We start from the raw sequence: 115,343 nt of genomic DNA, 5'->3' as shown, positions 1-115,343 counted from the left end.
GGATGTTTCCGACTTGAAAGGAGTGCCGCTGATGGGCATAGATGTTTGGGAACACGCCTATTATCTGCATTATCAAAACCGCAGACCGGATTATGTAAAAAACTGGTGGAAAGTTCTTGACTGGAAAAAGGTTCAATCAAGATTTGAGCTTGTGTCTAAGTAAGGCTTCATTTGAACAAACACTTACATGCGTTTGCAAAAATGCAAAATGAGCTTTCTAAGTTTGTAAACTTGGAGTAATTTTGCACGACTAAAAAATGTAAGAGATTTATGAAAGTGGCGGTTGTCGGTGCAACAGGACTTGTAGGAACCAAAATGTTGGAAGTATTAGAGGAAAGAAATTTTCCTATAACAGAACTTATCCCCGTTGCTTCTGTTAAATCAATAGGAAAAAAAGTACTTTATAAAGGCAATCAGTATTCCATTGTTTCTCTTGAACAGGCAATTCAATTAAAACCACAGATAGCTCTATTCTCTGCCGGAGGAAATGTTTCACATGAATGGGCCCCTCGTTTTGCAGCAGTCGGAACAACTGTAATAGACAATAGTTCTGCCTGGCGTATGAATAAGGACATTAAATTAGTAGTACCCGAGGTTAATGCCCATTTGTTAACCAAAACCGATAAAATTATTGCCAACCCCAACTGTAGTACCATTCAAATGGTAGTGGCTTTATCTCCTATATATAATAAGTTCGGAATTAAAAGACTCGTCATTTCTACTTATCAATCCGTTACAGGGACAGGTGCCAAAGCTGTAGCACAATTAATGTCAGAAAGGAAAGGCGAACAAGATTCTGAAAAAGCGTATCCCTATCCGATAGATTTGAATGTTATTCCTCAAATTGATGTCTTCGTTGAAGATGGCTACACCAAAGAGGAAATGAAGATGATGAATGAAACAAGAAAAATTCTAGGTGATGAAAAGATTGCTATAACTGCAACTACAGTGAGAATACCGGTAATCGGAGGTCATAGCGAATCCGTGAATGTCGAAACTTTAAGACCCTTCGAAATCGAACAAATCTTCTCCCTCTATAATAATAATACCTATGGTATTAGGCTTAAAGATAACCCCAAAGAACTTTCCTATCCTATGCCTATTGATGCACACAACAATGATACTGTGTGGGTCGGACGAATCAGAAAGGATTTTAGTCAACCCAATGCCTTTAATATATGGATAGTTTCTGACAACTTGCGCAAAGGCGCAGCCACCAATGCAGTTCAGATAGCAGAGTATTTGCTCAAACATAAATTAGTATAACAAAACATCTTGCATGACAACAATTCCAGGCTTTTATAATCTTAAAGTAAAAAAAGTAAATAGAGAAACAGATAAAGCGGTAACTGTTTTTTTTGAAATTCCGGAAATTATAAAAGATAAGTTTCACTATAAGGCTGGACAGTTCTTGACTATTGAAGCAGAAATCAAAAATGAAAGTGTCAGGCGTTCCTATAGTATTTGCACTTCTCCTTATATTGATTCGGATTTAGCGGTTACTATCAAAGAAGTAGAGGGTGGTAAAATGTCAACATATATAAATAACCAATTAAAAGAAGGTGCATTCCTCAATGTGATGCCTCCCAATGGAAAATTTATAGTTGAACCGCAGCCAATCAACACTAAAGTATATATACTATTCGGGGGAGGTAGCGGTATAACGCCTTTGATGGGAATTGCAAAGACTGTTCTTTCGCAAGAACCTGAATCAAAAGTCTATTTGATTTACGCCAACCAGAATATAAATGCTGTCATTTTCAAATCTGCTTTAGATGAAATGGAAAAACAAAACAAAGACAGATTTAAAATCTATTATTCTTATGACAAAGCACCAATGATGTGGTTTGGTCTGAAAGGGTTTCTAACCGAATCTGTTGTAGTAGATATTTTGAAATATAAAATAGCCGGACATTATGCTTCCGCTCATTATTATATATGTGGACCAAGTCCTATGATGGATGTTGTTATGCAAGGATTGGTAAATATTGACATAGATGCAACTCATATTCATAGCGAATATTTTGGAGCTACAACAAAACACGAAAGCAAGGTATCGGATGTGCAAAGCGAAGGCAAAAAAGGATTCTCCGGCAAAGCCAAAGTACAGGTTACACTGTATGGAAAAACCATTGAGATAGAAGTAAAAGAAAACCAGACTATTTTAGATGCAGCCAATGCAGCCGGACTTCAACCTCCTTATTCATGTACAGTGGGCGTTTGCACCACTTGTAGAGCCAAAGTGCTCAAAGGCAAGGTTGAGATGATGGAACGAGAAGGGCTGAGTGATTCTGAAATTGACGAAGGATATATTTTAACCTGCCAGTCTCTTCCACGAAGCGAAGAAATTCAAATCATATATGAGTAAAGATAACATTAAAGTATTTTCAATTGTTTAAAACATAAACAGTGTCTGAAATTTGAATGCCAAAAAAAAATAAAAAAAAATTTGGCAGTATGTTTAATATTGTCTAATATCGCCTATTCAAAGTATCAAAATGTACAATCTAACAAAATACAGATATGAAAAAAATGTTTACTACGCTCAGATTCAACGTGCATCAATTTTATTTATGGGTTGCAGTTGTATCTTTTAGTTTAATTCCGAGAATCGGGATTTCTCAATCCATTGCAATTGATGATTTTACAACAAACCCGGCTCCATATTGTGCAGGAGTACATACCTATACGGGATCTAACAATCCTTGTTCGAATCCTAGCGGTTGGGGTAATTGGATTGAGAAAATGGAGTTAGGCAATTATTATCATGATGAGACTTCCTTATGCAGAACTGTAAGAACATCTTATTCATATTTTAATGAAATGCCGATTCAGTTGGTTACAAATGCTACACCGTATGTTTTAAAAGTTACCATACCGTCCGGTGGCGTACAGCGTGGTATTTTTGTGTGGTTCGACTATAACTTAGACAATAAATTCTCTGACAGTGAATACTTAGATCAAGGAACAAATTTTGGAATGACATATAGTGCAAGAACAGAATGTCAAAGAAAGTTGTCAATTCCTTGCGGAATGGCTCCGGGTATATACAGACTCAGAATCGCTATAGATTATAGTGGTTATCCGCTTAATGCAAGTATGGGTTGTAATTTCACCAATCACTATGGTGAAACTTGGGATTTTGATGTACAGGTAATTGCGGCTCCTAAAGTGGAAAAAGCACCTGACTTTCTGGTCCCATCCAATGTTTATTTGAACTCACCTGTTACTTTCAAAAACACATCCTATAAATTATCATGGCCATTTACCTGGGATTGGGATTTGGATGGAACGGATGCTACTTCAGTAGATTATACTATGATTCCTCCGTCTGTTGGCGTGCATCCTCTAAGATTAAAAATTCAAGGTTGCGGTACTGCGGATAGTGTTACAAAATCTATTAACGTAAAGGCTCCCTCTAAGGTTCCAGGGACCGATTTTTATTCTAATAGGACAATCATAGAAGAGTTTGACGAAATCATTCTCAGAGATATTTCATCCGAAGGTCCAACCGGTTGGAATTGGACAATTTCTAACCCTAATTATTTGGATTTAACAAATGTAGATGGTGTTCCAATAGGATTAGGTGGAGGATATAATGCTACTAAATTTATTCTGCAAGATATGGGACATTTTGATGTATGTCTTGATGCTAGTAATAATCTCGGAAGTTTTAAAAGATGCAAGGATGAATATATTGAGGTAGTGCCTTATTCAGAATTCAGATTAGGAGCAGGACTTTCTGCGACTGAATTGGGTAAAGGTACTATATATGATAAAGGTGGTCCAACAGCTAATTATCAAACCGGAGCAAATGGAGATCCTTCAATATGTAGGCTAAGAATACAGCCTTGCGGAGCAAAAGCTATCACATTAAATGTTGTACAATTTAAATTTGCTCAGGTTTCTCATAATTTGAAAATTTGGGATGGTCCAAATCCTTCCTTTGGCGTTCCTTTGCACCCTCCAGGTGGATTTAACCCTTCGAACTCAACACAGCCATTTAAAGTTGTGGCATATTCCGGTGCTATGTATATGGAATTAGATACCAAAACATCAGGCTCAGTTGATAGTGGTTTGATCGCATATTTTGAAACTGATTACGGTGTTTTAGGTACACCAGTTCCTTCTATTACTGTTGGCAATAATCAACCTGTTGCATATACGAATGCAATCACTGAAATCAGAAGCACATCTCAAAATATTGCCGGATTACCTGAATACTATTGGCAAGTGGATGGTGTAGATGTTCCTCCGGGTCAATTGTTAGGAGATGGCGAAGCATTTAATTATAATTTTAATGCTGCCGGTACTTATAAGATTTCATTATGGATTAAATCTAATTGCCATAGTGGTGTAGGTAGTTTTGACGTATATGGAGATCCAATTGGTTCAGGATTTGTAAAATATATTACCGTAGTTGACCCAACAGATCCTACGAATATAGATTTCACTGCAAACAATCGTAGACCGGATGCTTATACTCCTATTATTATTAAGTCAGTTACAGACAAAGCCAATAAATTCTTATGGTCAATCAACCCTCCGGGTAAATTTAATTTTGAATTTCCTTTTAATGAATATAGTCAGGACTTAAGAGGTTCGTTTACAGAGGCAGGTGCTTACGATATTACTTTGTCTGCATGGAATAGCAACGACTCTGCTTTAACAGGAGCTGTTTTGACAAAATTAACCTATATCGCTGTTGTGGATTATTGTGTTCCAAATGTACAAATTGTAAGTAGTGATGTATCCGTTAATAATGTTAAAATTTCAAAAGGTTCGGAGACAATCTTTAGTCAAAACTCTTTATCAGGAGAGGTTGGATACGAAGCTTTTACTTCTCCTAGCGCAACTAAAATTCCAATGATTTTAGGCGGCAATTATTCTGTAACTTTAACAAGAAGTACAAATGCTGCTGCTGTTTCTCATGCAGTGTTTATTGATTTTAACGGAGATGGCTTCTTTGATTCTACCGAAAGAGTTCTGCGTAATATTAATACCAATAGTAAGAGTTCGATGGCAAGTTTTAAAGTTCCGGATAGTGAAACTGCTTATACCAATTCACCCGTTAGAATGCGTGTGGTTACTTCGTTCCAAAACGAAGAACCTTCCCCTTGTGGTCCTCTTTCTGTTGGTGAATTTGAAGAATATTTGGTACAGTTAACTTCTTTAACTAACGTTCCGACTCTTACTCTCAATGGTAATGCAACCACTTATACAGAACAAGGACTTGCTTTCACTGACCCGGGTGCAACTGCAACAGATAGTTTTGAAGGTGATATTTCATATAGAATTCAAACCCAATCTGATTTGGATATTAATACCCTCGGTACTTATACAATCACTTATAATGTTAAGAATTCATCCGGTGTAAGTGCTTCTCCTGTTGTTAGAACTGTTATTGTTACAGATGATAATACAGCACCGGTTATAACATTACTTGGAAATAATCCTGATACAATAGAAGTGCTTTCCGGTACTTATGCTGAACCGGGTTATACTGCAATTGATGCTGTTGACGGTGATATTTCTGCTCAAGTTGTTGTAAATTCTAATGTAAATGAAAATATATTAGGAAGTTATCAGATTAAATATACTTCAACAGATGCAGCAGGAAATTCTTCTAATGAGACTAGAATAGTTGTGGTTGAGGATACCGAAGCCCCTGTTATACATCCTGTGGGTACAAATCTTGTTGAATTAGGTAATTTCTGGTATGATCAAACAAGCGTTACTGATAATTATTGGTCAGTAAAAGACATATCATTAACAAAAGTATATGGAGTAAATGGTCCCGTTCGTTGGGATATAAAAGGTGTTTATACTGTTGATTATACTGCTACTGATGGTTCAGGAAACAGCAGTACATTAACAAGAACTTACATCGTAGATGATTATACACCTCCTGTTATCATGCTTAATACCGCTGATACAGTTATTCATGATGTTAGTACAGCATACACTCCGGTTCAACCTTCATTTAGTGATAATTCCTTTGCTCCTAATACTTTAGACGTTGAATATAATACCAATTTGAATATCAACGAGATTGGTTTATATTCTGAATCATATAAAGTGTCTGATGGTAATGGAAATACTACTATCAAGACACGTTGGATAAATGTTGTTGACAGAGTATCTCCCGTTATTTCTGCTCCTTCTATTTGTTCAAAAGTTGGAATTGATTTTGATACCAAATCTACCATTATAGTAACTGATAACTATTATTCTTCTGATGTTTTGTATGGCTTGGTTAAAACAATATTCTCAGATGTTAACCCTTGGGAAATTGGTTCATATAATGTAACCTATTCAGTTATTGACCCATCCGGCAATAAGTCGAACTTAGCAAAACAACAAGTACTTATTTCAGATGCTTGTGATTTAGTTACAGGTGTGAATGATGTTGTTTCTAACCAGAATATCATTGTATATCCTAACCCTTCATTAGATGGGGTATTTACTGTTGATTTTAAAGATTTTAATCATCAAGTGAATAAAATAGAGGTTGTAAATGCGGTTGGGTTAAACATTAAAAGCATTTCTTCTAATGAAATTGTAAATGGAAAACTACGCATAGATATGTCTGGATTTGCACAAGGTGTCTATATGTTGAATATCCAAAGTGCTGAAGTAAATGTGTCTTTAAAATTAATGATGATAAAGTAATTGAGCGTATAAGTAAAATTAAAAAAGAATTGTGTGTATGAAAATATTAAAAATAAATAAAACAGAAATGATAAGCAGATATTCTAAGAAATTAGTATTACTTGGATTCATGACAATCTCTTATGGGATTGCAACATCTGCAATTTGGGATCCCTATTGTACTATAAGAAGACCTAGTACTGCCGGATATGGTTGTAAGGATAGGTTAAATATTGAAAATATTAGTATTAAACAAGGGGCAAACGTTGTTTATTATAAAGAGGCTGATGGATGCTCAGGTCCTGCTAATGTTAACCCTTTGACTAATTCAGCCGAGTATGGAAAGGTAGTAAATTCTGAAAGTAATCCCGTTATGTTATCTGCCGGTGCTACCTACAGCATAGGAATTACCTCTTCCGGTAATACAGTGGCTGATAATGGTTATGCCGGTTTGTGGATAGACATGGATTATAACAATTCATTTGTAGATGCCGGAGAATTACTTAATTCTTCTCCTACATCTTGGCCTGTTACTTCTCCTAAAACTACTCCCGGTGCTTATTCATACATTTCCTTTACAATCCCATGTTCTGTTAAACAAGGTTTGACAAGAATAAGAATATCATTGGATAAGTATTCCGGAGCTGTTACTCAAGCCAAAGGTTGTGTGCTTGTTCCAAACACTCCTTCTGCCTATCCCTGGTATGGTGAAACTGAAGACTTATATATCTATATTGCCAAAAGTACAAAGCTTGCAGTTGATTTCATTGTTCCTGCTGATATTTATGTGAACTCACCCGTTAAATTTGTAAATAAAAATACTGTTGGTTTTATCTCTCACGATTGGGACAGAGATATTGACGGGTATGATTTGTCATCTACAGACTACTCAACAGAATATGCAACACCGGGCAGTTACAGTGTTAAATTACGTTCTGAAAATTGTTATGGAATTGATAGTGTAACCAAGACTTTTAATGTAATTGTGCCTTCAGCTGTTCCTACAATTGATTTTATTGCCAATACTACAACTGTTGACGTTGGTGATGAATTAACTCTTTATGATATTTCCGGCAACGGACCTACCTCTTGGGATTGGCAGTTAAATAACCCTATTCAGTCTCTTTATGATCTCACAAATGTTGATGGTACAGCCAAAGGATACTTAGGCAAAACAAATATTATCTCATTTATGATGAATAATTTAGGAAAGTTTGATGTATGCTTGACTGCAACAAATGGACAGGGTTTTGCTTCTAAATGTAAGCCTTCATACATCACCGTGCAAACACCTTCTAAAATACTTTTAGGTATTGGAGATAATAAAACTCAATTACCGAATGGTACTGTTTATGATAGAGGTGGACCTGCCAATAACTATTCTACCGGAGCCTTAGGTAAACCAAGTAGCAATAGTTTATTAATCCAACCTTGTGGTGCAACAGAAATTGCATTAAATGTAACACAGTTAAAACTTGCAGATAAAACACATGGGCTTAGAGTGTGGGACGGAACAAGTTCTAATGGTAAGCCATTACATCCGGCCGGTGGTTTTAATATGATAAATAGCAGTACACCCTTTACAATCAAGGCAACTTCAGGGGCTATGTATATTGAATTGAATACATCAGCAGGAGTTGTTGCTGATAGCGGTTTAATTGCTACTTTCACGACTGTTTTAGGAACTCCTTCAGCTCCTTCTCCTTCTTTTGATTTCTTTATTCCCGGACAAAATCAAGCATTTACAAATGCAATTACAATGTTCCATAGTACTTCCGGCAACTTATCCGGAATCCCTTCTTATGGATGGTATATTGATGGTGTGGCTGTCCCTCCTTCAAATTTATCTGATGGTGGTAAAACACTTAATTATGAGTTTACGACTCCGGGCACTTATGACGTGTGTATGATGGTAATGACTTGTGCAGGTGATTCAATGGTTTGTAAAAGTATTACTGTAAAAAATCCTACAGGTACGGCTATATTGAAGATTGGTGCTGATAATGTAAGACCACAAGTAAATGAGGTGGTTTCTCTATCCGGAATGTCTAATATCGCTAGTAAGTTCAGATGGGAGATTGTTCCTTTAACTTATCAAGTGGTTCCTCCTTATACCTTAAACTCTAAAGATTTACAAGTTAAATTTACAGCTTCCGGTGCTTATAATATTCGTCTTGTTGGTTGGAATACACTCGACTCAGCGGGTACTATTCGTTCAGTTGTAAATGATTCATTTATTAAAGCTGTTGATTATTGTTCTGTTACTTCTAATGTAGTTACTGAGGATGTTGGAAATAATCTGCTTAAAATAACGGATGCTTCTAATACTGTTATTTTTAATCAGCCAAGTTCGACCGGTACTACAGCGTATCAAAATTTTACATCTGATGAATTTGAGGTTATAAATTTATTCGCGGGAGGACATTATAATTTATTTATGTCCAGAGAGACTAATTATAACAGAGTTTCAAGAGCTGCTTATGTAGATTGGGACGGAAACGGTTTGTTCTCAGATGAGGAAAGAATAGCATATTCTTATAATTCTGAGTATAAAGAGTTCTCTGCTGATTTTCAAGTTCCGGAAGTAAGTAAGTTAGTTCTTGGCAAAGTGAGGATGAGAGTTATTACTTCGCACTCCACACTTCCTTTTAGTCCTTGTCAAGATTTAAGTGCGGGTGAAATTGAAGATTATAATGTGAAATTAATCTCTTCTGACCATGTTCCTGTTATTAATCTTGCAGGTGATAATATCATTTATGTTGCTTTGGGTGGTACTTTTGTTGACCCCGGCTACTCTGCAAGTGATTTTGTTGAAGGTGATATTACATACAGAGTTGTTAAAACAACTAATATAGATGTGAATACAATCGGAATGTACTATGTAAGATACAATGCAGTAAATGCAAGCAATATTGCAGCATTGCAAAAGGAACGTATTGTGATTGTAATGAAAGACAACGACCCACCTGTGATTACTATCTTAGGTGCAAATCCTGATTATTTGGAAGCAGGTAATGGTGCTTATGTTGATCCGGGCGCTACTGCTATGGATAATCTTGATGGGAATGTTACAAATTTAATTGTGGTAAATGGTGCTGTCGATCATACTCATCTTGGCAACTATACTATTAATTATTCTGTATTTGATGCAAGCGGTAATTTTGCTTCATCTGATAGAGTTGTTACCGTGGAAGATAAAACCAAACCGGAAATTCATTTTATTGGAGGTACAAACATTGCACTTGGTTCTGTTTGGACTGATATGACTTATGCTACAGATAATTATTGGAGTGGAAAGGACTTAGTGCTTGAAAAAACTTATGGATTTAATGGACCTGTTAACCAGAATGTGAAAGGTTCTTATACGGTAACATATAAAGCTACTGATGGTTCCGGTAATTCAACTACCGATACCAGAACGTATATTGTAGGTGATTTTACTGCTCCTGTTATTTTACTTAATACTGAAGATACAATTTATCACGATGTAAATAATCCTTATAATTCCATCAACCCCACAATCTATGATGACCTAACTAATTATAGTAATTTGTCTATCTTCAAGTCAGGTACTGTAAACCCCTACAAAATTGGAACATATACTGAATTATTCCGTGTAATTGATGATGCGGGCAATCAAACCGAAGTTACAAGAACTGTTGTTGTATTAGACAGAATTGCCCCGTCTATTGTTACCCCTTATATCTGCACACCCCAGTTTAATGTTTATAACAACAAAATTGGAGTAATTGTTGAAGATAACTATTATTCTTCAGCAGAGTTGATGCCGCTTGTAGAAGTTATTTACAGCGATGTAAATATCTTCATCGAAGGTATCTACAAAAATCTTTATGTGGTTACAGACCCTTCAGGTAACAGAAGTGAAGAGGTTTGGAGAGTGGTTGAGGTAAACAAAAATTGTGAAGTTCTTTCTTCTGTCAATACAGTAGATGGAAATGAACTTATTAAAGTTTATCCTAATCCTTCTAACGGATTGTTTGATATTAATCTGGACAATATAGCCGGCAAAGTTCAATCTGTTGAAATTGTTAACTCTGTGGGTGAAATTGTTCTGACTATTGACAAAAACCTTATTCAGAAATTAATCTCTGTTGATTTGTCAGGTTTTGCCACAGGTGTTTATTCTGTCAAGATTTCAGGAAAAGATATTAATATAGTTAAACGAATCATTATAGTAAAATAAAAAAACAGGGGCTGTGGATCTCCAAAAATCCGCAGCCCATTTAAATCAATTTAAATAAATCGAAACAAATAAAATTTTAAGTCATGAATAAAATATTACAAACAAATATTAAAGGCGTGTGGATGGCTAAGTCCTTAGTAATGCTTTTGGTTGTTATGCTGGGAATGATCACAGCATCTTTTGCTCAAAGAACCGGATACTTTGCCCCTTGGTGCGATGCCGTTCTGTATCAGTATACATCAAGCAAGTATGGACCTTCAGTAGAAGAAGTTTGGTTGAAACAAGATGGTAAAACGATTTTTCATAAAAAGGCCGATGGATTTAATATGGATCCAGGTATATCAAGTGGTTGGGCGATTCCCGGAAATATTATGAATAAGGCTGTTGATGCCGTTGAAGTAATTGCCGGACAAACCTATCAATACCAAATGACTTCTGACCAAAGAGAATTGTGTTGCAACATTTATTATATTGCTTGGGCAGATTATAATATTGATTATACTTACACTGCAGATGAGTGTATCACTCCTGACCAGAAGCAGATTGAGCGTACAGGAGGTACAAATAATACTATTTATCTTCTCGACCCTTTTACTTTTACTGTACCTTGTAATGCAAAACCCGGACTCACTCGAATTCGTGTAATGACAAGCTATAATAGTAGTTATTTGAATCAAAATGTGGGATGTACACCAATGAATCAGGTGTATTATGGTGAAACAGAAGATCTTTATATTAACATTATAAAACCATCATTGCTCAAAGCAGATTTTATTGTTCCTGATGTTGTATGGGCAAACGCACCTCAGATTATCTATAATAAATATCCTAAACAGGCTAATTACAAATGGGACAAAGGTTTTGGTTACGATTATGTAGGTGATGATTATACAACTGTATTTCCGGGATCAGGAAAATACAAAATTAAACTTAGAGCAGACAACTGTTTAGGAACAGATACTATTGTTAAAACTGTTACTGTTAAAGATATACCCTCTATTCCGGTTGCTAATTTTGCTGCCAACAGAAATCGTTTAACTGAGGGAGATGAATTTACCTTGTATGATTTGTCAACTTATGCTCCCTACAAATGGGATTGGAGAATTACGAATCCGGACAATGCAAGTTTTGTTATGGACAATGCGGATATCTTAAGAGGAAAAAATTGGCTTGGCAGTTATTACAATTCGGTTTTCCAAATCTTTGATATAGGAGAGTTTAATGTGAGTCTTACTGCTACCAATGTGAACGGTCCCAGTATGAGTAATAAAGCACGTTATTTGAAAGTATCAGAATATACAGATATTATTCTAGGTAAAGGAACAACCCAAACTGAATTGGGGAGCGGTAGAATTATAGATGGTGGTGGAGTAAATGACAAGTATCCGACAGGTTCTCAAGGCAAAGCCAGTGTTAATAGATTATTAATCAAACCTTGCGGTGCTGTTGATATTACACTTAAAATTGAAAAGTTCCTTTTAGGCAATAGCAAGCACAAGCTGATGATTTGGGATGGTGACGATAAAAATGGTATTGCTTTACATCCGGCAGACGGCTTCGCTATGTCTAATACAACAGTTCCAACATCAGTAACGGCACATTCTGGATCTATGTATATTGAATTTGACGCACAAGCACCAGGTTCTGATGAAGGATTTATAGCTTCTTATGAAACAGTATTTGGTGCAACCAACCCGGCTATTCCTTATTTTGAACAAAAATACCCTAAACAAGCCTATGCAAGAGCAGAGGTTAATTTTGAAGGTAGCGTTACCAATTTATTTGGTCTTAACCATGTTGCTTGGACAGTAGATGGGTTTGAAGTTGCACCATCATTAATTGATGGCGATAAAATGCGATATGTGTTTGTTGATGCCGGAGATCATAAAGTATGTTTAGAGGTTAAAAGTTGTACAGGTGATTCTTCATTCTGTAGAACAGTTAGTGTGTTAGAACCTACCGGCAAAACATCAATTGATATCGTAACTTCTGATGATAGACCTGCAGTAAATCAGGTGATTGCCCTTGATGGTATTGTTGACAAAGCTGACAGATTTACATGGCAGATTGTTCCTAATACATTTAGCATTTATTCAGGCAATCTTTTAGGTAAACATCCTAATGTGAGTTTTACTAAACCAGGAGCATATTCTGTATCTCTCAGAGCTTGGAATAGCGCAGATTCTGCTGGTTCAGTAAATTTCATTGTTAAAAATAATTTTATTGTTGCTGTTGAGCCTTGTATCCCAACAACTACTGATGCTAATGAAGATGTTGCAAACAATAATTTGAATGTATATGATGTAAATAACAATTTAATATTTAGTCATGAATCTGTTGGTAACGTGGGTTATAAATCTTTCCTAACTCCCGATGATCCAAATATTAATCTCATTTTTGGTAAAACATATTCTGTTGAGATGAACAGAAAATCAACAGCAGATACTGTATCAAGAGCTATCTATATTGATTTCAATTCAGACGGACAATATTCTGCAAGTGAATTGGTTTTACATGAAGTAAAAACAAAAAACAACTCTGTAAGTTCATCCTTTACTGTTCCTTCAATTGATAACTCATATTTTGGAACAACAAGAATGCGTACAATCGTTGCCTATGGAGCAACTGACGAGCTTATTGCGTGTGGTCCCGGTATTTTAGCTGAGTATAAAGATTATAAGGTTTCTTTGGGTAAAAATCCCGTACTACCTGTTATTACACTAAATGGGGATGATACAATAAGCGTTGAGGTTGGTTCAACTTATACTGACTTAGGAGCAACTGCTTATGATGATGTTGACGGAGATATTACTGCTCAAATAGTTTCAACAACAAATTTGGATATAAACCAATCCGGAATTTACTTCTATAAATATAAAGTAAGAAATTCATCCGGTGTTACAGTTGAAAAAACACGTCAAATATTCGTATTGTATGACAAAACAGCTCCTGTTTTAACTTTGAATGGGAACTTAAATGACACTATCGAAGTAAATGTACCTCCCTATAATGATCCTTGGGGTACTGCTTCAGACAATATAGACGGAGATGTAACAAGTCAAATAACAGTTTCCGGAACTGTTGATTATACTCAATTGGGAACATATACTCTTACCTATTCTGTTTCTGACGTTCAAGGTAATACTACTACTGCTACTCGCAACGTAACAGTAGCGGACAGAACTGCACCTGAGTTTGTCTTCTTAACAGGAGAGCAAATCCAATTAGGTAATTTCTGGTATGACCAAACTTCTGTTACTGATAACTATTGGAGTCCTAATCAAATTGATTTCAAGATTGTTTATGGCGTGAATGGACCTGTTCAGTGGGATGTACCCGGAACTTATCCAACAACCTACAAAGCAACAGATGGTTCAGGAAACTATAATGAAGTAACAAGAAATTATGTTGTGGGTGATTTTGTTGCACCAACTGTTATTCTTAACACTCCGGACACTCTTGTTCACCAAGTGAAAGCTAAATATGTGAAGGTTAAGCCTACAATTTTTGATAACTACTATCCTAATTCACAATTATCAATCAGTGAAACTTCAAATGTAAATCCTGATGTATTGGGAATGTATCAAGAGGTTTATACCGTTACAGATCCTTCTGCAAATACAACTATACAAACACGTTTTGTGAAAGTTGTTGATACTGAAGCACCGGTTATTTCAGGTTCTGATTTCTGTTCTAAACCCGGATCTGAGTTTAACATGCTTACAGGGTTAAAAATTGATGATAATTATTACGCTGAAGGAGACCTATTACCTTTGGTAGAGGTTGTTAAAACTAATCTTGATGTATGGTTTGAAGGTAGATATTATATTACCTATAGTGTAACTGACCCTTCAGGTAACAAGTCATTGTTCTATGCCCGTAACGTTGTTATCAATGAAGAATGTGATTTAATTACCAATGTTCCACAATTTGATGAAACCGGAGCTAATTTCAATGTATATCCAAATCCTAATACAGGTAAGTTTAATGTTGATTTTGCCGGACTTGGTCAGAATGTTGACAAGGTTGAGGTTGTTAACTCTGTGGGTGCTGTTGTTGTGACATTAGGAGTTAATCCTAATCAGAAAAACGTAGAGATTGACTTAAGTAATGAATCTGCAGGTATATTCCTTATTAGATTAACTACCCATAACGGAAACAATTCTACCAAGAAAGTTATCGTTAACAAGTAATTAATAATCATAGTAAAATAATGAAAAGCCTCTTGAATTTCAAGGGGCTTTTTTTATGATACCTAATTATTCCTAATATAGATTTCAATAACAAAGGGCATGTTGTAATTTTTTACCGGGAGAATATTCTTGGAGTTCAAACTCAATGTTTTTACCATTATATTTATTGACCAAACTTAATTTATATAAACCGTTAAAACGGTTGGGATTATTCGTTTCCCTTATAGCCCACGAATTAATTCGTGGGCTAAATGGAAACGAAAATAATTTTAATGGATTAATCCATTTCAAATGAAGTAGAAAATGCAATTATTGTCTTAGACTATGACGCTTGCTCGCCTGTCTTACATATAACAGGCGGACTAAAGCACGCTGAAGCAGTAGCAAAAACATTGAATATTTATTTTTTAACAATATAAACCGGACAAGCATGTATCCTACTGTGATTACAAGCTGGAATATGGGTGATAGGGGTTATTTTTTTTCTTCGTATATAACTTGTATCACGGTTTTGGCTACGATTTCAAGCGTAGTGCTGCTGATATTATTAAGATTATCTTCGTGTGAATGCCATGTTTCTCCAAAATGACTGAAGCTGTTCGGGTCATAATTAATAATATCTATCATTGGAAACTGTCTATATTTCATCACATAATAGTGATCATCAATAATAGACCCCCTTTTTTCTGTTATGAAAACATTTTCAAATCCTAATTTGTAAGCAGTTGACCATACTTTGTCCACCACATTCGAAGCCATGCGCCAAGATTGTTCTTCAATACCGAATTTGGCATTTTCCCCGCCAACCATATCGAGCAATATTCCGTAGTCTGGCATATAATTGGGAATATGGGGATTTTGTGCCCAATATTGAGAACCCAAGCAATAACTATCTTCAACTCTGCCGGAGCTGTCGCCCCAATCTTCTGCATCGAAGAAGATAATATCTATTCCGACTTCAGGTTCATTCATGGAAAGGTGTCTTGCAATTTCCATTAACACACCCACGCCACTTGCTCCATCATTGGCTCCATCAATGGGTTTGTGTGGATTTATTTTATCCATTTCCGCAAAGGGGCGTGTGTCCCAGTGTGCTGCCAGCAAAACTCTTTTCTTCTTTTCAGGATAAAAGGAGGCGATAATATTACGGATGGGAATTGTTTTTTTGTCAAATGTTATTGCAGTCGTGTTCTGTTCAATAATTTGAGGTGTGTTTGGTCCAAATGATTTCAACTCCTTTACCAAAAAATCGCCACATAGTTTATGTGCCGTAGAGCCGGGTACTCTGGGTCCAAAATCAACTTGTTTTTTTACATAATAAAATGTTGTATCGGCATTTATTGAAGGAACAAAAACAGATTTTAATTCAGGTTGAGGTATGTCTGCACTATTGCTATTACTGCCTGTATTGACTGATTCGTTTGTATTATTACATGAAACGAAAATAGTGCAAATAATGAGGCTAAAAACTGCTGCCTGTATAAAATGCTTATTCATTTATTTTTTGTTAAATGTTGTACCTTCTTTTGAGTCTTTTAATTCTATTCCGATATTACTTAACTGATTTCGTATGTGGTCAGAAAACGCATAATTTTTTTCCATTTTGGCTTTTTCTCTAATTTCAATCAAAAGTTTGATTAAGTCTTCTTCTTTGTTATCGGTAGTTGATTGCGTTGTATTCTTCAATCCAAGGATGTCTGTAACGAAAACGTTGAAATATGTTTGCAAGAGTTTTAATCCGTCTGTGTCAATGGTTTCCAAACCGGATTTTATAGAGTTGATCGCTTTAACAGCATCAAATAAATGGGCAATCAAAATGGGAGTGTTCAAGTCGTCATTCAAAGCATTATAGCAATTCTGTTTCCAGCTTTCTGCATCCCAACCTTGGGTGAAGGGTTTAATTTCTTTTAAGGTTTCTACTGCATTGAATATTCTTTCTAAACCTTTGTCGGCAGCTTGCAAAGCATCATTAGAAAAATCAAGTGTGCCTCTATAATGAGCCTGCATGATAAAGAATTTGAGGTTCATCGGGCTATATGCTTGTGTTAACAATGGATGATTACCCGTAAAGAAGTCCTTTACCAAAATCCCATTATTGAGTGATTTTGCCATTTTCTGTCCATTGATAGTTATCATATTGTGATGAACCCAATACTTTGCCGGAGTGTGTCCTGTGCAACCCTTACTTTGGGCAATTTCACTCTCATGATGCGGAAAAAGTAAATCCATTCCGCCACCGTGAATATCAAACGTTTCTCCGAGATATTTTTTGCTCATTGCCGAACATTCAATATGCCAACCGGGGAATCCTTCACTCCAAGGAGAAGGCCACTTCATAATATGTGTTTTGTCTGCTTTTTTCCAAAGTGCAAAATCAGTGGGATTGCGTTTTTCATCTTGACCTTCCAATGTTCTTCTGGAAGAGCCTGCAAGCAGTTCTTCGGTTATTCTGCCTGACAGTTCACCGTATTGATAATTTTTGCTGTATGCGCTTACATCAAAATATACAGAGCCACAAGATTCGTAAGCATATCCCTTTTTTATCAATTCTTCGATCATGGCAATCTGTTCAATAATATGTCCACTGGCACGTGGCTCAATGCTTGCAGGAATCACATTGAGCGAGTTTAACATCTGATGATAGCTGTATGTGTATTTCTGCGCAATTTCCATAGGTTCAAGTTTCTCGACTATGGCTTTTTTGAGTATTTTATCATCCCCGTCATCGCTGTCGTCTGTGAGATGACCTACATCTGTAATATTTCTCACAAAACGCACTTTGTAACCCAAATGCAATAGATATCTGTTTAAAATATCGAAAGTTACCGGACCTCGTACATGACCTAAATGAGGTTCACCATATACTGTAGGCCCACAGAGATATATGCCCACAAACGGAGCAGTAATCGGACTAAAAACTTCAATTTTTCGGGTTAAGGTATTATAGAGATGTAAAGTATTTGTTGACATAAGACAAGTGCAAAAGTAACCTAAATTGCGTATTGACTATTGCTTAACGATATTTACGAATACTTCACAAAAACCCTTTTTCCCTCATCCAATCATCATTGAAAGCCTTGCCGACATAGCGACTTCCGTGGTCGTGAAATAAGACTACAACTACATCAGTAGGTTTGAGAGAGTTTTTCATTTGCACAAGTCCTGCCACTGCACTCCCGGCTGAGTTCCCGGCTATAATTCCTTCTTCTAGGGCAAGTCTTCTTTGATATATCAAGCCGTCTTTGTCCGTTACCTTTTCAAAATGATCAATCACAGCAAAGTCAATACACTCCGGAATGATGTCTTCGCCAATACCTTCGGTAATATAAGGGTGTACTTCTTTTTCGTCAAAAATACCGGTTTCGTGATATTTTTTAAGTGCAGAACCGTAAGTGTCTATTCCCCAGATTTTAATATTCGGATTTCTTTCTTTCAAGTATCTGCCAACACCCGAGATGGTTCCACCTGTGCCGACACCCACAACAAAGTGTGTGATTTTGCCTTCTGTCTGTTTCCAGATTTCGGGACCGGTGCTTTCATAATGAGCTTGAACATTACTCTGATTGTTGTATTGATTGGCATAAAAAGCATTTGGGGTTTCTTCGCTCAATCTTTTTGAAACAGAGTAATATGAGCGAGGATCTTCGGGTGCAACATTGGTTGGGCAAATAATCACCTCTGCGCCAACTGCGCGTAGCAAATCAGCTTTTTCTTTAGATTGTTTATCAGTGGTTACAAAAATTGATTTGTATCCTTTGATAACACCCGCAATTGCAAGCCCCATACCTGTATTGCCACTTGTGCCTTCAACAATAGTTCCTCCGGGATGAAGTAAGCCCTTGGCTTCTGCATCTTCAATAATTTTGAGCGCCATACGGTCTTTAACAGAATTGCCGGGGTTAGTGCTTTCAATCTTTGCCAAGACCAAGGCAGGCACTTCGGCTGTTATTTTATTCAGTTTAACCAAAGGGGTGTTGCCAATGGTGCCTAGAATGTTTGAGAAATATTGCATTTGCTGCAAAAGTAGTGTTTTGACATAAGATTGGAAAGGTCATCTGAGGCATTATCTTAAGCATCCTTTTAGACCCTCGGACGGCTTTTACATTTGTGCGAACCCTAATCTTTTGTATATACTTCTAATATCCTATTTTGGATTAATTTCGCACACTTAATAAAATTACAAAGAAAGTCCCGATGAAGTTATCTTACAATCAGTTGTTGCAATATGTTTCACCCGAAGTTCCGATTGCGAAAATTTTAGAACTGCTTACCAATTGCGGTCTGGAAGTGGAAGGAACAGAAAAATTTGAATCTGTAAAAGGGGGGCTCAATGGACTTGTAACAGGTTTGGTTGTGAGCAAATCACAACATCCTAATGCCGATAAACTCTCGCTCACCAAAGTTGATGTAGGTGCAGGCGAATTGCTTTCTATTGTTTGTGGCGCACCTAATGTAGAGGCTGGACAAAAAGTTATTGTAGCACCTGTTGGTATCACTATATTCCCGCTTAAAGGCGAGCCTTTTACCATAAGCAAAGCCAAAATTAGAGGAGAGGGATCTCACGGGATGATTTGTGCGGAAGATGAAATAGGTTTAGGTCAGAGTCATGACGGGATATTGGTTTTACCTAATGAAACAAAGATTGGAATTCCGGTTAAGGAGTTGTTTAATATTACAGAAGATACGATAATAGAAATTGGACTGACGGCAAATAGGGGAGATGCAGCTTCGCATCTTGGTACCGCAAGAGATATTTCTGCATTACTTGACATCCCGTTGCACAAACCCAAAGTTGCCAAACCTGTTTATTCAAATGCGCTCCCTGTTTCGGTATCTGTGGAATCACGTGCGCAATGCCCTCGATACAGCGGAGTTTATATTCAAAATGTTACAGTCAAAGACAGCCCCGATTGGCTTAAAAATTTTCTCAAATCCATTGGATTGAACCCTAAGAATAACATTGTAGATATCAGTAATTTTGTGTTGCATTCTGTAGGTCAACCGTTGCATGCGTTTGATGCAGACAAAATCAAAGGAAATAAAATTGCTATCAAACCAGCACAAAAGGATTTGAAGTTTGATAGTCTGGATGGCGAAACACGCAAACTCACCGGAACTGAATTGATGATTTGGGATGCAGAGCAACCCATCGCTATGGCGGGTGTGATGGGAGGGCAATTTTCTGCGGTGAGCGAACAGACAAAGAATATTTTTATTGAAAGTGCTTATTTTGAACCCGGTATTGTACGCAAAGCGGCTAAGTTACATGCATTGAATACCGATTCTTCTTTCCGTTTTGAACGCGGAACTGACCCACAAGGAACCATTTTAGGTGTTGAACTTGCCACCCAACTTGTGCTTGAATTTGCGGGTGGAGAGGTTGCCTCTGCGTTGATTGATATTGTTAGCAATGACCATCTGCCTAAGGATGTTGAGCTGCCTATCAGGAAGTCTGAAATCAAAAAAGTATGCGGAATTGAAATTTCGGATGAAAAAGTTGTGGCAATCTTATCACGATTGGAAATTCAAATTCTGAAAACAAATGCAGAGGGGTGGCAAGTGTCTGTGCCGGCTTTCAAATCCGATGTAACCAGAGAAGTAGATGTGATTGAAGAAATCATTCGTATCTATGGCTTTGACCACATTCCGCTAAATGAACAGATGACTATTTCACTGCCTCCACAGCTGAGCAACACGGATAAAATTATTAACAAAAAAGAAAAAATCGCTTTCTATTTGCGCAGTCATGGTTTTCATGAAATGCAAACCAATTCACTTACCAAGGATAAATATTTTGACCCCAAAAAAGAAGATGTAATCAGCCTCAAAAATCCATTGTCAAGCGACTTAGGTGTTATGCGTCAATCATTGATACCGGGAGCGTTAGAATCTGTGGCGTATAATCAGAAAAGAAGAGCAGAAAGCATCCTTTTGTTTGAATTTGGAAAATCATATAAAAAGAAAGAAGAAGCTAAGTATATTGAAACTAACTTGCTGTGTATTACTGCATCCGGAAATACAAAAGCGGAGAGTTGGGAGTATAAAACTCGAAAAGCAGATTATTTCTTTTTAAAAAGCATATTAGCCGGTTTGGCGCAACAATTGGGAGTAACCGAGATTAATGAAAAATGTGGTTTGAATTTTATGGGTGAACCTGACAAGTATTGGCTTCAAATTGCTGATTGTAAAGCACCGGTAGTGTGTGCTGAAATTAATCTGGACAAACTTTTGGGAGATTCTTTGCGTTCCAAGTTTACATTGCAGGAATTACCTAAATATCCAAGTGTACGCAGGGATTTAAGTCTTGTGATTGACAAGGAAATAAGTTTTAGTCAAATCATCCAAATCGCCAACAAAACCGAGCGGAAATATTTGACTGAAATATTTGTCTTTGATGTGTTCGAAGGCAAACCGCTTCCCGAAGACAAGAAATCCTACTCTATTGCTTTTATGCTACAAGACAAGGAGAAAACCATGAGCGATAAACAGATTGACGATATAATGATTCGCTTAATTTCTAACTTTACAAAAGAAATTGGTGCAGATATCAGAAAGTGAGTATAGAGAATTACAAGCAAAGGTGCTATCCATGCTTGATACACTTGACAGAACAAGGGGCGGGATTTTAGTGCTCAAAGATGAAAACCAGAAACTGCAAGAGGATAATTCTCATCTTAACAAACTTATCCGTATTCAAAAAAATACTATCAAAGAACTGGAAGAAAACCTTAAGAAAAAGAAACTTGCCGGTTTGATTAGCAAAAAGGATAAGACGTCTGCCAAACACACTCTAAACAGTCTGATTGATGAGATTGACAGGTGCATTAAACTGGTGAATACAATGGAAAATCAATAGATTCTATTAGCATGTTGGTTTATTTGCAAAGTTTGAAAAAAGGATAGCATCCTAACGCGTTATAAAAAAAAACACCTTCCCAATTGTTTGAGAAGGTGTTTATATAGAAGGACAAATAAGTCCGCGACTACATTGTTACCAAAACTACTCTTTCACTAATTTCACCACTGAATTAGATTGCTCACTTACTAAATGGATGAAGAAAATTCCTGATGAATAATTATTGAGTGGAATGCTAAGTGTATTTGTATTCGTGTTGAGCTGTTCTACTATTCTGCCCGACAAGTCGCGTACAATTATTTGCTTATGACCTAAAATACTTTCATCAAATTTGATGTTTGCATAATCACTTACAGGGTTTGGATATACCGTAATTGCAGCATTAGATTTAATAGGAGAAGCGCCCGTATTGTTGTCATCACCTTCTTCAAACATCTGCCATTCCAGATAAACCTTTTTTACAGAATTTTTAAAAACGAGAGTAGAGGTTTCCCATTGTTGCTCTGTCTCATCAAGAAGTCTTCCTTCAGAGTCAAAGTTCAACAGATTTCTGTTCCAATTTTGGATGGTATAGTCATTCACAGAATCAGTCCAAGTTTCGTATTTAAATTCTAAGAAATTGTGTTGATTATCGTATCGGTATTGATAGCGCTCTGTTTTAGCAAATTTGATACTGTCATATTGTTCATTTTCATAAAAGGAGATGGTGTCTTTATTGAAAGATGTATGTCTTTCAGCGGGTGTCCATTGGTTTGTAATATTGTTCCATTGAAATACTGTGTTAATAGCAGTATCCCCTGAAAATGAATTTTCTTCTTTACCGGTGAACTCCCACGTTGATCCATTCCAGTCCAAATATACAGTTCTTGTGATTTGAATGTCCTCTATATCAATACTATTCAAAATAATAAAATCTACTAATGAACCATGATAGTTATTAAATGCTAAGCTATCCATTTTTGTGGAGAGTTCCCAGACTTTTGTTGTGGTATTCCAAGTTGATGTAGTAACACTTACGGGAATATTATTTGCATCATATTCATATACTTCTTTCTCACCATCAGATGTGTCAGTATTATTCTGAATATTGAAAGAAATAGATTCTGTAAGGAGACCATTGTTGTAGTGATATGTTGTGAGGGTGTTCGTTTCCCAATTCATGCCATAAAAAACTTCATCTATGCGGCCCAATATCTGACCGGACTGAACATCATAAGTACTTCTGTCGCCCCAATTCAGATTCAAAGTCTGATTGATATCATCCCAATTGAAAGTACCATTAAAGGTTTCCAAAGTTGGGTAAGTGGGATGGTATTCATTCGAATCAAGATAGCTGAATACATAAGCTGAATCAGGGTCGGGGCTGGAATACGAACGAACACTTATTATATAGCCATTTTTGTTGTATGCGGTAACGTGCTTGTTTTTATAACCCATCCCTGCGGTATCCATGTCCTCACTCACTATCTCTCTTTTTGATGTATCAAACAAAGTACGAAAGTTGTTTGAATAGTACCATGTATCAATCCCGTTATCCCAATACATTTGGAATCCGGATGAGGGTTTGTATGTAGTAATCTTGGTTCTTCGATTTGTTTGTGTTATGTGAGTCTGACTTGGTTTGTTATCAGGTTTAACCTTGCTTGACTTTACAATGTCAGCAAAACTGCTTTTGTGTTTTTTAGGCTGATGTGTTGTTTGCGCAAATGATATTACCGGGAATAAGATGAGAGCAATTGAAAGAATAAGAAAATGTTTCTTTTTCATAATGTTGTTATTTAATACTGCAAAAGTAAATGGTGTATCTCATAAATTATTTAATAGGAGGAATTATTAATTACATTCCCGGCAGCCCTAAACCTTTCAAACTCTTACCATTCATCTTCTTCATCATTTTTTTCATTTGGTCAAACTGTGCGAGTAGTTTGTTGAGTTCTTGAATATTTCTTCCACTCCCTTTACAAATTCTTTGTTTGCGTGAGTTGTTCAATATCATTGGATTTTGTCTTTCTTTGGGAGTCATGGACTGTATCATTGACTCCACACCTTTGAAAGCATCGTCATCTATATCTAAATCTTTGATTTTATTGCCAATTCCCGGCATCATTCCGAGCAGGTCCTTTACAGAGCCCATTTTTTTGATTTGTTGAATTTGTTTCAAAAAGTCCTCAAGGTCAAACTGGTTTTTGTGTAACCTTTTGCTGATTCTGGATGCTTCTTCTTCATCAAAAACTTGTTGTGCCCTTTCTACTAACGAAACAACATCTCCCATGCCCAGTATCCTATTTGCCATACGATCGGGATAGAACATATCAAGGGTGTCAAGTTTCTCGCCACTGCTGACAAATTTGATAGGTTTGTTTACAACAGATTTGATTGAAAGTGCAGCACCACCTCTTGTGTCTCCATCCATTTTAGTCAGCACCACTCCGTCAAAATCAAGTCTGTCATTAAAAGACTTAGCAGTATTTACGGCATCTTGACCGGTCATTGCATCAACTACAAACAGAATTTCTGAGGGTTTTACTGCTTTTTTGATGTTTGCAATCTCGGTCATCATTTGCTCGTCCACACTCAGGCGACCTGCTGTGTCAATGATGACAGTGCTCATCCCTTTTGCTTGTGCGTATCGAATACCGTTTTGTGCAAGCTCAACCGGATTTTTATTAGCATCCTCAGAATAAACCTCAACTTCTATTTGAGAGCCCAATACTTTCAATTGGTCAATAGCCGCAGGTCTATATACGTCTCCCGCTATCAAAAGGACTTTTCTTCCTTTTGATTTGAGCATTTTAGCAAGTTTTCCGGTAAATGTCGTTTTACCCGAGCCTTGCAAACCCGAAATTAGAATTACTGCCGGAGAACCTGCAAGGTTGATATCCTTTTGGTCTCCTCCCAACAGTTCTTTGAGTTCATCATTGACTATTTTGACCATGAGTTGACCCGGAGAAACCGATGTCAGTACGTTGGCACCCAACGCTTTTTCTTTAACACGGTCAACAAAATCCTTGGCTATTTTGTAGTTTACGTCAGCATCAACCAATGCCCTGCGAATTTCTTTCAGGGTTTCTGCTATGTTGATTTCTGTTATCTTTCCCTGACCTTTAAGGGTTTTAAAGGCTTTTTCTATCTTTAAACTTAGATTTTCGAACATGCTTTATTTTTTCGGAGTGCAAAGATAATAAACCTTATCCGAATTAGCGTATAAGGTGCAGTGTCCCTTTGAAATCGTATGCTTTGCCATCTAACCCGACTGCTCTGATTTTGTATAGATACACTCCGTTAGGACAAGCTTTTTCCTGAAAATTTCCGTCCCAACCTTCGTTCAAATCATTGGTCATAAACATTTTGTTGCCCCAACGATCAAATATTTCCATTTCGTAAGTATATAGACGATTGTCGGTGCTTTTAGTGATGTAAATAGCGGTTGGCTTAAATACATCATTTTTTCCGTCATTATTGGGAGAGAAGGCATTAGGAATATAAACTTGACTTTCTGGTATGTCGCATGAAGTGTTGGAATATGAGGTGTCCATTAGCCCGTTTCTAACAGCATAAACTCTCAAACAAATATCTCTGTTGTCAACCACATTAATACCTTCAAAAATATATTGGGTTGAATCAGAGGGGAGTTCTTTTACAAAAACATAATCACCAAACTCATTTTTTTCTTCCACTACATACTTTGCAACGCCATTATCCCATTCTTTATAAGGGTTCCATGACAAATTAGCTCTGTAATTTCTGATGTTATTTTTCAGCAAAATGCTTCGAGCTTCGATAGATTTCGGTGCCGCATAGCCACACATGTCAACGGCACTGATATAGTATGAATAAGAGGAGGAGTTCACATCTGCATTAAAATCAGTGTAATTAAGTGCTGTGGTGGTGTCGTAATTTTCGTTGCTCGAATTGTCGCTGTGTCTTTGCCTACTTATTTTGTAGTGAGAAAAATTAGGCATGGCAATGTAAGGAGTCCAATGTACAAGAATGTCTTTATCATTGATTACAGTGGCTTTGCGGGGTGCCACTTGGTCTGAGGGGTAAATGTAATCAGGTTTTTCACAAGCTATATTGCTCACAGAACGCCATTTTTGGTTCTTGTGAACAGCTTCTATATAATAACAGTATGTGTGTTCACATAAGTTAAGGTCAAGATAGTTATCTGTTGAGTTGTCAACGGTATCGATGGGGATGAATTTTCCACCTTCTTCGGAACGATAAATAATATAGCCCCAAAAATCATTCAAATCCCAACCTATATATTTAATCCAGTTTATCAATAGCCTTGATGGGCCTGACTTGTCAACTTTTGTAGAGATGGTACAATGTGGCATTCCGTATTTGGAAACAATACCACAAGTGTCACCAATAGTTGTTGTGTAACAATAACGCTTTGCATTTACGTTGATTCCCGTGTTTACTAAAAATGAAGTGTCCGTGCGATTGTTGGTTTCATACAGTTTGGTGTATCCGGTTTCATCTAAATAAAAAGAATACTTTGCAAACTGACCTACTGCGGCAGGCGGCCAAACTCCCAAAATGTCTTTATTGTTTTGAACGGTTACATAGTGCAGTCCACTGTTAGCAGGAGGGATGGTGTCCAAAACAAAGACAAATCTGCCAAAAGTGTCTTGGCACGAATTACTGTCTTTGACTACCAGAGTAACATACTGATTCAGAGGAGACTTATAACTGTATGTTGGGTTGCGCTTGCTGCTTGTGTCTTTTAGATTAGCAAGATCGCCAAAATCCCAAAAATAGGAAGTGATTTTATTGTTTGTAATAGGCTGGGCAAAGAATTGAAGTGGAGAGTTAAAGCAAATACTATCGGAAGCAGGAATAAAGAACGATTTTGGCTTGGGCTGGACAAGGATGCGCAACTTGTTGGGAGCTGTTGTATCTGAACAGCCGTTTACATTAAAGCCCGCCAAGCGCGGATAATAAACCCCGGCAGAATATGATGCTGCAGGATTATAATCGCTTGCGGAAACAAAATTGCCATCTCCTTTGAAGTCCCATTTGAATGAAACTCCATACAATGAATTGTTTATGTATGTAGATGTATAAACTTCGCAACCGAGAGTGTCTGTTGTAGTGAAGTTAGACTCTGATGATTTTTTTACGCAAACATTGTCTTTGTGCTCATACGAAGCAAAACAACCATTCTTGTCAACCAATACGAGTTTGGTTTTGTAACATTGTACATTCAAACTCTTGTCCATAACCGTATATTTATGGTTGTCAAAGGCGGTTGAATCTAATGCCGTGCCATCACCATAATCAAAGTAAAAACGACTATAGTTATGACTTGTGTTCTTAAAGTCAATCAAAAGTGGTTCGCATCCGGCAGTTATTTTATAGTCATATTCAGGAATAGGCCCAATCACTTTGACATAACCGAGTTTGTCCATTGTATCTCTGCAACCCGGGGTTGTTACTACAAGGCGAATATTAATCCCGCTGGAATCAGTATTTTTGGAATAAACATGCGATACCGGATTGGATTTGTTTGTGACAAAAGTATCACCATCACCGAAATACCACCGATATTCACTTCCATACCAAACGGGAATGGGTTTGAAGGTGTTCATAACCGGAGCACAAAATTGAACCGTGTCCGAACTATTGAAATCCGGAGTAGGGTCTATGACTCTGATTAGCCTTTGCTGCGTGTCTTTGCACCCCCCAGGACCAACTGAATAAAGAGTGATATAATAATCTCCTTGCTTTTTGACTGTTATACTCGGGTTGCTTGTGGTATCATTGGGTGAAATAATAACGGCAGATGGACTGTCAACCACCCATTTGAATGTTGTGGCATTCAAAGAGCTATTGTTGATAGGTGTCGTTGTATTGACACATCTTACACTACTTGCAAAGCTGAAAGAGGCGGTTGTGCCTACTATAAAATAATTGGAATAAAATGAATCATTGCATCCCGAACCATGGGTTACTACCAAGCGTGTGAGTTGTGACCCTTTTCTGTTATATGTAGCGGTAGTATTCAAGCCTGTATTAGGAATGAAAAGAGTGTAAGGCGCCATGTTAGGTTGGGCTTTCCATTCAAAAGTATTTGAACTGTTGTTTTTATAATTGTAATCTCCGTGAACAATGCCTTTCCATTTTACAGTTAACGGCTCGCAGCCTGTCATTGGGTCAAGAGTTGTTAGTGTCAACCTGATTCCGCTCACTTTGATTCTGAATGCTGCTGTAATAGTGTCTCTGCACTGATTGTTGGCTGAGCTATATACAAATCTAACTTTGTACATACCCGGATGGTTTAATGCAAATTGTTGTGAGTCGCGGTTGTAGGAGGATACAACTGTAAGATTTGTGTCTGTATGTTGCAACACCCATTGCGTGTTATAAGTTTTAAAATCATTACGAGGGAAATCTGAATACAAGGTTACAGGGTATAACCTGCACGGCAGCGAGTCACTTACACTGATGGTGATTTTAGGTGCATCCACTTTGATAGTATCCTTGAAGAATTTACTTCCCGAACAACCTTGTGTATTTGTGGCTTTCAGATAAACACCATAGTAACCGGTGTCTGGCAGAGTCACTAATTGAGGATTGATACTGCCTGAAAAAAGTATCATTTTTGAATTCTTGTAATATACCTCCCAATAATGATTATTTTTTGTTCCGGTTGTGCCTTCAGGAGTCGTAGCAGTAAGGGTGATTTTCTGTCCCTTGCAAGCAGGTTGGGGAACTATACTGAAACTTGGGAGCAAAGAATCCATCCCAACGGCATTCTGCATAACTAATGAATCTACACAACCGCTTGCTCCGGTTGCTTTGAGTTTGACTGTATAATAAGAAGTGTCTGCAATGGGGAATACAATAGAATCCGCTGAGCTTGAACTGAAAATTAATACTCCGTTTTTTTGATTTATCACTTGCCATGCAAATTGAGTAACTCCCGCACCGATTAAATCTGATTTATTGATTGCCCTAAATGTCTTAGGCAAAACGCAAGTTCTGGTCAATGGAAGTGCAAACAAAGGGTTAGGTCCCTTGATTGAAACCATATTGTTGAAACTCTTTGTGGTAACACAACTATAATTTGTATAAACAACATTTACACCGAATGTCCCGATTTTATTAAAACCAACGGTGATGGAAGTGTCTGTTTGTTTGATAATTGTAACAGGAATAGAATCAAAATTCCATGTTATAGTACCGCCCTTGCTGTTTGTTACTGTGAAAGTGATTTCTTCTCCGGTGCATGCAGTGGATTTGTCTATAGTAATATTGGCATCAATTGAATCATATACCTGTATCCAATTGTCTTTTGATAGGGTATAACTGCAGCCTCCCGAGTTTGTAAATGTATGTTGTACAGAATATAAACCTTCCGGGAGTGAGATGTTGGGGCTGGAAGCGGTTGAAGTAAAAGTATCGTTTGCAGATTCAAAAGACCAATTAAAACCAACAAAAGAATGATTTTGCAAAACGGGTATGAGCCTCGTAAACTTGAGTTCCATAGGTCCACAAATAAGTGTGTCGGGACTGTAGCTCATGTCGGCAAACAAAGAGTCAAAGCCCCAATATTGGTAAACAGCGGAATCATAACTCTTTACATTTCTACACCCAAAACTGTCGGTAGCAAAGACATACAAAGTCTTGATGCCATAGCTTGAATCAAAAAGGTGAGAAAACACCTTGGGCGCATTGGTATATGCGGTTCCGTCCAAAATGTAATCACGTGTTTTAATATTGGGTGAAAGGTCTGTAAAGACAACCGTATCAGGTCCGTTGCACAACTTGAATTTGTCCCATATTACATTAATGGAAGGTTTAGGTTTAATCTTGATATATTGAGGCTTCTCTATTTCACACACAGCAAGATTGATCAATGTAACCTTTAATTTAACTGTATAATCACCGGCTGAATCATACAATCTTTTGGGTGAGGTATTACCGGCTAAGGTTCCATTGCCGAAATTCCATTCCACCGAAGCCCCCGGAGGCAGGTTAATAATATTGAATTGCACAAATGCAGGATTGCAGGAAATTGTATCTGAAGAGTAAAAGTCAATTGACCCGCATTGCGATTTTGCGGTTATACTACTCAGGGTTAAAACCCAGAGCATTAGAATACATTTACTATGCTTCATTAATAGGTTCAAACCGAATTTTTTATTAGCTGCAAACAATTTGCAAAATTACTGAAATTATAGGTTCTTTGCCACTCTTATCAAACAACATGAAAACAACATTTGGTTTTTTGTACAAATCCATTACACTCGTAGTCATTGTATTATCTTTTTTTGTTTTGGGCTGTAAACAGAAAAATACGGGAGTATCACCCGCAAGCCCCGAAAACAATAAAGCAGCTTATGATTTTGAACTTGCTCTTTATCAACAAGCTTATAAGACCGGTGATCATCATACAGCGATTGTAGCTATCAATCGTATGTTATTGATTGATTCTACTCAAACTCATTTTTATGACAGCCTTTCAAGGCACTATATTGCCATCGGAAATGCAACCAGTGCGGGATATTATGCCGAGAAAGCTTTGACGCTTGATCCCGGAGATATCAGGATGTTGGAAATCGCAGGGTATATTTATTTTGATGCCGGTGCATTCAAAAAGGCAGAAGAAAAAATCACCAAACTCTATCAAATTACCAAAGAACCTAAGTACCTATATTCTTTAGCCCAAGTTTACACTTATATGGGCGACCCAAAACGTGCAAACGAAATGGCTGATATTATTTTAAATGATTCTGCTTCTGACCAAATTTATGTAGATGTTTCTACTTCAACCGGTGAAACTCAAAGTGTAAAAATCAAAGCTGCAGCATATTTTGTAAAAGCAAACCTTCAACAGTCTCCAAAATCAATTATCTCTTATTTAGCTAAAGCTATTGCTGTACAGCCGGATTTTGAGATTGCAAAAAAAATCAAAGAAGATATGGAAGTGCAGGCTAAGATGCAGGAAATACAAGGCAATAATGATATTTTGAATAAATATCAAAAGAAATAATCGGGTTATTTTACTCCCTTTGGCGCCCACAGAATTTCTTGGGTGTTTGTTAATTTTGCTTCAAAGCGAGCAAGGTTAAACAGATAATCAGAAAATCTGTTAATATAAGCAATGATTCTGCCGTCAACCTCTTCTTGCTCATTGAGCTGAACTATGATACGCTCTGCTCTACGGCAAATACATCTTGCTACATGAATTTGTGAAATGACAAGACTTCCACTGGGAAGAATAAAATTTTTCAATCGTTCAAGTTGATTGTCAATGTTGTCAATCCGCCCCTCCATTTCTTTGATGTCTGAATCTTCAACCTCGGGCATCTTGAAATCTTTACCTGCTGGTGTGGCAAGCAAGGCTTCAATATTGAACAAATCACTTTGTACTTTGATTAAATATGCTTTTTCGTTTTGGTCATGAATGGAGGCTATGAGTATGCCAATATAACTATTCAGTTCATCTATGGTACCGTATGCTTCTATTCTGGGGTCAAACTTGCTTACTTTGTCGCCACCAATAAGAGTAGTCATGCCTTTGTCGCCTTTTTTTGTATAGATTTTCATTTAGATTAGTTAATTTCTTCTTTTTCGATAATGCCGTCTTTGAGTCTGATAATTCGTTTTGCTCTACGGGCTATATCCTCTTCGTGTGTAACAAGTATGATAGTATTTCCTTGTTCATAGATTTGTTCAAACAACAACATGATTTCGTCCGAAGTTTTAGAGTCTAAATTTCCGGTAGGTTCATCGGCAAGCAATATGGCAGGATTGTTTACCAAAGCCCTTGCTACTGCTACTCTTTGTCTTTGACCTCCGGATAATTCATTGGGCTTGTGAGTTATTCTGTCCGCCAAACCAACTCGTGCCAATGCATCTGTTGCTCTTCGAATACGCTCTTTCTTCCCTATGCCTGCATATATCAAAGGGAGTTCTACATTTTCAAGTGCAGAATACCTCGGCAGTAGATTAAAAGTCTGAAAAATGAAGCCTATCTGTTTGTTACGAATTTCTGCCAGATTATTGTCTGAAAGTCCTGTTACATCAATCCCGTTCAATAGATATTTCCCCGAATTAAAATTGTCCAAACAGCCAATTATATTCATTAAGGTAGATTTGCCCGAACCGCTGGGTCCCATGAGAGCTACATAATCTCCTGTGGAAACTTCGAGATTAAAGTTCTTTAGAACCGGCAGCGTTTGGCTTCCCATTGTGTAGGATTTGTTCAAACCGATAATCTCTATGACTTTTTGTGTGGTCACTGTTTGGGCTTGATTACTTTGGTAACCCTGAAAAAATCAGAGTCTTTGGCAGGGGCGTTCTTTAATGCTTCTTCTTTGCTAATCATCCCTTCAATTCTATCTTCTCTAACAACATTAGTGTTAGGTGTCATATAAATCAATGGCTCTACACCGTCTGTATTTACTTCATTAAGTGTTTCACAAAAAGCCACTGTCTTATTGAGATCTGCCATCAATTCTTGCTTTTCACTTTCTGAGAATTCAAGTTTTGATAACTCTGCCAAACGGTCAAATTCTTTTTCGTTAATTTTAGTCATTCTTTTCTATGATTTTATATTCAATCAATGTGTTCTCAATAATAGTATAAACTTTTGATTTGAGCGCAGGGATGTCTTCCTTTGTCAAACCTTTGGTTTCGATGGGATTATGAATTACTGTTCGCATTTGTCCGGGGCTACCGCTGATTCCGTTTTTGTGAACAAGTCTTTTGTAATTATCTAACATAGTTACCGGCACAATGGGTAGCTCATTTTCTATCGCCAATTTGAATGCTCCATTTTTGAACGAGGCAAGACGTGGTGCTTGATTTCCTATGGTACCTTCGGGATAAATGATAAAGCTATATCCTTCTTTGATTCTTTCTTCTGTCTGTTTGTAAGATTTTGCGGCTTCTACATTATTTTTTCTGTCTACTGCCACATCCACTGTTCTGAAGAAAACTCGAAAAAGAGGTATTTTCTTTAATTCCTTCTTCGCCAGAAACATATAGTTTCCTCTTGCAATGATTGACATGCACAAGATATCCAGATAGGAACTATGATTAGAAACATAAATACATGGCAGGGAAGATTTCATATTTTGGTTTTCTTTTTTAATTGAAATCCAAAGACCTGAAAAAAGCATAATCAGCAAAGCCCACAGTTTGCGAAGTTTATTTGCGAGATAATATCCTGATTTGTGTGATAACAGGATGAGAAATACGGGGTATAATGGTATAAATGTGAAAGCAAATACTATCGCAAACCAGATTGCATAAGTGGATTGGAGCGTTTTTTTAATCATTCTTTATTTCGGTATTTGCAGCATTTCGCTTTCTGTCTTTATTCATATAAATAAGTGCCATAATACCTGAGACCAATAAACCGATGGATGTGAACTGATACATATTGTCTCGAAATTGGTTGCCAATACTGTATCTATCTACGGTCATTTGAATAATTTCTTCTTTTGTTTTTTTGTAAAACTCCATGTATTTATCCATGTTGTCATTGAGTTTTGCTAAATCAGATTGAATGGCTTTTTCAATGATTGCGGGAAATTGTGTAGCAATAAAGGCATAAATACCCGCAATAGTAAGTGCAATAACAATACCTGCAAAGAGTCCTGCAATAATCACTGTGCCGGGTTTGGCATTTTTAGGGTCTTTCTCAAGGCTGTCTTGTCTAATATTTTTTGAAAGAAGATATACACAGGTAGCAGGTAAAATCAAGGAGTATATAAGCATGAAAAAAATCTTTTGGAAATTACTCATGTCAGGTCCATAATTGTTTAGATGTATAAACAAGAATGCTCCGGCAATACTTCCAAAGGATATCCCATAGACGAAAATTTTCTTAAACATGGCTGCAATTTAGGCTTGCAAAAATACAATTAAACTCTGTGTAAATAAACCCACAGTGATGATTATATTGAAACTTACTATTAAGCTACAAAAAGTAAATTATTCTGTAATGTTATCCTCTTCAGAATGATGTGTGAATTCGTCAAAATCGTATTCAGGCAGAAGTTCTTTTTTGACAAATCCAATAGTTTCGTTCATGGCTTCAATGAATTTGTTAAAGTCTTCTTTGTAGAGGAAAATCTTTTGTTTTACATAGGTTTGATCATCAAATCTTTTCTTGCTTTCTGTGATAGTAACATAATAGTCTTTGTTTTTCGTTTCACGTACATCAAAGAAATAAGTTCGCTTGCCGGCTTTTACTCTCTTGGAGAAGAGTTTGTCTTGATCGTTGTATCTGTTTTCCTCCATATCCACACTATTTAATACTGATTTAACCATCACAAATAAAAGACAAAAATGAATACATACAACCCTTTTGAGGTTATTTTATAAAATTTAGTAGATAAACCTGCATACCGATTGCAATTGAGTAATGTATCAAATGCAATGTTCTTTACAGATTTTTCACACTTTGCTTAAATGACCAGCCTCTATCTTTGTAATTGAGAAATAGGTCGAAAGATGCACAAGCAGGTGAAAGCAACACGGTGTCTCCTTTGTCCGCAAAGCGATGAGCAGTTTGAACAGCCTCTTGCATAGAGTTTGTGTTCAACATCAAATTTACATGTTTGCTAAAGGCTTGATGTATCTTAGTGTTGTCAAGACCAAGGCAGATAATTAATTTGACTTTTTCTTCTACGAGCGGAATTAGTGTACTGTAATCATTTCCTTTGTCCACACCGCCTACAATCCAGATGACAGGCTTTTGCATGCTCTCAAGTGCGTACCAAACAGAATTGACGTTGGTTGCCTTAGAATCATTGATGTACTCTGTACCGCCTACGGTTGCAACATATTCTAATCTGTGTTCTATGTTGTCAAAGTTGGCAAGACTTTCGCGGATGGCTTCTTTGCTTAGGTTCATGATGCTGCCTACAAGTCCTGCTGCCATTGAGTTGTAGGTGTTGTGGATGCCTCTTAGGGCTAAGTTGTCTGTATTCATGGTAAGGTATATTTTGTTTGCTGTGTCGGTTAGGTGCAATACTTTGTTTTCAACCCAGGCACCTGTCTCGGGTTTGTTGAAATAGCCAAAAGCGAGTTGGTTAACCCCGGATGGCACTATGTTCAGATTGCTGTATGTGTCAGGGTCGTCAATGCAATAAATGAAGTAGTCTTGTTCTGTTTGATTTTGGGTAATCCTGAATTTTGAATTGATATAATTTTGATATTCATATTCATATCTATCCAAATGGTCGGGAGTAATATTGCATAAAATGGATATGTAAGGATGAAAATCATAGGAGTCGTCCAATTGAAAACTGCTGACTTCCAACACAAAATATTCAGGGTCTTTGATTGCGACTTGTTTGGCATAACTTACTCCTATATTGCCTCCGAGTGCGACATTCAAACCTGCTTTTCTTAAAAGCTCAAAAACCATTGTAGTGGTAGTGGTTTTGCCGTTGGTTCCGGTAATGGCAATGACTTTTGCATGGCTGTATGACTGTGCAAAATCTAATTCTGAAATTATGGGAATATTTTTTTCTCTGATTTTCTTAATTATGTCGGTTTTGTCCGGTATGCCGGGACTTTTGATGATTTTCTTGCCGCTCAGAATAATATCTTCAGAGTGTGCACCTTGTTCAAAAGAAATGCCTGCTTGACGCAACTCTTGGGCGTATATGTCCTTGAGCATGCTTGCATCCGATAAAAACACGCTCAAACCTTTAGATTTTGCAAGTAACGCGCATCCTGTTCCGCTTTCGCCACCTCCCAATATGATAATGTCGTAGTTATTCATCTAAGTTTAAGTGTGATAATGGAAATTACTGCAAGAAGAATCCCTATAATCCAAAACCTGGTTACGATTTTGGCTTCATGAAAACCTTTTTTCTGATAGTGGTGATGAATGGGAGACATCAGAAAAACCCTTCTTCCTTCTCCATATTTCTTCTTAGTATATTTGAAATATGCCACTTGAATAATTACGCTCAGGTTTTCAACCAGAAAAATTCCGCACAACACAGGGATGAGTAATTCTTTGCGAATCACAATGGCAAATACTGCAATGATTCCACCCAATGTCAAACTGCCGGTATCGCCCATAAATACTTGGGCGGGAAATGAGTTATACCAAAGAAAACCTATACACGCACCCACAAATGCACCTGCGAACACAAGCAACTCACCCAAATGGGGGATATACATAATGTTCAGGTAGTTTGCAAACAAAATACTGCCCGATATATAGGCTAATACCCCAAGTGTTAACCCAATGATGGCAGATGTCCCTGCTGCCAGCCCGTCAATTCCGTCTGTGATGTTTGCTCCGTTTGAAACCGCTGTTATCACAAATATTGTCATCAGGATAAACGCAATCCAGCCGTATTGCTGGTAGTCATCTCCCATGAATTTTACAAGTGATGCATAATCAAATTCGTGGTTTTTGAGAAATGGGATATTGGTTTTAACTGACTTTTCATTTACAAAATAGAACAAGTCTCCATTGTACAAGGTCTTTTCCATCTTTGTTGTATCCATGTTCAGGATTACAGCTTGTTCAGGGGTTATGTGTTTGCGGGTGATAACACTTGAATTAAAGAATAATGTTGTACCTACGATGATTCCAATTCCTATCTGTCCGATAATCTTGGATTTGCCTGCCAAACCACCTTTGTCTTTCTTGAAAACTTTAATATAATCATCCAAAAAACCAATCAATCCCAGCCAGATTGTGGTGATAAGCATGAGGATAATATAGACATTATGAAGCTTGGCAAAAAGTAGTGTAGGGATGAGAATCGCACCAATAATGATTAGTCCACCCATGGTTGGTGTGCCTTTCTTTTGGTTCTCGCCCTCAAGTCCTAAGTCGCGTATGGTTTCTGCTACTTGTAATCTTTGTAGCGCTTTGATGAGTGTCTTGCCAAATACAAGTGAAATAAGTAAGGACAAAATGACCGCCATTGAAGTTCTGAAAGTGATGTACTTCCAAACCCCGGCTCCGGGAAAATCTAATTTGTCTAAGTATTCAAAAAGATAGTATAGCATATCGTCAGTTGATTAGTGATTTAAATGCGTTTTCTAATATCTCATGGTCGTCAAAATGTGTTTTAACCCCCTTAATTTCTTGATACGTTTCATGTCCTTTGCCTGCTACTAGGATTACATCACCCGGTGCGGCAATGGCAACAGCTGCCCTGATGGCTTCGCTCCGTTCTGTTATTTTGAGTAGTTTCTTGAAGTCCGTTGGCGCTACTCCCGCAGCCACTTCGTCCATAATAGTTTGAGGGTCTTCATCTCTGGGATTGTCTGATGTGAGTATGACCCGACCGGACATTCGTGCTGCAATTTCGCCCATCACAGGGCGCTTGGCTTTGTCTCTATTACCTCCGCAACCGAAAACGGTAATTAGCTTCTCATTGCCAGTTCTGATTTTGTTAATGGTTCCCAATACATTTTTGAGTGCATCGGGAGTGTGTGCATAATCAATAATCCCTGTGATTTTATTAACGCTCTGCACTCGCTCAAATCTGCCTTTTGCACCCCTGAGTGCACTCAACCCGGTGAGTATGTCATGTTGTGGAATGCCCAACAAAAAGGCGGCTCCATAAACTGCTGTAAGATTGCTTGCATTGAATTCTCCTACAAGACTTACCCATACTTCTTCATCTTCGATTTTGAGCAACATTCCGTCAAAATCAGTTTCCAAAACCTTTATTTTAAAATCTGCAATGCGATCAAGGGCGTAATAAAATCTGCCTGCTTTGCAGTTTTGTAACATGGTTTTGCCGTTTTTATCGTCTAAGTTTACAAGCGCAAATGCATCATCAGGCAGATTGTCAAACCAGAGTTTTTTGCATCTTAGATATTCTGCAAAGGTTCCATGATAGTCCAAATGGTCATGAGTGATATTAGTGAAAATAGCGCCATCAAAGTGCAATCCGTTGATTCTGCCCTGATGTATGGCAATTGAACTCACTTCCATAAAAGCATATTCACATTCTTGTTCAACCATTTCAGCAAAAAGCTGATTGAGCCTTATAGGGTCGGGAGTGGTATGTGTGCTTTCGTAGGTCTGTGTTCCGATAGTGTAGTTGATAGTCGAAATCAATCCGCATTTGCTGCCTCTATCACTGAAAAACTGGTAGAGCATGGTGACGATAGATGATTTTCCGTTTGTGCCGGTTACACCCACAAGGGTTAGTTTTTCGCTCGGGTTGTCATAATACGCAGAAGCTATGTAGCCTATGGCTTGGCGTGAATTTTCACATGCGATAAAACAAATATCTTTATTGATTTTAGGCGGCAGTGTTTCACATACTATGGCTGCTGCACCTTTTTGGATTACGTCAGCAATAAAATTGTGTCCATCTATCTTAGTACCTTTGACAGCAAAGAACAGGCAGCCTTTTTTTACTTCATCCGTGTTTTGGGTAAGGAATGAAATTTCTGCATTTTCGTTTCCGTGCAACGTATAAGCTTTGAGTCCGGTTAATATTTCTTTTACTTTCTTCATGGTTTGAGTTCAATCAATACTTTATTGCCGGGTACTATGGGTGTGTTTGCTGGGAGACTTTGATATTTTATCCATCCATAACCTTGAACAGAGACGGTCAGACCCATTGATTCCAAGAGGTATAATGCATCTTTTAGCCCCATTCCTGTTACATCAGGCATTTTGTTTTTGACGAATTCTTTGGGTTTGAGGGTGATATATTTCTCTTGTCTGAATGCTCTCACCCATTCACTTCCTGTGTTTCCCTCTGCGGTATTGGAACTGATTTGAAGCGTGTTAAGTACAAATTTGATATCATCTCTGTATCCGTCTTTAATAACAGGTAGGATTACATCTTCGTTGGGCTGAATTTCAGGGTGAATATCAAGCAATGTAGCATATACTTTGTCGGCAATTTCTCTGAAAACCGGTCCTGCCATAATATTGCCATAGTAACCTCCTTTGCGCGGTTCATTTATTATCACTATACATGAATATTTGGGCTTGTCGGCAGGGAAGTAACCCACAAATGAGGCTTTATGGGAGTTTTTATCGAATCCGCCAAGTCTATATATTTGTGCAGTTCCGGTTTTGCCCGCAACTTTATATTGAAGATTTCTTAGATTTTTTGCTGTGCCACTTTCTACTACGCTAATAAGAAGTTCTCTGAGTTTTTCTACGGTGCTTTGGGAACACACTTTTTCGTTTAATACTTCTGTTTCATGTTTCCACAGTACTTTATCTGTTTTTCTGATTTCAGAAACAAAATAGGGCTTTACCATCTTGCCATTGTTGGCTATTGTGTTGTAAATATTGAGTATTTGCAGAGCTGTAACACGGGACTCATATCCGATGGCTGTCCATGGAAGTGTGGTCAAATACCAGTCCTTGTCTTTGGGTGATTTGATGCGAATATTACCTTCGCCTTTGAGCTCTATCCCCAAGGGACGATCCAGATTTAGCCTTGACAAATAGTCAATAAATTTTTGTGGATTGCTTTTGAAATATTGCTCCACAAGCCCTGCAATACCGACATTGGATGAGTATTCAAATGCCTCCCTGAGCGTGATTTTCTTGTTGGGAGAACTATGGGCATCTTCCATAGTTCTGTCATAGAATTGTTTTTTTCCGTAATTGATGTCCACACTGTCGTCAAGGTCAATTACACCTTCTTCCAATAATGCAAGAACACTCGCAAGTTTGAATGTTGAACCGGGGTCGGAAGCATCGCCAATAGCCAGATTCATACTCTCAAAGTAGCTTCCGTCTTTCATGCGATTAAAATTGGCAATTGCTCTGACGGCACCGGTTTCCACTTCCATTAAAATAGCACAACCGCTCATAGCATTGGCGCTGTCTAATGCGCGTCTTAGGGCATCTTCTGCCACATCTTGGATATTGATATCAATAGTGGTTACAATATCATAACCATTTTCAGGCTCAAATTCATTGTTTTCCATAGGACGCCACACACGAGCCGAGACTCTTTGTTCGTAGCGCTTTCCGCTTTTGCCTCTCAGCAATGAATCGAATGATAATTCCAGTCCAACCGAGTTGCCCTCACGTGAGGTAAAACCGATGGTTCTGCGCGCAAGTTTACCAAATGGCATCTCACGTACATTGTGTTCTTCTTTGATGAGTCCGCCACCATATTTTCCTAACCTGAAAATCGGCCAATCATTCATGTCTTTGGCTAATTCATACGAAATATTGCGCTGGATTAGCAAATAGCGCTCTTTATTCTTGCGACCATTAACAAGATAGCTTCTCCAAAGTTGATAATTTTTGTCGGGCAAATGAATTGAAAGTAATAGAGCGAGAGAGTCAACGGATTTGCTGAATAATTCGGCAGTAATTTTAGGTGCTCGTGTATCAAAGCGAATGTCATATTTTGGTAAAGAGGTTGCAAGAAGTCTTCCGTCATTACTCAAAATGTTGCCTCTGATGGCTTTAACTTCGCGAAGTCTGATACTTTGTTCTTGACTGAGTTTCACATACTCTTTGCGTTCCAGAACCGTTAGGTCAAATGCCTGAGCGATGATAATTCCGGCAAAAATCAATATGGCAAATACCACAATTCGGGTTCGGAGCAGTATGGATTTACGCAAACTCATTGATTATTTTTTTGCTTTTTTTAGTTGGTAGGGCGGGGTGCGCATTTCTTTTAATCCACTTTCTCTGACTCTGTTTGCTACTTCGCTTTGTTTGCTTTTTGTCATCAAATCAGTTTGGATGGCAATAAGCTCGGAGCGTAACTCTTGATTTTCTATTTTTAGTTTTTCAGCTTCGTTGAGCATGCGGACATTGAGGTTTGCGATGTATATATATAAGATTGCTAATGTGGAAAGCACCAGAATGGCAGGGAGTGATTTATTTACCCACTCTTTATTGAGTTTTAACTCCGGCAACTTTTTCTTTGATTCATAGTTGGGAGTATTCTCGGCAGCCATATTTTCATGCTTGTCTTGTGACATCTGTTTTTTATGTGATTTTGATTGCTACACGCATTTTTGCACTTCTGGATCTGTTGTTTGTTTTTGTTTCTTCAAAATTTGGTGTAACCGCTTTGCTGCTCAATGGCTTTAAAGGAGTTGTTGATGCTCCGTAAAAATCCTTTTCTACAATTCCTTCAAAATTTCCTGACTTAAAGAAGTTTTTTACTAAGCGGTCTTCCAAGGAGTGATAGCTGATTACTACAAAACGCCCGTCTTTGTTGAGTTTGTTGCATCCGTTGATGAGCAAGTTTTTCAACCCTTCGAGTTCTTGATTGACTTCTATTCGTAACGCCTGAAACACTTGGCTGCGGAATTGACCTTGTTTGCCGGGTTTTTCAAACTCTGCGAGCAATTCAGTCAAATCAGTGGTGGTTTCTATGGGCTTGTTCTTGCGTGCCAAACAGATTGCACGTGCTATCCTGACTGCATTTGAAAGTTCACCGTATTCATAAAATATGCGGGTAAGTTCTTGCTCTGAGTATTCATTCAATAGGGTTTTTGCAGACAGGTTATTGTCTATGTTCATGCGCATATCTACAGTGCCGTCAAAGCGATGAGCAAAGCCTCTTTCGGGTGTGTCAATCTGATGTGATGAAATCCCCAAATCCGCTAATATTCCATCCACTTTGTCTATGTTTAGGTAGTCAAGAAATTGTTTGATATAACCGTAGTTGTGATTAACAAAGAGGAGTCGGTCGTCATCGGGAATGTTTTTGGCTGCATCGCTGTCCATGTCAAAGGCAATAAGCTGTCCTTTATTGAGTTTGTTAAGAATGAGTTTAGAATGTCCTCCACCGCCAAATGTCGCGTCCACATAAGTGCCGTCAGGCTTAATGTCCAATGCAGCAATGGATTCATTAGCCAGTACGGGTATGTGGTAGTTAGCGGTTTGCATCTTGGATGTCGCCAGGTTTATTTCCTAATAATTTTTCTGCGGTTGAGCCAAAGTCGTCTGCGTCAAAGGACATTTCTTCTTTATAATTTTTCTCTGACCAGATTTCTATTTTGTTGCCATAAGCTGAGAGCACTACATTCCCTTTTATTTCTGCATAGTCAAGTAATTTCTTGGGGATGAGTATTCGCGCATTGTTGTCAACAGACAAAATGTTAGCTCCGTTGTTATATTGCCTGATAAATCTTCTTGACTCACGGTTGAATTCGTTGAGAATATTCAGCTTTTCGGATTCCTTGTTCCAATCTTCCATGACATAAAGAACAAGGCAACATTCAAATCCTCGGTTGATGACCATCGTTTGTTCCATGCCTGCCGGAATTTGCATACGCAGCTTGGATGGCAGGGCTATTCTGCCTTTGTTGTCAATTTTGCAGTCAAATTCTCCTATGAACTTTGCCATTTCTTGTTAATGCCAATCGGGGTGTAAAAGTATAACAGATTTTCCCACATTTCACCACTTTCTTCCATTTTATACCACAAATTTTCAACATTATTTTTAAATATCACATAATCAAATAGTTGCAACTTTGTGAATTATGCAGGATTTGACTTTACTCCTGAAATTTGACAAGTGCACTGTTGAGAATATTAAATAAAGGGGATGTTTGCTTCGTGCTGCAAACTATGTTTGGAGCCGGAAGGGTAAATTAAATTACTTAATTTTCCTATTTTTGAAGTCATTAATGCGAGTTGTGCTTCTCTTCATTGTTTCACTTTGCTTGTTCTCATGTGCACATGAGAGGGTATATCACACATTGGTAACTAAAATGAATCATCATTTGAAATCCAATATTGAACACAAAACCTTTCATGTTGAGTATGACATGGCGCTCTATACACATAATTTCTCTGACACCAATTTGTGTAAAATGCAAATGTTTGCAAAGTATGTAAACGACACTACGAGCGAATATATAATAGAATGGCGCAATGGCGGGCGAGTAATTTTTGCTCTGTTCAAAGACGGAATACAATATACGGTAAATGAGAACGTGTCGAGCGACTCTGCTTGGCTAAGTATAAAAGAATTTTTGGCAAATAGATTTGATAGATTTCCTTTTTGGGTTGACAATCATGCAATTCAATTTTTTGACAGCACTACAACCATTTATCTGAAATCGGATGATTTGTATTATGACACATCCCGCAAAATAGCAATCAGGTTCAATCAACAAGGAGAGGCGGCTTATGCCTCATTGAGCCTCTTTGGTATCTCCAATATTTCACATAATGATTTTGTGCTGAGAAGTCATCAGGAAATCACAAATCAGGAGTTTGACTCTATTTTTCAGACCTACAAGGGATATTTTGACAAGAATATAACTGAAACAGAAAAAAGAAAACAAAATCCTAATCTTATTAACTTAAAATCATTAGATGAATTGGTTCCTATCAGTTTGTTTTCGTATGATGAGAAACAGCCTTGGGTATTAAACACAGAAGACAGCTTATATCGCCTGATTGATTTTTCGTTTGCACGATGTGTCCCCTGTCATCAGGCAGCACAATTATTGGATTCATTTGCGTTGCAATATTCACATAAAGTTCGATATCTGACCATTGACCCCTATGATAAATATCCCAAAGATACTGCGATATTGAATCAGTTTAAGCACAAGTATAGCCATACATCCATCATGCTTGCCCATAAGAATATAATGGCTATCAATGTGTTTGATGTTACAACGTTTCCAACTATTCTTCTCGTTGACCCACAGGGTAAGATTCTGTTTAGGCAGAATGGATATAGCGAAGATTTGTTTACAACACTCGCACAATACCTGAATAATTAAGCCCTAAAGAGCGTTTAGGTTTTTGTGTATTTTTGCCTCATGACCGTCTTCACAGATCAGTTAGGGTGCAAAGTCGAAATCAATGTGCCGCCTCAGCGGATTGTTTCTGTGGTGCCGTCTCAGACCGAATTGCTTTACGATATTGGCTGTGGAGAAAGGATTGTGGGGCAAACTATTTTCTGTATTCACCCCGAATCAAAATTCAAAACCACCTGCAAAGTCGGAGGACCTAAAAAGCTTAATATACCTAAGATTCGCTCTTTAAAACCTGATTTAATTATTGCCAATAAGGAAGAGAATATCAAAGAAGAAATTGAGGAATTGGCAAAGGATTGTCCGGTGTGGGTGAGCGATATCGCTAAACTTGAAGATGCTTATACAATGATTGCTACTATTGGGCAGATTTGTCAAAGAGTTTCTGAAACCCATGCCTTGAACAAGAGAATCAAAGCAGGGTTTGAACAATTAAATATTTCAATTCGACATAGTTGCATTTATATGATATGGCGTAATCCTTATATGCTTGTTGGGGGAGGCACCTTTATCAATGACATGCTTCAGCGTGCAGGGTTTGAGAATGTTTGTGCCAATATGGACAGATACCCATCTTTAGAAAGTGAATCACTCAGAAAACTAAATCCGGAGTTTGTGTTGCTTTCTTCAGAACCATATCCCTTCAAGGAAAAGCATCGTGCAGAATTTGAAGCCATTTTTCCCAATGCAAAAATTATCTTTGTGGATGGAGAGATGTTTACTTGGTATGGCAGTCGTTTACAATATGCTGCGGAGTATTTTCAGGGGCTGACAATCAGGCAATAAATACTAACGACTTATTTTTAAAACTGTTGAAATAAAAACAAGTCCTGAAGAATTTCAACAGGGCTTGTTTCGGATTATTACCAAACATAGTATCTGAAACCTAAATAACATGTAATACCCATAGAGGGTCCCCAAACCAAAGTAGGGTCAAAGTATGGACTCTCAGGGTTGGAAGCCAAACGAATCAAGTCCTTTTGTACAATATTTAACATGTTCTCAGCACCGATATAGGCTTCAAACTGTTTACTGAATTTCTTTGTTATTTGTGCCATCACACTTGTGTACGATGGGCTGTATGAGGGCATGTCGCTCAGTTCATTAGGTAGGTTGTTCCCTTGAGGTAATCTCTTTTGACTCTGCCAGTTTACTGTTGCATCATAAGACCATCCTTTACGGGTCTCATAAGCAATGTTGACAAAAGCTCTGTGTGGAGAAATCAATGGATTGAAACGTGTAGTTCCATCAAGGTATCCGCTGCGCGAATCAATAAAGCGATAAGCCATACGGACATCAAACCTCTTAGCAGGAGAAAAATCAAGCTCTACACTGGCAGAGTGAGAGTAAGATTTTAGTCCCAATGCTGCGATATTGTAGAATCGAATTTGCGAAGCTTCATAATCTCTGTCCACCTGTAATTGTTCATCAAACCATGTAAAGTAGTAGTCAAGCATTAGTGTTGCAGGACGGAAGAATAATTTAAATGCCTTAGTGTATGAAAATCCTGAATTCCAAGAAACTTCTTGCTGCAATCCATAAAACCCATTACTCGCATTAAAGGGTAAAATCACTCTTCTTCCGGAACTGAATATGCCTTGGTAATCAGCAAAAGGATTAGATGTTCTTTGCCCCCTGCCGGCTCCAAATCTGACTTCATTTCTCTTGTTAATTGTCCATTTCCCATGTAGGCGCGGAGTGAAAATTGAACCAAAAAAGTTGTGATAATCATAGCGAATACCACCAACCAAAACAAGATTTTTAATGCTTGATTCTGTCCATTCAAAAAACACCCCCGACACGAGTTCTTTTCTATTCAGATTTAAGTCGTAAAAGCTGTCTTTAAATTTTTCTCCGGTTTGGTTGCCATAGAATGTGGCTCCAATCATATATTGATGAAATGAATTTCCTGCCAAACCTTGGAAAACCCATTTCAGGTTCATTGCCTTTTCATCTCCTTTATAGTTACGCTCTCCAAAATGATTTTCGAGCTTTTGAGAATGGACATTGGCTCTGAATCCCATGGAATTATTGGCATGTGCGTTAGCATGTTCATCTTTCGGATGATGTTTATCTTCAAAAATATGTCCAAGCATAGCTTCAGCCTCGAAACGCTCATTTTTTGAAGCACTCGTCCAATCTATATTGCCGGTTTTTATGAAATCATTTACGCCCAAATTTTGATCATAATTGAAGTACTTAATACCAATATTTCCCTCCCAATTTTTCTTCATGAACATCCATGAATTGCTAAAATTCAGTTTTTTTTGAAGTGGAAAATCTTGAAATCCGTCCTTGTTGATATCTGATTTGGCATAAGTCCCGGAACCATGCAGCATGGCAGTAGTTGCCCAGTTGTTACTTATTTGCTGCGAATAAACCACATTGCCTTCGGGTCGCAGATTGAAAGGATTAAAATATCCGTTAATGATTAGCCTCTCTTTGTGAGTAGGTTTTCTAAGTTCAATGTTTAATGAGCCGGTCATTCCTTCATAGCCATTGGTAACAGACCCAACTCCCTTGGCTAATTGCATTCCTTTTACAAAAATCCCCGGAATATAGGTCAGACCGCTTGAGGCAATCAAACCCGAAGCAAAAGGCATGTTGTCCACCTGGGTTTGAATATAAATTCCGGAAAATCCCATCATCTGAATCTGACGTATTCCCGTTACTGCATCGGATGTTGTAACATCTACTGCCGAAATGGTTTCGAAACTTTCTGAAAGGTTACAACAAGCCGCTTTGGCAAACTCTCTATCAGAAAAACGAGTTATACTTCGGATATCTTTTTTGTTAAGTGTTTTAGCACCTTTTACATCGCCAATATTGACGGTATTGAGCACCGTGGAAGGTGATAATACAACATCTACATGCGTTTGCCCTTTTGCTATCACTATTTCTGCCGGTTCAAATCCCACCATTGTAACAAATAGAGTGTCCTGTTCGGGTATAGTTGCTATAGTGAAATGACCTACCGAATCCGACTTGGTATTGGTTAATACAAAGCCTTTCCAATAGATATAGGCTTCTTCAAGTGGTTCCGTTTTGCTTCTGACAACTCCGTGTAGCTCTTGTCCATAGACTCTGCACGAAAGGAACGTGATGACTAAGAGGGCATATATCTTTAGTGATTGCATGAGTGACCTCCTCTATATTGGCAACAATCAGGGAGTGCATTGTAGATATTGTCCGGAGCTTTGACCAAATCTGTGTCGTGTCCTACTCCTGCAATAGTGTTGTGAATTTCCTGAATGGTGATTTTCTTTGTATTATAAGTAACAGTGAGGATATGTGTAGATACTTCCCAGCTTGCATATCGTATTCCTTTGATATCAAGAGCTTGTTCAATTCTTTCCTTACATTCGCCACAACATCCGTCCACTTTGAAAGTTTCTGTTACAAATTTTTTAGATTTATTTGCTGTATTGTTGTCGGTAAAGCTCATCACAGACATGAATGTCAAGCCTGCAATCACCATAAATATGGGTTTTAAAATTAGATTTTTCATTTTTTATTTTTTTTAGATTAGGTAAAATACTTTTGCAGTGATTACGCAAGAGAGTTGGCTAAAAAGTATAAAATAACGCACTCCTTCTGTCGCTCAGTTTAATCCAAGCGCACAAATCAAAAAATAAAAAAATCAAATGAGGTAATGGCAATCTTTAATACAAATATTCCGTCCCGATAATGTGAGCGGATTGATTAAAGATAAGATGTTATGGTTTGAAGTGTTTTCCTTGCAAACTGTTGATGATATCAACAATGGAAGGTTAATTACATACTCAACGCTCACTTGTTGGATTTTGCTATCAGGTCTAAAAGAAAGCATGTCAACATTATGCGCTTTCACAATTTGAGTTTGACAACAATCAGACTGCGATATGACACAATTTTGAGAGTGTTTATGTTGTGAAGAAGACTCACAACAGCTCTTTACGATTTCCTTTTTGCAACAAGACTTGTTGGCTTCCGTTTTCTGGATCTCTGTGTTCATTTTACATGATTGGCTGTCGTCCCACAATGAGATGTCGGAGGCTGCACCATGACAATAATGTACAAAAAGAGTAAAGCCGGGTACGCTTCCAATTACAAAGAAAGTGAGTAATATGGCAAATATCTTTCTAAACACTGCTGCAAAGATAGCGAGTTTTTTTCAAAATAGATATAAACCAAAAAGGGCTCTACTGAATGCAGAACCCTTTTTAGATGTAAGAATAACAGATTTAGATTATTTGCTAATTACAAATCTTGAAATCATAGTTTTATTTTCTGTTTCGGCTTTAATGAAATAAACACCACTTGCAAGTCCAGAAACATTGATGGCAATGTCGCCTATAGTATTATTCTTGCCAAACACGACTTTTTGCACTTGTTTGCCGGTATAGTCAATAATATAAAGAGCCGTGATTCCTTCTGGGACATTATATTCTATGTTGATTATATCAGTAGTTGGATTTGGATAAGTTTTGATAAATGATTTATCTGAGGTTTGAGATACTCCTAAGTTTACAACAGATTTATTTTGAGTTAAAGTACATTCACAACCGTCAGCATTGATAGCATGCAGTTCAACTAAATAATTGCCATCTTCACTGAATTGGTGAATTGGGCTTTGCTCGGTGGATGTCGAACCGTCTCCAAAGTTCCAATTATAGGTTGAGTAATCATTACGTGCAGGGACATATTTATAAGTTCTATGTCCAGGCAAATAATCATCCTCTATAGAGAAGCTGCAAATTGCCATCTCGCCAATAAAAATCTGCTTTGAAGCAGTATCAGGACAGTTGCCATTGACATTTGTAATCAACATGATATTAAAATTCTGTCCGGTTGAATTAGAGTAGGAGTGATTGGCATTCTTAGTGTTCATAGAGTCTCCATCGCCAAACCTCCATTTGTAATTAATTGTACCGGGTACTAATTTAGAAGTATTGTTGAAAGACATCAAGGTGCCGGCACAGCCCTTATTTTCAGCAGTAAATTCAGCTTTGGCGGTTTGATTAACTGTCAAGTTCTTGCTGAGTGAACTTTCACAACCCTTATCTGTTATGACGGTTAATAAAAATGTCTTCAATCCGGGTGTTGTAGCGGTATAGTTTGCATCCTTTGTAAAAGACTGGGTTTCGAAATTCAAATCCCATGTATAGGATTGGATAGAACCACTGCCGATGGTGGAATTATTTGTCAAATAAATTGCTTTGTCGGTACATGCCCCTGTAATTGTAAAGTCAACCGAAGGTGCTTCATAAATAGTAATGCTCTTTTTAATTGAGTCTTTGCAACCTGCAGAGGTATAGACTAATAAATTAATATTATAAGTGCCACTGTTTGCAAATGGATATTGTGGGCTTTTAGTAGTAGAAGTTCCCAAATTTCCAAATTTCCAATTCGAGAAGAAAGAACCTGAATCAAGGATGGTTGTGTTGTCAAAATTTACCAATGCCCCTTGACATAAAATACCTGAACTTTCTTGAAAATCAGCCTTAGGAGAATAATAAATATTAGCAAGTTGTGTAAATGAGTCAGTACATCCGTTGTCCCCGTCAGCAATCAGTCTTAAAGCATAGACACCGCCTTTATTGTACTTGATTATTGGCTCTTTTGTGCTGAAGCTTCTTCCATCGCCATATTTCCAAGTATATGTTACAGTACCTGAAGTATAAGTAGAGTTGTTTTTGGTGTGTACATCAAGTCCTGCACAGAGATTATTGTCGTATGTGAATTTAACATCCGGCTTCTCCTTGATATTAACTGTAAAACTTGTATCAATTTTGAGATTGTAATTGTTGGTGAGCGTGAGTTTTACAGTATAGTTTCCAAAACCTTTATACACTACTGTCGGGTTTGTTAAAATTGAACTTTCACCATTGCCAAAGTCCCAATAATAGTTAACCGTTCCGTGAGAGATATTAGATAGATTCTTAAATACAGTTTGGTTGTTTTGACAAGCAGCTGTAAAAGAAATGTCAATTACAGGTCTTGCTGTAATAAGTATTTGGCGGTTGATTACCGTGTCACAATAAGGATAAATAGCCAAGTTCTTAACACCTACACTAATATTCACTATAGAATCAACCCAATCTTCAGTTGGCGTATATGTCAGTCTTAAATTATTGCCTGAAGATGGCGGATTGTTAGTGATACTATAGTGTGCAGCAGGTACAAGTGTTCCATTCATGGTTGTAAAGTCTAAAGACGAAACGGTCCATTTGGTTCCAAAATCACTGTTTGAATATCCAAGGGGCGCTTGCATTTCATAAATCATGGGTTTTCTGCTCATGATTGTATCTCTGTGTTGCCCTGCTTTTCCGTCAAAGGGTGCAATAGACTGAATTTTAGTCTCAGGGAGGTCAACAGGTTTGCGGTATGTTCGTTCGCTAAAACTACCCGGACATTCTATTCTGTAATAGATATTGGTGTGGTATCCGTAACCGGACAGAACTTGAATGACGGTTCCGGGGCTGCCTGCCGATTGTTGGGTGTAATGACTTGCATAAGTTTTGATTTGAGGGTTGTCATAAATGATTGGAGTTCCTCCACCTACAGATAATCCCACCCCGTTGTTAGTGGCAGAATCACCACCGTCAAATATGTGAAATCCAATGGTTTCTCCTCGTTTTATTTTTACCCCTCCTACATATATCTTATTTCTGTTGGAAGCATAGACTGAGTCCTTTCCTTTATATGCTAACGACCATGCTCCAAAATTCTGGATTTGAGGTACATATGAGCCGGGCGTAGTGTATACTTCATATCTCCACTTACAATCTGTTCTAACCACAACTTCAAGAGAATCTACATAAATATCTGTTTTTGCAGTAATATCAATATAGCTGCCGGAAATGGTAGGGGGAGCGAAGGCGGCACTTGATGGAAGAGGAGAGGAACTATTTGTTGGGTACTGAAAATCCTCTTTGAAACCGGTTTCTAAAAACAACGTGGTGTCATTGGCTAATACGCCAAAATTAACCTTGGGTCCCACATAAATTGGTAGTGTATCACTCAGACTCTTATACCATTTTGCAGTTTGTTTGCCTGAAATAGGAATAGAATCTATCATGGGCAGATGTCCGCAAAACGAAGAATCTACATCGGGGTAGAAGAGTGGGGAGGGTAGATTTTTGAAGTTATTGACATAAACAGTATCAGAATTCAATTTAACTAAATCTCCTGATAAGTCAGAATAAATGACAAAAGTGAAAGTTGAGTCATAAGCAATTTTGATTGTGTCTGGTAGAATGACTACAGTGTCTGCGCATTGTGACAAGGTTGAAGTCAGTGTATAGCTGTAATGCTGAGTATAATTCCCGTCATTGATGTCTGCATAAAATGGAATATTGGAGGCGGGTGTCGTACCGGCATTTTTGATGCGCAAATTAATTTGTGCAAAAGGATCTGCGCATCCTGTTGACAAAGGTCTTGTCATAGATACTAATTGCACGTTGGTGGCTACGGCTGATTTAGGAGAATAAACTTCTACGTTATCAACTGCAAACCAACCACCACTTTGGCAATAAAATCGGAATCTGATTTTGGTTTTGCAATTATTTCTGCCCAATGCAGAGATGTCAAATGTGTCTCTTTGTCCTGTGGTTGCTGTATCAATATAAACTTTTGCAGTTTTCCAATAGTTTCCGTCAAAAACATCAATAAATATAGATGTTCTATTGCTTAAAGCCGGTTGGGTTGACAAATCAAAACTAATGAACAAGGAATCATATCCAATTGTAGAGAAAACCGGAGATTCAAGTCCGATGTCCTCTAATGCGCCATTATTAGAGTAATTGTCGCTGTCATAAATTGCAAATTTGCCTGAAAATCCTCCTGAAGGAGTGCGACTTCCGGGATTGTCAAAGTGCCAATAGTCTGTTAATGCACTCGAAGTGTAGTATTGAACATTCTTCCAGCCAACCGGAGGAGTGGTATCTGAGGATACTGAAAAATCCTCAGAAAGTAATACTGTCTGTGCCTGAGCGCTCATAAAGCCGAGTGCAAGCATCATGAATAGTGTAGTAATTTTTTTCATAGTCAGGATTATTTTTAATTGAGGGCTAAGGTATTATAATAAATCCGAAAAAAGATAATTTTAAAGAGAAAAATTTTAAAAAAATATGTTAGTGCTTGATTAGTAAGCATTTGCCTAAAAAATCAAGGTCCATTTTCCAGTTATATTGTTGGGCGTAATAAATGTTGCTTTCTTTGAGAAACAAATCATTTTCTTTTGAATACAGTTCGACATAATCTTTTAGTTCAAAAACACTTTCTTTGATTTGTGGAAGTGAATTTTCCATTACAGCAACATTGTATCCAATCCAAGTCTTTTTGCCTGTTATAACACTTGTCCATGCGCCCCAAATTCCTTTTCTTCGAAATAAGAACAATAGCATAAAGGGCAGTAAAATAACCGAACTGATAATGTCAAATATGCGTTTGTTTAAGACAGCGCTTGGAGTGGCTATTTTATAGTCCTTATCTGTTGAGTAAAAATTGCCGGATTTGTTTTTGTGGTTGCTGCCCACTATAAAGTCCAGACCCGGAGGCAGGACTTTAACCGAGATTCTGGTTAGATTCGGGTGTTCTAATATCTCAATAATTGTTTTATTGCTCAGGTCTTCGGTACAAAGGACTATTTCATCAATTTTATAAAAATCAAGATAAGGCATTAAATCAGTTTTGGTTTGCTCCATATCTGACACAATCATAGTGATTACCTCTGTTGTGATGCCTGTAGAGACTAAGATTTTCCGTACTTTGTCAATAGATTTAGGACTCCCAACTACAAGAACTCTTTTCTCTCTATGGCTTCCCAAAGAGAATGAGCGGGTTTTGATAAAATTCAGAATCGAACGATAAATGGCTAAAATGCTCAAACCTAAGAATGCTCCCAAAAGTAATATGGCTCTTGAGTAACGCAGGGTTTCGGGCAAAAACGCATAAAAAATGACCAATATTGCAGAGGCAATAAAAAAACCACGCCAGAGATTATTTCCCGAAAAATATCTGCGATAAGCCCCGCCTAACATTAATCCTATTATCAAAATCAATGAATAGGACGTGAGGTGATAAACAAAATATTCCTTAGGATATGCGCCTCCTTCGACCCATTTGTTATATTCCTCCCAATATCTTGTGACACCAAAGTAAGATAAATACAAGAGTATAAATTCAATTAAAACAGGGAGGCTTTTTGTCGCAAATCGTTTGATTAATGCTGCAAATGCACGAAGATATACTGCCAGGTAAATCATTTTTCCCAGCATTTTCCCTGATTTAATCCCAAAGTGCTTTTCTGCAAAGATGATCATAGCTTGATAGAACACTTGGACATAGTGAAGACTGTTTTTCTTTGTGCTCTCGCCTTTGTAATGTATGATTGAGGTTTCGGGGAAATAGTAGTTTTTGTACCCGGACTGCGTGATACGGTAGCTCAAATCAATATCTTCGCCATACATAAAGAATGTTTCATCTAACAAACCGGATTTGTCCAAAGCCTCTTTTCGCATTAACATAAATGCACCGGATAGCACATCCACTGAGTTTGTCTCAAACTCATTTAGGTATTTGAGGTGGTAGGAGCCGAACTTTTTGGATTTTGGAAATAATGAAGCTAATCCGAAGATTTTATAAAAAGATGTTGTTGGAGTAGGAAGTCCTCTTTTGCTTTCGGGCAAAAATTTACCGCCTCCATCAATCATTCTCACCCCCAAAGCACCACAGTCGTAGGTGTGCTCCATAAAGTCAAAACATTTGTTCAGTGTGTCCTCGGCAACAACAGTATCCGGATTGAGTAATAGCACATATTTGCCCGTACTTATTTTAATTCCTTGATTGTTGGCTCCTGAAAAACCAAGATTTTTTTTGTTCTCAATGAGGTGTACTGAGGGGTATTTTTCTCTGACAACCTTGCAACTGTCATCTGACGAAGCGTTGTCCACTACAATAATTTCAAATTTCAAATTACCCGTAGAACGTTGTACAGCAAGTATTGCCTGTTCCAGAAACCTGCGTACATTGTAGCTGACTATGATTATACTCAGGTCGCTCATCAGAGATTGTTATATTTCGTAAGGAACTCTGTTGATGATCGAGCGTCCCAATGTGATTTCATCAGTAAACTCAAGGTCGGAACCCACAGAAATCCCTCTGGATATTACACTGACATTTACTGCAATTTCCTTGAGTTTTTTGCTCAAATAATAAGTGGTTGTATCGCCTTCCATGTTAGCACTCAATGCAAAAACAACTTCTGTAACTTGGTTGGTTTGGATTCGCTCAAAAAGTTTAGAAACATTCAGTTCTTCGGGTCCAATGCCATCGATGGGCGAAATCAATCCTCCCAATACATGATACAAACCTTTGAATTGAACGGTATTTTCAACTGCCATTACATCTTTAAAATCTTCTACTACACAAATCATTTGTTTGTTGCGAATCGGAGAAGCACAAATGCTACATACGTCTGTGTCCGAAAGATTACCACATTCTGTACAGAGTTTTAGTTGAGTCTTGATGGCTTTTATTGCTTCTGCCAGTCTAATCACTTCGTTTTCAGGTCTTTTTGCCAAATACAAAACCATGCGTAAAGCACTTTTGCTGCCCACTCCGGGGAATTTGGAAAAATACTCTACTGCTTGTTCAATGGTTTTGGATGAATATGCCATCAGAAGTCTTATTTTCTATGCTTTGCAAAGCTAAACTTTTTTTAGATTGAATGTTTTGGCACCCATCAACAATGTGTTTTATGTATAAAAGTTGAATAGGGCTCAGCCTTTAAGTAAATGTTTGTAATGTGCTCTGAACTTGGCGATTTTTGGGCTGATAACAGCTTCACAATAAGGCTCGTCAGGATTATTTGCAAAATAGTTATGATGGTATTGTTCGGCTCGATAGAAGTTAATCAGTGGAGAGATTTCGGTAATAATAGGCTTGTCATAAATGTTTTGTGAGTCAATCTCTTTCATTACTTTCTCGGCTATTTCTTGCTGGGTATGATCTGCATAAAAAATAACACTTCGGTATTGTGTCCCTATATCATTTCCTTGTCGGTTAAGGGTAGTAGGGTTGTGTGTGGTAAAAAATATGGATAAGAGCGTATGTAGCGACACCACTTCAGGTTCAAACCAAACTTTAATCACCTCTACATGTCCTGTCATTCCGGTGCAAACCTCTTTGTAACTTGGGTTTTTGATATGTCCTCCGGAATACCCTGACTCTACTTTTGTTACTCCTTGGATTTGACTAAAAACAGATTCGGTACACCAAAAGCAGCCCCCGCCCAATACTATCGTTTCTTTGCCCATAATCGCTTTTTACTTTATAGACAATAATTCTCTGTATTTGGGAATCTGCCACAAACTGTCATCAATCAGTCTTTCCAACTTATCTGCCTGATAGCGGATTTCATCAAAAAGCGGCAGTACTTTTTCGCAATAAGCCAAAGCTTTTTCAGCATGAGATTCTATCAGATTCGCTCTTTTTCTTTCATCTACCATGAGTTTTGTAAAATGTTGAACCTGCTGAATATAAAAGCCTATTTTGCCTGCAAGATCAAGTGTAGCGGCATATAATTCCGGTTTGATTCCTAACTCTTTTTGTAGTTTTAGATTTTCTAAAACGCGTGTATGGAACTCAATAGCCGGAGGAATAATGTTGGTTTTTACCATGTCAGCCAACACCCTGCCTTCTATTTGGAGTTTGAGTGCATAGCTTTCGTAGCGTATATCTGTGCGTGCTTCTATCTCCTCTTCGGATAAAATTCCGTTGTCAATAAAAATCTTTTTTGATTGCGGTTTCAAATAAGTAGCAAGAGAGTGAGGCGTGGTTTTGATATTTTCCAAACCTCGTTTTTTAGCTTCTTGTTCCCATTCTTTACTGTAGCCGTTTCCTTCAAAAATCACTTTGGATGATTTCTTGATGTAACTTCTCAATACCTGTTGGATTGCCCTTTCTTTAGAGTTGCCCTTTTTCTTAAGTGCTTCCACATCTTTTAAAAATTCTTTTAGTTGATTTCCTACAATCGTGTTGAGTACAGACATAGAAGAAGCACAGTTGTCGGAGGAACCTACGGCACGCAACTCAAATTTATTGCCGGTAAAAGCAAAAGGTGATGTTCTGTTGCGGTCTGTATTGTCCTGCAAAATAGGTGGAATATGAGGAATATTCAAGGTCTTCTCGTCAGTTCCTCCTTTGGATTTGTTTGATTTCTCTTTTTCGAAATCATTTAAAATTTCGCTTAGGAAACTACCAATAAACACTGACATAATCGCAGGAGGGGCTTCGTTTGCACCCAGTCGGTGGTCGTTGCTGGCAGTACCTATACTTGCTCTCAACAGTGCGCCATGATCGTATATAGCCTTAATGGTATTGATAAAAAAAGTCAAGAATTGCAGATTCTCAATCGGTGTTTTTCCGGGTGAAAACAGATTCACACCGGTATCTGTGATGATAGACCAGTTATTGTGTTTGCCGCTGCCATTGACTCCTTTGAAAGGTTTTTCGTGAAGCAAAACCTTCAAATTAAATTTTTCACTGATTGATTCCATCAAATCCATCAACAATGAATTGTGGTCAATCGCAAGGTTGATTGTTTCAAACATAGGGGCACATTCATATTGGCAGGGTGCTACTTCGTTATGCCTGGTTTTGAGCGGAATTCCGAGCTTTAATGCTTCTTTTTCCAAAGCAGTCATAAACTCAAAAACCCTTTCAGGAATGCTTCCAAAATAATGGTCTTCCAGTTGTTGCCCCTTAGCAGGCGCATGCCCCAACAGTGTTCTTCCGGCAAGCATCAAGTCTTGGCGTTTGCGGTACAACTTATAGTCAACCACGAAATACTCCTGCTCAATTCCAAGCGACACGTTGGTGTGTTTGACTTTTTTATCAAATAGAGCGCAAACTTCTGTTGCAGTGTCTTGCACAAATTTTGCAGAACGCAACATGGGTGTTTTATAGTCTAACGCTTGTCCTGTATATGACACAAACACGGTTGGAATACAGAGTGTTTTGCCGGATGCTTTTTCTAAAATAAATGCCGGAGAGGAGGGGTCCCAAGCCGAATATCCTCTGGCTTCAAAGGTGTTACGCATACCTCCGTTTGGAAAACTGGATGCATCCGGTTCCTGTTGCACAAGTGACTTGCCTGAAAAAACCTCCATTCCGGAATCAATGCCGGTGGGTTCAAAAAAAGCATCGTGTTTCTCGGCAGTTGTGCCTCTGAGCGGCTGAAACCAGTGTGTGTAGTGGGTTACACCTTTATTAATAGCCCACTTTTTCATGCCTTCGGCAATCTCATCGGCCATCTTGCGCGAAAGGTGTTCTCCGCTAAGTGCCACTTTTTCGAGTTCTTTGATTACTTGTGCTGATAGATATTTTTTTGCATTCTTACCGGCAAAAACATTCATCCCAAAATACGAAGAAATCTGATTGAAATTGATACTCTGCGTGTTTGTTTTAGGATCTGACGAGTGGTCAGGGCTTAGATTTGTTTTTGCCATGTGTGAAAGAAAATTAGGTTGCAAAAATCTATGAAAAAATACTTTTGCTCAGTTTTTTTTTAATCAAGTTTTTAACAATGTTGTTCTCTATGAAATGATATTGTCCTTTTGCTGATTTGGACAATAACTCAATGGTGTTAGCTATCTTTTGTACATATATCGAGAGTTAAAATTGCTGGCAAATATCAGATTGTATTTGAAGAGAAATGTCATGAATTTGTAATTTGTAAACGACTTTTTGTGATAAAAAACTTTTTGTCTTTGCCTGATTATTCCATTATTTTGCCCGCACATTGGCACAAGAAAAGAAATATCGCAAACGCACTTCCTTTTTTCCTACGGTAATGAGCATAGGCATTGTTCTTTTTCTTACCGGATTGTTGGGGTTGATTTACCAATTTTCTCACCAAATGGACGCATATATCAGAGAAAATTTTGAGATTCGTATTTATTTGCAAGATGGCACTGAAGATAAAGACGGGATTAATTTGAGTATGCAGTTCAAAGAGATGAAAGAGATTAAAAGTGCCAAATTTGTCAGCAAAGAGGAAGCTGCCCAAAAAGAGATGGAGGAGCAAGGCATTAATTTTATCGAAAGCCTTGGTTACAACCCTTTACCGCATGCCATTTTTATCACACTTCATTCGGATTATACCAATGAATCGCAAATAAATCAATTGGTCTCTAACATTAAGAAAAACAAGATTGTAGAGAGTGTCAGTTACCCCGAGAATATTTTGTCCTTGGTGAATGATAATCTCAAAACTGTAGAAGTTGTGTTGTTGATTATTTTAGCCGTATTTCTTTTTGCAGCATTGTTTGTCATTAATAACACTATCAGGCTTAATATTTTTGCCCGTAGATTTCTTATCAAAAGCATGCAATTTGTGGGTGCAACGGATGGGTTTATCATCAAACCTTTTCTCAGGATGTACCTGCTGCAAGGGCTTGCGGGTGCGCTGCTTGCCATTGTTCTGAATGCAGGTGTTTTGTTTTGGATTAACAAGACTTTTACCGGTCTGATTCAGTTCAAAGATCCAATTCCTTATGCAATTATTGCAAGTGCTTTGATTTTAATTTCAATTATCATTATTTTGCCCGCAACTTATTTTGCTTGCAGAAAATATTTAAGATTAGATATCAATAAACTATACTAACAGATACCCAAAATGGCTAAAGAAAAAAAAACTACATTGGCTAAATCTCAAACATCCAAAACTATGGAACCCATGGTTTTTGGCAAAAAAAACTATCTTTTATTAATCGTAAGTGCGGTTATTGTCATCATTGGTTTTTTACTTATGACCGGCAATGATGGTGATGTTGTGGACGTAAAAAGCAGACAGTTAACCATCGCCCCTATTGTTGTTATGCTGGGGTTTGGACTTGCAATTTATTCGGTAATTGCCAAATCACCCGAAGACAAGTCTGAGTCTGAGGAATAAACCTCGTCTTACAAATGAATTATCTTGAGGCAATTATTCTGGCCATCATAGAAGGTCTAACAGAGTATCTGCCTGTTTCATCTACCGGGCATCTCATAATAGGCACAGCACTGTTGGGAATAGAACCAACAGATTTTGTCAAATTATTTACCATTGCTGTGCAACCCGGTGCTATTCTCTCTGTTTTGGTACTCTATTGGAAAAAATTCTTTCAATCTTTTCATTTCTATCTCAATCTGCTCATTGCTTTCATACCCGCTGCCGTGTGCGGATTGCTCTTTGATGATGTAATTGATAAACTATTGGAAAGTCCTCTGACTGTAGGTATTACCTTGCTTGTAGGCGGAATTTTCTTGCTATTTGTGGATCGCTGGTTCAAGGAGAATGAAAATAATCAAAATCAGCAAGTTACATATAAGAAATCATTGACCGTAGGTCTTTTTCAGGTGTTATCCATGATTCCCGGCACAAGTCGCTCTGCCACTACAATCGTAGGCGGATTAGTTGCAAAATTGAACAGAAAAAACGCGGCTGAGTTTTCATTTTTCTTGGCAGTACCCACTCTTTTGGCAGCTACGGGATATAAATTGCTATCCTATCTTACTAAAGTCGGTTTCAGTCTAAGTACGCAAGAAATGAATGTGTTGCTGATTGGCAATATTGTATCTTTTCTTGTCGGCTTGATTGCCATAAAAGGATTTATCTCATTTCTCACACGCAAAGGTTTTGTGTGGTTTGGATGGTACAGAATGATCGTGGGTGGAGTCATTATATGTTTGATACTGATGAACAAATTGAACATGGTAATTCTGTCTTAGGGTGTAAATTTCTTTACTAAACAATAGAGCGTTAATCGTTCGCAACCTGAATGTAGAGATGGCATAGAGAACACTCTTGACAATTTATGTTTTGACAAAAGTCATTGTTTTATTCTTCGTGTTAGGAGCATGGCGAGCTGGATTGGAGCAGTCAGTGTTGATGCTCGGAGATGCTCCTTTTGACCCTATCCCACTCCCACTTGTAACAGAAACAGGATGATTAGTTATTATTAAAAAAATATTATTAACTTTGAAGTTCACTTAACCCAATACTGATATGAAACAATTATTACAATATCAAAGAGTAAGTGCGGTTTACAAGACAATACCCTTACCAAAGGCTGTATGAGCTAAAGTATTCAACCTGTTTCTGCTGAAGTTTTGAAAAAACTCCTTTCTATATTATCACTTTTCATTTCTATTCTTTCTGGTTCCGCACAAGAAACGGAGTGGATTAACGGTTTGGGAGGAAACAAAAGCAGTATTCCCTATATCACATGTGACAGCAATGGAGATATAATAATGGCAACATCTTCTTCTGTTGCTTTCACTTACAGGGGATTTTCGGTTTTAAATAATGCAGGACAAGACAACCTCATATTAATGAAATACAACCCCAAAGATTCCCTGTTATGGCTAATCAGTACTAATGTGCCTGCAAGTAGTACGATAAAACCTCTACGAGTGAATACTGACAATAACAACAATATATATATCTTGGTTCAATATTTTGGAGGACCCATTCCGTTGTCGCCTTCAATAAGTTTAGTTTCAAGTGGTGCTAATTATAGGCATGCAATCTTAAAATATTCTCCTAACGGCACATTAATCTGGAAAAGAGAATTTGGCAGAACTGATATGGATGTGTATTGGACACGTGGGATAAAAATATTTTCAGACAGGTTATACTTTACAAGCTATTATGATACAGATAACTGTAATGTCAGTTTTGAAGACGCAGTAGATACTTTTACTGTTTCAAAAGGTGCTATACTATCGTGTTACGATACATCAGGGGCTTTTCTATATGCAAATACTTTTGATGGTCTTAATGTTAGCAATTATTCCGACATTGGAGTTCTTAATCACAACAGCATTTATTTTAATGGAAGCGTTGAAAATAAAAGTATCATCGGTAACGACACGGTTTTTAGTGGAATTTACATTTGCAATATTGATAGCAATGGTTTATTGTTAAGTAAAAATTATGTGGTCAATAATACGAATATTACCTACAACAGATTTACTTTATTGGACTCAGGTGCAAGTCTGGCAAATATTGCATGGGCTTTTAATGCAATGGACAGTTTACTCTTTAATGATTCAGTCATACTAACAGACAACTATAATTATCCTACTTCAATCGTGTTTAACCAAAACAACAAATTAAAATGGCACGCTCATACTACGGCAACTTCTCCATCAGTATTCTCACCAGGAGGTGGTGTTGAAGACGGGGGGGATGGAACATTTTACATTGGAGGAAATTTGCAAGGTGGCACGGTTAATATCAAAGGAATACCTCTTGTATATCGCTCTACTGCCTTTGACCTATGTATTCTTAAATTTGATACTAAAGGGAATGTTTTATGGGGTTTTACTGATGGTGGTTTTGGCGTGAGCATTCAAGTTTCGAGTATAGCTTCTGATAAAAAGGGAAATTTTTATGTAGCTGGAATATTCTTTAATAAAATCAGATTATTTAATGACTCACTTTTAAATAAAGGTATTGCAGAATCTTTTATAGCCAAAATCACCGACTACTCCATCACTCGTGGAGAGGTTTCGGCAGGACCCTATTGTGCAGGCGACAGCATGGACATTCCATATACAAAAATGGGAAGGTACAATCCCGACAATTGGTTCATAGCTCAACTAAGTGATGAAAATGGAAACTTTGATGATACAAGTAAAGTCAGGGAACTCGGTCGCCTACAAGCAACTGAAGATAGTACCATTCGGGGTGCGTTGCCATTATTCCGAGTTTCCAGTTCAGCAAATTATAGAATCCGTGTAATCAGCACCAGTCCGCCTGTTCAGAGTTTTTATAAAAGAGACAGCTTGCGATTGTTAATTTATTCCATGGATAAAGCTGACCCCGGTCCTCCAGAAACCGTTTGTTTGGGAGATAGTTTCCAGTTGCACACTTATGGCGGAACTGTTTGGGAGTGGTCGCCCAAGTATTTAATGGACGATTCCACTTCAAGAACTCCGACAATTCTTGCAATGAAAGATACCATTTTCAAGATTGTAATTTCAGACACTTCTGGTTGCGGAGAACCTGATACCGCTTTCAAAAGGATTTTTATCAGAAACAACCCTAAAATCGTCTCAAATGCAGATACTTTTTACTCTTGCCTAAACGAAAATTTTGCGCTTGATGCATCCTTTCAAGATGGTGACAGTGCCGGTTATAACTGGACTTGGTATAATATTCCAAGAGCAAATATTTGGCGTGAAATCAAGAGTGATTCTTTCGCTTTTGTTGACACAGTTTACTACACCCACAACACCTCGACAAGGAATATTGCTTTGGTCTTAAATGACGGTTGTTCGATAAAAGAAGACACCGCTTTTTATACGATAATCCTTCATCCAAGTCGAGCAAAAGGCAAAATTTCGACTTTGGATAGCTTACAGTGTGACGGCAGTTTAGTTGAGCTATTTGGAAATATTTCTGGTGGCGATAGTGCAACTTATAGCTGGGAATGGTTTGAAATTGACGAGCAAAATCTCCCTGTTTTTCTGGATTCTGGAAAAGGGAAATTTGCTGACACAATTGGCGTTCAGCTTGATAAAAGTATTTTTGATTCTCGGAAATTTGCTTTTGTAACAAAAGATGAATGTCTTCCATATATTGACAGTAGTTTTATAGAACTAAAAATTGACCGCAGAGTTCCTAAAGCTATTGTATTTCCTCGAGATACGGCAGTCTGTCCAAGCACTTCTGCTGAAATTACAGCACAGATTTCTGATGGTAGTGGCAAGGGTTTTAGGTGGAAATGGATTGATGAAAAAGGCAATATTTTAAGCCAAGATAGTGGCAATGTTTCTGAGACAAAAACAATAATTAAACCGATTTTCAACAACCAAGATAGTCAGAGATTTTGGTTTATAGTTGAAGACATTTGCAGCCCTGAATGTGACACACAGAAATTCGTTATTTCACCGCTTCATCCTTTGGAAATCAACGAATTGTATTCCGGCAGCACCTTGCTAACTGGGACTAACGGGATGCTGAGCGGAGTCGAAGCATGTTTTGGAGCACACCTCAACTTCACTGCAAATGGAAAAGGCGGAACAGAACAAAACTACCAATGGAACTGGAAAATCTTCAACCCCGACAACAACGTAATGCTGAACTTGTTTCAGCATTTGCCTGAGGGAAATTCGGATAGTTTAACTGATTACGAGCCCTCCGAATTATTGAGAAAACTCCTTGTAACCCTTACTCTTCAAGACGGTTGCATGGCAAAAGGAGACAGTGTTTCATTTGAAGTAATAATAAGAGAACCACTTAAAGCACAGATTTTAAATTTTGCTCAAAAAAGCGCAAACGACACATCTGTTTGCTCTGGCAGTGAATTGAAATTCTTTGCATACGGAACTGGCGAAGTGGAGGAAGATTATGAATTTACTTGGCTTTTAGACGATGAGGAAATTTCAAAAGGAGATTCAGTTGAAATCAACTCCAAAGACTTTAAAAATCCGGATGCAGTTCTGATCTTGATTTTAAAAGACAATTGCTCCGTTTTGGCTGACACCCAAACAATCAATTTGCATACACTTCCGGAACTCAAAGCTGAGTTTTCAGCACCGGATACGATCTGCTTAGGCGAGGAAATTTCCTTGACAGCACAAGGCTCTGGCGGGATTTCAAAACAATATCAATTTACTTGGCTTCACAAAAAAGATGACGGAACTATGGAAGTGCTAAAAAATGCTGATACACTTGATTTGAATAGCAAATCACTTATTTCAGAAAGCCAATATTCACAATTCAACACCCGAGAAATCTTTTTAGTTTTAAGAGATAATTGCAGCTCTCCGAATGATACTTTTTCGAGGAAAATAATCATCCGACCTGAACTCAGTTTAACACTTTCAAGTTCAACAATTTGCGCTGACCCAAATGCAATTTTAACCGCAAATCCAAAAGGCGGAAATCCAAATTTTTATTCAATAAATTGGTTTGACAAAAACGGAAATCCACTTGGAAACGGACTAACGCAAACTGTTTCTCCAGAAGGCTTTGATAAGTTTAGCGCAACACTTTCTGATAACTGTTCAAGCGAAAATACAACTGCCGAAATAAAAGTGGATAGAGTTCCTGAATTGCTGACCTTAGAAAATACTCCAAGCGAAGGCTGCGAGCCGCTTCCTGTAGATTTTACATTACAAACCAATTACCCTGACAAATATGGTTTCACACTCAGCTTTGGCAACGGAGACTCCACCCACACGTTTGAAATTCCACCTACGCTGCATTACACATATCCCCACGCAGGACACTTCATTCCCTTGCTCACGCTCATCACCGCAGGTGGCTGCCAAGCCCAAGTGAGCGGACAAGCCATAGACATCTATCCCAAACCCTTTGCGGACTTCGGCTATCAACCCGAAGAACCGGACATGGACAATCCCTTGGTGAGTTTTCAGAACCGCAGCACGGGAGCGGTGTCATATCAATGGGACATAGCACCCTTTGGCACGTTCACGGATGAGAACCCGATTGTAACTTATACCGATTCGGGCTATCACAGCGTACGGCTGATTGCCGTGAGCAGCCACGGCTGCCGCGACACGTCAGACTCGCGACTTTATATCAAAACGAACTACCGCGTATTCTTCCCAAGTGCTTTCTCTCCCAACGGAGACGGCTTGAATGACACGTTCAAACCCATTGTGCGCGAGTTCTCTGAATTAGACTTCAAGGTATATAGCCGCTGGGGCGAACTGCTGTTCCACAGCCGCTCAGACGAGGCATGGGATGGCAGCAGTAATGGTCTTCAAGTGCCGGACGGAGTGTATGCCTTCACCCTGCGTGTGGTCAACGTTTTCGGAGAAACACAGTTCTTTACCGGAACGGTTACGGTGGTGCGGTAGTTTTGTAATTGTGAATTATGAATTATGAATGCGCGGTCGCTGAGAAGCCTGTCCTGAGCGCTTGTCCTGAGCGTAGTCTAAGGATAGTCGAAGGATAGTCTAAACGGAGCCGAAACACCGTTGCTTGTTTTATTATCACAAAAAATTTTGTTGCATACCCATCACTCGCCTGATAGTATAAACTTGATAAGTTTGTTTTTATAAAAAAAATAGTTTTAACTTTGAAGTTCATTTAAAACAATACCGATATGAAACAATTACTACAAAATCAAAGATTAAACGCGGTTTACAAGGCAAAGCCATTGTCTGCGACTCTATGGGCAAGAGCAATTCTCTTATTTCTGATGTTAGGTTTTTTTCGAACTGGTGAGGCGCAATCACTGTTTGCGCCAGGAAACCCACCCTTTTTGGGAGATGCACCTGTGGGGATTAATTTACCTCCTATGATATTACCTACCGCAGACCTTCATGTTAATGGAACAGTAAGGTTTGAAAACCTGCCTCCTTCATTTGGTCGGAACCGATACCTGACAACAGACCCGACAGGAAATCTCTCTTGGCAGAACGGTATTGGAGTGCAACAGGGTTTTGCCTTTGGACAGACCCTATTTTGGGACAATACAGACTGGCAAGCTACCAGTTTCTTTAACGTTAACCCTGGAGCACATAGCATAGGTATTGACACTATAAATCCGCTTGGCAAGCTACATATTAATGAAAGTGACCCTATTGGTGTTAATTATTTGAGATTTACAAGACCCGCAGGAGGAATGGCACCAATGTCGGAGGCTTGCATAGGTCAGGACGGAAGCTCAAATGCACTGCAAATCAAACAGGTTGCGCCTTATGACATACACTTATCTACATGGAATGAAACAGCCATGATACTAAAAGGGATGACTGGGTATGTTGGCATAGGAGAAATACTCAATCCTCTTGACAGGCTGCATTTGGAAGGAGACACATCAGGAAGGCTTATGACTGATAATTATATCAGGTGGACAACATTGCATGCACCAGTTGGAGCGCAGATTGGCTATGAAAAAGGGTCGTCTGTTTTTCAAATCCGTCAAAATCAAAATAGTAACATGGAGTTTTGGACGAATAACAATGCACGTATGACCATTGATAATACTGGTTGGGTGGGAATTGGAACTAATGCGCCATATGGTTTTATAGGTACTCAGATAGGTACAGCTACTCCAACAGGAAATCCCATAATATTTTCAGCAAATGGTACAGGAGAGTTTAACGGTGATTTACACATATCGGGGGCATTCTTTGAGGCTTCTGATGAAACCCTCAAAGAATCTTTCCAGAGTTTAAGCACTGACTGGAAAAGAATCCTTAGTGTTCCTGCTTACTCATACAGGTTTAAGGAAAACGGAGAGTTTAATTTCTCAATAACAATGTCTTATGGCTTCAAAGCACAGGAAGTTAAATTGCACATTCCTGAACTTGTTACCCACAACGGGAAATTTCACTTGGTAAACTACAACGGCTTTATACCTTTCTTGACACAAGGCATTCAGGAGCATGAGAACAGGCTGAACGCCATAGAGCAGAACCAAACTGTAAATTCCGAAACGAATGCAAAAATTGAAACTTTGGAAAACGAAAATGAGCAACTGAAAAGGCGTTTAGCTGCTTTGGAAGAGTTTATTTACAATCAACAGTGCGAAGGAACTGGCAACGACTTTGGACAAATAGGTACATTGGGCGAACTTCCTTCTTTGGAGCAGAACGAGCCTAATCCTTTTAGTGAAACAACCGTTATCCGTTATTTTGTTCCCAAAGGAGTTGCAACCGTAAGAGTTGAGGTAAAGAACATTGAGGGCAAAATAGTGGGTAGTTTTGTAGCACAGGGCAACGGACAAGGCAGCATTACCTTGAAAGCGGGTTCTTTAACTGCGGGGACATACTACTATAGCCTGATTATTGGCGACAGAGTTGTAGATACTAAAAGTATGATTTTATTTAAATAACCACTTGTATTAGAGAAAGGGGGGGGAGAAATGTCCCTTTTCTCTAATAATTACAAACATGAAAAAAATCCTCTCCATAGCGAGTTTGTTTGTTTTCTGTTTTTCTGTTCCTGCACAGGAAACCCAATGGCTATTTTCCATCAACAACGTAGTGCGAAGTGTGAGTCCTGTGGTGTGTAGAAATATTGACGGAAACATTGTTTTGTCCAATTCATTTACTAATACGGGTTCTTTTCAATTCAAAGGAGCTACTGTTACAACCACGAACCTGAATACAGCTACAACAACTAATTTAATGCTTTCGAGCGTAACACCCGACAGTTCATTGATGTGGGTATTCTCAACAGATGTAAATACAAATCAAAACATTGCCCCCATTGACATTACAACCGATGAGGTCGGCAATATTTATTTATTGCTTCACTACAATGGAGGAAGTATTAGTTTTTCGTCAAATATTCAGCTTTCATATCCTTCAGGCTACTCGGGAAGAAGAAATGCCCTTATCAAATTTGATAGAAACGGAAATCCTTTGTGGGCAAAAGAATATGGTAGTACAACGCTTGACCCAACAGACCAAGTAACCCATAAAATGGACTATTCTGGAGGGAGGATATATATTTATCATACTCTTAGAGGTATTATGGAATATACAGGAAGTAACCAAACATGCAGCGCAACTGACAGTTGGAATTATGGTCTTGCTGCTTATGATTCAAACGGTAGTTTTCTGTGGGTTAAGCAATATGGTTCGATTGTTGGTTCTGCTACTGCAAGAAGAGATTTAAAAGCAACCCTTTCCTCTATTTACTTTACGGCTTATTTTGACAAAGAGTATATTCACAATTCCGACACACTGCCCAAAGGCTACTACTTGATTCAGCTTGATACTGCGGGCAGACTTGCTAACTATATTTACATAAAATATGCAACACGCAACATAAGTTCTTATTCAGGAATTAAGTTTGATGTTGATACCTTTAGCGGTTCTGTTTATATGGGGTTACCTTTCCATGATTCTATTGAAATTCTTTCCCATAAGGAAATATCCAAAACAAATTTTACCAATCCACTATCTTTCTGCTTGTTAAAACTCAATAAGCAGATGGATTCCCTTGTCTGGTGTAAATGCCAGGACAGTTTATCACAAGGTTTTTTAAGTCCTGTTGCAGGATTACTGCTAGATAACAACAATCTTTACCTTGGAGGGCAGTTGACTGGCGATAGTGTATATCTTAGCAATACTTTGTTTGGCACAGGGCTAACCGCTGGTTCCAAGTTATTTATAGCCAAAGCAGATACATTAGGCAACCTCTTGTGGGGATTTGCAAACGGAAATTTAAATGTAGTGACTTCAATAAACAGTATGACAGTCGATACTGTGGGAAATTTGCTTTTAGCAGGAGTATTTGTAGGAAAAGTAAGAATATTCAACGATTCGCTTGCCAATAACAACATTGCAGGATCCTTTCTCGCCAAAATTACCGACTACTCCATCACTCGTGGAGAAGTTCTATCAGGACCTTATTGTGCGGGTGATACTTTCCTAGTTCCTTACACCAAAATGGGTAACTACGACACCGCCAATTATTTCATAGCGGAATTGAGCGATGAGAAGGGCAACTTCGAAGGCGGAGAGAGAGAACTTGGTCAAATGAAATCCACCCAAGACAGCACTATTATAGGCAGATTGCCTTTGTTCCAAGTTGCCAGTTCAGGCAATTATAGGATAAGAGTAAGAAGCACTCACCCGCCCGTGCAGAGTTTTTACAAGTTAGATAGCTTACGATTATTGATATACTCCCGCGATAAAGCCGATCCCGGACCATCGGAAACTCTTTGCTATGGAGATAGTTTTCAGTTGCATACTTATGGCGGAACCGCTTGGGAGTGGTCTCCTGCCTTTAGAATGGATGACAGTAGTTCCAGAACTCCTTGGATTTATTTAGAAAAAGATACTGTTTTTAGGATTGTGATTTCAGATAGTTCCGGTTGCGGAGAACCCGATACCGCTTTCAAACAAATTTTTATTAAAAGTAATCCCAAAATCATTACTGATAGGCTAGTAAACATCTGCAACAATACTAATATAACTCTTTCTGCGCAATTTAAAAATGGAGATTCTAGTGCTTATAAATGGACTTGGTACAATACGGAACAAGATTTTTCTTGGCAAGAATTGAAGTCCGATTCATTTGCCTACTTTGATTCCCTGAACTATATTTTTAAATCAAAGCCGGTTTCAACAAATATCGGTTTGGTTCTAGAAGACGGTTGCTCAATTGTCAAAGATACTGCCTTTGTTTTGATAAATCTAAATTCCCCGCTCGAAGTCGTGGCAGACTTACAGGATACAACTGTTTGCATTGGAGAAAAAATTCATATTAGGGCATTTGCCAATGGAGGAGATAGTCTTAATTATAATTTTAAATGGTATTTTAAAGATAGTTTGATTGGCGAAAAACAGAGTTTGGAATTTACTCCCTCGGATTATTTTATATTAGAAGATTTGCAAACATCAATTTCAAATTCCTTGAAAGTTTTTGTTTTTGATGACTGCATGGGGATTGATAGCTTTGTTGCACAAATTACAGTTAGAGCAAAACTAGAAGTATCGGTATTAGATGAATATCAAAAGAGCGCGAATGACACTTCGGTTTGCTCCGGAAGTGAATTAAAATTCTTTGCAAACGGAACTGGCGGAGTAGAGGAAGACTATGAATTTACTTGGCTTTTAGACAATGAGGAAATTTCAAAAGGAGATTCCATTGAAATCAACTCCAAGGACTTTAAAAATCCGGATGCAGTTCTGATCTTGATTTTAAAGGACGATTGCTCAATTTTGGCTGATACTCAAAAGATAAATTTGCATACACTTCCCGAACTTAAAGCTGAATTTTCAGCACCTGACACAATTTGCTTAGGCGAGGAAATTTTCTTGACAGCACAAGGCACAGGCGGGATTGAAAATCAATATCAATTTACTTGGCTTCACAAAAAAGATGACGGAAGTTTGGAAGTACTCAAAAACGCTGATACACTTGATTTGAATAGCAAAGCGCTAATTTCAGAAAGCCAATATTCACAATTTAACACCCGTGAAATATTTTTAGTTTTTAGAGATAATTGCAGTTCTCCAAATGATACTTTTTCAAAGAAAATAATCATCAGACCGGAGCTGAGTTTGACCCTTTCAAGTTCAACAATCTGCGCTGACCCAAATGCAACCCTAACCGCAAATCCAAAAGGTGGAAATCAAAATTCATATTCAATAAATTGGTTTGATAAAAATGGAAATCCACTTGGAAATGGACTAACGCAAACCGTCAGCCCGGAAGGTTTTGACAAGTTTAGTGCAACACTTTCAGATAATTGTTCAAGCGAAAGTGCAACCGCTGAAATCAAAGTTGATAGAGTTCCAGAATTACTAACTTTAGAAAACACTCCAAGCGAAGGTTGTCAACCACTTCCAGTGATTTTTGAACCAAAAACAAATTATCCTGATAAATACGGTTTTGAAATAAACTTCGGAAATAACAATTCCGAAAATGTATCCGAAGGAACTTCAAGAATTGATTACACCTACAAAACCGCAGGCACTTTCACTCCAAGCCTAAAAATCACAACTCAAAATGGCTGTGAAAAAACTATTCAAGGAACGCCCATAACCATTTATCCAAAGCCGATTGCGGACTTTTCCTATGAACCGGAATACCCAGATATGGACAATCCGTTAGTACAGTTTAAAAACCAAAGTCATGGTGCAAAATCCTATATCTGGACATTGGGCACTTATGGAGATTTCACCGCAGACAACCCGGAAATCAAATACCAAGATTCAGGTTATCACTATGTGCGCCTGATTGCAATCAGCGACAAAAATTGTTCTGACACAACAGAAAGTCAAATCTATATCAAAACCAACTACCGCGTTTTTCTTCCGAGTGCATTTTCGCCAAATGGAGATGGACTGAACGATGATTTCAAGCCGTCAGTTCGAGGATTTAGCGAACTGGATTTCCGAGTTTACAGCCGTTGGGGAGAACTGATTTTTCACTCTACAAAAGACGAAGCTTGGGACGGCACTTTCAACGGAGAACAAATGCCAGACGGGGTTTACGCGTTCACATTGAGCGTGATAAATGTTTTTGGCGAGAAACAGTTATTTAAAGGGACGGTGACGCTAATTAGATAATTATTAATGGTGAATTATGAATTATGAATGCGCGGTCGCTGAGAAGCCTGTTCTGAGCGCTTGTCCTGAGCGTAGTCTAAGGATAGTCGAAGGATAGTCTAAACGGAGCCGAAACACCGTTGCTTGTTTTATTATCACAAAAAATTTTGTTGCATACCCATCACTCGCCTGATAGTATAAACTTGATAAGTTTGTTTTTATAAAAAAAATAGTTTTAACTTTGAAGTTCATTTAAAACAATACCGATATGAAACAATTACTACAAAATCAAAGATTAAACGCGGTTTACAAGGCAAAGCCCTTGTATGTTACTCTATGGACAAAAGTCATTGTTTTATTCTTCGTGTTAGGAGCATGGCGAGTGGGAATGGGGCAGTCGGTGTTTATGCCGGGTGGTGCTCCTATTGTCCCGCTTCCTCAATCTCCTGTAGGAATCAACATCCCTCCAGCACCGGGGATAGATTTTCATGTGAATGGAAATATCAGATTCCAAGGATTGCCTAATATCGCACTTGCAAATAGCTTTCTTGCGATGGATGTTGTAGGTAATATTTTTCATCAAACAGGTTCATTGCCGTTAATGGGATCAGCTTTGGGGCAGTCATTATATTGGAGCGGTACTCATTGGCAACCTACTTCTTTTTTAAATGTTAATCCGGTAGCTAATTTCGTAGGTGTGGGGACTGCCTTCCCCGCTTTAAATCGTAATTTTACTGCCGCAGGCGGTACAGGTCCGGCAACACCTGCGCCTAATGTTGTTTTTGCTGCAAATGGATCTGCTGAGTTTAATGGAGATGTTACGTGTATTGGGAATTTCTACTTGACATCTGATGAAAACTTCAAAATGAACTTTAAGAGTTTAAATACTGACTGGCGGAAGCTACTAATTTTACAGCCTTATTCATATGATTTTAAGCGAGTAGAGGGATTAAATTTGAGTGCGACACACTCTTTTGGTTTTAAAGCGCAAGATGTCAAAAAGGTATTTCCAAGTCTCGTTTCAGAAGGGGATAGTTGTTTATCTGTAAATTATATAGGTTTTATTCCTGTTCTTACGCAAGGTGTACAGGAACATGATACTAAAATACAAGCATTGCAAATAGAAAATACAAATCTGAAGATCGAGAATCAAACTATGAATAATAGATTAGAAACATTGGAAAATGAGAAAGTTCAATTAGAAAAAAGATTAATAGCTTTAGAATCGTTTATTTTTGGCAAACAAGAAAATTCAAAGCCTTTTACCGATAATACTTTTGATCCAATAGGTGTACTGAATCGACCTGCTTTATTGGAACAGAATGAACCTAATCCATTTTCAGAAGAAACCGTTATTCACTATTTCTTACCCTACGCTAGTAACAATGCCAAAATTGAAATAAAGGATACTGAAGGTAGAATAGTTGGTTTGTTTCGTGTGACACAGGTTGGCTACGGGAATATTACAATATCTGCCGGAACATTATCGGCAGGGAATTATTTCTATTCTTTGATAATTGACAATAAGATAATTGAAAACAAGAAAATGGTTCTGTCAAAATGACCATTTTATATTGAAAGGATAAATGGTGCCATATTTTTTTTAACTTCTTGTATGATGAGAAATCCATTTCTTATATTATTTTTGGCTATAGCCTACTTTGCTAATGCACAAGAGCACGAATGGGTAACCACTTTATTTGCCCCCAATAAAATACAGATCCCTTTTTTACCTACCATGGCAATGTCCTTGGATAGCAATAATAACAGTTATGTACTAGGAGCGTTTAGCCCTGATTTTGTTATTGATAAAGATACAATTCTTCATAATGGTGGTGGCTATTTGGCAAACTCATTCGTTGCAAAATTTAACCCTTCGGGTGATGTTAAGTGGGTAAATACGATGTACTTATATACTAATTCTATTGACCCAACCTCTCTTAGACTTTTTGCTTATAATATCAATACGATTTCAGATAATAAGATAATAGTTCATGGTTATTTCCAGAGAGGCGGACTTGCTGCTGAATCTAATGTAACTACAATATTAAAGTTAAGTAAAACAGACAGCATAATTAATACAAATAGTAACAATCAAAATATTATTGGGTTTTATGCGATATACGACAGTATAGGAAACGTGATTAAATGCAATAAGTTATTTGAGGGTGGATTATCTTCGTCCAATTTAAATGGTCAAGTAGCTATTGATGATCAAAAAAATTTATATATCCTAACTCAAATTAATAAAGCCACATCGGGAACTTTCTTTTCTAATAAAGTAGATACAACGGTTAGTTATCAAGCTAATCAAACTATGTTATTAGTTAAGTTTACTGCCAATTTTGATAGTATCGCATGGTGTAAAGTATTATCAACTCATACAGGTGTAAACTATTACAAACCTTCTAGAATGAGCATCGGTTTAAATGACAATAATGTATATATAGCATCATTCATCCATACAGTTGGGTCAGGGACAATTACAATAGACTCCATTGACTATTCACAATTTATAACGAATAATTTTACGAAAGGTTTTTTAACTGTGCTTTCTCCTCTTGGAAACTTTATTCACAAAGGTTTTATCAATAATGATGTTACGCAACAAGATAATATTTTTGACATTTTTGCAGTTGACACAGGGAGAATATACATAACAGGTTATGTTCAAGACAGTATGTTATATGGAGGGAAATGGTTTACATCTTCTGGTGTATCGTCTTTTGACATTGCGTATCCATATATTGCAAAATTGAGTATTAGTAAAGCTAACTGGATAAAACTTACACATAATAAGACCGTAACTGCTTTTAGTAGTACATTTTTCAATAGTGGTTTTAATAGTAGAATAGGGTGCGATAAACATGGTTTTGTTTATTCATATTTTGATTATCAAATTAACGTACTTTCAATGGGTGGGTTAACAGACAGTTCAATGGGGAAAACAGGATTTGTTAAACTAGATAGTTTGGGCAATGCTTTGTGGTTACGATCTGGTGTTAATACAATTGATATGAAGTCTGATATGGATAATAGTCTTGTATATTGCGGTAATTATGTTGATACTTTATCATTACCTCCTTTTACTTTGCCATATTCACAGAGTCAGTCAGGTTTTATAGCGAAGGTAAATGACTATTCCATCACTCGTGGAGAGGTCTCTGCTGGTCCATATTGTGCTGGCGACAGCATGGATATTCCTTATACAAGAAAAGGGAAGTATGACCCCGACAATTGGTTCATCGCCCAACTAAGTGATGAAAATGGTAACTTTGATGACACAAGTAAAGTCAGAGAGCTTGGCAGAGTAAAATCAACAGAAGACAGTACAATAAGGGGAGAACTTCCCTTGTTCCAAGTTGCCAGTTCTGGGAATTACCGAATCCGTGTAATCAGCACTAGTCCACCTGTTCAGAGTTTTTATAAAAGAGATAGCCTTCGACTCCTTATTTATTCCCGCGATAAAGCCGACCCCGGACCACCGGAATTAGCTTGTTTTGGAGATAGTTTTCAGTTACACACCTATGGTGGAACGGTTTGGGAATGGTCGCCAGCCTATTTGATGGGTGACTCAACATCAAGAACACCAAAGGTTTTGGCTTTGCAAGATACTGTTTTTAGAATTGTGATTTCCGATACTTCTGGTTGTGGAGAGCCAGATACGGCTTTCAAAAGAATTATTATTCGAAATAATCCCAAAGTTGATATCACAGACAGTTTCAAAGTGTGCTTAAACGAGGAAGTAGCCTTGAGTGCATCTTTCAGAAATGGCGATACTTTAGGCTATAAATGGACTTGGTATAATATTGTTAAAAACAAAGGCTGGAGCGAGATTGCGCGTGATTCATTTGCTTTGCTTGATACACTTTTATACAAATATAATAATACCACAGCAACGCGAAGATTAGCAATCGTTTTGGATGATAATTGTTCAGTAATAAAAGACACAGCTGAGTTCGTTGTAACCCTAAAACCAATAAAAATAAAAGGCAAAATTTCGACTCTTGACAGCTTACAGTGTGACGGCAGTTTGGTTGAACTATTTGGAAATATTTCTGGTGGAGATAGCGCAACTTACAGCTGGGAATGGTTTGAAGTGGATGTTTCGGATAAATTTCATTTCTTAAATTCTGGTCAGAATAAATTTGCAGACACAATCAGCGTTCAATTAAACAAAAGTATTTTTGATTCAAGGAAATTTGCTTTTGTAACAAAAGATGAGTGTTTGCCATATATTGACAGCAGTTTTATTGAACTGAAAATCGATCGCAGAGTTCCAAAATCTGTTGTATTTCCACGAGATACAGCAATTTGTCCAAGCACTTCTGCTGAAATTACAGCACAAATTTCTGATGGCAGTGGCAAAGGTTTTAGGTGGAAATGGATTGATGAAAAGGGTAATATTTTAAGCCAAGATAGCGGCAATGTTTCTGAAACAAAAACCACAATAAAACCAATTTTCAATAGCCAAGACAGCCAAAGGTTTTGGTTCATAGTTGAGGACATTTGCAGCCCTGAAAGTGACACGCAAGAATTTGTAATTTCACCACTTCCACCTTTGGAAATCAGCGAATTATATTATGGCAACACCTTGCTAACCAGGACAAACGGTATGCTGAGCGGAGTCGAAGCATGCTTCAAAGAGCTTTTAAACTTCACTGCAAATGGAAAAGGCGGAACAGAACAAAAATACCAATGGAACTGGAAAATCCTAAACCCAATCAATGACGTAATGCTGAACTCATTTCAGCATTTGCCTGAGGGAAATTCGGATAGTTTAACTGATTACGAACCGTCAGAACTATTGAGAAAATTGCTTGTAACTCTTACTCTTCATAACGGTTGCATGGAAAAAGGAGATAGCATTTCATTTGAAGTAAAAATCAGAGAACCACTAAAAGCACAGATTTTAAATTTTGCTCAAAAGAGCGCGAATGACACTTCGGTTTGCTCCGGAAGTGAATTAAAATTCTTTGCAAATGGAACGGGTGGTGTAGAGGAAGACTATGAATTTACTTGGCTTTTGGACGATGAAGAAATTTCAAAAGGAGATTCAGTTGAAATCAACTCCAAGGACTTTAAAAGTCCTGATGCAATTTTAACTTTAATTCTACAAGACGATTGCTCGATTTTGGCTGATACACAAAGGATAAATCTTCACACACTTCCAGAACTCAAAGCTGAATTTTCAGCACCAGATACAATCTGCTTGGGCGAGGAGATTTCCCTCGCAGCACAAGGTTCAGGTGGAATTGAAAATCAATATCAATTCACTTGGCTTCACAAAAAAGATGATGGAACTCTAGAAGTTCTCAAAAACGCTGAAACGCTTGATTTGAATAGTAAAACACTAATTTCAGAAAGCCAATATTCACAATTTAACACCCGTGAAATCCTTTTAGTTTTGAGAGATAATTGCAGTTCTCCGAATGATACTTTTTCAAAGAAAATAATCATCCGACCTGAACTCAGTTTAACACTTTCAAGCTCCACAATTTGCGCTGACCCAAATGCAACCCTAACTGCAAATCCAAAAGGCGGAAATCCAAATTCATATTCAATAGATTGGTTTGATAAAAATGGAAATTCACTTGGAAATGGATTGACCCAAACCGCCATTCCAGAAGGCTTTGACAGGTTTAGCGCAACACTTTCAGACAATTGTTCAAGCGAAAATGCAACCGCTGAAATCAAAGTTGATAGAGTTCCGGAATTGCTGACTTTAGAAAACACTCCAAGCGAAGGCTGCGAGCCGCTTCCTGTAGATTTTACATTACAAACCAATTATCCTGACAAATATGGTTTTACCCTCAGCTTTGGCAACGGAGACTCCACCCACACGTTTGAAATTCCACCTACGCTGCATTACACATATCCCCACGCAGGACACTTCATTCCCTTACTCACACTGATAACCGCAGGTGGCTGCCAAGCACAAGTGAGCGGACAAGCCATAGAAGTCTATCCCAAACCCTTTGCGGACTTCGGCTATCAGCCCGAAGAACCGGACATGGACAATCCCTTGGTGAGTTTTCAGAACCGCAGCACGGGAGCGGTGTCATATCAATGGGACATAACACCCTTTGGCACGTTCACGGACGAAAACCCAGTTGTAACTTATAGCGACACCGGCTATCACAACGTTCGGCTGATTGCCGTGAGCAGCCACGGCTGCCGTGACACGTCAGACTCGCGACTTTATATCAAAACGAACTACCGCGTTTTCTTCCCAAGTGCATTCTCTCCCAACGGAGACGGCTTGAATGACATGTTCAAACCCATTGTGCGCGGGTTCTCGGAATTAGACTTCAAGGTTTACAGCCGCTGGGGCGAACTGTTGTTCCACAGCCGCTCAGACGAGGCATGGGATGGCAGCAGCCAGGGCGTTCCGGTACCGAACGGAGTGTATGCCTTCACCCTGCGTGTGGTCAACGTCTTCGGAGAAACACAGTTCTTTACCGGGACGGTTACGGTGGTGCGGTAGTGCTTGTTTTATTATCACAAAATATTTTGTTGCATAGACACACTCCCATAGTAACAGAAACAGGGTAATTTGTTATTATTAAAAAAATAGTATTAACTTTGAAGTTCACTTAGTCAAATACTGATATGAAACAATTACTACAAAATCAAAGATTAAACGCGGTTTACAATGCAGGTCCATTGCCTGCGACTCTATGGACAAAAGCAATTATCTTGTTTCTGCTGTTAGGCTTTTGGCGAACGGGCGGGGCACAATCACTGTTTGCGCCAGGAAACCCACCCTTTTTGGGAGATGCACCTGTGGGGATTAATTTACCTCCTATGATATTACCTACTGCAGACCTGCATGTTAATGGAACAGTAAGATTTGAAAACCTTCCTCTTTCATTTGGTCTGAACCGATACCTGACAACAGACCCGATAGGAAATCTCTCTTGGCAGAATGGTATTGGCGTGCAACAGGGGTTAGCCTTTGGACAGACCCTGTTTTGGGACAATACAGACTGGCAAGCTACCAGTTTTTTTAACGTTAACCCTGGAACACATAGCATAGGTATTGACACTATAAATCCGCTTGGCAAGCTGCATATTAATGAAAGCGACCCTATTGGAGTTAATTATTTGAGGTTTACAAGACCCGCAGGAGGAATGGCGCCAATGTCGGAGGCTTGCATAGGTCAGGACGGTAGCTCAAATGCACTTCAAATCAAACAAGTTGCGCCTTATGATATACACCTATCTACATGGAATGAAACAGCTATGATACTAAAAGGAATGACTGGGTTTGTTGGCATAGGAGAAATACTCAATCCTCTTGACAGACTGCATTTGGAAGGGGACACATCAGGAAGGCTTATGACTGATAATTATATCAGGTGGACAACATTGCATGCACCAATAGGGGCACAGATTGGCTATGAAAAAGGGTCTTCTATTTTCCAAATCCGTCAAAATCAAAATAGTAACATGGAGTTTTGGACACATCGCACCAGAAGAATGACTATTGATAATACCGGCTGGGTGGGGATTGGGACAAATGCACCATTAGGGGTTATTGTAAATGATGAAAGCGACCCTGGTGGTGGCTGGACACCAACTGGAGGTACTTGGTCTGCAAATCCAAGGTTCAGTGTATCGGGAGGTGATATAGAAGTTGATAGTGGTTTGTATGCAGGAGGGAGTGTTTTCATTCAATCTGACCGCAGCCTGAAAACCAATATATCCAAACTGGACGACTGGCGGAGAATATTGCGACTGCAAGCCTATTCCTATAACTACATAGGGAAAGAAAATGCAATGCTTTCTTATGGTTTTATGGCACAGGATGTTTCGAAAGTGTTACCTGAATTTACTGCCACATGGCGAGGAAAAGGAGCCGTGAACTACATCGGCTTTATCCCTTTTCTTACACAAGGAATACAGGAGCACGATGCTAAAATTGAAGAGTTGAAAGTTGAAAATGGAGAATTGAAGACAGAAAACCAAATTTTGCGAGCCGATTTGGAAGCGGAAAGAGTTAAGAACGAGCAGCAGGAAAAAAGGATAGCTGCCTTGGAAGCATTTTTTTTCAAGCAGCAGGGCAACACTAATCCTAGCGGAAACGAAAATGGCAAGGGTGGCAACGGAAGTTTAGGACAGATAGGCAAATTGACCGAGCAACCCGCTTTGGAGCAGAACGAGCCTAATCCTTTTTCTGAAACAACTGTTATCCGTTATTTTCTGCCAGAGAACTATACTAATGCTAAGATTGAGGTACGGAATACAGAGGGGAGAATAGTAGGCAGTTTTCCTGTTTCTCATGCAGGAAATGGAAATATTGTCCTTTCTGCGGGAGTATTAGCATCAGGGACTTACTTTTACTCTCTAATTATTGATGGGCATACTATTGAAACTCTAAAAATGATTTTGCTAAAATAATTTTATCACTTGTGTTTGGGAGGAGAGCAGTATGTTTTCCTCTCTTTACTGTATTGTTTTGAAAAAAATAGTTTTCATATTGTTCTTGCTATTGTGTAGCAGTATCCACGCCCAAATGCACGAGTGGGCAAAGTCTTTTACGGCAAAGCAAAATTCTGCCAATTCCCACAACACCGTATGGGGGCTGGACATTGACAGCAACGACAATTCCTATGTTGTGGGGATATGTAGGGATTCGTTTTTTATAGACACCTTTAAAATAGGAGTGGGAAGCCAGCTACACCACAATTTTGGTTTTACAGCAAAAGTAAATACAGACGGAGAGGTGCAATGGGTGCGCACCCTGTATACCAAACGAATGGTTGCTAAGGGTGACGCAATTAGTTTACACTTGTCTAACATACGTGTGCTTACTTCCAACAGAATCGTAGTGTACGGACGAGTGTATAACGCTTCTAATTCCGATAGTGTTGCGGTACTATTAAGCCCAAATGACAGTCTTGTTTCCGGGGCGGGTACTGATATGATTTTTATAGCCGAGTACGACAGTCTTGGGAGACTAACCTATTATCAGAAAATAGTGAATGCTTACAGCGCTGGGGCACTTAACTTTACAGGCTTATTGGAAAAAGATAAGGATAACAATGTGATGCTGGCTCTTGTTATGAGAGAGGGTACTATTTATACACGAAACGCAGGCACATCATTTTCAGAAAACTTTATGACCTCTTTGCTTTTAAAATACTCGCCCAATTTTGACTCTCTTATTTGGGTAAAACAACCTGTAACAAGTCAAACGAGTAATAGTCAGCCGTTTCATATCTTAAAAATTCGTGCAGATTTGCACGGCAACCTTTATGTTGTTTCTAAATTCAGTGAAAGCACAAGAGAAATTAACGGTGTGACGTATAGTACGAATTTGCCCAATAATGGTACGGCAAAAGGTTTTCTTATGGTCTATGATTCGGTGGGGAATGTGCTGTTTGCGGATTTTCTTCATAACAAACTGAAGCAGCAAGATAATATAGCGGATATAATAGCCATTGACACAGGGAATATTTACATGGTGGGGTATGTAGAGGATACACTGATAAGAAATGGTGTGTCGTACTATGTTACCAAAGGATTGCCTCCTGATATCCCCCAGCCGAATTCTACAACAGTATTTCCTTATGTTATAAAAATGAGCCTGTCGCAGGTGGACTGGGTAAGAATGCCACAAAAGAAAATATCCCTTTCTAGTACATTTTCCAGAAATATTTATTCAGATGTAATCCGAACAGACTTTAGGGGGAATATATACACAAAATTTGAATACGGGTACAACAACAACATTGCAATCGGGGAACTCGCTGATACGTTGATCGCACAATCACAATCTAGAATAGCTATGTTTGTCAAATTTGATACCCTTGGCAATGCCCTCTGGCTAAAATCAGGTGTTGCCGCAACAGATATGTCCCCAAATTCACGTAGTGAATTGGTTTATTGCGGATCGTATAACGGACAGTTAGAATTAGACCCATTCATACTTAATTCTCATAATTCTCAACGGACCTCAGGTTTCCTCGCCAAAATCACCGACTACTCCATCACTCGCGGAGAAGTTCTATCGGGACCATATTGTGCTGGGGATACTTTCCTAGTGCCTTACAGCAAAATGGGCAACTACGACACCGCCAATTATTTCATAGCGGAGTTGAGCGATGAGAACGGCAACTTCGAAGGCGGGGAGAGAGAACTTGGTCGAATAAAATCCACCGAAGACAGCACTATTACAGGCAGATTGCCCTTGTTCCAAGTAGCCAGCTCCGGCAATTATAGGATAAGAGTAAGAAGCACCCACCCTCCCGTACAGAGTTTTTACAAGTTAGACAGCTTACGTTTATTGATTTACTCCCGCGATAAAGCTGACCCGGGCGGAGCAGAAACGGTTTGCTATGGCGACAGTTTTCAGCTAAAAACCTTTGGCGGTACAGCGTGGCAATGGACTCCGGCATACAACATGGACGACAGTACGTCCCGAACCCCCTTTATTATCCCTGACAAAGACACAGTTTATCGCATCGTAATCAGCGACAGCTCCGGCTGTGGAGAAGCGGACACAGCATACAAACGCATCTATGTACGTCCCCACCCAAGAATTATTACAGACAGTCTAATCAACATTTGTTTGAGAGAGGAAATAAATCTCATCGCTTCCTTTACGCAAGGTGATACGAGCGGTTTCAGGTGGACATGGTACAACACCAATGATTTGAGCAGTTGGCAGGAGCTAAAAACGGACTCATTCGCCCTGACAGACACCATTCTGTTCACTTTCCCCGACACATCCGCCATAACACATTTTGCATTGGTATTAGAAGACGGTTGCTCGACTCTACAAGATACGGCATACATTGTTGCCCGCCCTACATCCCCTCTTTTAGCGGACATAACGGACAGTTTGGACAATATTTTAAGCGAAGTCAAAGGCTGTTCAGGACAAACCTTAACCTTTGTCGCCAAAGGGACAGGAGGTTTGCCGTCCGTCTACACATACAGTTGGACAGGCACACCGGACTTGACCCTCAGCAATTCGGACAGCGCAGTTGTCAGCGTGCAGCTATTTAATCCCGGCACGAGCGACAATGTCCAACAACTCCGGCTCGTCATGACAGACGGCTGCATGCCCTCCGACACAGCTGATATCACGTTGCGAATCCGTCCCAAATTATCCGTTCAAATGTTCGATCAAGACTACGCCCCTGCAAATGACACATCCGTTTGCTCAGGAAGTGAATTAAAATTCTTTGCAAAAGGAATAGGTGGAGTTGAAGAAGACTATGAATTTACTTGGCTTTTAGACAATGAGGAAATTTCAAAAGGAGATTCAGTTGAAATCAACTCCAAAGACTTTAAAAATCCGGATGCTATTTTGACTTTAATTTTGAGTGACGATTGCTCAGTATTAGCTGATACTCAAAAAATCAATTTACATACTCTTCCGGAACTCAAAGCTGAATTTTCAGCACCGGATACAATCTGTTTAGGCGAGGAAATTTCCCTCACAGCACAAGGTTTTGGGGGAGTTGAAAATCAATATCAATTTACTTGGCTTCACAAAAAAGATGACGAAAGTTTGGAAGTACTCAAAAACGCTGATACACTTGATTTGAATAGCAAAGCGCTAATTTCAGAAAGCCAATATTCACAATTTAACACCCGAGAAATCTTTTTAGTTTTAAGAGATAATTGCAGCTCTCCGAATGATACTTTTTCGAGGAAAATAATCATCCGACCTGAACTCAGTTTAACACTTTCAAGCTCAACAATTTGCGCTGACCCAAATGCAACCCTAACCGCAAATCCAAAAGGCGGAAATCCAAATTCTTATTCAATAAATTGGTTTGATAAAAACGGAAATCCACTTGGAAATGGACTAACGCAAACTGTTTCTCCAGAAGGCTTTGATAAGTTTAGCGCAACACTTTCTGATAACTGTTCAAGCGAAAGTGCAACCGCTGAAATCAAAGTTGATAGAGTTCCAGAATTACTAACTTTAGAAAACACTCCAAGCGAAGGCTGCGAGCCGCTTCCTGTAGATTTTACATTACAAACCAATTATCCTGACAAATATGGTTTTACCCTCAGCTTTGGCAACGGAGACTCCACCCACACGTTTGAAATTCCACCTACGCTGCATTACACATATCCCCACGCAGGACACTTCATTCCCTTACTCACACTGATAACCGCAGGTGGCTGCCAAGCACAAGTGAGCGGACAAGCCATAGAAGTCTATCCCAAACCCTTTGCAGACTTCGGCTATCAGCCCGAAGAACCGGATATGGACAATCCCTTGGTGAGTTTTCAGAACCGCAGCACGGGAGCGGTGTCATATCAATGGGACATAGCACCCTTTGGCACGTTTACGGACGAGAACCCAATTGTAACTTATAGCGACACCGGCTATCACAACGTTCGGCTGATTGCAGTGAGCAGCCACGGCTGCCGCGACACGTCAGACTCTCGACTTTACATCAAAACTAACTACCGCGTATTCTTCCCAAGTGCGTTCTCTCCCAACGGAGACGGTTTGAATGACACGTTCAAACCCCTTGTGCGCGGGTTCTCTGAATTAGACTTCAAGGTATACAGCCGCTGGGGCGAACTGTTGTTCCACAGCCGCTCAGACGAGGCATGGGATGGCAGCAGTCAGGGCGTTCAAGTGCCGAACGGAGTGTATGCCTTCACCCTGCGTGTGGTCAACGTTTTCGGAGAAACACAGTTCTTTACAGGAACGGTTACGGTGGTGAGATAATGGACTGGAAATAAGTCAATTTTACTAATTTCGCCCGCTATGGATTTCTTCTCAAATCCCATTGAAGTTGCGTCTGTGTTTTGCTCCTTGGTGTTTATTGCCGGTGTGGCAAGACAAAAGATTTGGGCATGGGCTTTTGGTATTGTTGGATCATTTCTGGCTTGTATTCTCTTTTTTCAGGAAAAACTTTATTCTGAATCATACTTGCAAGGTTTGTATATTGTCTTAGGTTTTTATGGTTGGTGGAAATGGAGGATATTGCAAAAACTGACCGTCAATCATTCTGTACACAGAGCTGTCATCAGTGAATTGCCTTTGGGTATACATGTTGCTTTTCTGATTATCGGTTTTGCTTTGACTTTGCTTACAGGGTGGTATTTTGGACATTACACACAGGCTCACTACCCTTATTTGGATGCTTTCACAACAATTTTCGCCATTATTGCCACTATATTAGAAGCACGCAAGGTGCTCTCATGTTGGTATTATTGGCTTGTTGTCAATCCGGTTTCTGTTACTTTATATATTATTAAAGATTTGCAGCTATATACAGTGTTGGGAATTGTTTTTTCGCTCATGTCTGTATGGGGCTTAGTTTCGTGGAGAAGGGCAATGAGGATATACTAATGTGATAGTTTTGAAATATGCTAATTTTGCCATGTATTATGAAATCAAGATTTGTAATTTTCTTTTTTACTTTGGTCGTGTTTCTGGCGTCTTGTAAGAAAGAGCCTCTGTTTGACCCAAGCAAGAGTAATATCCCTGACCAAAATAACTTTGATGAACTTGAGAGAGCAACCCTGAAAGGTGTTTCACTCATCTATTTCTATAATTCGTGGGACAAGAATAGTGCGGACTTATTGCCGAAATTGGAATCTGTTGCACAGAAACCGGAATTTGATTCAGTGTATTTTGCAAAAGTGGATTTTGATAAGAATCAAAATATTGCCAGATACTATGTAGTACGCGGTTTTCCGGTAGTCATTCTTTTAAAAGACGGAGTTGAAAAAATCAGATATGAGAGCAGCGACCATTCACAAGAAAAAATTGAGAAAGGTCTGAAAAGTTTGCTATAATCCGCTCCGAATAAGGAATTGACGCGCTCGCTCGGCATGAAATTTTTGTACAAAAGTTTGCGACAACTTCCATTCACATTTTGATTCGATAATTTGCAAGACCTCATCCGTATTATTTGCAATATATCCACCTGCTTCATGGAGGAGTTCTCCCAATCCTGCATTGTTATATCCAATAACGGGTGTTCCTAACAAAAAACTTTCGTGTGCTACTCTTGACCATCCTTCAGGTACAGCCGGAATCGATATGGTAAAAAGCGCATTAGCTACACGAGTCTTGTATTCATTTATAGTCGGACAATAAATAATATCATAACCGTATGCCCCCATCGACATGATGTCTTCTGGCGTAGTAAAAAAACAGTAATATCCTCTGTGGCTGAGGCGTGAAGCAATGTCATACAATACTTTGTCCAATTTTGTTGACCACATTCCCAAATGGATATTTAGCTTTTTCTTGGCAGACTTAAATTCCAAGTATCGTTCAGCCTCAAAGAGGTTAGGTAAAAGGAGAACACGCTTCGATGGGATACGTTTTTTCTCACAAAAGTATGTTTGCCAATACTCTGCAACTGTTACAAGAAAGAAGTTTGACCGCATTTTTATTAATCTGAAAATGAACGAATAATAGAATGCTAATGTCTTGTTCTTGTGTAAGCTTGTGGAGTTAAGTGAATGTAAAACAACAAGTACCCTTCTTTTTGTAAATAAATTTCTAAGCAGAACCGGCAACGCACATCTGCCGGGCACTATGGTTATGTCAGCATCGGAAACTTTGAAAAGATGCCAAAACCATTGGCATTTTGTCCATAATCCTGAATGGTAATGCGTTGGTCTTTCAGCGTCAGCATTGACTTTGTGCCCTTGGTCGGTATAATATTGTTGTATTTGTTCAAACCAAAAACGCTCGTGAAAAAAACCACCGGTGTTTTTGGGTCCATTGCTCAGGTATTTGATGCTGAAGGTTTTCAAGCGTATCTTTCCACAAAGTCTTTATAAGCGATTGCGATACCTTCCTCAAGACTGAATTTTGGTCTCCAACCTTGTGAAAACAATTTTTCTACATTCATGAGTTTGCGCGGTGTTCCGTCTGGTTTGCTTGTGTCAAATTGCAAACTGCCCTTATATCCAATAACATTTTGTACAATTTGAGCAAGTTCCTGAATTGATAAATCTTCGCCACAACCAATATTGACAAAACCTTTTTCATGATAATTTAACATCAGAAAGACTGCAGCACTAGCCAAATCATCTGCAAATAGGAACTCTCTTCTGGGTGTGCCGGTTCCCCAAATTTCAACAAAAGGTGCTTGGTTTTGTTTGGCTTCATGGAATTTACGTATGAGTGCCGGCAGCACATGACTGTTTTGTGGGTGATAATTGTCGTTCAACCCATACAGATTTGTTGGCATCACACTGATAAAATTGCAACCATATTGATCGCGGTACGCTTCGCACATTTTGATACCTGCAATTTTTGCTATAGCATAAGGTTCATTTGTGGGTTCCAATACTCCGGTTAATAAACTCTCTTCCCTGAGCGGTTGTTCTGCCCATTTGGGATAAATACAAGAGGAACCAAAGAACATGAGTTTTTTTACCCCGTTCAAATAGGATTGATGGATAATATTGGTTTGAATTTGAATGTTATCATAAATAAAATCAGCACGATAGGTGTTGTTGGCAACAATTCCGCCCACTTTTGCCGCTGCCAAGAATACATACTCCGGTTTTTCATTTAGGAAGAAATCTGCCACAGCTTGCTGACTTCTTAAGTCTAATTCAGCAGAAGTTCGCAAGATAAAATTGTGAAATCCCAGTTTCTCTAATTGTCGCTTTAGCGCAGACCCCACCATGCCTCGGTGACCAGCGATATATATTTTGGACTTTTCTTCCATTGCAGGCACAAAGATAATTCAATTACGAATGTTGCAAATGTCTGTAGCGTATTGTTATTCATCGATACTTTCTTAAGAATGAGCCGTATGGGTGCTCATTGTTACATGTTTGACAAATAGTTGCTAATTTTGAAGGCATAAATTCAATTAAATGAAATGAATAAAGTATATAAAAATGCTGATGAGGCTATTTCTGACATTCAATCCGGTACAACCTTAATGCTCGGTGGTTTCGGACTCTGTGGCTTGCCGGAGAACTGTATAGCAGCTTTGGTGAAAAAAGGTGTCAATAATTTGACATGTATATCAAACAATGCCGGGGTGGACGATTTTGGCATAGGCTTGATGTTACAAAAAAGACAAGTCAAAAAAATGATTGCTTCGTATGTGGGCGAGAACGCAGAATTTGAAAGACAACTTTTGTCGGGCGAATTAGAAGTTGAGCTTGTTCCTCAAGGCACACTTGCAACCCGTTGTATGGCTGCCGGTTATGGAATGCCCGCATTTTTTACTCCGGCAGGTGTGGGAACTGAGGTTGCCGAAGGGAAAGAAGTAAGAGAGTTTGATGGAAAAAAATATTTGCTCGAACATGCCTTCAAAGCTGAATTTGCGATTGTGAAAGCATGGAAAGGAGATACGCACGGCAACTTGATATATAAAGAAACCGCTCGCAATTTTAATCCGGTGATGGCAATGGCAGGAGTCATTACCATTGCGGAAGTAGAACACTTATTACCTGCCGGAGAGTTAGACCCCGATATGATTCACACACCCGGTATTTACGTAAATAGAATTTTCCAAGGTACTGATTACCAAAAAAGAATTGAGCAAAGAACAACAAGAAAAAGAATTTAGGATTATGGCACTTACAAAAGAACAAATAGCACAAAGGATTGCAAAAGAACTTCAGGACGGATATTATGTAAATCTCGGTATCGGAATACCTACTTTAGTAGCCAACTATATACCCAAAGGTATTGAGGTGGTACTTCAATCAGAAAACGGGCTGTTGGGCATCGGTCCTTTTCCCTACGAAGGAGAGGAGGATGCAGATTTAATCAATGCCGGCAAACAAACAGTTACAACAGTCAAAGGGTCTGCATTCTTTGATTCCGCTTTGAGTTTTGGGATGATTCGGGCAGGCAAAGTGAATTTGACAGTATTGGGTGCAATGGAAGTGAGTGATAATGGAGATATTGCAAGTTGGAAAATTCCGGGCAAAATGGTCAAAGGAATGGGAGGGGCTATGGACTTGGTGGCTTCTGCCAAAAATATTATTGTTGCTATGCAGCATACAAATAAAGCCGGTGAGTCAAAATTGCTGAAGAAATGTACATTGCCCATCACAGGATTGGCTTGTGTGAAAAGAGTTGTAACTGAATTAGGATTTTTTAATATCAATGAAAATGGATTTGAACTCATTGAAATTGCGCCCGGAGTTACTGTTGATGAAGTAATATCCAAGACAGAGGGACGCCTGACTATTGCAAAATCACTTAAAACGATTGAATTGTAAAAACTCTTTTTTTTTTTTAATTACTGAGTTGCTACATTACCAAGGCAGTTAATATAGTTTAGTATAGAATAAAATCCGTTTGTAAAATAGATAAACACAAATATTTGGAGGATAAATATTTGTTGTTTACTTTTGACATATCAAATTTAACTAAACTTTATAGCTTATGGAAATTAAAAAAATACTAGTCCCCTACGAAGGTTCACCTTCATCAGAGATTGCACTAAAAAAAGCAGTTTTAACAGCCAAGATTTTTGATGCTGAAATTACCGTTGTATTTGTAGTAACAGATTCAACTGCCGCAGCAATGGCAGAAAAAGTTAAAGAAGTGACAGTTGACAAATACCAAAACAGCGGAGTAAGAATGAATTTTGTTCAGAGAAAGGGCAGGATATACAAAGAAATTACAGCCCTTGAAAGAGAAATCGGAGCTGATTTAATCATGATGGGCACCCACGGTGCCAAAGGTTTTCAGGAAAGTTGGATTGGAACTAACGCCTTTCGTGTGGTGAGCTCATCCCAATGTCCGGTGTTGACTATGCAAGAGTTCCCTTATCCGGATACTTTTCAAAAAATCTTACTCCCACTCAACGATACCGACCAAACCCGTCAAAAAATCCCGATGGTTACACAGTTGGCAAGAGGATTTGATGCAGAAGTTGTGATTTTTTGCGTGAGTGCAAGAAAAGACGAAACTACAATTCAGAAACTTAGAATGTATGCAAAACAAGCCAAAGATTATTTGGACAAACACAGAGTTTCTAGTACCTATGCAGAAAAATTTGGGCAGAATGTTGCCGATGCTTGTGTTGAATTTGCAAAAGAAAATGGCGTAGATTTAATTTCAATCATGACAGAAACTGAAACAACCAATAGTTTCTTCATGGGAACCTATGCACAGCAACTTGTGCATCATTCTTCCATACCTGTTTTGTCTGTGCATGCACGTTCGCTAACTCTTGAAGGAGCCGTGTTTGCTTCGTAGAAAGTAACAAGGTTCTTGTAGAAGAAATTACGTATTTACCCTTTTAATTGATGTATTGATATTATAGGGCAAAGCTTTTGCCTTGCCCTTTTATATTTTTGCCGCTCAATTACAAATGAATACGAATCAAAGGTTAAAATTTGCAACTCTTTTCTTTTTCTTAATACTGTCATCTTTATTTTCAACAGCCCAGACTGTCAAGGTTCAAGGCTATATCTGGGATATGCAGACAGGTATTGAGCTACCCTATGCGACAGTTAGTGCCAATCAGCACGGTTCAGGTGACTTTACGGGTGTAGTGTCCGATTTGAATGGATTTTTTGTTTTGCAGTTGCAACCAGGCACTTACAAAATTTCTATCTCCTTTACCGGCTATAAAACGTATGTAAAAGATAACTTGATAATCACCTCTACAGATACAACAGTAAATTTGGGTAAAATTACGTTGAAGTCGGATGCACAGGTTCTTGAAGGAGCTAAGATTGAGGGTGAGAAAGAAACAATGAAACTGGAAGTTGACAAAAAGGTTTTTGATGTGCAAAATAACCCTATGACAACCGGTGGAACAGCAGTGGATGTGTTGAACCAAATCCCTACAATTGATGTGGATATGAACGGCACAATATCTTTGCGTGGCTCATCCGATGTGCAGATATATATTAATGGCAAACCCACTAGTTTTGGAGGTGCAGACAAACAAGCTATTTTACAGCAAATACCTGCTGCCAATATTGAACGTGTAGAGCTTATTAATAATCCATCGGCAAAATATGATGCAGAAGGAACCTCGGGTATCATCAATATTATTTTGAAATCCTCTGATTCCAAAGGTTGGAATGCAAGTGTTACCGGAGGCTATGGTACTTTTAACAGGTATAATGGCTCGGCTACTTTCTCTTATGGAAAAAATAAGATTAAACTTAGTACCACATACGGATACAGAAATAACACCAGTATTTCTACCGGTAATTCCGAAAGATTGAATTTGTTGCTTGATACTACTTATTATTTAATGCAAAATAACTCTTCAACCAGAGGAGATTTGAGTAATACATGGAATGGAAACATTGATTATGATATCAACAAAAGAACTACATTGTCCTTTAGCTGGCTTGGAAGTATTAGTGCAAGAAAAAATCCCGAGACGGTTAATTATTCTTTTGAAGACAAGGCTTTGGCACCTTTGTATGCATATTCTCGATTGGGCAGTGATTTGAGTAACAGCAGAAATGGAGAAATAGGCTTCTCAATTAATCATAGTTTTGATAAAGCTAAAAAACATACACTCCTTTTCCTTGCAAATATGTCCGGTTCCGCGAATAAAAATAATTCACAATACCGACAAGACGAAAACGGAATTTACAGACAATTTCAAAATACAAAAACCAATACAGCAAACATACTTCCTTTAGCACAACTTGATTATACACGTCCTATTGGGGATAAGAAAATGTTTGAGTCCGGGCTGAAATTTTCGATGCGAAAAATTGACAATGATTTCTATGCTGACACCTTGAATTATAATGCAGAAACCTATGATGTTGATAGGAGTTTAACAAATAATTTTATTTACTCTGAAATCATCAATGCGGCTTATGTCAACTATTCTCAGGAATTTACATGGTTTAAGGTCAAAGCCGGAGTGAGGGCAGAACAATCGATTATCAACGGAGATCAAAAGGTTGGCAATCTAACTTTTGCAAGGAAATATATTAATTTATTTCCTTCTTTGTTTTTAACAAAAGAGATAACAAAAGGTCAGGATTTTCAGCTCAGTTACAGCAGAAGAATTAACCGACCATGGATTCACGCACTAAATCCATTTGCAGAGCAATCTGACCCTTATAATCTACGCAAGGGAAATCCCTACTTGAACCCCGAGCTCATTGATGCCTATGAAGCTACGTATTTTATAACAAAGAAGGGAGATTTTATTTCAGGTACTGCTTATTACAGGCAAGTTAACGATGTGTTTCAACGTTTTAGGATGGTGGATGATCGTGGCGTTGCCACAATGACTACAACCAATTTGGATGTGTCCAGAAATATTGGTTTAGAAGGAATTGTGAGAAAGAAAATCAAGGATTTTAGTGCAACCTTAAATTTGAATCTATTCAGAAATCAAGTTTCAGGCAATTTGATGAATTCTGCTGCGTCTGCCATCAACTATTCTTGGTTTAGTAAACTGCTTACGACATATAAAATTAATAAGAATATTGATGTACAAGCATCCTATTTTTTCAGGGGCAAGGTTACCACAGTTCAGGGTACCATGAAACCCATGCACAACTTAGATTTAGGATTTAAGATGGATATAATGAAAAAGCGTGGGACGATTGCGGTTAATTTTACGGATGTGTTTAATACACGCCAATTTTCAATAATAAGCAATGGTTCTAATTTTGAGAGCGAATCTACATGGAAATGGCAATCCAGAGTTTTGACAGTCAATTTTACCTATAAATTTGGCACACTTAAGAACGATTTTGAAAGTAAAAAGACCAAACGAAGAATGGATGATGGCGGTGGTGATGATATGGATTTCTAAGCTCCGTGTACACCTCATTAAGTACGCTTTCAGTGCATAATAGATTCAATTTCATTTGCAATTTTGCTTGTTGCATCAGGAATTCCCATAGACTTTGAATGGGTGGACAAAGAGTCGAGCAGCCGACTGTTTGTTACCGTTGAAATAATTTGTAAACCGAGCGCTTCTATTGCTTCTGCATCTTTGATTAATAAGGCTGCACTATTGTTTGATAATTGCAAAGCGTTATGTGTTTGATGGTCTTCGGTAACGTGTGGAGAGGGGATAAGTATAGAAGGTTTTCCAAGCACGCAAATTTCAGCTATTGTGAGTGCTCCGGCTCTGCATACTACAAGGTCTGCTGCTTGATAGGCGGTGTTCATGTCTTTGATAAACTCTAAAATTTTTACCCCTTCTTGTTCAAGGTTTTTATATTCATTAAAATAGAATGAACCGGTCTGCCAAATCAACTGAATATCAGCCTGTGTAATTGCATACAAACTTTTTTTGATTGCTTCGTTGAGTGTTCTGGCACCCAAACTGCCACCTGTAATCAATACTGTTTTTTTGTCAGGATTCAATCCATAACTTTTGAGAGCATCTTCTTTGGTAATATTACAATTGAACAGGTTGTTGCGCACAGGATTTCCGGTTTTGATTATCTTTTCTTTTGGAAAGAATTTTTCCATGCCTTCATAAGCCACACAAATTTTTTGCACCCTTCTGCTTAGCCATTTATTGGTAACACCGGCAAAGGAGTTTTGTTCTTGTATCAGACATGGTATTCCTCTCTTCGATGCTGCAAAAAGTACAGCTGCGCTTGCATATCCACCTACTCCAATAACCGCATTAGGTTTGAATTTGCGCACAATTTGTCCTGCTTTATAGAGGCTGTGAATGAGTTTGAAAGGTACTACCAGATTTTTTAAGGTTAGTTTTCTTTGAATACCACTAATCCAAAGCCCTTCAATCTTATATCCGGCTTCGGGCACTTTTGTCATTTCCATGCGGTCTTGTGCACCTACAAATAAGAACTCAGCGTCTGGATATCTTGCTTTGAGTTCGTTTGCAATAGCAATGGCAGGGAAAATGTGTCCGCCTGTCCCTCCGCCTGAGATAATGAATTTGTATGGCATAGAAAAGTCTGTGAATTGTGCGACAAATGTAATAATGCAATAATGTTGATGAATCATAAATTGCCCACATGCTAGTTGTCTATCTGTTATTTTTTGTGTTTAAGCATGGAATATGAATTTAAAAGCCGGCAAATTTTACTTTTGCCTAAGCTCATGAATCATATTAAATATTCAATTTTATTAAGTTTTCTTTTGATTACTGAAATCCATACGGTTGCTCAGAATAATACTAAAATAGTGAATGGTGAATTTTATAGAAAGACAGCCTTTGGGTTGGAACAAACAAAAGATTATTTGAGTGGGGATTCCACATTTTTGTTACAATTAACACTTTCGAATGTTGATACTTTGAACACACTAACTGTTGCATGGTACTTGGATGGATTTGAAGGTTCGCAACCACAACGTATTGATTCTATGGCGTTAGGTATTAAGAATGTGCAAAGAAAATTTGCAGTTTCATATTCGCGCAATAGTATTGCTTTCCCGGTGGGTTTTTATTACACAAATGTGTATTTGAATGGAAAATTTCAAGAACGATACTCTTTTAAAGTTTTGGCAGAGCCTGTGTTGTCAGGACAATTTTTGAAATCGGACGGAGACGAAAAGGTAGCTGTCACTCAATGGAATAAACAGGATAAACATGCTTTTTTGCGTGTTTTCTTTGACCGTTATGTAGTTCAGGACAGTAGTCAATTAGAAGCAGTCTTCTTTTTTGAAATGGCAGGTGATGAGCCGCTTTTTTTGTCAGTTTCTAAATATACAATTACGGGAGACTTTAATTATGTTGATTTTCCTTTAAACTTTGACTCGGAAATACCGCAAGGTTATATTGTAGCCGAAATATGGGTGAATGGCGAGTTTAAGAAATACTTTAGAGTAGAGGTTAAATAATCTCTTCTATTAATTGCCTAAATTTGCACCATCATTTATTTAATATTTATCGTTTATGAACTTTCAAACTTATCTTAATCAATTTACCCAAATTTTAGAAAACCCCAATCCATCAGCACCGTATGACGACCCTGCGTTTGTGGAGTACACAAAACTAAACTGGTCAAGGCTCAACAGATGGCTTAAGAGTGGAGAAATTAATCCCGCACTCAAAGAAACAGTTTCAAAAATTAATCGCCCTCTGAACTGGATTGTAATTACTGAACCTTGGTGTGGTGATGCTGCCCACATTGTTCCGTTCTTTCACATGATTGCTTCGCTTAATCCATTAATTAACATAGAGTATGAGCTCAGAGATTCTGCACCATTTACAATCAACGATTATTTGACAAATGGAAGCAAAGCCATTCCGATTCTGGTTGTAAGAGATGAAAACAATAAAGATATTTTCAGATGGGGACCTCGACCAAAATTGGCGCAAGATTTCTTTCTTGATTTGAAAAATAAAGGTACAGACCTTGATTCAACTAAACTTGCTTTGCAGCAATGGTATAATCAAGACAAGGGACAAGCTTTGCAAAATGAATTTGTGCAACTGTTGGGTAATTTAAGCCCCTCAACCCCCAGCAAATAATATTTGACTCCTTAATTTATTTGTAACCAACAGGAATCTCCGTGCCTTTCTACATTAATTAGATTGGGATGGTTCCATATTGGCGCAATACTTTGCGACAATTCAGGGTCTTGGCTTATAAAATAATTGGGCAAAATGGGGCTATATCTGTTTGGATTAGCCAGAATTAACATGGCGAGCATATATTGCTCGTTGTAAAATCTGTTACACATAAACTGCGGATAATCATAAGGCAGATAGATGTCGTGTATATGCACAATTACTCCCTTTTTCATAAAAGGGAGTAATTCCATAAAGCAGACCATTACGTCTGAATTTGGAAAAAGGCGGTGCGAGTTGTCAATAAATAAAATATCATTTTCACCCAACGATTCAATGATAAATTTGTTATCGGTAAGATTTTCGAAAGGTGTCCTGATAACCTTGTCTGCCAAATGATCAATATTGGCTCTGGGAAAAGGGTCAATAGAAATGATTTCAGAGCTTGTTTTATTTTCGGAAACAGATTTTCGCGCCACTTTTGTTGAGTTACCTGAACCTATTTCAATGTATTTTTTAGGTTTGTACTTAGCAATCATGCCATATATACTCACGATGTCAAGACCCGGCAAGAACCCATTGTTCCAAGAAGGATTGTTCTCGTTTTGTTCTGTTTGTGTGTCTTGAATTTGGTGAATGTGTTGGGCGAGTGTCAAAAAATACTCCAAGTTTGCTTTATAAATTGCTCGGTTTTGATTGATTAAATCAAATAATAGTGCATGCGGAGGATTTCCGTGCCCATATCTGGGTTGGGGTTTGACCTTATAATCCAGATGTAGCGTTTGAAATTTTGGAGAAATAAATTTTGCAACTGATTTGATTTTATCTATCATGAAGCAAATATGGATTTTTATTGATAGTGATAAAGTTTCAAAGCAATAAATTTTTCAAGCCACACAATTTTTGTTTCTATTTAGCAAACTTAAAACTGAAAATAAATAAAAGGCATAAATCCGGCTGTAACTGTTTGCCAGATTAGAAACATAGTAAGTACAACCGCAAGCAATTTGACAGGTACGGGAGATTTGATAAATGCAAATCTGTATTTGAGTTTGAGTGAACGTGGCAGCCAGTGTACTATCATTCCCAACAAAAATAGTACAAAGACTTTCCAATACCCCATCAACACTGCCTCTGCCAAAGACCAGTCCATGTCAGAGAAAATTTTAGAACGAACTGTGTCTGCGATTTCTTTGTTGGGTGCTCTAAACCAAATTCTTGTATAGCTGACAAAAGCAAAAGTCAGTGCAATTTTAAAAGCACGTATATACCACCCTTTAAGCTTCTCATAAGGGCTGATTTTTTTCCATAGTTTATAGACAACCAACCCTAATCCATTGATTCCGCCCCAAATAATAAAATTCCAAGTAGAACCGTGCCAAAGACCGCCAAGCAGCATGGTTATCATTAAGTTAATATTTAAGTCCACTTGTTTTTTAAATGCAGGAAAGATTTTGCTTAGTATGATAAATAGCAAAGCAATTGCGCCAAAAATCCAAAAATAATTGTAGTCCCCAATAAGTAAAACCAAGATACATGCTATGAAGGCAATGATTAAATGAGAAGCCCAAGTACCCTTTCTGTTTCCTCCCAATGGGATATAAAGATAATCTCTGAGCCAAGTGGAAAGGCTGATGTGCCAGCGTCTCCAGAAATCAGCCACATTTAGGGCTTTGTAAGGAGAGTTGAAGTTTGTCATAAACCTGAATCCCATGAGCAAAGCCACACCGATGGCAATATCTGTATAACCCGAAAAATCCAAGTAAACCTGCAATGAATAGCACAAAGCAGCCATCAGGTTTGCAAAACCCGGATAGGTCTCGGGAGCAGCATATATTTTATCAATAAAGTGAAATGCCATATAGTCACCAAAGACCATTTTTTTAAGCAATCCCTGCAAAATCATAAATACCGCAAATCCGAATTGATAGCCTGTAATATGGTATTTGCTTAACATCTGAGGAATAAACTCCGAAGCTCTGGAAATTGGACCTGAAACCAGCGGTGGAAAGAAGGAAACAAAAAATCCATAGTCCAGAATGTTGTTTAGTGGTTTTAACTTCTTTTGATAGATATCAACGGTATAGCTTATAGATTGAAAGGTGTAAAAAGAAATTCCGATTGGTAGTAAGATTTTGTCAACTATTGAACCTGAGCCGGTTAAGGTGTGCTTGAACATGGCAAAGTAATTCAACACTTTGTAATCAGTTCCGAAAATGGCATTATAGGAATCGGTAAAAAAGTATGCATATTTAAAATAGGCAAGGATAGATAGATTAAGCACTATACTGAGCGTAAGCCAAAGTTTTCGGACTAAGGAATTTTGGGATTTATAAATGCTGTGTCCTATGAAATAATCGTAAAAAATAGTGAGCAATAGGAGTGTAAAATACAATCCGCTGGTTTTGTAATAGAAGAAAATACTTGCTACAAATAGAAAGAGATTACGAAGCGTAATACGTTTGTGAATGATAGAAAAAATACCAAAGACAACTGCAAAAAATCCCCAAAAATACACACCCGTGAAAATGAGTGGGTTAGCTGGAGAGTAAGTCAGCAGTTTGATGATATATTCTTTATAAATTTCATTCATAAGAAAAGTTTGCGAAAGGTGTTATCAGAAAACTGTCGTATTTTTTTAAAAACGCTTCAAAGAAAAGGTCGCCAAGGTAGGTGTATCCTGTGTTTGTAAGGTGGATTAAATCTCGTTGAGCCATCCCGTGCTTTCGCCATGCTGCTATCGAACCTAATCCTCCCATCACAGAATACAAATCCCACACAGCAGCCCCATTTTTCTTTGCTAAATTATACATGGCCGCCCTCACATCATTTCCATTGTAGTTTTTGTATGTTCTTCTTCTGACTGTCTTATAGCTGTCGGTGTTGGTGGTGAACAAGATGGCAGTATTGGGGCAAGTGGTCTTGATTCTGCGTATAAGTTCAGTATAATCTCTCTCAAACCCTTCGCGAGTAAAGTTTTTGCCAAAGGCATCATTAATTCCAATCGAAAAAATAATCAAATCAGGATGCAGCAAAGCAAGTTGTTGTTCTAAATCAGGGCAATTCAGGTATGAAGGAACAGAAGCCCCGTTGATTCCCACCGAATGATAAGTTAATCCCGGTCCGTGTAGTTGCGTTTGGATGCCATAAAGATTGAATTCGTTTTGCAGCGAATCCAATTTGTGTACCGTTAGAATAAAACTATTGGCAGGTTTGTCAAATGTGAACTTTGCACAATTACAAAGGGTGTCAAAATCTGACATATACAACATAGTGTCCACCTCAATACTGAAAGCAAAGTAGTTGACTCCGGTATCATAAAAAACACGAAGTTCATCAAAGTAAAAGCGGCTGTAATCATCATTTTTCAGCACTATCTTAATATATTGTCCGCTGTCTCTGGCTGTAGCTCTCCAACCCATCAAACCCATTTTTGCACCACTGCCGTTCAGCATTACATTACGCAACCCGTTCCATGTCTTATTGTATTCTACATCGAATTGAAGTGAACCATTGGTTTTAACTGCTTTATAGGGGAAAATACTTCCTCTGCTTGTTACTTGCTGGTTGAGAAATCGGTCGAAATTTTGTCTGATTTTACGTGTCCACATATCTGCTTGGACATGCGAACCCCCGAAATGTACAATATTCAGATTGCCATGTCCGGAACTCACAAGTTTGTCAAACTTTTGCATAAACAACATAAAATCAAGACTGTCACCCGGTAAATCAATTTTGTTTATGTCGTATTGAATAAAAGAGTACGTGTTTTCAAATGAGATGAAATCCTGCCCGCGTGATTTGCCAACAGAAACTAAAAGTACTATGCACAATAATAACCTATTCACTTGGGTTCGTTTCTAATCTCTTTTTCTTCTGATAGATATCGTATTCTCGCCAAATTGCATTTTTAAGTAATACAGCAATTTCATTTGCACCTTGCTGTGAAAAATGGATGTAATCCGGTGCTCCAAGCGGAGGTTGGGCTTTTACCCATTTTGGCATGCTGTTCTTTCCACCCATAGCGTGATAAAGACTCCAATAAGCAGCCCCTTTTTCATTACTCACTTCTCGCATTCTGGTAATCAGGGTTTCTAAAAGAGGATAGGTAACCATCTGACCATTTTCGTTGACTGACATATCCGAAGGACCAATGATGAGAATTCGAATGCTTGGGTCAATCGCTTTGATATGTTCGATTTGTCTGCCAAAGCGCTGAACGAAGTTCTCTATCATAGTTGCATTCTTTAAGTATGGAACACTATTGCCTCCAAACTGCATAATCACCATTTTTACATTCAGAAACTGATATGTTTTCTTGAGAGAAGACTTACTGATGGAAGTAAAAGTAAGCCCGGAAGAGCCACGCCAAGGAATATTATCTAACACAATTCCCCATTTTGGGTCAATGGCAATTCCCAGTATATCAGCAGTGGTATCTCCTCTGAAACTAAAGTTAAAATAGGCTTGTGCAGTATCAAAATTCCACCGAATCATTTGTTCTGTATTCTTTGGGTGTACCGTTTGGGTATTGGTTCCGCGAGGGTAAGAAATACTTACGTTAAGTGGTGTAGATAACCTGCCCACCAGTATTTTAGCCGTTTCAAATTTTTGAAGATTATAGAATACCTTGCGATTGCGCGGGCGGATACTGACAGTTGCAAATGCAGAATCGAAATTGCATAATGTGCCGGCTACACCGTAGTGTCCGTGAGAAGCTCTGTCATCTTCAATCCCAAAAGATACCCTTCTTTTCCAGTTGTCAGAACTGCTTTGTTGTATGGTGTATGAAGGGACTAATTGCAATGCGGGCAACAGACCGGGACCGCCTCCGCCAAATTGATGTTGCAGTTTCTCGCGAATATAGGCAGTGATTCTGTCCATTTCAATTTGGGAATCTCCATAATGTAAAATCCTAAAAAGAGTTTTAGACGTTCTAAGATACTCCCATTGAGCAAACAACTCATCCCAAAAGGCTCGATTATTATTGGGTAACCAGAATCGAGTAGAATCCAAATCGGCAATTTTTTGTGCTACATTTACGGAGTCCGCCAATGTCTTCATGGAGGCAAGAAGTTCATGCTCATATTCCTCCTTTTCGCTGGCAAGCTTTTGTTTATCTAATGATTCTAATCTTTCGGATTTGAACTTCTCAAATCCAATAATATGAGAGATAGTGAAATATTTTATGGTTGAATTGCCTTTGATAGTGTAATCCAGTGCTACAGACAAAGTCAAAATCGACAAATATGAGGCAATAATAAAACCTAAGACCTTAGCAGGAGTAATCATTAAGGCTGCGAAAATAAGTGAAAGATATTCTTAGTGAAATAAAGTAATAAACAGAGTGTAGTATATTAGTAGGTGTTGAAGTCGAACTTAATAAAATCTGTTTTGGTCAAGTCTTTTGTAAAATAGTTCAATCAGTTGCTCAAGTTCATTTTTCATTTCTCTTTCTAATTGCTGGTTTTCGCTGAATGGGATAGGTAGTTTATAATATTGTTTTGGGTAGTAATAGAACTTCTTTTCGCCTAAAGCATTCTCACTGAAAATATGTTCATCTTGGACAATTTGATAAGAGCCATAAATGTCAAAAAAAGCCCTTCCTACTGTTGTGGTATCAAAGAAGCTATTGCCCAAAGAAAAGAAACTATCTTGGAAATTGCTTAGATTAAGGATGCTTGGCATGATGTCTAATTGTTGCACAACTTTGTTATTAATTCCGGGTTTTATTTGTCCCGTAGGATCATAAACCATACAAAATAACTCCATTTGCCCTTTGGAAGAAAAAAAGTAATCATTGTTAGCATTAGCGGTATGGTCTCCTATTAATATATAGATTGTATTGTTGTTGTCAGGAGATTTGGTGCGCTCTTCAAAAAATAATTTTAGTGAATAATCAGTATAGGCAATACTCTTGAGGGCGGGGTCTGAAATATTCGGCAACTTGTTTTCAATGTCTTTCGGTATTTTGTAAGGTGGATGTGAGGATAATGTAAACACAGTACTAAAGTATGGCTGTTTTTTGTGCTCGAGTTCTTGGTTAAAATAGTGCAAATAAAAATGGTCGTAAATACCCCAGTTGCCATCATACTCTTTGCTTCTGTCACCCTTGAATTCATTCAAGCCAAAATAGTCAATAGGGCCAGCTTTTTTCAAAAAACTTTCAAACCCCATAGTTCCGTTGGCAGCTCCATGATAGAATGAGGAATTATATCCCTCTTTGGCTAAATAGTATTGAATCCCTCGGATTGTATTTGCCTGATACCATGAATAGATAAAAGGCTGGTCAAGTAAAGAAGGTAAGGATACAAATAAGGCAGGTACCGCATCAATGGATTTTCTTCCGTTTGCATAACAATTAGGGAAAACCAAACAGGATTTAGAGAAGCTATCTATAAAAGGAGTAGCAGAAATTTTTTGACTCTCATCTTCGGTGAGAAATCCGATATGATTACGCCCAAAACTTTCCAGAATGATGAGAACAATATTCTTTTTTTCCTTAACAACCGGGCGATTCCCATAAAACTTGGATTGAATGCTGTCAAAATCACTGCTGAATACAACTGGTCCAAAAGGGTTTTGTGGTTTTTTAGATTCAATAGAGCTGATAATCTGGAAAGGAGTATTGAGTGTCAATGCTTCCAAGCCGGACTCGGTATATTTAGATGCATCCACACTTCTCAATGGTTTCAGTCCTAAACTTCCACGCATACCCAAAATGCTAATCACAATCACAACAAACACAGTAGGTATGTCGCGCAGGGTAAATTTATCCAAACTGAGAATTTCTATTTTTGGGTAAAAACGATTTGCTATATATATAAATAAGGAGAGAATAATAAGCAGATACCAATAATCAATTAAATAACTTCCTAAAGGATTTGCCTTGTCAGTTATCATATAATATATTTCAGTACCGGTTCTTTTTTGGGAGAAACGAAAATAAATAGAGTCTATCAGATTTAGTAAAATACCCAGGCTAAGGATAATCAAAAAGTAACTTTTGACAACTAGATACCACCCCTTTTTTGATTTAAATCGGAAGGGTAAAAGATAGAAAAGAATGAAAGGAGAAAGTGTATAAAAAAGGAATACACTATCGAATAAAATGCCGAAAAAAAATGATTGGAACAGAGCTGTAATGGAAAATTGTGCAAATGAATGATAGTTAAATGCAAAGAAAATAACTCTACTAAACAAAAGAAGAATGAAAGCAATTAACAAGCTGTTTGTCAAAGATTTAGCAATAAAAATACGTTGTTTCATACTTCGTTTTGAGGCAGCAAAGTTGCACCTAAAAAGATTCTCAAAAAAACATTAAAATAATTTTGCACAAACCATTTGTTTAGAAAAATAAGATTCTTACCTTTGCCGTCCTTTTTTAGACAACTGGAAAATATTGAAATATGCCAACTATACAACAATTAGTTAGAAAGGGTAGAGAGACATTGACAACAAAGAGCAAGTCTCCTGCACTTGATTCTTGTCCACAGCGCAGGGGAGTATGTACACGTGTATATACAACCACGCCCAAGAAACCAAACTCTGCAATGAGAAAAGTTGCAAGGGTTAGATTAACCAATGGAAAAGAGGTGAACGCCTATATCCCCGGTGAAGGACACAACTTGCAAGAACACTCTATTGTTTTAGTTAGAGGTGGTAGGGTAAAAGACCTTCCGGGAGTTCGATATCACATCGTTCGTGGAGCTTTGGATACTGCCGGAGTGAACGGAAGAATGCAAAGAAGATCAAAATATGGTGCTAAAAGACCTAAGAAATCTTGATAAATAGAAAGAACAGAGCATGAGAAAAATAAAAGCAAAAAAGAGAATATTGTTACCCGACCCAAAGTTCAATGATACTTTGGTAACACGATTTGTAAACAATATGATGTATTCAGGCAAGAAAAGTGTATCGCAAGCCACTTTTTATGATGCCCTTGCTATTGTAGAAAAGAAAGTAACCGAAGAGCCTGCTTTGGAAACATGGAAAAAGGCTTTGAATAATGTAACTCCCACAGTTGAAGTAAAGTCAAGAAGAGTGGGTGGTGCAACCTTTCAAATTCCAATTGAAATTCATCCTGACAGAAGAATTGCAATGGGAATGAAATGGATGATTGGATACGCTAGAAAAAGAAATGAGAAATCAATGGCTGAAAAATTAGCTTCTGAAATTATTGCAGCAGCTAAAGGTGAAGGAGCATCAGTTAAAAAGAAAGACGATACACATAGAATGGCTGAAGCTAACAAAGCTTTTGCACATTTTAAAGCATAATATATTATTGAGTGATTAAAAATTAAAATGGCAAAGAAGGATTTAAGTTTTGTAAGAAATATTGGAATATCTGCTCACATTGATGCGGGTAAAACTACCACGTCCGAACGCATCTTGTTTTACACAGGAAAAACCCATAAAATTGGAGAAGTTCACGATGGAGCCGCTACAATGGATTGGATGGAGCAAGAGCAAGAACGAGGTATTACTATTACTTCTGCGGCTACTACTACCTTTTGGAATTTTCCAACTAAAGATGGTAAGAAAGTTCCCGAATCTAATACTTATCAAATTAATGTAATTGATACGCCCGGACACGTTGACTTTACTGTTGAAGTTGAAAGGTCATTACGTGTATTAGATGGTGCTATTGCTTTATTTTGTTCTGTCGGTGGTGTTGAACCTCAATCAGAAACCGTATGGAGACAGATGAATAAATATCATGTTCCCAGAATTGGTTTTGTTAACAAGATGGACCGTTCAGGTGCAGATTTCTTGAAAGTTGTCAAACAAATTAAAGACAGATTAGGTGCTAAACCGGTTCCACTTCAAATTCCTATTGGAGCAGAAGAAACCTTTAAAGGGGTTGTGGACTTAATTAGAAATGAAGCTATCGTTTGGGACGAAGCTACACTTGGCGCTACCTATACAGAAATTGAAATTCCAGAAGACTTAAAAGAAGTTGCTGCAGAATATCGTGAGCACCTTATTGAAGCAATTGCTGAATTTGATGATAAGTTGATGGAGAAATTTTTTGATAATCCTGATTCTATTACTGAAGAGGAAATCAATAATGCACTTCGTGCCGCTACTTTATCTCTGAAGATCGTTCCGGTAATGTGTGGTTCATCTTTCAAAAACAAAGGTGTACAGACATTATTAGATGCTGTTATTAAATTCTTACCTGCTCCTACCGATGTGCCAGAAGTTACCGGGGTTAATCCTGATACTGACAAAGAAGTTACACGTAAAGCAGATGTGGATGAGCCATTCTCAGCATTAGCATTTAAGATTGCAACAGATCCTTATGTAGGAAGACTTGCTTTCTTCCGTGTGTATTCAGGTCACTTGGACGCAGGTTCTTATGTTTTGAACACTCGTTCAGGCAAAAAAGAAAGAATTTCTCGTATTTTCCAAATGCATTCAAATAAACAAAATCCTATTGATGGAATTGATGCAGGAGATATTGGAGCAGCAGTTGGTTTTAAAGAGATTAAAACCGGTGATACATTATGTGATGAGAAAAATCCGATTATTCTTGAAGCCATTACTTTCCCAGAACCCGTTATTGGTATTGCAATTGAACCTAAAACACAAGGTGATGTTGACAAGTTAGCAACAGGACTATACAAACTTGCTGAAGAAGACCCTACTTTCAGAGTGAAAACTGATGAAGACACAGGTCAAACTGTTATAAGTGGGATGGGAGAACTACACTTGGAGATTCTTGTTGACCGCTTGAAAAGAGAGTTTAAAGTTGAAGTTAATCAAGGAGCACCTCAGGTAGCTTATAAAGAAGCAATTACAAAGAACTTTACCCATAGAGAAGTATTTAAGAAACAGACAGGTGGTAGAGGTAAATTCGCAGATATTCAATTCGAAATTGGACCTGCAGATTCAGATTTCCAAGGAGAAGGATTACAGTTTGTAAACCAAATTGTTGGAGGCTCTATTCCAAAAGAATTTATCCCTGCTGTTCAGAAGGGATTTGCTGAATCAATGAAAAATGGTTGTTTAGCCGGATATCCTATCAGTACTATGAAAGTACGTTTATTTGACGGATCTTTCCATGCTGTTGACTCTGATTCATTATCATTTGAATTGGCTGCAAGAGCCGGATTTAGAGAAGCTGCAAAAAATGCGGCACCTGTTATCCTTGAACCTATCATGAAACTCGAAGTACTTACTCCTGCCGATTACATGGGTGATGTACAAGGTGACTTGAACCGTAGAAGAGGTATGATAGAGGGTATTGATGAGAGAGCCGGAGCACAAGTTGTAAAAGCTAAAGTTCCACTCAGTGAAATGTTCGGATATGTTACATCATTAAGAACAATAACATCAGGACGTGCAAGTTCAAGCATGGAATTCTCACATTATGATCAGGTTCCACGCAACCTTGCTGAAAATATTTTAAAAACTGTTAAAGGAAATACATCTAACGCATAATTAAAGACATGGTTAGCCAGAAGATTAGAATAAAACTAAGGTCTCACGACCATAACTTGATTGACAAGTCTGCTGAAAAGATTGTTAAATCAGTTAAAATTACAGGAGCTGTTGTGAGTGGTCCAATTCCACTTCCGACACAGAAGAAAATTTTTACTGTTCTTCGCTCGCCTCACGTAAACAAGAAGGCAAGAGAGCAGTTTCAGCTATCTTCTTACAAAAGATTAATTGATATTTATACTTCATCATCTAAGACCGTTGAAGCTCTTATGAAGTTGGAGTTACCAAGTGGGGTTGATGTAGAAATTAAAGTTTAGTTAAAAGAGAAACAGAGCTATGCAAAGATTAATTGGAAAAAAAATTGGCATGACAAGCGTCTTCAACAGTGAAGGGAATAACATCCCTTGTACTGTAATTGAAGCTGGACCTTGTGTTGTAACCCAAGTGAAAACTATTGAAAAAGAAGGCGTTAGCGCTTTTCAAATAGCTTGGGGAGACAAAAAAGAAAAACATTGGAAAAAGACCGAAGTAGGTCATTTCAAAGCATCGGACAGCACACCCAAGAATGTTACAGTGGATGTGCGTGATCCCAGAATCGAAAGAAAATTGGGCGAAGTAATTGATGCTACTATCTTTAACGAAGGAGAATTTGTAGATGTGGTTGCTAACTCCAAAGGAAAAGGATTCCAAGGGGTTGTAAAAAGACACGGATTTGCCGGTGTTGGAGAAGCCACTCACGGACAACACAACAGATTAAGAGCGCCAGGGTCTATCGGTGCTTGTTCTACTCCGTCAAGAGTGTTCAAAGGAATGAGAATGGCAGGTAGAACCGGTAACTCAAGAGTAAAAATTTCAAACCTTGAAATTATTAAAATCTATCCTGAGAAGAATCTCATTCTTGTGAAAGGTGCAGTTCCCGGATTTAATGGTGCAACAGTAATATTGGAAAAATAAAATGGAAGCGAAAGTATATAACAGTAAAGGTGAATTCGCAGGCAGGACAGTGTCTTTGCCCAATGAGATTTTTGGTATTGAACCGAATGACCATGCTATTTATCTGGATGTAAAATTGTTTTTGGCAAACCAAAGACAAGGCACACATAAGGCAAAAGAAAAATCTGAAGTAGCATATAGTACAAAGAAACTAAAACGTCAGAAAGGCACAGGTGGAGCCAGAGCCGGTAGCCGTAAATCCGGTACTATTGTGGGAGGAGGTAGAATCCACGGACCAAGACCAAGAAATTATGGTTTTAAGTTGAACACAAAACTTAAAAACTTAGCTCGACTTTCTGCACTTGCATATAAAGCAAAGGAAGATAAAGTTATTATTATTGAAGATTTAGCTTTTGATAAACCAAATACCGCTTCATTCGCAAACTTGCTCAAAAATATGCAGATTGATGGAAGTAGAACTTTGTTCTTAGTTGACAAATCAGATAAAAATGTAGTATTAAGCGGAAGAAATATTCCTAACAATAAAATTGGTCAAGCAAACAGTTTGAATACCTATGAAATCATGAATTCAAATAATCTGATTTTGACTGAATCATCCATTCAAATCATCAACGAAACCTATAAGAAATAATTAACATGACTTCAATATTAATTAAGCCGCTAATAACAGAAAAACTTAACCTTCTTCAAGAAAGAAGAGGACAATACGGTTTTATTGTTGATAGAAGAGCATCTAAGGAAGATATAGTAGCTGCAATAGAAAAGTTGTATGGAGTTGAAGTAGATTGGCTCAATACAATGGTTGCACCTACTAAAAAGAGAAAGAATAACAGAACCGGACAAGTTACCGGAAAAACTAATAGTTACAAAAAGGCTATCTTCAAACTTAAAGATGGTCAAAAAATAGACTTTTTTGAGAGTAATTAAAAATGGGATTAAAAAGATTAAAACCGATAACACCCGGACAGAGATTCAGAGTCGCTAACGATTTTGCAGAACTTACTACAGATAAGCCTGAGAAATCATTACTCGTTACTTTAAAAAAATCCGGTGGTAGAAACAACCAGGGTAAAATGACTATGCGCAATATTGGCGGTGGTCACAAGCGCAAATACAGAATAATAGATTTCAAGCGTGATAAATATAATATGCCCGCTGAAGTATTAACCATTGAGTATGATCCTAACAGAACTTCTTATATCTCTTTGGTACAGTACGAAGACGGTGAAAAGCGTTATATTATCGCTCCCGAAGGAATCAAAGTAGGACAAAAAATAATTTCCGGTTCAGGAGTTACTCCTGACGTAGGAAATGCACTTCCACTGAATGAAATTCCACAAGGAACAGAAATTCATAACATTGAAATGAGACCCGGTGCCGGAGCAAAAATTTGCAGAGGTGCAGGAGCATCCGCAATTCTTAAAAATATAGAAGATAATTATTGTGTTATTAAATTACCTTCAGGCGAAACAAGAATGATATTGTCAAATTGTTTGGCTACCGTAGGTGGTGTTTCTAATGCAGAGCATTTTAACATCAATCTTGGCAAAGCCGGTCGTAACAGATGGTTGGGAAGAAGACCCAGAACCAGACCTGCTGCCATGAACCCTGTTGACCACCCACTTGGAGGAGGAGAAGGTAAATCTAAAGGAGGACAGCCTATGTCACGTACTGGTATCTACTCACAAGGACAAAAAACCAGAACTCCTAAGAAAGCCTCTAACAAATATATCATTGAGAGACGTAAGAATAAGAGAGGAACTAATTAATAACTGAAAAAATAGAGATATGGCAAGATCATTAAAAAAAGGACCATTTATAGATTTCAAACTTGACAAGAAAGTCATTCAAATGAATGAGTCAAAGAAGAAGTCAGTTGTTAAAACTTGGGCAAGAAGAAGCATGATAAGCCCCGATTTTGTAGGACATACATTTGCTGTACACAACGGTAATAAATTTATACCGGTGTTTGTAACAGAAAATATGGTCGGACACAGATTGGGCGAATTTGCACCCACAAGAACATTCAAAGGACATAGTGGTAACAGATAAAAAAATAATAAGAAATGGAAGCTGTAGCTAAATTAAAAAACTGTCCCCTACCTCCTCGCAAAATGAGATTGGTTATTGACCAAATCAGAGGTCAGAAGGTTGACAAAGCATTGAACTTACTTCAGTTCAGTCAGAGAAGGTATTATGCAATTTATGTAGAGAAATTGCTTAAAAGTGCAATCGCGAACTGGGAACAAAAAAACGATGGTGCACGTGCCGAAGATTCAGATCTTTTTGTTAAAACCGCTATGGTTGACGGAGCGTATGCACTGAAAAGATTAAGAACTGCACCTCAAGGAAGAGCTAATAGAATGAAGAAAAGATTTAACCATATCACATTGATTGTGGATAGCAGTGTTAAAAATGAAGTAGCAAACGAAGTAGTTGAACAAGAAGAACCAAAAAATTAATTTTATAAATCAAAAACGTTTAAATGGGACAAAAAGTTAATCCAATATCACTTAGACTAGGTATTACCAGAGGTTGGGAATCCAATTGGTATGGCGGTAAAAATTTTGCGGAAAAGTTGATTGAAGACGAAAAAATCAGAACCTATATTTATACCAGAATTCCTAAAGGTGGTATTTCTAAAATTGTAATTGAAAGAACAATCAAAAGATTGATTATTACAGTACATACAGCCCGTCCAGGAATTGTTATAGGAAAACAAGGTTCAGAAGTTGATAGATTGAAGGAAGAGATTAAAAAACTTACCAATAAAGATGTTCAAATCAATATTTTTGAAATAAAAAGACCCGAACTCGATGCTGCACTTGTAGCTGAAAATATTGCTCAACAAATTGAAGGCAGAATGTCTTATAAAAGAGTGGTGAGAAGCGCAATTCAAAATACTATGAGAATGGGTGCAGAAGGAATTAAAGTTTCTGTATCAGGTCGTTTGAATGGTGCCGACATCGCACGTTCAGAACATTATAAGGAAGGAAGAACACCTTTGCATACTTTAAGAGCTGATATCGATTACGCTTTGGACGAAGCATTAACAACTTATGGATTAATAGGTATCAAAGTTTGGATTTGCAGAGGAGAAGTAATAGGTAAAAAAGATATTTCTCTTAACTCTGCTGTTCAAAAAGAACGAAGAGGAAGATTTGGTGAAAATGAATCAGCTCCTAACGGAATGAGAAGAAATAGAACTAATAGAAATTTTAATCGTTAGAAAAAATGTTAAGTCCTAAAAGAACAAAATATAGAAAAACGCAAAAAGGTCGTGTCAAAGGGATTGCCACAAGAGGGCATCTTTTAAGCTTCGGTTCTTTTGGTTTGAAATCAATGGAACCAAAGTGGATTACAGCCAGACAAATTGAAGCTGCTCGTATTGCACTTACCCGTTATATGAAAAGAGAAGGTCAAGTGTGGATTCGAATATTCCCTGACAAACCTGTAACCAAAAAACCAAACGAAGTAAGGATGGGTAAAGGTAAAGGTTCTCCGGAATATTGGGTAGCTATTGTAAAACCAGGAACTATCATGTTTGAAATAGGCGGAGTATCTTTAGAAGTAGCACAAGAAGGTATGAGATTAGCAGCTCAAAAACTTCCGGTTGCAACTAAATTTATTGTTAAACCAGATTATGCAGGAGAATGATTATGAAATATCAAGATATCAAAGCACTACCAACAAAAGAACTTTTTGAAAGGTACAGAGAAGAAAAATTAAAATTGACTAAATTGAAAATTAATCATGCGGTAACTCCATTGGATCAACCTCATCAGATTGGAGAGTCAAGAAAACATGTTGCGCAGCTTCTCACAGAGTTGAACAATAGAAGAAAAGATTACGAATTAAAAGCAATTCAAAATAAGGCTAAATAATATGGCTATAGAGAGAAATTCAAGAAAAGAGTTTGTTGGAAAAGTAACCAGCACCAAAATGGATAAATCCATTGTTGTTGCTGTCGAAAACAAAGTAAAGCACCCTAAATATAAAAAGTACTTTACTAAAACCAAAAAACTATATGCCCACGATGAAACCAATCAATGTGGTGTAGATGATATTGTTAAAATCCAAGAAACACGCCCTTTAAGCAAACTTAAAAGATGGCGTTTAATAGAAGTAATTCAAAAAGCACAATAAGAAAATGATACAACAGGAATCAAGATTAAAAGTTGCAGATAACAGCGGTGCAAAAGATGTCCTTTGCATTAGAGTATTGGGTGGTACCAAAACTCGTTATGCCGGATTGGGAGACAAAATTGTTGTTTCTGTGAAAGAAGCACTGCCTTCCGGTGGAATAAAAAAAGGAGCAGTGTCCAAAGCAGTTATCGTAAGAGTTAAAAAGGGTGTTAGAAGACCTGATGGCTCTTATATCAGATTTGATGAAAACTCATGTGTATTGTTGAACAACAATGATGAGCCACGTGGTACCCGTATTTTTGGACCTGTTGCTCGTGAATTGAGAGATAAACAATTTATGAAGATTGTATCATTAGCACCCGAAGTATTATAAAATCATGAAAAAGAATTCAAATATTCAAAAGATTCATATTAAGAAAGGAGATACCGTAAAAGCAATCTCCGGAAATGATAAAGCTAAACCGGCATCAGAAGTACTTGTTGTCTATCCTAAAACGTATAGAGCACTTGTAAAAGGCTATAACCTAGTGACTAAACACGTTAAGCCGACTCAACAAAAACCGGATGGTGAAATTATCAAAAAAGAAGCCCCTATACATATTTCTAATCTGATGGTAGTGGTAGGCGGAAAACCTACGAAAGTAGGACGCAAAGCTGATGCAGAAGGTAAGCTAAAGAGGTATGCTAAGAAAACAGGTGAATTTATTGATTAATAATTTATAAAGCAGAATTCAATTATGGCATATAAACCAACATTAAAAGAAAAATATGACAACCAAGTAGTCAAAGCTTTGCAAGAAAAATTTGGCTATAAGAATGTTATGCAGATTCCCAAATTACAAAAAATTTGTTTGAATCAAGGGGTGGGCGCAGCAGTATCTGACAAAAAACTTATTGATACCGCAGTAGATGAAATGACTACAATTTCTGGTCAGAAAGCTACACCGACAATGTCTAAGAAAGCTATCTCTAACTTTAAACTGAGAGAAAATATGCCGATAGGTGTTAGAGTAACACTCAGAGGCGAAAAAATGTACGAATTCTTAGAAAGATTTATTTCTATTTCCCTGCCCAGAGTAAGAGATTTTCAAGGATTAAAGATTAAAGGATTTGATGGAAGAGGTAACTACAATATGGGTATTACAGAGCAAATCATTTTCCCCGAAATGAATATTGATAAAATAACTAAAATCAATGGAATGGATATTACTTTCGTTACAACTGCCAAAACAGATGAAGAATGTTTTGAGTTGCTCAAAAGTTTTGGTATGCCGTTTCAAACTAAAAACGCTAAATAAGTAATGGCAAAAGAATCAATAAAAGCAAGAGACGTTAAAAGACGTAAATTAGTTCAAAAATTTGAAGCGAAAAGAGCCGCTTTGAAAGAAGCAGGAGAATGGACAGAACTGCAAAAAATGCCTAGAAACTCTTCCAAAGTCCGACTCAGAAACCGTTGTCAATTAACAGGAAGACCTAAAGGTTATATTCGTCAATTCGGTATCTGTAGAAATCAGCTAAGAAAGTTGGCTTCTGAAGGCAAAATACCGGGCGTAACAAAAGCAAGTTGGTAATAATTTAAATAAAGAAAATAAGATGACTGATCCAATAGCAGACTTTTTAACTAGAGTAAGAAATGCAGTAGCTGCCAAACACAGAGTTGTAGAAATTCCTGCATCAAGAATCAAAAAAGAAATCACAAAAGTTCTTTTTGAAAAAGGGTATATTTTGAATTATAAATTTGAAGAAAATACCTTCGGAGGGCAGGGCAGTATTAAAATTGCACTCAAATATCATCCCGTAACTAAACAATCCGCAATTACAGATTTGACTAGAATCAGTAAGCCGGGTCTTAGACAATACGCACCCTCAGACAATCTTCCAAAGGTTATCAACGGGCTTGGTATTGCCATTATTTCAACTTCACATGGTGTGATTACAGACAAAGAAGCCAGAAAACTTAATGTTGGCGGAGAGGTCTTATGTTATGTTTCATAATAATTAAAGAAAAAGATTATGTCAAGAATAGGAAATAAAATTATTGAAGTGCCGGCAGGAGTTACTGTTACTTATGATAACCATATTGTAACTGTGAAAGGTCCTAAAGGTGAACTCAAACAGCCGCTAAACAAAGGTTTTGACCTAAAAATTGAAGGTAGCCATATTACAGTAATCAGACCATCTGACGAAAAACAACACAGAGCTTTGCACGGTTTGTATCGTTCATTGATACACAATCATATAGTAGGTGTTTCTCAAGGTCATACTATAAGTCAAGAATTTGTTGGCGTGGGTTATAGAGCAGCAGTTCAAGGACAAGTTTTGGATATGTCATTGGGATATTCTCATAAAATTATGCTTGAATTACCCAAAGAAATTAAGATAAAAGCTGAAACTCCCAAAGGTGCTGCCCCATTTATCACAATGGAATGTGCAGATAAAGAATTATTAGGCAGAGTGGCAGCAAAAATTAGAAGTTTCCGTCCACCTGAGCCTTATAAAGGAAAAGGTATTCGCTTTGTTGGTGAACAAGTTAGAAGAAAAGCAGGTAAGTCAGCAGCTAAAAAATAAGTAAAATGAGTACAAAAGCTAAATTAGAAAGAAGAGCAAAAATTAAAAGAAGTATTGCATCCAAAATACGTGGTACTGAACAAAAACCACGCTTGGTTGTTTTCAAAAGCAATAAAGAAATTTATGCCCAAATTGTTGATGACAGTAAGTCTGTTACACTTTGTGCAGCTTCTTCCAATGAAAAGGATTTTTCTAAATCAAAACAAACCAAGACTGTTGTAGCCGGTGAGATAGGTAAAAGAATTGCCGAAAAAGCAAAAGCTGTCGGAATCGCAACAGTTGTTTTTGACAGAAACGGTTATATGTATCACGGTCGTGTAAAAAGTTTGGCCGAAGGTGCGAGAGAAGGGGGCTTAGTATTTTAATAATCAACATTATGGCAACTCAAAATATTAAAAGAATTAATAAATCAGACCTTGAACTTACAGAAAATGTTGTAGCTATTCAAAGAGTAGCCAAGGTTACAAAAGGAGGAAGAACATTCAGTTTTACTGCAATCGTGGTTGTAGGTGATAAGAATGGTATTGTGGGTATAGGTTCAGGTAAAGCAAGTGAAATTCAGGCTGCTGTACAAAAAGGCATTGAAGACGCTAAAAAGAATCTCATTAAAGTTCCTATTATCAATGGCACAATTCCTCACGAACAAATTGGAAGATACTGCGGAGGTCAAGTATTTATGAAACCGGCTGCACATGGTACCGGTGTTATAGCAGGAGGCGCAATGAGAGCGGTATTCGAAAGTGCCGGAATTGAAAATATCCTTTCTAAATCTAAAGGTTCTTCAAATCCACATAACGTTGTAAAAGCAACAATTGATGCGCTTTTGAAATTAAGAGACCCTTATACCATTGCACAACAACGCGGTATCAAATTAGAAAATGTTTTTAACGGTTAATATTATATATCATGAGCAAAATTAGAGTAACACAAATAAAGAGCGCTATTGACAGACCCGCTAATCAAAAAAAGACTTTGATTGCCTTAGGTCTTAACAAAATCAATAAAAGCAAAGAATTTGAAGCTAATCCCATGATATTGGGAATGGTTAGAGTAGTTAATCACTTAGTTAAAGTAGAAAATATTTAATAGAATGAATTTAAGTAATTTAAAACCAGCTGTAGGTTCAATAAAAACATCCAAGAGAATTGGTCGTGGTCAGGGATCCGGAAAAGGTGGTACCTCAACACGCGGACATAAAGGTGCACAATCCAGAAGCGGTTATTCAAGAAAGAGAGGTTTTGAAGGTGGACAAATGCCACTTCAAAGAAGAATACCTAAAGGCGGATTCAAAAACATCAACCGAGTAGAATATGTAGGTATTAACTTGGACGTGCTTCAATCTTTGGTTGAGAACAAAGGTGTGACAGAAATCAATAAAGATATTCTATTAGCTAATCACCTCATCTCTAAAAATGATTTATTCAAAATTCTTGGAAGAGGTGAACTAAAAGCTAAACTAAGTGTCACAGCAAACGGATTCTCTAAATCAGCCAAAGAACAGATTGAAAAAGTAGGTGGAACAACACAACTCGTATAAAATATAAATGAGCAAATTCAGACTAATAAGGAAGCTACAAGAAATTTGGAGTATTGAGGAACTTAGAACAAAGATTCTTAATACTTTGTTTTTTCTGTTAATATACAGATTAGGGACTTTCATCATTCTACCCGGTATAGATTCTGAAGAATTATCAGGTTTGAAGGGTCAAACTGATGGAAGTTTACTAGGGTTAATCAATGTGTTTGCCGGAGGTGCTTTTGCCAGAGGAGCTTTCTTTGCTTTGGGAATTATGCCCTATATATCTGCATCTATCGTGATTCAGTTGATGGGTATTGCTGTCCCTGCATTCCAAAAAATGCAAAAAGAGGGCGAAGACGGAAGACGAAAACTTAATCAGATCACACGATATTTAACCGTTGCTATTACCTTAGTTCAGTCTATTGCTTATCTCGTTAATATAACATCAAACCCCGGTAATTCAAACGCATTACTTTTTATCACTCGTCCTGAAGTGATGTCACACAGTATGTTCATGTTTGTGAATACACTGATTCTTACTGCCGGAACAATCTTTGTGATGTGGCTTGGAGAAAAGATTACTGATAAAGGTCTTGGAAATGGTATCTCTTTAATTATTATGATTGGTATCATTGATAGACTGCCGGGTGCATTGACTTTTGAAATGGTACAACGTTTCAATGATGGTCAATTACCAATATTTATAGTGCAAATAGCATTTTGGTTAGCAGTTATTGTGGCTAGTGTTCTTTTGGTACAAGGAACAAGAAAGATCCCTGTAAATTATGCCAAAAGAGTGGTGGGCAACAGACAATATGGTGGCTCAAGACAATATATTCCTCTTAAAGTTAATGCTGCGGGAGTAATGCCAATCATTTTTGCACAAGCATTAATGTTTATTCCTCCCTATATCAAACAAATGTTTCCTAACTCTAATTCTTCTGTATTGAACTCTATGGATGATTGGACTTCTATACCCTATAATATCATATTTGCTATTATGATTATTGCATTCACATACTTTTATACTGTGATTACAATCAATCCTAAGAGTATTGCCGAAGAACTAAAGAAAAACGGAGGTTTTGTACCAGGTGTGAAACCCGGAAAAAAGACCTCAGAATATATTGATACAATCATGTCGAGAATCATACTTCCCGGCTCTCTTTTCCTGGCACTTGTTTCTATTATGCCTGCCATTGCAGTTTACTTTAAAGTAGGAAATGCTTTTGCGCAGTTTTATGGTGGAACATCACTGTTGATTATGGTGGGAGTTGTACTCGATACGCTCCAACAGATTGAAAGCTATTTGTTGATGAGACATTATGACGGATTAATGAAAACAGGTAGAATTAAAGGTAGAACAGGAGCTATCGGAGCATCAATTTGATAATTACTAATTAATTTAGTAATTTCGCAGCCCCGAAAATAAAATGGCAAAACAATCCTCAATAAAGCAAGACGGTGAAATCACAGAAGCATTGTCTAATGCGATGTTCAGGGTTAAGTTAGCAAATGGTCACGAAATCATAGCAACGATTAGCGGTAAAATGAGGATGCATTACATCAGAATACTCCCAGGAGACAAAGTTCAGGTTGAAATGTCACCCTATGATTTGACAAGAGGTAGAATATGTTTTAGATATAA

At 38.0% G+C, this 115,343-nt stretch carries 88 protein-coding genes and 1 pseudogene (2 of these 89 only partly in view); 55 read left to right on the top strand and 34 right to left on the bottom strand.

Annotation, left to right across the window (positions count from 1 at the left end; all coding sequences use genetic code 11):
- The 6 genes from M9892_07175 to M9892_07150 all read left to right on the top strand — a co-directional run.
- A protein-coding gene (locus M9892_07175) for a superoxide dismutase (protein MCO5254125.1) crosses the window boundary here: on the top strand, window positions 1–163 show its 3' end. 443 nt of this gene lie to the left of the window's left edge; only the last 163 of its 606 coding nucleotides appear in the window; the start codon falls outside the window, past its left edge; its stop codon occupies window positions 161–163.
- Window positions 164–270: 107 nt separating this feature from the next.
- Window positions 271–1,266, top strand: a complete 996-nt coding sequence (locus tag M9892_07170; GenBank protein MCO5254124.1) for an aspartate-semialdehyde dehydrogenase — start codon at window positions 271–273, stop codon at window positions 1,264–1,266.
- A 13-nt stretch (window positions 1,267–1,279) separates the two neighbouring features.
- Window positions 1,280–2,368, top strand: a complete 1,089-nt coding sequence (locus tag M9892_07165; protein ID MCO5254123.1) for a ferredoxin--NADP reductase — start codon at window positions 1,280–1,282, stop codon at window positions 2,366–2,368.
- Between the two features lie 155 nt (window positions 2,369–2,523).
- A complete protein-coding gene (locus tag M9892_07160) occupies window positions 2,524–6,672 on the top strand; it encodes a DUF5011 domain-containing protein (protein MCO5254122.1) in 4,149 nt (1,382 codons plus the stop codon).
- Between the two features lie 37 nt (window positions 6,673–6,709).
- Window positions 6,710–10,855, top strand: a complete 4,146-nt coding sequence (locus M9892_07155) for a DUF5011 domain-containing protein (GenBank protein MCO5254121.1) — start codon at window positions 6,710–6,712, stop codon at window positions 10,853–10,855.
- 83 nt (window positions 10,856–10,938) lie between these two features.
- Window positions 10,939–15,048 (top strand): DUF5011 domain-containing protein, encoded by a 4,110-nt coding sequence (locus M9892_07150; protein MCO5254120.1) that lies wholly within the window; start codon window positions 10,939–10,941, stop codon window positions 15,046–15,048.
- Window positions 15,049–15,522: 474 nt separating this feature from the next.
- On the opposite strand, the gene M9892_07145 is transcribed toward M9892_07150, so the two are convergent.
- From M9892_07145 to M9892_07135, 3 genes and pseudogenes are all read right to left on the bottom strand, one after another.
- Window positions 15,523–16,545, bottom strand: a complete 1,023-nt coding sequence (locus tag M9892_07145) for a M28 family peptidase (GenBank protein ID MCO5254119.1) — start codon at window positions 16,543–16,545, stop codon at window positions 15,523–15,525.
- Entirely contained in the window at window positions 16,546–18,018 is a 1,473-nt protein-coding gene (gene cysS, locus M9892_07140; protein ID MCO5254118.1) for a cysteine--tRNA ligase, read from the bottom strand. It abuts the gene before it with no gap.
- A 67-nt stretch (window positions 18,019–18,085) separates the two neighbouring features.
- A pseudogene (locus tag M9892_07135) lies at window positions 18,086–19,060 on the bottom strand (cysteine synthase family protein).
- 182 nt (window positions 19,061–19,242) lie between these two features.
- Here M9892_07135 and pheT point away from each other — a divergent pair.
- The gene (gene pheT, locus M9892_07130; GenBank protein MCO5254117.1) at window positions 19,243–21,606 is read left to right on the top strand and encodes a phenylalanine--tRNA ligase subunit beta; all 2,364 of its coding nucleotides are present in this window, start codon (window positions 19,243–19,245) and stop codon (window positions 21,604–21,606) included.
- Window positions 21,587–21,904 (top strand): hypothetical protein, encoded by a 318-nt coding sequence (locus tag M9892_07125; protein MCO5254116.1) that lies wholly within the window; start codon window positions 21,587–21,589, stop codon window positions 21,902–21,904. The genes pheT and M9892_07125 overlap by 20 nt, the downstream gene beginning before the upstream one ends.
- 144 nt (window positions 21,905–22,048) lie before the next feature.
- On the opposite strand, the gene M9892_07120 is transcribed toward M9892_07125, so the two are convergent.
- From M9892_07120 to M9892_07110, 3 genes are all read right to left on the bottom strand, one after another.
- A complete protein-coding gene (locus M9892_07120; protein ID MCO5254115.1) occupies window positions 22,049–23,671 on the bottom strand; it encodes a T9SS type A sorting domain-containing protein in 1,623 nt (540 codons plus the stop codon).
- 70 nt (window positions 23,672–23,741) lie between these two features.
- Window positions 23,742–25,058 carry a signal recognition particle protein gene (gene ffh, locus M9892_07115; protein ID MCO5254114.1) on the bottom strand — a complete coding sequence of 439 codons (1,317 nt, stop codon included), beginning with the start codon at window positions 25,056–25,058 and terminating at the stop codon, window positions 23,742–23,744.
- 43 nt (window positions 25,059–25,101) lie between these two features.
- Complete coding sequence (locus M9892_07110; protein MCO5254113.1) at window positions 25,102–30,030, bottom strand: PKD domain-containing protein; 4,929 nt, start codon at window positions 30,028–30,030, stop codon at window positions 25,102–25,104.
- Between the two features lie 89 nt (window positions 30,031–30,119).
- Between M9892_07110 and M9892_07105 the strand changes: the two genes are divergently transcribed.
- Window positions 30,120–30,905: a hypothetical protein gene (locus M9892_07105; protein ID MCO5254112.1), complete on the top strand. Its 786-nt coding sequence runs from the start codon at window positions 30,120–30,122 to the stop codon at window positions 30,903–30,905.
- 5 nt (window positions 30,906–30,910) lie between these two features.
- On the opposite strand, the gene M9892_07100 is transcribed toward M9892_07105, so the two are convergent.
- The 13 genes from M9892_07100 to mraZ form a co-directional block, all read right to left on the bottom strand.
- A complete protein-coding gene (locus M9892_07100) occupies window positions 30,911–31,462 on the bottom strand; it encodes a cob(I)yrinic acid a,c-diamide adenosyltransferase (GenBank protein ID MCO5254111.1) in 552 nt (183 codons plus the stop codon).
- Window positions 31,463–31,467: 5 nt separating this feature from the next.
- Window positions 31,468–32,106, bottom strand: a complete 639-nt coding sequence (locus M9892_07095; GenBank protein MCO5254110.1) for an ABC transporter ATP-binding protein — start codon at window positions 32,104–32,106, stop codon at window positions 31,468–31,470.
- Window positions 32,107–32,153: 47 nt separating this feature from the next.
- Complete coding sequence (gene gatC, locus M9892_07090) at window positions 32,154–32,453, bottom strand: Asp-tRNA(Asn)/Glu-tRNA(Gln) amidotransferase subunit GatC (protein ID MCO5254109.1); 300 nt, start codon at window positions 32,451–32,453, stop codon at window positions 32,154–32,156.
- Window positions 32,446–33,198: a 1-acyl-sn-glycerol-3-phosphate acyltransferase gene (locus M9892_07085; GenBank protein ID MCO5254108.1), complete on the bottom strand. Its 753-nt coding sequence runs from the start codon at window positions 33,196–33,198 to the stop codon at window positions 32,446–32,448. The genes gatC and M9892_07085 overlap by 8 nt, the downstream gene beginning before the upstream one ends.
- Window positions 33,191–33,757: a sulfite exporter TauE/SafE family protein gene (locus M9892_07080; protein ID MCO5254107.1), complete on the bottom strand. Its 567-nt coding sequence runs from the start codon at window positions 33,755–33,757 to the stop codon at window positions 33,191–33,193. The genes M9892_07085 and M9892_07080 overlap by 8 nt, the downstream gene beginning before the upstream one ends.
- A 99-nt stretch (window positions 33,758–33,856) precedes the next feature.
- Entirely contained in the window at window positions 33,857–34,165 is a 309-nt protein-coding gene (locus tag M9892_07075) for a PUR family DNA/RNA-binding protein (GenBank protein MCO5254106.1), read from the bottom strand.
- Between the two features lie 145 nt (window positions 34,166–34,310).
- Entirely contained in the window at window positions 34,311–35,657 is a 1,347-nt protein-coding gene (gene murD, locus M9892_07070; GenBank protein MCO5254105.1) for a UDP-N-acetylmuramoyl-L-alanine--D-glutamate ligase, read from the bottom strand.
- Entirely contained in the window at window positions 35,654–36,907 is a 1,254-nt protein-coding gene (gene mraY / locus M9892_07065) for a phospho-N-acetylmuramoyl-pentapeptide-transferase (protein ID MCO5254104.1), read from the bottom strand. The genes murD and mraY overlap by 4 nt, the downstream gene beginning before the upstream one ends.
- A 4-nt stretch (window positions 36,908–36,911) precedes the next feature.
- Window positions 36,912–38,375: a UDP-N-acetylmuramoyl-L-alanyl-D-glutamate--2,6-diaminopimelate ligase gene (locus M9892_07060; protein MCO5254103.1), complete on the bottom strand. Its 1,464-nt coding sequence runs from the start codon at window positions 38,373–38,375 to the stop codon at window positions 36,912–36,914.
- Entirely contained in the window at window positions 38,372–40,468 is a 2,097-nt protein-coding gene (locus tag M9892_07055) for a transpeptidase family protein (GenBank protein ID MCO5254102.1), read from the bottom strand. Before M9892_07055 ends, M9892_07060 begins: the two co-directional genes overlap by 4 nt.
- Window positions 40,469–40,471: 3 nt before the next feature.
- Window positions 40,472–40,828 carry an FtsL-like putative cell division protein gene (locus M9892_07050; protein MCO5254101.1) on the bottom strand — a complete coding sequence of 119 codons (357 nt, stop codon included), beginning with the start codon at window positions 40,826–40,828 and terminating at the stop codon, window positions 40,472–40,474.
- Window positions 40,829–40,835: 7 nt separating this feature from the next.
- Window positions 40,836–41,744: a 16S rRNA (cytosine(1402)-N(4))-methyltransferase RsmH gene (gene rsmH, locus M9892_07045; GenBank protein MCO5254100.1), complete on the bottom strand. Its 909-nt coding sequence runs from the start codon at window positions 41,742–41,744 to the stop codon at window positions 40,836–40,838.
- Window positions 41,731–42,204: a division/cell wall cluster transcriptional repressor MraZ gene (gene mraZ, locus M9892_07040; GenBank protein ID MCO5254099.1), complete on the bottom strand. Its 474-nt coding sequence runs from the start codon at window positions 42,202–42,204 to the stop codon at window positions 41,731–41,733. Before mraZ ends, rsmH begins: the two co-directional genes overlap by 14 nt.
- A 367-nt stretch (window positions 42,205–42,571) precedes the next feature.
- Between mraZ and M9892_07035 the strand changes: the two genes are divergently transcribed.
- Window positions 42,572–43,597, top strand: coding sequence for a hypothetical protein (locus tag M9892_07035; protein ID MCO5254098.1), 1,026 nt, complete (start codon window positions 42,572–42,574; stop codon window positions 43,595–43,597).
- 39 nt (window positions 43,598–43,636) lie between these two features.
- Complete coding sequence (locus tag M9892_07030) at window positions 43,637–44,416, top strand: helical backbone metal receptor (GenBank protein ID MCO5254097.1); 780 nt, start codon at window positions 43,637–43,639, stop codon at window positions 44,414–44,416.
- Window positions 44,417–44,493: 77 nt separating this feature from the next.
- Here the strand turns inward: M9892_07030 and M9892_07025 are convergent, their stop codons facing one another.
- The 7 genes from M9892_07025 to M9892_06995 form a co-directional block, all read right to left on the bottom strand.
- Window positions 44,494–46,767, bottom strand: a complete 2,274-nt coding sequence (locus M9892_07025; protein ID MCO5254096.1) for a carboxypeptidase-like regulatory domain-containing protein — start codon at window positions 46,765–46,767, stop codon at window positions 44,494–44,496.
- Window positions 46,755–47,138, bottom strand: a complete 384-nt coding sequence (locus tag M9892_07020; protein MCO5254095.1) for a cation transporter — start codon at window positions 47,136–47,138, stop codon at window positions 46,755–46,757. Before M9892_07020 ends, M9892_07025 begins: the two co-directional genes overlap by 13 nt.
- Window positions 47,139–47,858: 720 nt before the next feature.
- On the bottom strand, window positions 47,859–51,656 hold the full coding sequence (locus M9892_07015; GenBank protein MCO5254094.1) for a PKD domain-containing protein: 3,798 nt from the start codon (window positions 51,654–51,656) through the stop codon (window positions 47,859–47,861).
- A gap of 88 nt (window positions 51,657–51,744) precedes the next feature.
- The gene (locus M9892_07010; GenBank protein MCO5254093.1) at window positions 51,745–53,676 is read right to left on the bottom strand and encodes a glycosyltransferase family 2 protein; all 1,932 of its coding nucleotides are present in this window, start codon (window positions 53,674–53,676) and stop codon (window positions 51,745–51,747) included.
- 9 nt (window positions 53,677–53,685) lie between these two features.
- Entirely contained in the window at window positions 53,686–54,291 is a 606-nt protein-coding gene (recR, locus tag M9892_07005; protein MCO5254092.1) for a recombination mediator RecR, read from the bottom strand.
- A gap of 102 nt (window positions 54,292–54,393) precedes the next feature.
- A complete protein-coding gene (gene msrA / locus M9892_07000; GenBank protein MCO5254091.1) occupies window positions 54,394–54,930 on the bottom strand; it encodes a peptide-methionine (S)-S-oxide reductase MsrA in 537 nt (178 codons plus the stop codon).
- Window positions 54,931–54,939: 9 nt separating this feature from the next.
- Window positions 54,940–57,123: a glutamine synthetase III gene (locus M9892_06995; protein MCO5254090.1), complete on the bottom strand. Its 2,184-nt coding sequence runs from the start codon at window positions 57,121–57,123 to the stop codon at window positions 54,940–54,942.
- A 293-nt stretch (window positions 57,124–57,416) separates the two neighbouring features.
- On the opposite strand from M9892_06995, the gene M9892_06990 reads away from it, so the two are divergent.
- The 12 genes from M9892_06990 to M9892_06935 all read left to right on the top strand — a co-directional run bounded on the left by M9892_06990 (window position 57,417) and on the right by M9892_06935 (window position 84,433).
- A complete protein-coding gene (locus tag M9892_06990) occupies window positions 57,417–58,280 on the top strand; it encodes a permease-like cell division protein FtsX (protein ID MCO5254089.1) in 864 nt (287 codons plus the stop codon).
- 12 nt (window positions 58,281–58,292) lie between these two features.
- Window positions 58,293–58,568, top strand: a complete 276-nt coding sequence (locus M9892_06985) for a DUF3098 domain-containing protein (protein MCO5254088.1) — start codon at window positions 58,293–58,295, stop codon at window positions 58,566–58,568.
- 14 nt (window positions 58,569–58,582) lie between these two features.
- A complete protein-coding gene (locus tag M9892_06980) occupies window positions 58,583–59,386 on the top strand; it encodes an undecaprenyl-diphosphate phosphatase (protein MCO5254087.1) in 804 nt (267 codons plus the stop codon).
- 381 nt (window positions 59,387–59,767) lie between these two features.
- Complete coding sequence (locus M9892_06975; protein MCO5254086.1) at window positions 59,768–64,492, top strand: gliding motility-associated C-terminal domain-containing protein; 4,725 nt, start codon at window positions 59,768–59,770, stop codon at window positions 64,490–64,492.
- Between the two features lie 248 nt (window positions 64,493–64,740).
- Complete coding sequence (locus tag M9892_06970) at window positions 64,741–66,477, top strand: tail fiber domain-containing protein (GenBank protein ID MCO5254085.1); 1,737 nt, start codon at window positions 64,741–64,743, stop codon at window positions 66,475–66,477.
- Window positions 66,478–66,535: 58 nt separating this feature from the next.
- Window positions 66,536–70,672 (top strand): gliding motility-associated C-terminal domain-containing protein, encoded by a 4,137-nt coding sequence (locus M9892_06965; protein ID MCO5254084.1) that lies wholly within the window; start codon window positions 66,536–66,538, stop codon window positions 70,670–70,672.
- 247 nt (window positions 70,673–70,919) lie between these two features.
- On the top strand, window positions 70,920–72,215 hold the full coding sequence (locus M9892_06960; GenBank protein ID MCO5254083.1) for a tail fiber domain-containing protein: 1,296 nt from the start codon (window positions 70,920–70,922) through the stop codon (window positions 72,213–72,215).
- Window positions 72,216–72,269: 54 nt separating this feature from the next.
- The gene (locus M9892_06955; protein ID MCO5254082.1) at window positions 72,270–77,138 is read left to right on the top strand and encodes a gliding motility-associated C-terminal domain-containing protein; all 4,869 of its coding nucleotides are present in this window, start codon (window positions 72,270–72,272) and stop codon (window positions 77,136–77,138) included.
- 125 nt (window positions 77,139–77,263) lie between these two features.
- The gene (locus M9892_06950) at window positions 77,264–79,054 is read left to right on the top strand and encodes a tail fiber domain-containing protein (protein MCO5254081.1); all 1,791 of its coding nucleotides are present in this window, start codon (window positions 77,264–77,266) and stop codon (window positions 79,052–79,054) included.
- 115 nt (window positions 79,055–79,169) lie between these two features.
- Window positions 79,170–83,357 (top strand): gliding motility-associated C-terminal domain-containing protein, encoded by a 4,188-nt coding sequence (locus M9892_06945; GenBank protein MCO5254080.1) that lies wholly within the window; start codon window positions 79,170–79,172, stop codon window positions 83,355–83,357.
- A gap of 39 nt (window positions 83,358–83,396) precedes the next feature.
- Entirely contained in the window at window positions 83,397–83,984 is a 588-nt protein-coding gene (gene pnuC / locus M9892_06940) for a nicotinamide riboside transporter PnuC (GenBank protein MCO5254079.1), read from the top strand.
- A gap of 38 nt (window positions 83,985–84,022) precedes the next feature.
- A complete protein-coding gene (locus M9892_06935; GenBank protein MCO5254078.1) occupies window positions 84,023–84,433 on the top strand; it encodes a thioredoxin family protein in 411 nt (136 codons plus the stop codon).
- Here M9892_06935 and M9892_06930 read toward each other — a convergent pair.
- Window positions 84,428–85,405 carry a hypothetical protein gene (locus M9892_06930; GenBank protein MCO5254077.1) on the bottom strand — a complete coding sequence of 326 codons (978 nt, stop codon included), beginning with the start codon at window positions 85,403–85,405 and terminating at the stop codon, window positions 84,428–84,430. The two genes, M9892_06935 and M9892_06930, sit on opposite strands and share 6 nt — an antisense overlap.
- Entirely contained in the window at window positions 85,402–86,331 is a 930-nt protein-coding gene (locus tag M9892_06925) for a GDP-L-fucose synthase (protein MCO5254076.1), read from the bottom strand. Before M9892_06925 ends, M9892_06930 begins: the two co-directional genes overlap by 4 nt.
- Window positions 86,332–86,487: 156 nt before the next feature.
- On the opposite strand from M9892_06925, the gene M9892_06920 reads away from it, so the two are divergent.
- The 4 genes from M9892_06920 (at window position 86,488) to M9892_06905 (ending at window position 91,380) form a co-directional block, all read left to right on the top strand.
- Window positions 86,488–87,186, top strand: a complete 699-nt coding sequence (locus M9892_06920; GenBank protein ID MCO5254075.1) for a CoA transferase subunit A — start codon at window positions 86,488–86,490, stop codon at window positions 87,184–87,186.
- Between the two features lie 4 nt (window positions 87,187–87,190).
- Window positions 87,191–87,847, top strand: a complete 657-nt coding sequence (locus M9892_06915) for a CoA transferase subunit B (protein MCO5254074.1) — start codon at window positions 87,191–87,193, stop codon at window positions 87,845–87,847.
- Window positions 87,848–88,013: 166 nt separating this feature from the next.
- Window positions 88,014–88,832, top strand: a complete 819-nt coding sequence (locus M9892_06910) for a universal stress protein (GenBank protein MCO5254073.1) — start codon at window positions 88,014–88,016, stop codon at window positions 88,830–88,832.
- A 115-nt stretch (window positions 88,833–88,947) separates the two neighbouring features.
- Entirely contained in the window at window positions 88,948–91,380 is a 2,433-nt protein-coding gene (locus tag M9892_06905; GenBank protein ID MCO5254072.1) for a TonB-dependent receptor family protein, read from the top strand.
- Between the two features lie 29 nt (window positions 91,381–91,409).
- On the opposite strand, the gene murG is transcribed toward M9892_06905, so the two are convergent.
- Window positions 91,410–92,495, bottom strand: a complete 1,086-nt coding sequence (murG, locus tag M9892_06900; protein MCO5254071.1) for an undecaprenyldiphospho-muramoylpentapeptide beta-N-acetylglucosaminyltransferase — start codon at window positions 92,493–92,495, stop codon at window positions 91,410–91,412.
- A 153-nt stretch (window positions 92,496–92,648) separates the two neighbouring features.
- Here murG and M9892_06895 point away from each other — a divergent pair, with 153 nt between their 5' ends.
- On the top strand, window positions 92,649–93,389 hold the full coding sequence (locus M9892_06895; GenBank protein ID MCO5254070.1) for a hypothetical protein: 741 nt from the start codon (window positions 92,649–92,651) through the stop codon (window positions 93,387–93,389).
- Window positions 93,390–93,444: 55 nt separating this feature from the next.
- Window positions 93,445–94,023 (top strand): thioredoxin family protein, encoded by a 579-nt coding sequence (locus M9892_06890; protein MCO5254069.1) that lies wholly within the window; start codon window positions 93,445–93,447, stop codon window positions 94,021–94,023.
- Between the two features lie 11 nt (window positions 94,024–94,034).
- On the opposite strand, the gene M9892_06885 is transcribed toward M9892_06890, so the two are convergent.
- The 5 genes from M9892_06885 to M9892_06865 all read right to left on the bottom strand — a co-directional run bounded on the left by M9892_06885 (window position 94,035) and on the right by M9892_06865 (window position 101,058).
- A complete protein-coding gene (locus M9892_06885) occupies window positions 94,035–94,895 on the bottom strand; it encodes a class I SAM-dependent methyltransferase (protein ID MCO5254068.1) in 861 nt (286 codons plus the stop codon).
- An 89-nt stretch (window positions 94,896–94,984) separates the two neighbouring features.
- On the bottom strand, window positions 94,985–96,655 hold the full coding sequence (locus tag M9892_06880; GenBank protein MCO5254067.1) for an MBOAT family protein: 1,671 nt from the start codon (window positions 96,653–96,655) through the stop codon (window positions 94,985–94,987).
- Window positions 96,648–97,910: a GDSL-type esterase/lipase family protein gene (locus M9892_06875; protein MCO5254066.1), complete on the bottom strand. Its 1,263-nt coding sequence runs from the start codon at window positions 97,908–97,910 to the stop codon at window positions 96,648–96,650. The genes M9892_06880 and M9892_06875 overlap by 8 nt, the downstream gene beginning before the upstream one ends.
- Window positions 97,903–99,354: a GDSL-type esterase/lipase family protein gene (locus tag M9892_06870; protein ID MCO5254065.1), complete on the bottom strand. Its 1,452-nt coding sequence runs from the start codon at window positions 99,352–99,354 to the stop codon at window positions 97,903–97,905. Before M9892_06870 ends, M9892_06875 begins: the two co-directional genes overlap by 8 nt.
- Window positions 99,355–99,441: 87 nt before the next feature.
- A complete protein-coding gene (locus tag M9892_06865) occupies window positions 99,442–101,058 on the bottom strand; it encodes an LTA synthase family protein (GenBank protein ID MCO5254064.1) in 1,617 nt (538 codons plus the stop codon).
- A 413-nt stretch (window positions 101,059–101,471) separates the two neighbouring features.
- Between M9892_06865 and rpsL the strand changes: the two genes are divergently transcribed.
- The 26 genes in view from rpsL to infA are tightly spaced (at most 43 nt apart) and all read left to right on the top strand, a layout consistent with a single transcriptional unit that may run on beyond the window.
- A complete protein-coding gene (gene rpsL / locus M9892_06860) occupies window positions 101,472–101,849 on the top strand; it encodes a 30S ribosomal protein S12 (protein ID MCO5254063.1) in 378 nt (125 codons plus the stop codon).
- 19 nt (window positions 101,850–101,868) lie between these two features.
- A complete protein-coding gene (gene rpsG / locus M9892_06855) occupies window positions 101,869–102,339 on the top strand; it encodes a 30S ribosomal protein S7 (GenBank protein ID MCO5254062.1) in 471 nt (156 codons plus the stop codon).
- 27 nt (window positions 102,340–102,366) lie between these two features.
- Window positions 102,367–104,508, top strand: a complete 2,142-nt coding sequence (gene fusA / locus M9892_06850) for an elongation factor G (GenBank protein ID MCO5254061.1) — start codon at window positions 102,367–102,369, stop codon at window positions 104,506–104,508.
- 8 nt (window positions 104,509–104,516) lie between these two features.
- Window positions 104,517–104,825 carry a 30S ribosomal protein S10 gene (gene rpsJ, locus M9892_06845; protein ID MCO5254060.1) on the top strand — a complete coding sequence of 103 codons (309 nt, stop codon included), beginning with the start codon at window positions 104,517–104,519 and terminating at the stop codon, window positions 104,823–104,825.
- A 19-nt stretch (window positions 104,826–104,844) separates the two neighbouring features.
- The gene (rplC, locus tag M9892_06840) at window positions 104,845–105,462 is read left to right on the top strand and encodes a 50S ribosomal protein L3 (GenBank protein MCO5254059.1); all 618 of its coding nucleotides are present in this window, start codon (window positions 104,845–104,847) and stop codon (window positions 105,460–105,462) included.
- A 1-nt stretch (window position 105,463) separates the two neighbouring features.
- Window positions 105,464–106,093 (top strand): 50S ribosomal protein L4, encoded by a 630-nt coding sequence (gene rplD, locus M9892_06835; GenBank protein ID MCO5254058.1) that lies wholly within the window; start codon window positions 105,464–105,466, stop codon window positions 106,091–106,093.
- A gap of 5 nt (window positions 106,094–106,098) precedes the next feature.
- A complete protein-coding gene (gene rplW, locus M9892_06830) occupies window positions 106,099–106,389 on the top strand; it encodes a 50S ribosomal protein L23 (GenBank protein ID MCO5254057.1) in 291 nt (96 codons plus the stop codon).
- 2 nt (window positions 106,390–106,391) lie between these two features.
- A complete protein-coding gene (rplB, locus tag M9892_06825; GenBank protein ID MCO5254056.1) occupies window positions 106,392–107,231 on the top strand; it encodes a 50S ribosomal protein L2 in 840 nt (279 codons plus the stop codon).
- A gap of 19 nt (window positions 107,232–107,250) precedes the next feature.
- Window positions 107,251–107,514, top strand: a complete 264-nt coding sequence (rpsS, locus tag M9892_06820; GenBank protein MCO5254055.1) for a 30S ribosomal protein S19 — start codon at window positions 107,251–107,253, stop codon at window positions 107,512–107,514.
- Between the two features lie 14 nt (window positions 107,515–107,528).
- Window positions 107,529–107,924, top strand: coding sequence for a 50S ribosomal protein L22 (gene rplV, locus M9892_06815; protein ID MCO5254054.1), 396 nt, complete (start codon window positions 107,529–107,531; stop codon window positions 107,922–107,924).
- Between the two features lie 23 nt (window positions 107,925–107,947).
- Complete coding sequence (rpsC, locus tag M9892_06810; protein ID MCO5254053.1) at window positions 107,948–108,691, top strand: 30S ribosomal protein S3; 744 nt, start codon at window positions 107,948–107,950, stop codon at window positions 108,689–108,691.
- Between the two features lie 5 nt (window positions 108,692–108,696).
- Window positions 108,697–109,119, top strand: a complete 423-nt coding sequence (rplP, locus tag M9892_06805; GenBank protein MCO5254052.1) for a 50S ribosomal protein L16 — start codon at window positions 108,697–108,699, stop codon at window positions 109,117–109,119.
- Between the two features lie 2 nt (window positions 109,120–109,121).
- Window positions 109,122–109,346 carry a 50S ribosomal protein L29 gene (gene rpmC / locus M9892_06800; protein MCO5254051.1) on the top strand — a complete coding sequence of 75 codons (225 nt, stop codon included), beginning with the start codon at window positions 109,122–109,124 and terminating at the stop codon, window positions 109,344–109,346.
- A 1-nt stretch (window position 109,347) separates the two neighbouring features.
- A complete protein-coding gene (gene rpsQ / locus M9892_06795) occupies window positions 109,348–109,608 on the top strand; it encodes a 30S ribosomal protein S17 (protein ID MCO5254050.1) in 261 nt (86 codons plus the stop codon).
- Window positions 109,609–109,612: 4 nt separating this feature from the next.
- Complete coding sequence (rplN, locus tag M9892_06790; protein ID MCO5254049.1) at window positions 109,613–109,981, top strand: 50S ribosomal protein L14; 369 nt, start codon at window positions 109,613–109,615, stop codon at window positions 109,979–109,981.
- A 4-nt stretch (window positions 109,982–109,985) separates the two neighbouring features.
- On the top strand, window positions 109,986–110,321 hold the full coding sequence (rplX, locus tag M9892_06785) for a 50S ribosomal protein L24 (protein ID MCO5254048.1): 336 nt from the start codon (window positions 109,986–109,988) through the stop codon (window positions 110,319–110,321).
- Between the two features lie 24 nt (window positions 110,322–110,345).
- On the top strand, window positions 110,346–110,906 hold the full coding sequence (gene rplE, locus M9892_06780) for a 50S ribosomal protein L5 (protein ID MCO5254047.1): 561 nt from the start codon (window positions 110,346–110,348) through the stop codon (window positions 110,904–110,906).
- Between the two features lie 3 nt (window positions 110,907–110,909).
- Window positions 110,910–111,179 carry a 30S ribosomal protein S14 gene (rpsN, locus tag M9892_06775; protein ID MCO5254046.1) on the top strand — a complete coding sequence of 90 codons (270 nt, stop codon included), beginning with the start codon at window positions 110,910–110,912 and terminating at the stop codon, window positions 111,177–111,179.
- Window positions 111,180–111,201: 22 nt separating this feature from the next.
- Window positions 111,202–111,603 carry a 30S ribosomal protein S8 gene (gene rpsH, locus M9892_06770; GenBank protein ID MCO5254045.1) on the top strand — a complete coding sequence of 134 codons (402 nt, stop codon included), beginning with the start codon at window positions 111,202–111,204 and terminating at the stop codon, window positions 111,601–111,603.
- Window positions 111,604–111,621: 18 nt separating this feature from the next.
- Window positions 111,622–112,176 (top strand): 50S ribosomal protein L6, encoded by a 555-nt coding sequence (gene rplF, locus M9892_06765; protein MCO5254044.1) that lies wholly within the window; start codon window positions 111,622–111,624, stop codon window positions 112,174–112,176.
- Window positions 112,177–112,181: 5 nt separating this feature from the next.
- Window positions 112,182–112,541, top strand: a complete 360-nt coding sequence (rplR, locus tag M9892_06760) for a 50S ribosomal protein L18 (protein MCO5254043.1) — start codon at window positions 112,182–112,184, stop codon at window positions 112,539–112,541.
- Window positions 112,542–112,552: 11 nt separating this feature from the next.
- Entirely contained in the window at window positions 112,553–113,071 is a 519-nt protein-coding gene (rpsE, locus tag M9892_06755; GenBank protein ID MCO5254042.1) for a 30S ribosomal protein S5, read from the top strand.
- Window positions 113,072–113,082: 11 nt separating this feature from the next.
- Entirely contained in the window at window positions 113,083–113,262 is a 180-nt protein-coding gene (gene rpmD / locus M9892_06750) for a 50S ribosomal protein L30 (GenBank protein ID MCO5254041.1), read from the top strand.
- Between the two features lie 4 nt (window positions 113,263–113,266).
- Complete coding sequence (gene rplO, locus M9892_06745; protein ID MCO5254040.1) at window positions 113,267–113,713, top strand: 50S ribosomal protein L15; 447 nt, start codon at window positions 113,267–113,269, stop codon at window positions 113,711–113,713.
- A gap of 7 nt (window positions 113,714–113,720) precedes the next feature.
- Window positions 113,721–115,085 (top strand): preprotein translocase subunit SecY, encoded by a 1,365-nt coding sequence (gene secY / locus M9892_06740; GenBank protein MCO5254039.1) that lies wholly within the window; start codon window positions 113,721–113,723, stop codon window positions 115,083–115,085.
- A gap of 43 nt (window positions 115,086–115,128) precedes the next feature.
- Window positions 115,129–115,343: the 5' portion of a translation initiation factor IF-1 gene (infA, locus tag M9892_06735; protein MCO5254038.1), read on the top strand. The gene runs 4 nt beyond the window's last position; only the first 215 of its 219 coding nucleotides appear in the window; it begins with the start codon at window positions 115,129–115,131; the stop codon falls past the right edge of the window.

This window comes from Bacteroidota bacterium (assembly GCA_023957335.1).
Classification (GTDB): domain Bacteria; phylum Bacteroidota; class Bacteroidia; order NS11-12g; family UBA955; genus JALOAG01.
The sequence above is the reverse complement of the archived record's forward strand: the minus strand, read 5'-3'. Positions and strand labels throughout refer to the sequence as shown.

Bases quoted from the DNA above. Each gene is read 5' to 3' on its own strand.
- rpsN (MCO5254046.1), top strand. From the start codon at position 110,910: ATGGCAAAAGAATCAATAAAAGCAAGAGACGTTAAAAGACGTAAATTA.
- M9892_07050 (MCO5254101.1), bottom strand. From the start codon at position 40,828: ATGTCACAAGACAAGCATGAAAATATGGCTGCCGAGAATACTCCCAAC.
- rpsL (MCO5254063.1), top strand. From the start codon at position 101,472: ATGCCAACTATACAACAATTAGTTAGAAAGGGTAGAGAGACATTGACA.
- M9892_06960 (MCO5254083.1), top strand. From the start codon at position 70,920: ATGAAACAATTACTACAAAATCAAAGATTAAACGCGGTTTACAAGGCA.
- M9892_07035 (MCO5254098.1), top strand. From the start codon at position 42,572: ATGAATCATCATTTGAAATCCAATATTGAACACAAAACCTTTCATGTT.
- M9892_07110 (MCO5254113.1), bottom strand. From the start codon at position 30,030: ATGAAGCATAGTAAATGTATTCTAATGCTCTGGGTTTTAACCCTGAGT.
- M9892_06985 (MCO5254088.1), top strand. From the start codon at position 58,293: ATGGCTAAAGAAAAAAAAACTACATTGGCTAAATCTCAAACATCCAAA.
- murG (MCO5254071.1), bottom strand. From the start codon at position 92,495: ATGCCATACAAATTCATTATCTCAGGCGGAGGGACAGGCGGACACATT.
- M9892_06905 (MCO5254072.1), top strand. From the start codon at position 88,948: ATGAATACGAATCAAAGGTTAAAATTTGCAACTCTTTTCTTTTTCTTA.
- M9892_07055 (MCO5254102.1), bottom strand. From the start codon at position 40,468: ATGAGTTTGCGTAAATCCATACTGCTCCGAACCCGAATTGTGGTATTT.
- rplP (MCO5254052.1), top strand. From the start codon at position 108,697: ATGTTAAGTCCTAAAAGAACAAAATATAGAAAAACGCAAAAAGGTCGT.
- rplW (MCO5254057.1), top strand. From the start codon at position 106,099: ATGACTTCAATATTAATTAAGCCGCTAATAACAGAAAAACTTAACCTT.
- M9892_07030 (MCO5254097.1), top strand. From the start codon at position 43,637: ATGACCGTCTTCACAGATCAGTTAGGGTGCAAAGTCGAAATCAATGTG.
- recR (MCO5254092.1), bottom strand. From the start codon at position 54,291: ATGGCATATTCATCCAAAACCATTGAACAAGCAGTAGAGTATTTTTCC.
- murD (MCO5254105.1), bottom strand. From the start codon at position 35,657: ATGAATAACTACGACATTATCATATTGGGAGGTGGCGAAAGCGGAACA.
- M9892_07120 (MCO5254115.1), bottom strand. From the start codon at position 23,671: ATGAAAAAGAAACATTTTCTTATTCTTTCAATTGCTCTCATCTTATTC.
- rplX (MCO5254048.1), top strand. From the start codon at position 109,986: ATGAAAAAGAATTCAAATATTCAAAAGATTCATATTAAGAAAGGAGAT.
- M9892_07095 (MCO5254110.1), bottom strand. From the start codon at position 32,106: ATGGGAAGCCAAACGCTGCCGGTTCTAAAGAACTTTAATCTCGAAGTT.
- M9892_06885 (MCO5254068.1), bottom strand. From the start codon at position 94,895: ATGATAGATAAAATCAAATCAGTTGCAAAATTTATTTCTCCAAAATTT.
- M9892_06995 (MCO5254090.1), bottom strand. From the start codon at position 57,123: ATGGCAAAAACAAATCTAAGCCCTGACCACTCGTCAGATCCTAAAACA.
- M9892_06980 (MCO5254087.1), top strand. From the start codon at position 58,583: ATGAATTATCTTGAGGCAATTATTCTGGCCATCATAGAAGGTCTAACA.
- M9892_06925 (MCO5254076.1), bottom strand. From the start codon at position 86,331: ATGGAAGAAAAGTCCAAAATATATATCGCTGGTCACCGAGGCATGGTG.
- M9892_06915 (MCO5254074.1), top strand. From the start codon at position 87,191: ATGGCACTTACAAAAGAACAAATAGCACAAAGGATTGCAAAAGAACTT.
- M9892_06890 (MCO5254069.1), top strand. From the start codon at position 93,445: ATGAACTTTCAAACTTATCTTAATCAATTTACCCAAATTTTAGAAAAC.
- pnuC (MCO5254079.1), top strand. From the start codon at position 83,397: ATGGATTTCTTCTCAAATCCCATTGAAGTTGCGTCTGTGTTTTGCTCC.
- M9892_07085 (MCO5254108.1), bottom strand. From the start codon at position 33,198: ATGATTAAAAAAACGCTCCAATCCACTTATGCAATCTGGTTTGCGATA.
- rsmH (MCO5254100.1), bottom strand. From the start codon at position 41,744: ATGCAAACCGCTAACTACCACATACCCGTACTGGCTAATGAATCCATT.
- M9892_06935 (MCO5254078.1), top strand. From the start codon at position 84,023: ATGAAATCAAGATTTGTAATTTTCTTTTTTACTTTGGTCGTGTTTCTG.
- M9892_06895 (MCO5254070.1), top strand. From the start codon at position 92,649: ATGAATCATATTAAATATTCAATTTTATTAAGTTTTCTTTTGATTACT.
- M9892_06870 (MCO5254065.1), bottom strand. From the start codon at position 99,354: ATGATTACTCCTGCTAAGGTCTTAGGTTTTATTATTGCCTCATATTTG.
- rplN (MCO5254049.1), top strand. From the start codon at position 109,613: ATGATACAACAGGAATCAAGATTAAAAGTTGCAGATAACAGCGGTGCA.
- rplE (MCO5254047.1), top strand. From the start codon at position 110,346: ATGGCATATAAACCAACATTAAAAGAAAAATATGACAACCAAGTAGTC.
- rplR (MCO5254043.1), top strand. From the start codon at position 112,182: ATGAGTACAAAAGCTAAATTAGAAAGAAGAGCAAAAATTAAAAGAAGT.
- rpmC (MCO5254051.1), top strand. From the start codon at position 109,122: ATGAAATATCAAGATATCAAAGCACTACCAACAAAAGAACTTTTTGAA.
- M9892_06950 (MCO5254081.1), top strand. From the start codon at position 77,264: ATGAAACAATTACTACAAAATCAAAGATTAAACGCGGTTTACAATGCA.
- M9892_07100 (MCO5254111.1), bottom strand. From the start codon at position 31,462: ATGAAAATCTATACAAAAAAAGGCGACAAAGGCATGACTACTCTTATT.
- M9892_06920 (MCO5254075.1), top strand. From the start codon at position 86,488: ATGAATAAAGTATATAAAAATGCTGATGAGGCTATTTCTGACATTCAA.
- M9892_07010 (MCO5254093.1), bottom strand. From the start codon at position 53,676: ATGAGCGACCTGAGTATAATCATAGTCAGCTACAATGTACGCAGGTTT.
- M9892_06955 (MCO5254082.1), top strand. From the start codon at position 72,270: ATGAGAAATCCATTTCTTATATTATTTTTGGCTATAGCCTACTTTGCT.
- rplB (MCO5254056.1), top strand. From the start codon at position 106,392: ATGGGATTAAAAAGATTAAAACCGATAACACCCGGACAGAGATTCAGA.
- M9892_06945 (MCO5254080.1), top strand. From the start codon at position 79,170: ATGCACGAGTGGGCAAAGTCTTTTACGGCAAAGCAAAATTCTGCCAAT.
- M9892_07025 (MCO5254096.1), bottom strand. From the start codon at position 46,767: ATGCAATCACTAAAGATATATGCCCTCTTAGTCATCACGTTCCTTTCG.
- M9892_06965 (MCO5254084.1), top strand. From the start codon at position 66,536: ATGAAAAAAATCCTCTCCATAGCGAGTTTGTTTGTTTTCTGTTTTTCT.
- rpmD (MCO5254041.1), top strand. From the start codon at position 113,083: ATGAGCAAAATTAGAGTAACACAAATAAAGAGCGCTATTGACAGACCC.
- M9892_06970 (MCO5254085.1), top strand. From the start codon at position 64,741: ATGAAACAATTACTACAAAATCAAAGATTAAACGCGGTTTACAAGGCA.
- M9892_07075 (MCO5254106.1), bottom strand. From the start codon at position 34,165: ATGGAGGAAAACAGATACAACGATCAAGACAAACTCTTCTCCAAGAGA.
- M9892_07020 (MCO5254095.1), bottom strand. From the start codon at position 47,138: ATGAAAAATCTAATTTTAAAACCCATATTTATGGTGATTGCAGGCTTG.
- rplD (MCO5254058.1), top strand. From the start codon at position 105,464: ATGGAAGCGAAAGTATATAACAGTAAAGGTGAATTCGCAGGCAGGACA.
- M9892_07160 (MCO5254122.1), top strand. From the start codon at position 2,524: ATGAAAAAAATGTTTACTACGCTCAGATTCAACGTGCATCAATTTTAT.
- rplF (MCO5254044.1), top strand. From the start codon at position 111,622: ATGTCAAGAATAGGAAATAAAATTATTGAAGTGCCGGCAGGAGTTACT.
- cysS (MCO5254118.1), bottom strand. From the start codon at position 18,018: ATGTCAACAAATACTTTACATCTCTATAATACCTTAACCCGAAAAATT.
- secY (MCO5254039.1), top strand. From the start codon at position 113,721: ATGAGCAAATTCAGACTAATAAGGAAGCTACAAGAAATTTGGAGTATT.
- M9892_07165 (MCO5254123.1), top strand. From the start codon at position 1,280: ATGACAACAATTCCAGGCTTTTATAATCTTAAAGTAAAAAAAGTAAAT.
- M9892_07145 (MCO5254119.1), bottom strand. From the start codon at position 16,545: ATGAATAAGCATTTTATACAGGCAGCAGTTTTTAGCCTCATTATTTGC.
- M9892_07155 (MCO5254121.1), top strand. From the start codon at position 6,710: ATGAAAATATTAAAAATAAATAAAACAGAAATGATAAGCAGATATTCT.
- rplC (MCO5254059.1), top strand. From the start codon at position 104,845: ATGCAAAGATTAATTGGAAAAAAAATTGGCATGACAAGCGTCTTCAAC.
- rpsE (MCO5254042.1), top strand. From the start codon at position 112,553: ATGGCAACTCAAAATATTAAAAGAATTAATAAATCAGACCTTGAACTT.
- M9892_06880 (MCO5254067.1), bottom strand. From the start codon at position 96,655: ATGAATGAAATTTATAAAGAATATATCATCAAACTGCTGACTTACTCT.
- M9892_06910 (MCO5254073.1), top strand. From the start codon at position 88,014: ATGGAAATTAAAAAAATACTAGTCCCCTACGAAGGTTCACCTTCATCA.
- M9892_07105 (MCO5254112.1), top strand. From the start codon at position 30,120: ATGAAAACAACATTTGGTTTTTTGTACAAATCCATTACACTCGTAGTC.
- M9892_07060 (MCO5254103.1), bottom strand. From the start codon at position 38,375: ATGAAGAAAGTAAAAGAAATATTAACCGGACTCAAAGCTTATACGTTG.
- mraZ (MCO5254099.1), bottom strand. From the start codon at position 42,204: ATGGCAAAGTTCATAGGAGAATTTGACTGCAAAATTGACAACAAAGGC.
- mraY (MCO5254104.1), bottom strand. From the start codon at position 36,907: ATGCTATACTATCTTTTTGAATACTTAGACAAATTAGATTTTCCCGGA.
- rplO (MCO5254040.1), top strand. From the start codon at position 113,267: ATGAATTTAAGTAATTTAAAACCAGCTGTAGGTTCAATAAAAACATCC.
- rplV (MCO5254054.1), top strand. From the start codon at position 107,529: ATGGAAGCTGTAGCTAAATTAAAAAACTGTCCCCTACCTCCTCGCAAA.
- M9892_07015 (MCO5254094.1), bottom strand. From the start codon at position 51,656: ATGAAAAAAATTACTACACTATTCATGATGCTTGCACTCGGCTTTATG.
- M9892_07170 (MCO5254124.1), top strand. From the start codon at position 271: ATGAAAGTGGCGGTTGTCGGTGCAACAGGACTTGTAGGAACCAAAATG.
- rpsG (MCO5254062.1), top strand. From the start codon at position 101,869: ATGAGAAAAATAAAAGCAAAAAAGAGAATATTGTTACCCGACCCAAAG.
- M9892_07080 (MCO5254107.1), bottom strand. From the start codon at position 33,757: ATGTTTAAGAAAATTTTCGTCTATGGGATATCCTTTGGAAGTATTGCC.
- ffh (MCO5254114.1), bottom strand. From the start codon at position 25,058: ATGTTCGAAAATCTAAGTTTAAAGATAGAAAAAGCCTTTAAAACCCTT.
- rpsC (MCO5254053.1), top strand. From the start codon at position 107,948: ATGGGACAAAAAGTTAATCCAATATCACTTAGACTAGGTATTACCAGA.
- rpsJ (MCO5254060.1), top strand. From the start codon at position 104,517: ATGGTTAGCCAGAAGATTAGAATAAAACTAAGGTCTCACGACCATAAC.
- gatC (MCO5254109.1), bottom strand. From the start codon at position 32,453: ATGACTAAAATTAACGAAAAAGAATTTGACCGTTTGGCAGAGTTATCA.
- M9892_07150 (MCO5254120.1), top strand. From the start codon at position 10,939: ATGAATAAAATATTACAAACAAATATTAAAGGCGTGTGGATGGCTAAG.
- rpsS (MCO5254055.1), top strand. From the start codon at position 107,251: ATGGCAAGATCATTAAAAAAAGGACCATTTATAGATTTCAAACTTGAC.
- rpsH (MCO5254045.1), top strand. From the start codon at position 111,202: ATGACTGATCCAATAGCAGACTTTTTAACTAGAGTAAGAAATGCAGTA.
- pheT (MCO5254117.1), top strand. From the start codon at position 19,243: ATGAAGTTATCTTACAATCAGTTGTTGCAATATGTTTCACCCGAAGTT.
- fusA (MCO5254061.1), top strand. From the start codon at position 102,367: ATGGCAAAGAAGGATTTAAGTTTTGTAAGAAATATTGGAATATCTGCT.
- msrA (MCO5254091.1), bottom strand. From the start codon at position 54,930: ATGGGCAAAGAAACGATAGTATTGGGCGGGGGCTGCTTTTGGTGTACC.
- rpsQ (MCO5254050.1), top strand. From the start codon at position 109,348: ATGGCTATAGAGAGAAATTCAAGAAAAGAGTTTGTTGGAAAAGTAACC.